Genomic DNA, 115,343 nt, shown 5'->3' with positions numbered 1-115,343 from the left:
GGATCGACGGCGTGGACGGCGAGCGGCCCGTCGTACGATTCCTGCACCAGGGCCGCGAACAGACACTGACCTGCGACTGGGTCGCCGGCTGCGACGGTTCCCACGGCATCGCCCGCGCGGCGGTCCCGGCCGCGCTGAGCCGCACGTACGCGCACGACCACCCCTACTCCTGGCTCGGGGTCCTCGCCGAAGTCCCGCCGTCCAGCGATGAGTTGATCTACGCCCGCGGGGAGCGCGGCTTCGCCCTGCACAGCATGCGTTCGCCGACGGTGTCCCGGCTCTACCTCCAGGTGCCCAACGGCACCGATCCGGACGACTGGCCCGACGGCCGGATCTGGGACGAACTCGCCGCCCGCTTCGCGGTCGACGCCGACTGGACCCTCGACCGCGGGCCGATCACCGCCAAGTCCGTGACGCCGATGCGCAGTTACGTCCACGAGCCGATGCGCCACGGCCGGCTGCTGCTGGCCGGCGACGCCGCCCACATCGTGCCGCCCACCGGGGCCAAGGGGCTCAACCTCGCCGTCTCCGACGTCCGCGTCCTCGCCCCCGCCCTCACCGAGTGGTGCCGCACAGGCGGGACACAACTGATCGACAGATACTCGGAAGTGTGTCTCGAACGTGTGTGGCAGGCGACCCGTTTCTCGTATGACATGACTAAGATGTTGCACGCTCAACCAGACGGGGATGCGTTCGACCAGCGGATGCAGCTCGCACGTCTGCGCCGGGTCACCGCATCCCGCCACGCGGCCGCCGAACTGGCGGCGAACTACACGGGACTTCCGCTCGCCCGGTGAGTCCCGCGGTGACCGAACGGAGAGCCGTCATGTCGTTGCTCGACCCCAAATCCTGGCAGCCCCGGCCCCTGACCGGGCCCGAGCACACCGTCACTGAGCCCGCCACCGGCGAAGCGCTCGGCACGGTCACGCTCGCCGCCGCCGAGGACGTCGCACCGGCCGCGGAGGCCGCCCGCGCCGCCCAGGCCGAGTGGGCGCGCCTGCCGCACTTCGTGCGCGCCGGGGTCCTGCGCCGGGCCGGCGACCTGTTCGCCGCGCACACCGACGAACTGCGCGAATGGCTGGTCCGCGAGTCGGGCTCCATCCCCGGCAAGGCCGACTTCGAACTGCACGTCGCCGCCCAGGAGTGCTACGAGGCCGCCGCCCTCGCCTCCCGCCCGGCCGGAGTCGTCCTGCCCAGCGAGGCACCCCGCCTCTCCTACACCCGCCGGGTCCCCGTCGGCGTCGTCGGCGTGATCTCCCCGTTCAACGCCCCGCTGATCCTCTCCATCCGCTCCGTCGCACCCGCCCTCGCGCTCGGCAACGCGGTCGTGCTGAAGCCGGACCCGCGCACCGCGGTCTGCGGCGGACTGTCCCTCGCCGCGGTCTTCGCCGAGGCGGGACTGCCCGAGGGCCTGCTGCACATCCTGCCGGGCGGCGCGGAGACCGGCGCGGCCCTGGTCGCCGACCCGCGGGTGCCCGTCATCTCCTTCACCGGCTCCACCGCGGCCGGCCGGGCCGTCGGCGAGGCCGCCGGACGCCACCTCAAGCGCGCGCACCTGGAGCTGGGCGGCAACTCCGCCCTGGTCGTGCTGGAGGACGCCGACATCGACGCGGTGATCTCCACCGCCGCCTGGGGGTCCTTCTTCCACCAGGGGCAGATCTGCATGACGACAGGCCGCCACCTGGTCCACCGGTCGCTGTACGCGGAGTACGTCGAGCGCCTGGCCGCCAAGGCAGACTCGCTCGCCGTCGGCGACCCGCACCGCGACCAGGTCCATCTCGGCCCGCTCATCGACGCGACCCAGCTCGCCAAGGTGCACGGCCTGGTCGAGGCCAGCACCGCCGGCGGCGCCAAGCTGGCCGCGGGCGGCACCCATGACCGGCTTTTCTACCGGCCCACGGTCCTGGCCGACGTGGACGACCGGACGCCCGCGTACGCCGAGGAGGTGTTCGGCCCGGTCGCGCCCGTACGGTCCTTCGCCACTGTCGAGGAGGCGGCGGCGCTCGCCGCGGACAGCCCCTACGGCCTGTCCCTCGGGATCGTCACCCGCGACGCCGCCCGGGGCCTCGATCTCGCCGAGCGCATCCCGACCGGCATCGTGCACATCAACGACCAGACGGTGAACGACGAGGCCGTGGCGCCTTTCGGCGGTACGGCCGCCTCCGGCACCGGCGCCCGGTTCGGCGGCGAGGCCAACCTGGAGGCCTTCACCGACCTGCGCTGGACGACGGTGCGCGGTGACGTGGCGCCGTACCCCTTCTAGGAATTACTGGCCGTTCTGCTCGGCCTGCGCCTGCTGCGCGGCGACGGCCTTGCGGACCTCGTCCATGTCGAGCTTGCGCGCCTGTCCGATGACGTCCGTCAGGGCGGCCTCGGGCAGGGCGCCCGGCTGCGCGAACACGGCCACCTGGTCCCGCACGATCATCAGGGTCGGGATCGACTGGATACCGAAGGCCGCGGCCAGCTCCGGCTGCGCCTCGGTGTCCACCTTGCCGAACACCAGATCCGGGTTCTCCTCGGCCGCCTTCTCGTAAACCGGGGCGAACTGCCGGCACGGACCGCACCAAGCCGCCCAGAAGTCGATCAGGACGAACTCGTTGTCCGTGACCATCTGGTCGAAGTTCTCCTTGGTGAGCTCCACGGTGCTGCTCATGGCGTGTTCCCTCTTCCTGGTGTCGGGGCGAAGCCGTCGGCACAACACGGCCGGACGGACAGGTATTCCGTGCGCGCGTTCCGTGCGCGGACAGACACGCATCGGCGCGCTTACCCGTGTGGCCACACCGCACACCACCCACCAGACTGAGCCCATGACGGAAACGGAAACCAAGGCGTACGACGTCGTCGTGCTCGGAGCCGGACCCGTGGGGGAGAACGTGGCCGACCGCACCCGTGCGGCCGGTCTGTCCACCGCGGTCGTGGAGAGCGAACTCGTCGGCGGCGAATGCTCGTACTGGGCGTGCATGCCCAGCAAGGCCCTGCTGCGCCCGGTCATCGCCCAGGCCGACGCCCGCCGCCTGCCGGGACTGAGCGGCGCGGTGCAGGGCCCCCTCGACACGGCCGCGGTCCTCGCCCGCCGGGACGAGTACACCGCCCACTGGAAGGACGACGGACAGGTCGGCTGGCTGGAGGGCATCGGCGCCGACCTCTACCGCGGACACGGCCGTATCACCGGCCCGCGCACGGTGACCGTGGGCGACAAGATCCTGACCGCCCGGCACGCCGTCGCCGTCTGCACCGGCACCCGGGCCCAACTGCCGGACCTGCCCGGCCTCGCCGAGGTCAAGCCCTGGACCAGCCGGGAAGCCACCAGTGCCCGGCGGGCCCCCGGGCGCCTGGTCGTCGTGGGCGGCGGAGTCGTCGCCACCGAGATGGCCTGCGCCTGGCAGGCCCTGGGGTCGCAGGTCACGCTCCTGGTCCGGGGCAAGGGACTGCTCTCCCGCATGGAGCCGTTCGCCGGCGAACTGGTCGCCGAGGCGCTCACCGAGGCGGGGACCGACGTGCGCACCGGCACCTCCGTGCGGTCCGTGACCCGCGAGAACGGCACGGTCGTGGTTGTCACCGACGCGGGCGACCGCATCGAGGCCGACGAGATCCTCTTCGCCACCGGCCGCACCCCGCGCACCGACGACATCGGCCTGGACTCCATCGGCATCGAACCCGGCTCCTGGCTCCCGGTCGACGACAGCCTGCGCGTCACCGGCAGCGACTGGCTCTACGCCGTCGGCGACGTCAACCACCGCGCCCTCCTCACCCACCAGGGCAAGTACCAGGCCCGCATCGCCGGTGCCGCCATCGCCGCCCGTGCCTCGGGCGTCCCGCTGCTGGAGTCCGATCCCTGGGGCGCGCACGCCGCCACCGCCGACCACGCCGCCGTCCCCCAGGTCGTCTTCAGCGACCCCGAGGCCGCCGCCGTAGGCCTCTCCCTGGCCGAGGCCGAACAGGCGGGCCACCGAGTCCGCGCCGTCGACTACGACCTCGCCAACGTCTCCGGCGCATCCCTGTACGGCGACGGCTACCGGGGCCGCGCCCGCATGGTCGTCGACCTCGAACGCGAAATCCTCCTCGGCGTCACCTTCGTCGGCCCCGGCGTCGGCGAACTCATCCACTCGGCCACCATCGCGGTCGCCGGCGAGGTCCCGATCAGCCGGCTGTGGCACGCGGTTCCGTCGTATCCGACGATCAGCGAGGTGTGGCTGCGGCTGTTGGAGACGTTCCGGGACAACTGAACCACCCGATGCCGCCGCACCCTTCCTGACCTGCACGACTGTGGGTCCGGGGAGGGTGCGGCGGCAATTCTGGGACTTCTCCGGGAATCCGTGGTCAGGACCCGGCTGTTGCTGCCGCCCCGGCGCGGGCCCGGTGTGCGCGGATCTCGTCGTGGTGGTCGGCGGCCCAGCCGACCAGGCTCGTCACGATCTCGTGGAGGCCGCGGCCCAGCGGGGTGAGGGAGTACTCGACGCGCGGCGGAACCTCCGCGTATGCCGTGCGGGTGATCAGGCCGTCCTCCTGGAGCTGGCGCAGGGTGAGGGTGAGCATCCGCTGGGAGATTCCGGGGACTTGGCGCTGCAGCTCGGTGTAGCGCAGCGGGCCGGACTCCACGACGGCGATGAGGAGCAGGCTCCACTTGTCGCCGACGCGGTCGAGGACCTGCCGGATGAAGGCCATCTGCTCGGCGGGGATGCCGGCGCAGGGCCCCACTGCTGCCGCGCCGTCCGAACCTGTCGTGGCCTCCATGACGCACATTCCTCTCCGGCACGAACACCGATGTGCCTTTTGTATCGACTTCCATACTGTCCCATCATGGCGCTACGCACAAAACGTAGGAATTGAAGCGCAGGCATGGGAGGCGCGTCATGAAGATCGAGATCTGGGCCGAGGTCACCTGCCCGTGGTGCGGCCTTGGCAGCCACCGTCTGGACCGGGCCCTGGAGCGGTTCGAGCACGGCGACGAAGTGGAGGTCATCCACCGCTCGTTCCCGCTGAGCAGCTCGTTCCCCGTGGGCCAGACCTTCGGCGTCCGTGAGGCGCTGCTGCGCCGACACGGCCTGGGCGGCTCCCAGGCGGAGGCGTCCACCCGCCGGATCGAGGCACTGGCCGAGGCCGAGGGGCTCAGCCCCTACAGAGTGCTGGACAACCGGGTCGGCAACACCGACCTGGCGCACGAGTTCCTCGCCCACGCCTCCGCCGAGGGCAAGAACCGCGAAGCCTGGGACGCGATCTTCCGTGCCTACTTCGGGCAGGCCCGTCCGGTCTTCAGCCTGGACGACCTGCTCGGCCTGGGCCAGGAGATCGGTCTGGACCGGGAGGACACCCGCCAGGCGCTGACCGGGCACCCCTACCTGCGGCAGGTCCGCGACGATGCCGCCCGCGCCCAGCGCCTGGGCGCCACCGGCGCGCCCTTCATCGTCGTCGACGGCACGTACGGCATCCCCGGGGCGCGGCAGAGCGACGGCCTTCTCGACGTGCTGCGCACGGCCTGGGACGAGTCCCACCCGCTCACCTCGGGCGCCGACGGCGACGCTCCGGTCTGCGGCCCCGACGGCTGCGCCGTACCGGCACACGGCTGACCTCCGCCCTTCCATCCCCGACACACCGTTGACCGTCTTGAAAGGCTGACTTCTCCATGTCGTATCTCCTGCACATCGACGCGTCCTCGCTCGGCGAGGCATCCGTCTCCCGTCAGGTCGCCCGGTCCTTCCGTGCCGAGTGGAAGGGCGCGGTCGTCCACCGTGACCTGGCCGTCTCGCCCGCGCCGCACCTGGGCGCGGCGGGCATCACCGCCCGCACCGCCGACCCTGCCGAGCGCACCCCCGAGCAGGCGAAGGCCATGGCGGTCCAGGACGAGCTGATCGAGGAATTCCTAGGTGCCGACGCCTACTTGTTCACCGTGCCGATGTACAACCTCACGATGCCGTCCGTGTTCAAGGCGTGGCTGGACCAGATCATGGTCGACGGCCGCACCCTGAACTTCGACGGGCCTCCAGCCACCGCGGGCCGCCCGGCCGTGCTGATCTCCGCACGCGGCGGCGGCTACGGCCCCGGCGCCCCCAAGCACGGCATGGACCACCTGGTGCCGGCGCTGGAAACCGTCCTGGGCCACCCGACCAACCTCGGCCTCGACGTCACGACGGTCACGCCCGAGCTGACCATGGCTCCGCACGTGCCGATGCTGGCTCCTCTCCTGCCCCTCCACGAGGCGTCGCTGACCGACGCCCACGCCCAGGCACGCAGCCTGGCCACGGCCATTGGTGGCCGGAGGGCCGCCTGACCGGTCTCGACCATCTCCCGACCGGCCCCGGCCGGTCCCGAAAGGCAATCGATCACCATGTCCAACCTGCTCGTCCTCGGCGGCAACGGCCGCACCGGTATCCACGTCCTCAACGAGGCCGCACGGCGCGGCCACCGCGTCCGGGCCCTCGTGCGCAACCCCGACGTCGTCCAGGCCCCGGCCGGCGTCGAACTGATCCGGGGTACGCCCGCCGACATCGACGACATCCGCAAGGCCGCCAAGGGAACGGAGGCGGTGATCAGCGTGCTGAACAACGCCCGCGCCTCCGACAACCCGTGGGCCAAGCCCGTCACCCCGCCGATGTTCATGACCGACGCCGCCCGCAACACCCTGACCGTGATGGGGGAGGAGGGCATCCATCGGATCGTTCTCACCTCCTCGCAGGGCGCAGGCGACGACTGGGCCCGGCTCAACCCGCTGGTCAAGGCGTTCATCAAGATGTCGAACATCAAGGCCGGCTTCGAGGACCACCATGGCGTCGACAAGGTCGTGCGAGCGTCCGACGCCGACTGGACCCTCGCCCGAGCCGTCGCCCTCACCGACAAGCCGATGAGTGGCCCGCTGCGCGCCGCCGAGGCCGGCACCGAGAAGCCGGGGGCGCGGATCAACCGCGCCGACCTTGCCCGCTTCCTCCTCGACGCGCTGGAGAAGGACACCTGGAACCGCAAGGCACCCCACGTCTGGAACGCACGCGCCTGAAACAGCCGTCTCAGGTGGGCAGTTCGAAGCCGAGCGCTGCCGCCGCCTCCTTCGGGGTCGGCTGCGTCCAGCGCTCGGCCATCGCCTCGTTCGAGGCCAGCGACCGCAGTTCGGCGCGGTCCAGGTAGAGCATCCCGCCCAGGTGGTCCGTCTCGTGCTGGACGATCCGCGCGGGCCAGCCGGTGAACACCTCGTCCAGCGGGCGGCCGTGCTCGTCCTCGCCCGTCAGCCGTACCTCGGTGTGCCGGGCCACCACCGCCTGCCAGCCGGGCACGCTCAGGCAGCCCTCGAAGAAGGCGGCGCGGGCGGGGCCGACGGGCTCGTACGCCGGGTTGACCAGCACCCGGAACGGCTGCGGCACCCGGCCGCGGGCCAGCCGTACCTCCTCCGAAACCGGCGCCGGATCCTCGATCACCGCGATCCGCAGCGGGACGCCGACCTGGGGCGCGGCGAGGCCGACGCCCGGTGCCGCGTGCATGGTGAGACGCATGGCCTCGATGAAACGGGTCAGCAGCGCGGGGCCGAGCTGGCCGTCGTAGCGCTCGGCGGGGCGGCGCAGGACCGGGTCCCCGGCCGCCACGATCGGCAACGGGCCGTCCGTGGAGAGGAGTTGTTCGAGCCGGTCGGCCAGGGGAGTCGGGTCAGTCGGAGTGGGCATGGCGTCAGGATGCCACGACAACCACCCCTGTGACGCAGGTCACTTGGAGCGCCGGGAACTCGACGTCATCCCGCTCCGACTACTGGACCGCTACAGCAGAAAAGCGTCCCCAGCCCGGAGAGGCCCGCCGATGTCCACCGCTCCCTCGACCACCACCACGGACGAGGTCCCGCCCCCCGAAGCCCCGGCACCGGCCCGCCGCACCTGGGCCTCGCTGCGCCCGCTGGTCCTGCGGCTGCACTTCTACGCCGGAGTGCTCGTCGCACCGTTCCTGCTCGTCGCCGCCGCGACCGGCTTCCTGTACGCCGCCGCGTTCCCGGCCGAGAAGATCGTCTACGCGCACGAACTGACCGTCCCCGTCGGCGAGGAGAAGCTGCCGGTCTCCGCGCAGGTAGTCGCCGCCCGCAAGGCCCACCCCGAGGGCACGGTCACCGCTGTACGGCCCTCGCCGGAGGACGACGCGACCACCAGGGTGCTGCTGTCCGGCGTCGAAGGCGTCGACGAGACCCACACCCTCGCCGTCTTCGTCGACCCCTACACCGGCAAGGTGCGCGGCGCGCTCGAACAGTACGGCTCGACCGGCGCGCTGCCGTTGCGCACGTGGATCGACGAGTTCCACCGCGACCTGCACCTCGGCGAGACCGGCCGCCTCTACAGCGAACTCGCCGCGAGCTGGCTGTGGGTACTCGCGGGCGGCGGCCTGGTGCTGTGGTTCTCCCGTCGCCGTGCCCGGCGCAAGGTGCGCGGGACGAACGGCCGCCGCCGCACGCTGGGCCTGCACGGCACCGTGGGCGCCTGGGCCGCCGCCGGGTTCCTCTTCCTGTCGGCGACCGGGCTGACCTGGTCGGCGTACGCGGGCGCCAACATCGACGAACTGCGCACCTCGCTCGGCGGTGCGACGCCGTCCCTCTCGGCGACGGTGGGCGGCGAGCACTCCGGCCACGGCGCGTCGGCCTCCGCGGGGGAGGCCGAGCAGGGCGTCGGCCTGGACAAGGTGCTGGCGGCTGCCAGGGCCAAGGGCCTCGGTGACCCCGTCGAGATCGTGCCGCCCGCGGACGCGGAGTCGGCGTACGTCGTCAAGCAGATCCAGCGCAGCTGGCCGGAGAAGCAGGACTCCGTCGCGGTGGACCCCGCCACCGGCGAGGTCACCGACGTGCTGCGGTTCGCCGACTACCCGGTGCTCGCCAAGCTCACCCGCTGGGGCATCGACCTGCACACCGGTGTCCTGTTCGGCCTGGTCAGCCAGATCGCCCTGATGCTGCTCACGCTCTCGCTGATCCTGCTGATCGTGTGGGGCTACCGCATGTGGTGGCAGCGCGGCCGCGGCTCCGCCTTCGGACGGCCGCTGCCGCGCGGCGCCTGGCAGCAGGTGCCGCCGCAGATCCTCGTACCGCTCGCGGCCCTTGTCGCCGTGGTCGGCTACTTCGTCCCGCTCCTCGGGATCTCCCTGCTGGCCTTCCTCGCCGTCGACATCGTGCTCGGCCAGATCGCCCACCGGCGCGGGCGGCGGAGCTACGGAACTGCCCGGGGGGAGTAGAGATGCGGGCGGCGGACCCTGTCCGCCGCCCCCGCTCTCAGGCAGACAGCGCGGCCAGCTCCTTGTTGGCCCGCTCGGTGACCAGGCTCAGCACGCGCCCGGCGGCCGCCAGGTCCTCCACGGGTATGTCGCCCCAGATCCGGGCGGAGATCTCCGCCTGCTCGGTGCTGGACTCGGTGAACAGCTCCCGCCCGGCGTCCGTGAGACGGAGCCGGGACGCCTCGGCGGTGATCAGTCCCTTGGTGGTCAGCTCCTCGACGACCGCTTCGGCGTCTTCCGCTTCCACCTTGAGGGAGGTGACGACGTACCCGACGACTTCGTCGCGCTCGACGGGGGCTTCGGCCGTGGCGACGACCCTGAGGGCGATCATCTGCTGGAACGTGGTGCCGTACCGGGCCAGGACGGTCTCCAGGACGCCACGGGCGGCGTAGTGGGCCAGTCCGAGGGTGCGGGCGTCGGCGTTGGGTGCGGTGGTGGTCATGATGGCTCCTACTTGTCTTCACTGTCGTTGCCGAACGGATCAAGAGGTGCGTCGAGCAGGGCCGCGAGATCGCGCCTGAACTCCCGTGTCCGGTCGCTGTCGAGACCGCCGAGCGGCTGCAGCAGCTGGTCCAGGAGCCCCTGGACGACCGTGATCGCCTGCCCGGTCCGCTCGCGGCCCTCGTCGGTGAGGGCCAGCTGCACGGCGCGCGGGTCGCGCGGGTCGCGGGTGCGTTCGAGGAGACCTGCGGCCTCCAAGGTGCGGGCCAGCTTGGAGACGTACAGCGGTTCGAGTCCGGTGTGGTCGGCCAGGCGTCGCTGACTGGGCCGCTCCCCGCTGCGCTGCATGCCGTACAGCGAGGCCACCAACGCGTACTGCGCGTGGGTGAGCCCCAGTGGGGCCACGGCCCGGTCGACCGCGACCCGCCACTTCGTGGACAGCCGCCACACCAGGAAACCGGGGGAGGCCTTCTCGGAACCCTTGCTCATGACGGATACAGTACATGGCTACTATGTACATGGCTACTATTTTCGGGTGAGGGCCCCGAAGTCGCCGGGAGTTGGCCTGACGGACGGGCGTCCAGGGGCTAGGTTGGGCGCCATGAGCAATCTTGATCGCGAGGCGGTGCCCGCAGTGTGCGGCGGCCGTGGCTTTGTGGTGGCGGAGCCCGTGCGCGAACTCCTCAGCCCTCGCCGGGTCAAGCTCGGCGAGTCCTCCGAAGTGCGCCGCCTGCTGCCCAACCTGGGCCGGCGCATGGTGGGTGCCTGGTGCTTCGTCGATCACTACGGCCCCGACGACATCGCCGACGAACCCGGTATGCAGGTGCCCCCGCACCCGCACATGGGCCTGCAGACGGTGAGCTGGCTGCACGAGGGCGAGGTGCTGCACCGCGACTCCACCGGCAGCCTCCAGATGATCCGCCCGCGCGAGCTGGGCCTGATGACCTCGGGCCGGGCGATCAGCCACTCCGAGGAGAGCCCCCGCTCCCACGCCCGCTTCCTGCACGGCGCCCAGCTGTGGGTCGCCCTCCCGGACGGCAGTCGCCACACCGACCCGCGCTTCGAGCACCACGCCGAACTGCCGACGGTCACGGCACCCGGCCTGACCGCCACGCTGATCCTCGGCGACATGGACGGCGCCACCTCGCCCGGAACGACGTACACGCCCATCGTCGGCGCCGACCTGGCCCTCGCCCGCGGGACGGACGTACGCCTCCCGCTGGAGCCGGACTTCGAGTACGCCGTGCTCGCCATGTCCGGCGAGGCGCACGTCGACGGCGTCCCCGTCCTTCCCGGCTCGATGCTCTACCTCGGCTGCGGCCGCACCGAACTCCCGCTGCGCGCCGAGTCGGACGCGGGCCTGATGCTCCTCGGCGGCGAGCCGTTCGAGGAGGAGCTGATCATGTTCTGGAACTGGATCGGACGGTCCCAGGAGGAGATCGCACAGGCGAGGCGGGACTGGATGGAAGGGACGCGGTTCGGGGAGGTGAAGGGGTACGACGGTGCCCCGCTGCCGGCCCCCGAGCTGCCTGCGGTGCCCCTGAAGCCGCGCGGCAGGGTGCGCTGAACTGCGGAAACTCACGCACAACCGCCCCGGACGGCAAGTCCGGGGCGGTTGTGCGTCGTCACCAGTTCATCGGCAGACCGGTGATGAACGAGGTGAGCCGGTCGGAGATGACTCGGTCGTCGTGGGCCGAGTAGTGCCAGTCGCAGCCGAGGAAGTCCAGGCCCGAGTGGTCGAGGAACCAGGAGCGGACCCCGCTGTCGCCGGAGTCGTTGCGTGCCTTGACGATCTGTTGGACATCGTCGGCGTACTCGCCGGCGCCGACGGCCACGATGGTGGTGCCGGACCCGTACCGCGTCCGCAGCTTCTGCAGGAAGTCGCCGTAGGCGCTGCGGTAGGCGGCCGCGAGGCTGTCGGGCGTCCACGACTCACCGGGGTTGAGAGTGGAGAAGTCGTTGGTGCCGAGGTTGACCACCACGAGCTGGGGGCGCCAGGTGCCCGGGTTCTGCCAGACGTCGCCGGACACGTTCTGCAGGGCGCGGTCGTAGAAGGTGCGGTACGTGACGTCCGGCGAGCTTCCGCTGGCGTTGCGCACCATGCCGAGGCCCGAGTAGCCGTTGATCTGGTAGTCGGCGTCCAGCTGCCGGGCGGTGAGGGCGCCGTAGCTCACGTCGGTGTTGGTGTTCCGCCTGAGCTGCTCCGAGGTGCAGGTGCGCGAGGTCGAGAGGTTGCCGTAGCCCACCGTGAGGGAGTCGCCGATGAACTCGATCTGGCGGTTGCGGGCCGTCGGTTTGCTCAGGACGGCACCGCCGGGCGCGGCCACGAAGCCTCCGAACGTGCTGGTGTCCCCCGGCGTGTCGTTGCGCTTGACGAGCCGGACGGTGTGCGTGCTGTTCGACAGGCCGTTGATCCAGTGCGTGGTGTTGCCGGGCGTGACGAGCGTGGCGACGGTGGTTCCGTCGACCTGGACGTCGTAGTCGGCGGCCGAGTCATTGAGCACGATGCCCACGCCGGTGCCGCTGACGCGGCCCTCGAAGTACACGCCGGGCCAGCTGTACTGCACGGTGTTTCCGGCGTCCTTGACCCGCCCCGCGGAGTGCGCCTGTGCCAGTACGCCCGTCGCGCGGACCAGTTGCCACTGCTGGTTGGCGCCGCCCCAGTCGGTGAACTGCACGACCTTGGCGCCGTCCGCGGTGGAGGCGTTCTGCACCTCGACAGCCCTGCCGCTGTTGCGGTTGATCAGCCGGACGTACCCGTCCGACGAGTCGGCCAGCCGGAACTGCTGGTTGGTGCTGTTGGCATCGCCCCACTGCACGATGTCCGCGTGGTCGGCGGTGGAGTAGTTCAGGACGTCCAGCACCTTGCCCGAGTGCTGCGCCTTGAGCCGGTAGTAGCCGTCGCCCGAATCGACGAACTGGAAGCGCTGGTTGGCGCCGTCGTGGCGGGTCCACTGCGAAAGGCCCGCCCCGTCGGCCGTGCTCGCCCCGGAAACGTCCAGCGCCTTGCCGCTGCCCCGGTTGACCAGCACATACCAGGCGCCGGTGTCCACGGTGTCCACGGTGGCCGCCCGCGCCGTCCCGGCGGTGCCCAACGCGGTCATGAGCGCCGCCAGCAGGGCGGTCACCGCCGTCAGCACCCCCGTGCGCGACCCGCCTAATGTCAGATGCATGCCATCTCTTTGCATTCGAGTCCGTTTCACTGAATGTGGCCGACGCCCGAGGCGGCGGGCTGTGCCGGCTACAGCGCGGTGAAGGTCCACAGCAGGTTGGTGCTGCTGCCGTAGGTCCACTGCTTGGTGATGGATCCCGAGTCGACGTTGCCGCCGCCGTCGAGGACCAGGCCGGTGGTGCGGTTGGCGACCGAGTAGCGTTCGCCGCCCCGGTGGGTGATCGTCCACTGCTGGTTGGTGCCACCGTTCCAGGGGGCCTGCCTCGCGGCGGAGCCGTTGGCGGTGGCGCCCCAGCCGTCGGCGACCATGCCGTTGGTGCGGTTGACCAGCCTGTAGTAGCCGTTTCCGACCGCCTCCGCGTGCCACTGAAGGTTGGAACTGCCGTTCCAGGTCCACTGCTTGAGGTTGGACCCCGAGTCGACGTTGCCGCCGCTGTCCAGCGCGAGACCGTTGGTGACGTTGGTGATCCGGAAGTACGTCGCCGGGTTGAACTGGACCTTCAGCGAAACGATTTGGTCGTTGTTGCCGGTGACCCTGAGGTCGGGACTGTCGGCGGTGAACGTCCAGGAGGTGCCGGTGAAGTTGTCACCGGAGTAGCCGATCACTTGGTAGCCGGGGGCGAGCCGGAGGGAGGAGACGGTGCCCGGTCCCGGACCGGCCGCCCTCAGGTCGGCCGCGGTGTACTCGCCGAGGGCGAGCGCGGCGGCCCTGCCGGTGTAGTCGACGTCAGGGAAGACGACGGCGCCGACGAGCGGCTTCAGGGCGGGGATCGCGCCGGAGAAGGCGAGCTTGAGTACGTAGGCGCCCGCGCTGTACGGCGCCGAGGACGGCAGGGTGACCGTGAGGCCGGAGGAGCTCTGGGTCGGCGTGGGCAGGTCGATGTAGGTGCCGGCCGTGTTGCCGAGGAGCTTCACCGAGGTCAGCGACGAGAGGTTGATCCTGTCCGAACCGAGGGTCTTGATCGTCAGTGAACTGCCGGGCCAGCCCAGGACGGTGGCGTACAGCACGTTGTCGGCCTTGTTGCGGGTGAAGCGAATGTCCTGCGGGGTGCCGGCGGTCGGGGTGGTGAACGAGCCGCCGCCCATCTTTGTCGGGCCCTCGCCGTACACCGTCCAGGCGCGGGTCGCGTACACCGACTCGCCGAAGCGCTTCAGGTGGTCGCCGATACCGAGCAGGATGTCCTTCTGCGCCTGGGGGATGGTGCCGTCGGCCATCGGCGCGATGTTCAGCAGCACGTTGCCGTTCTTGCTGACCCGGTCGATGAACGAGTGCAGCATCTGCTGGAAGCTGTAGTAGCCGATGCCCTGGGTGTAGCACCAGCTGCTGCTGGAGATGCTGTCGTCGGTCAGCCAGTACGGGGCGGTGAGGTCGCCGGGGCCGCCGCGCTCGTAGTCGAAGACCTCGCCCTTGCCGTGCATGCCGTCCTTGTACGTGGTGACGACCTCACGGCCCCAGGCGTTGGCCTGGTTGTAGTAGTACGCAAGGAAGTTCAGGCGCTGTTGCTCGTCGACGGCGTCCAGATTGAAGTCCTGCCACAGGATGTCGGGCTGGGCGCGGTCGACGACCTCCTTGAGCTTGTCGAACCAGAGCTGGTTCTCCGCGGCCGAACCCAGCTGCCCGTAGAGCTTCTTGAGGCTGGTGTCCGTCTGGGCGGGGACGTGCTCGTAGAAGCCGGTGAAGTTGTACGCGTGGTGCATGGCCACCAGCAGCTTCAGGCCCTTGGCGCGGATGGCCGTGGAGAACAGCCGCAGCAGGTCGAGACCCGGGCCCTTGTCCACCGAGTTCCACTCGTTGACCTGGCTGTCCCACATGGAGAAGCCGTCGTGGTGCTCGGCGACCGGGCCGGCGAACCTGGCGCCGGCGTCGACGAACAGCTGCACCCACTCGTCGGGGTCGAACTTCCCGCCGGCCGACTTCAGCTTCGGCGCGAACTGGACGGTGTTGCCCGCCAAGTCCTTGGCTCCGTTGATGAAGTTGTGGTACGGCCATGCCGACGGCTGGCCGTAGGTGGCGATGTGATGCCGGTTCGCGTTGCTTCCGGCCTGGTACATGTTGCGCGGGTACCACTCGTTGTCGAAGGCCGGGACGCTGAACGCGCCCCAGTGGAAGTAGATCCCGAACTTCGCGTCCTGGAACCACTCCGGAGCGGGCGGGTGCTGGTCGACCGAGTTCCAGTCGGGCGTGTACGTGCTGGGCGCCGCCTGGGCGACGCTGCCGCCGAACACACCTCCGGCAACTGCCGCGGCGGCCACGCAGGTTGCGCCGGCCAGGAAGTGACGTCTGTTCATCGAGCTCGACATGGGCACATCCCTGATGCGGAAGGGGGCAGGGGGAATGGTGGGCCACGCATGAAGGTCGGCCATGCCGCCCTGGGATGTCAACCAGTGTGCAGGCAATTGATGGGATGGATCTCGGGTTCTGGCTGTCGCCCCTGACTTGCGAGTGGGCCATGAGCTGGAATTTCGTGGTGGATCAGGCGGAGGTCTGGACACCGGCCCGGGGGGCCTCTATAAAGACATCCCATCAATGTTGTGCGGCGATACGCAGCTGTCGTCCAGGTGAAACATCTCCCGCTACGGGACCGGCGCGAGGAAGCACCGATGAGACTCAGAACCGCCCTCTGTTCCGCCGTCTCCGCCCTGTCCGCACTGGCACTGCTCAGTGCGTGCGACAGCGGCTCCGCCACGTCGGCATCGTCGAACGGCGCGCCACTGATCGGCGTCGACTACCCGCGATCCGACACCGACTTCTGGAACTCCTACATCAAGTACACGCCCCAGTACGCGAAGGAGCTGGGGCTGGAGACGAAGACGACCAACTCGCAGAACGACGTCGCCAAACTGACCGCCAACGCACAGACGTTCATCAGCCAGGGGGTCAAGGGAATCGCGATGGCCCCGCAGGACACCGCCGCCATCGCGCCCACGCTCGCGCAGCTGGAGGCGAAGAAGATACCCGTCGTCACCGTGGACACCCGCCCCGACACCGGCAAGGTGTTCATGGTCGTGCGCGCCGACAACCGCGCCTACGGCGAGAAGGCCTGCCAGTACCTGGGCACGAAGCTCGGCGGCAAGGGCAAGGTCGTCATGCTCCAGGGCGACCTGTCCTCGATCAACGGCCGTGACCGCACCGAGGCGTTCAACGACTGCATGAAGAAGAACTACCCCGACATCAAGGTGTTCGGCGAGGCCACCAACTGGGACGGGGCGGTGGCGGCGCAGAAACTGCAGACCGATCTGACCGCCCACCCGGACATCAAGGGCATCTACATGCAGTCCAGCTTCGCCCTCTCCGGCACGCTCCAAGTTCTCAAGCAGAGGGGCCTGTTGGTGGACCCGGAGGACAAGAAGCACGTCTTCGTCGTCTCCAACGACGGCATCCCGGAGGAGCTCAAGTCCATCGGCGAGGGCAAGATCGACGCCACGGTCTCCCAGCCGGCCGACCTCTACGCCAAGTACGCCCTGTACTACCTCAAGGCCGCGATCGACGGGAAGACGTTCAAGCCCGGCAAGACCGACCACGACAGCACCATCATCCAGGTCCGCGACGGCCTGCTGGAGGACCAGCTCTCCGCCCCGCTGGTCACGGCCGACGGCGGCACCTACGGCGGTGTGCCCAGCGTCAAGAGCGACGACAAGTCGCTGTGGGGCAACAACCTCGGCTGACACCTCTCCGGGATCCAACGGCTCACGAGAACAAGGCGGTTGAGATGAGAGACGGGGAGCGAGCAGTCACCCCCGCGCCCGCCCCGGCGGACGACGGACGGGCCTCGGTGGGCCCGCCCGTCGTCGAGGCGACGGGCATAGTCAAACGATTCGGTCCGACGGTGGCCCTGAGCGGCGCCCGGATCACCATCCGGCCCGGCGAGACCCACGCGCTCGTCGGCCGCAACGGGGCCGGCAAGTCGACCCTGGTGTCGGTCCTCACCGGCCTGCACGCCGCCGACGAGGGAACGGTCACCTTCGGCGGCAGGCCGGCCCCCCGGCTCAGCGACCGTGACGCCTGGCGGCAGCGCGTGGCCTGCGTCTACCAGAAGTCGACGATCATCCCCACGCTGACCGTGGCCGAGAACCTCTTCCTGAACCGGCACGACCAGGGACGGGGCCGGCTCATCAGCTGGCAGGCCACCCGTCGCCGCGCCCAGGACCTGCTGTCGACGTGGTCGGTGGACGTCGACCCGCAGACACCCGCCAGTGAACTGAGCGTCGAACAGAGGCAGTTCGTCGAGATCGCCCGTGCGCTGTCCTTCGGGGCTCGGTTCATCATCCTCGACGAGCCGACCGCCCAGCTCGACGCGGCTGCCATCAACCGGCTCTTCGACCGCATCCGCGACCTGCAACGCCAGGGCGTGACCTTCCTGTTCATCAGCCACCATCTCCAGGAGATCTACGAGATCTGCGACATGGTGACCGTCTTCCGCGACGCCCGGCACATCATCACGGCGCCGGTCGCCGAACTGCCCCGCGCCGACCTGGTCGCCGCCATGACCGGCGAGGCGGCGGCCGACCGGCAGGGGGAACGGGCGAGCACCCTCACGCCGGGCGCCACGGCCGCGTTGAGCGTCCGCGCACTGCACGGCGACGCGTACCACGACGTCAGTTTCCAGGTCGGCGCCGGAGAGATCGTCGGCCTCGCGGGCGCCGCCGGCAGCGGGCGCACCGAGGTCGCCGAGACCGTCGTAGGGCTGCGGGTGCCGGCGGCGGGCGAGGTGGAGATCGCCGGGCGGCGGCCCCGGCCGGGCAGCGTGCCCGCCGCCCTCGCCGCAGGCGCCGGGTTCGTCCCGCAGGACCGGCACCACCAGGGCTTCGTTCCGGACATGTCGATCGCGGACAACGCCACCCTGTCCGTGCCCAAACGCATCGGGCAGGGCGGATTCCTCAGTCGCAAGCGCCGGGACCGGCTCGCCGAGGCCATGATCGAGAACCTCGCGATCAAGACCCCCGGTCCCGAACTGCCCGTCTCCTCCCTGTCCGGAGGCAACCAGCAGAAGGTCGTCATGGCCCGCGCCCTGGCCGACGACCCGAAGCTGCTGGTCCTGATCAACCCGACCGCGGGCGTGGACGTGCGCTCCAAGGAGTTCCTCCTCGGCAAGGTCGAGGAGACCGCGGCCACCGGAACCGGAGTGCTCATCGCCTCCGACGAACTCGACGACCTGCGCATGTGCGATCGGGTCCTGGTGATGTTCCAGGGCCGTGTGACCTCGGAGATCGCCCGCGGCTGGCACGACCACGGCCTCGTGGCCGCGATGGAAGGAGTGGACCTGCATGCCTGACGTACTGCCTGAATCCGTCCTCGCGGACACCGCCGCCGCCCAAGCCGTGGAGCCCCCGGCGAAGCGGACCGCCCTGCTCGGCGGCCGGATCCCCCTCGCCCGGCTGCGCGACCTCGCGCTCGTCCCGGCCATCGTGGTCATCGCGATCGTCGGACAGATCGTCAACCCGGTCTTCCTGCAGGCCGACAACCTCATCAACGTCCTGCAGACCATGTCCGAGATGGCCCTGCTGGTCCTCGCCCAGGCGATGATCCTGATCGTCAAGAAGATGGACCTGTCGCTGGAGTCCACCATGGGCCTCGCGCCCGGTGTCGCGGCCTGGTTCGTGGTGCCGACCGGCGCGGGACACGGCCTCGGGCTGCTGCCCGGCGCCTGGGCGATTCCCGTCACGCTCGCGGTCGGCGCGCTGGTCGGCGTCATCAACGCCCTGCTGATCATCCGCTTCGGCCTCAACGGCTTCATCGTCACCCTCGGCATGCTGATCGTCCTGCGCGGCATCCTCACGGGCATTTCCGGCGGCCAGACCTTCTTCCAGCTCCCGGAGTCGATGCTTTACCTCGGCACTGCCGAATGGCTCGGGATGCCGGCCTCCATCTGGATCTGCCTGGCGCTGTTCGCCGTCGCCATCGTCGTCCTCGGCTGGACCAGCTTCGGCCGCTCGCTCTACGCCATCGGCGGCAACGTCGACGCCGCGAAGGCGGCCGGCATCCGCACCGACCGGGTGCTGTGGATCGTCATCGTCACCGGCAGCGTGCTCGCAGCCCTCGCCGGGCTGATGCTCTCCGGACGCCTGGCCTCCGTCGCCTCCGCCCAGGGCAACGGCTATATCTTCACCGTCTTCGCCGCCGCCGTCATCGGCGGGATCAGCCTCAACGGCGGCAAGGGCACCATGTTCGGCGCGTTCAGCGGCATCCTGCTGCTCTTCATGATCCAGAACGTGCTCACCCTCGCCGGTGTGCCCGCGCAGTGGATCGGTGCCCTCAACGGCCTGATCATCCTGGTCGCACTGACCATCTCGCGCATCACGGGCGGCAAGGTCCAGGAGTGAACCGGGCGGCCGACCGGGCCGCCCGACTTCCCCCGCCGCCTCACATCTCGTCGCAAGGGGCCGTACCGCCCCTGCTCTCACAGGAGTTGCCGCATGTCATCCGCCCTGCCCGCGTCCCCGGACACTGCCCGCATCACCGCCCTGGACGTACTGGACGTGCGTTTCCCGACGTCCGAGCACCTGGACGGGTCGGACGCGATGAACCCCGAACCCGACTACTCCGCCGCCTATGTCGTCCTGCGCACCGACGCGGGCGACGGACTCGAAGGGCACGCCCTGGCCTTCACCACCGGCCGCGGCAACGATGTCCAGGCCGCCGCCATCGCGGCCCTCGCCCCGTACGTGGTGGGCCTCTCGGTCGAGGAGGTCTGCGGCAACCTCGGAGCGTTCTCCCGCAGCCTGGTCCACGACCCCCAACTGCGGTGGCTGGGACCGGAAAAGGGCGCCATCCACATGGCGACCGGCGCGGTCGTCAACGCCGCCTGGGACCTGGCCGCCAAGCGGGCCGGCAAGCCCGTGTGGCGCTTCCTCGGCGAGATGTCGCCCGAGGACCTGGTCGCGCAGGTCGACTTCCGCTGGCTCAGCGACGCCCTCACCCCGCAGGACGCCCTGGAGATCCTGCGCCGCGCCGAACCCGGCCGCGCACAGCGCATCGAACACCTCATCGACCAGGGCTACCCCGCCTACACCACGACCCCCGGCTGGATCGGCTACTCCGACGAGAAGCTGGCCCGCCTGGCCCGCGAGGCCGTCGCCGACGGCTTCACCCAGATCAAGCTGAAGGTCGGCGCCGACCTTGAGGACGACGTACGGCGCATGCGCACCGCCCGCGAGACCGTCGGCGACGCCATCCGTATCGCCGTGGACGCCAACCAGAGGTGGGACGTCCAGGCCGCCATCGACTGGATGAGCGCCCTCGCCCCCTACAGCCCGTACTGGATCGAGGAGCCCACTTCCCCCGACGACATCCTCGGCCACGCCGCCGTCCGCAAGGCCGTCGGCCCCATCAAGGTCGCCACCGGCGAGCACATCGCCAACCGGGTCGTCTTCAAGCAGCTCCTCCAGGCCGGTGCGGTCGACATCGTGCAGATCGACTCCGCTCGGGTCGGCGGCGTCAACGAGAACATCGCGATCCTGCTGCTCGCCGCCAAGTTCGGCGTGCCGGTCTGCCCGCACGCCGGTGGCGTCGGCCTGTGCGAGATGGTCCAGCACCTGTCGATGTTCGACTACATCGCCGTCTCCGCGACGACCGAGGACCGCGTCATCGAATACGTCGACCATCTGCACGAGCACTTCGTCGACCCGGTCCGCATCGTCGACGGCCACTACCAGGCGCCCACGCTCCCCGGACTGAGCGCACAGATGCACCCCGAGTCCCTCAAGGAGTACAGCTACCCCGACGGCCCCGTCTGGAGCGCCCGCGTCTGACGTGTCCCACCGGCTGCCCGACCTGAAGAAGGGGACACTCCCGTGCTCCTGACCGAACTACTGCATCCCGGCATCCTCACATCCCTGGCCGGCGCCGGCCACGGCGCCCGGGTACTGCTCGCCGACGGCCACTACCCCGCGAGCACCGCCACCGGCGAGCGCGCCCGGACCGTCCACCTCAACCTGGCTCCCGGCCTGCTGGACGTCACCACCGTGCTCGACGTCCTGCTGCGCGCCCTGCCGGTCGAGGCAGCCCAGGTGATGGTGCCGCCGGAGGGCGAACCGGAGCCGCCCGCCATCGCCGAGTACCGCTCGATGCTGGCGCCCGTCCCGGTCGACGCGCTCGGCCGCTACGAGTTCTACGACGCCGCCCGCTCGCCCGACCTGGCGCTGGCGATCGTCACCGCCGACACGCGTACTTACGCCAATCTGCTGCTGACCATCGGCGTCCGCGCTGAAGGGACCCTGACCACACGATGACACTCGCCGTCCGTTACACGGCCGCCCGCACCCTGGACACGGCCCCCGCCGAGCTCTCCCCGCCCGGCCCCGGCGACGTGGAGCTCGCCCCCGCCTATGTCGGCATCTGCGGCACCGATCTGCACATCTTCCACGGCGACATGGACGCCCGGGTCGCCACGCCCGCCGTCCTCGGGCACGAGATGTCCGGTCGCGTCGTCCGGGTCGGCCCGGGCGTCGAGGGCTGGCGGCCCGGTGACGCGGTCACCGTGATGCCGCTGCGCTGGGACGACACCTGCCCCGCGTGCCTGAAGGGCCATCAACACATCTGCCAGCACCTGGACTTCATCGGCATCGACTCCCCGGGGGCCATGCAGCAGCGCTGGACCGTCCCGGCCTCGACGCTGATCCGGCTGCCCGACTCCCTTGCCCTGGACCGGGCCGCGCTCGTGGAGCCGACCGCGGTCGCCGTGCACGACGTGGGCCGGGCCCGGGTCGCCGAGGGGGAGAAGGCCGTCGTGGTCGGCGGCGGCCCCGTCGGCATCCTCATCGCGCTGGTCGCGCGCGCCGCGGGCGCCGAGGTCCGGGTGGTGGAGCTGAACGCCCACCGTCGGCTGCTCGCCGAGGAGTTGGGGCTGACGGCGTGGAACCCGGCCGACGACGACGTGCCGGAGCTGGTACGGGAGTGGACCGGGGACGCGGGCGCGGACGTCGCCTTCGAGGTGTCCGGCGCGGCGGGCGGCGTGGAGACGGCGGTCGACGTGCTGGGAGTGCGCGGCCGGCTCTGCCTGGTCGCCATCCACCCCCGGCCCCGCGAGATCAACCTGCACCGCTTCTTCTGGCGCGAACTCACCCTCGTGGGCGCCCGGTTGTACGACCGCGGAGACTTCGAGAAGGCTGTCGCCCTGGTGGCGGACGGCACGATCCCGGCCGAGCGGCTGATCAGCAAGGTCGTCCCCCTCACCCAGGCGCCCGCCGCTTTCGAGGCCCTGGAGGCCGGCGGTGACGTGATGAAGATCCTCGTGGACTGCGCCGACGAATCCGACGACGCCCAGGGAGCCGCCGTATGACCTCCTTCGACCTCACCGGGAAGCTCGCCGTCGTCACCGGGGCCCGGCGCGGCATCGGGCGGGCCATGGCCCGCGCCCTCGCCGAGGCCGGAGCGGACGTCATCGGGGTGAGTGCCTCGCTGGAGGAGTCCGGCAGCGCGGTGGAGAAGGACGTCGTCGAGGCGGGCCGTACGTTCGAGGCGATCCGGACCGACTTCGCCGATCCCGAGGCCGTCCGGGCCCTGGGCGCGGAACTCGCCGGGCGCGAGCGGCCGGTGGACATCCTGGTCAACAACGCGGGCACGATCCGCCGTACTCCGGCCACCGAACACACCGAGGCGGACTGGGAGTTGGTGCTCCAGGTCAACCTCAACGCGCAGTTCGCGCTGACCCGTGCGGTGGGCGCGTCGATGGTGGCACGCGGCCAGGGCAAGGTCATCTTCACCGCGTCGCTGCTCAGCTTCCAGGGCGGCATCACCGTCCCCGGGTACACCGCCGCCAAGCACGGCATCGCCGGTCTGACCAAGGCGCTGGCCAACGAATGGGCGCCGCACGGCGTCAACGTCAACGCCCTCGCGCCCGGCTACATCGCCACCGACAACACCCAGGCGCTGCGGGACGACCCGGTGCGCAGCAAGGCGATCCTCGACCGCATCCCGGCCGCCCGCTGGGGTGACGCCGACGACCTGGCGGGCGCCACGGTGTTCCTCGCCTCGGACGCCGCCGCCTACGTCCACGGCGTCGTCCTGCCCGTCGACGGCGGATGGCTCGGCCGATGAGCGGCACCGACCTGGCCGCCGTACTGGCCGGTGCTCGCGTGCTGCCGGTCCTGACGGTGCGGCGCGTCTCGACCGCCGGCCCGCTGGCCGACGCACTTGCGGCGGGTGGTGCCCGGTGCGCCGAGGTCACCTTCCGCACACCGGACGCCGAGCAGGTGCTCAAGGAGATGGCCGGTCATGGTGGTCTGTCCGTCGGTGCCGGCACGATCCTCACGCCCGAGCAGGCGGAGCGGGCCGTGGCCGCCGGGGCCCGCTTCGTGGTCTCGCCCGGCTTCGACGAGAAGGTCGTCGCGAAGTGCCGCGACCTGGGCGTGCCCGTGGTGCCCGGCATCGCCACCGCCACCGAGCTGATGCGCGCCCTGCGGGCGGGACTCGGCACCGTCAAGCTCTTCCCCGCCGAGCCGCTCGGCGGCCTGCCGATGCTGCGGGCGCTCGCGGCTCCCTTCCCCCGGATGCGCTTCGTGCCCACCGGCGGGATCGGCGCAGCCCAGCTGACCGCCTACCTCGCACACCCGGCGGTCCTTGCCGTCGGCGGCAGTTGGATGGCCACCACCGACCACCTTCGGCGCGGCGACTACCCGGAGATCAGCCGGCTCACCGCGCAGGCAGTGCAGAGGAGCGTGACGTGATCGACGTGCTGGCCCTTGGCGAGGTGATGCTGCGCTTCGACCCGGGCGAGGGGCGGATCCGTACCGCCCGCTCCTTCCAGGTCTGGGAGGGCGGCGGCGAGTACAACGTCGTACGCGGACTGCGGCGCTGCTTCGGGCGGCGCACATCCGTCGTCACCGCGCTCGTCGACAACGCGGTGGGCCGGCTCGTCGAGGACCTGATTCTCCAGGGCGGTGTCGACACCTCACTGATCCGCTGGGTGACCGACGACGGCATCGGCCGCACCGCCCGCAACGGCCTCAACTTCGTCGAACGCGGCTACGGCATCCGCGGCGCCCTCGGCGTCAGCGACCGCGCGCACACCGCCGTCTCCCAGCTGCGCAAAGGGGACGTCGACTGGGACGCCGTGTTCTCGTCCGGGGTGCGCTGGTTCCACACCGGCGGTATCTTCGCCGGTCTGTCCGACACCACGGTGGATGTCGCGGACGAGGCCATGGCCGCCGCTCGCCGCCATGGCGTCACGGTCTCCTACGACCCCAACTACCGCCCCAGCCTCTGGGCCGGCCGCGGCGGCGCCGACCGGGCCCGCGAGATCGACCTGCGGCTCGCCCGGCACGCCGACGTGGTCGTGGGCGCCCTGGGTCTGGCCGGGACCTACCCGGGACAGGCGCGCATCGGGGCCGACCAGGTGGCGGACGCGCTCGACGCGGTGGCCGACCTGCTGCCCGAGGTGTACATACTCGCCACGACCCTGCGCGACGTGCCCTCGGCCGGCGTCAACGACTGGTCCTCGGCCGCCTGGTCCGCCGAGACCGGCTTCATCACCGGCCCCCTGATGACCGGCCTGCACGTCCTGGACCGCATCGGCTCCGGCGACGCCTTCGCGGCAGGCCTGATCCACGGACTGCTCGATGACACAGGACTGGAGCGTGCCCTGGCCTACGGCACCGTCCACGGCGCGCTCGCCATGACCACGCCCGGAGACGTCTCCATGGCCTCGCTCACCGAGGTCGAGGCGCTCGTAGCGGGCGGATCGGCCCACGTCAGACGCTGAACCGCGCCCCGCCACCCCAGGAGCACGCTTTGCACCAACGGAAGATCCAGAACACCTCCGTCGCACTCACCGACCTCGGCTTCGGGGCCTCCGTGATCGGCAACCTGTACCGCGTCACCCCGGTCATCGAGGCGACCTCCGCCGTCGATACGGCCTGGGAGGCCGGCCTGCGGTACTTCGACACCGCTCCGCACTACGGCCTCGGCCTCTCCGAGCGGCGTCTCGGCGCCGCCCTGCGAGACCGCCCGCGTGCCGAGTACGTCGTCTCGTCCAAGGTGGGCAGGCTGCTGGTACCCAACGAGGACCCGCGCGGCGTCGACACCGAGGGCTTCGTCGTACGGGACGACCTGCGCCGGCAGTGGGACTTCAGCCGGGACGGCGTGCTGCGGTCCATCGAGGACACCCTGGAACGCACCGGCCTGGACCGCCTCGACATCGTCTACCTGCACGATCCGGACGACCACTGGCGCCAGGCGGCCGAGGAGGCCATGCCCACGCTCGCGGAATTGCGCGACCAGGGTGTGATCGGCGCGATCGGCGCCGGCATGAACCAGTCGGCGATGCTCGCCCGCTTCCTGCGCGAGACCGCCGCCGACGTGGTGATGCTCGCCGGCCGCTACACGCTCCTGGACCAGTCGGCGCTGGACGACGTCCTGCCCGCCGCCCGGGAACTGGGCAAAAGCGTGGTGGCGGTGGGTGTCTTCAACTCGGGACTGCTGTCCCGGGACCGGCCCGCCGAGGGCATGAAGTACGACTACCAGGACGCCCCACCGGCTCTGGTCGCCCGCGCGCGGGCGATCGCCGAGGTCTGCACGGCCCACGGGACGACATTGCCCGCGGCCGCGATCGCCTTCCCCCACACGCATCCCAGTATCATCAACGTCACCCTCGGCATGCGGAATCCGGAACAGGTCGTACGGAACGTGGAACTCCATGGTCAGCACATCCCCGACGGGCTCTGGGCCGATCTCCGCGCTCAGGGGCTGATCCGGTCGGACGTGCCCGGGAGCCACGGCCCGGGGAGGGAGCCACGTTGTCTCTGACGGACAAGGCCATCGAGCAGATCCGTGAGTTGATCCGGACCGGAGCCCTTCCCCCGGGCTCGAAGCTCCCACCGGAACCGGACCTGGCCGCCCAGCTGGGTCTGTCCCGCAACCTCGCCCGCGAAGCGGTCAAGGCGTTGGCCGTCGCGCGCGTCCTGGAGGTCCGGCGGGGCGACGGCACGTATGTGACCAGCCTGCAGCCGAGCCTGCTCCTGGAGGGACTCGGCGGTGCGGTGGAGCTGCTGCAGGGCGACTCGGTCGCCCTGCAGGACCTCATGGAGGTACGGCGGCTCCTCGAACCCGTCGCCACGGCCCTGGCCGCCACCCGGATCACCGATGCCCAGCTGGCCGAGGTGAAGCAGCACCTGGACGCCATGCGCGAGGCCCGCGACGACGTCGAACGGCTCAACGCGCACGACGCCGCCTTCCACCGCGCCGTCGTCTCGGCCACGGGCAACGAAACCCTCCTCACGCTCCTGGAAGGCATCTCCGGCCGCACACTGCGCGCCCGCATCTGGCGTGGCCTGGTCGACGACAAGGCGGCCGGCCGCACCCTCGCCGAGCACGAGGCGATCTACAACGCGCTGTGCACCCGTGATGCCGTCCTCAGCCAGGCCGCCGCGCTGCTGCACGTGAGCAATACCGAGCAGTGGCTGAGGGAGCACCTGCGCTCGGGCGGAGCCGTCCCCTTCGGCACGACGACGGAGTGACGGGCGGGCGACGCCCGCGCAAGTCCAGGCTGCCCGTTGTCGCTGCCCCCTGCCCGCCGCCGTGGGGGCGCTGCGGCGTCGACCGCTGCGCGCCGAACGGGACTGGCTCGCACCCGCACGTCCTTGTACCCCACTCCCTCCCCACGGACCGGAAAGACCATGACGAGGATCGACGCACACCATCACATCTGGCGGCCGATGTCCGCCTCCCTCCCGACGACGGACTCCGGCCCCCGCCGCCGCGCGCACCGCTGGCTCGACGCACCGGAAATGGCCCCCGTGCGGCGGGACTTCACCCTCGCCGACCTGGCGCAGGAGACCGCGGCGGCAGGCATCGACCGCACCATCCTGGTCCAGGTGTTGCCGGACGCGGACGAGACCGCGGAGTTCCTGGCCCTGGCCGCGGGGGCCGACCTGGTGGCCGGCGTCGTCGGCTGGGCCGACCTCACCTCGAAAGGCCTCTCGGACACCCTGGCCGCCCTGCGGTCGGCGCCCGGTGGTGAACTCCTGGTGGGGATACGTCACTTGGTGCAGAGCGAACCGGACCCCGACTGGCTGAAACGGTCCGACGTGAACCGGGGCCTGCACACGGTCGCCACTGCGGGCCTCGCCTACGACCTGCTCACCCTCCCGCACCAACTGCCCGCCGCCATCGCCACTGTGCGAACGCTGCCCGAGCTGACCTTCGTCCTCGATCATCTGTCCAAACCCCCCATCGCCTGGGGCGAACTCCAGCCGTGGGCGTCACTGATCCGTCAACTGGCCTCGCACCCCAATGTGTTCTGCAAGCTGTCCGGGATGGTCACCGAGGCCGAGTGGGACCTCTGGGGCGAATCCGCCCTGCGCCCCTACGCCGACGTGGTGCTGGACGCCTTCGGCCCGGAGCGGGTCATGTTCGGCTCGGACTGGCCGGTGTGCCTGCTGGCCGCCTCGTACCAGGAGGTCGTCGCCGTGGCCGAAGAGCTGACCGCTGGCCTCACCGAAGCCGAGTGCTCCGAGGTCTTCGGCGGTACGGCCGCCCGCGCCTACCGACTCGGCTGAGCGAGGCGCCCGCCCGGGAGTCTCCCCGGACGAGCACCGGCCTCGGATCAGGATGTCGTGCCGGTCACCGTGCTCCCCGACTTGGTCATGTGGTACGTCACGCTCGCGCCGCTCCAGAACTCGAAGGTGAGGTTGACGCGCGCGTTGTCCTTGATCGCGTTGAAGAATGCAGGCTTGAGTCGGATGGCCTTCTTGGCGTAGTCCGGCGCGAAGGCGGTGTTGAACTGCTGGCACGGCGTCCAGTCGGTCGGGCCGACGTTGCCGCCGTCGGCGTCGGCGGTGCTGTGGGGCCTGCTGCTTCTTCATGTTCATCCGCTCTGGATGATCTAGCCGGTGTCGCCCTCAAGTGACCGCCTCCTTCCAGGAGGTTGCCGCGTTTCTCAGGAACTCACAGACAGGCCGGCGGCACCGGCGACGCCTGCGGCAGGTGTTCCGGCTAGCCGTCCCCGATCCCGGGGGAACCCTGTCCACCGCGCACGGCTCGGGGCGAAGCCCCGAGTTCACGGCGGCAGGCCTTGTTGAACGCCTGGAGGTCGGGGATGCCGACCGTGGCGGCGATCGCGGAGATGGAGAGGGTGGACTCGCGCAGCAGATGGCGCGCGCGTTCCAGGCGGCGCTGTCGGATGTAGGCGACGACCGTGTCGCCGGTGACCGAACGGAAGAGCCGGGTGAGGTGGTTGTGGGAGACCCCGGCGGCGCGGGCCACGCCGGGCACGGTGAGGGGGTCTGCCAGCCGGGACTCGATGTAGGAAATCGCCGCGGTGACGGCCCGGTGGGGGTCGTCCTGGTGGCCCTGCGAGGCGGCCGGGGCGAGGTGGCTGACGCGCCACAGGGCGGTCCAGATCTCGGCCGCGGCACGGACGGGAGTGCTCGGCCAGGCGGTGACGGCCTGGAGCATCAGCGCGGACAGTGCGGGCAGTTCCGGGCCGGCGTCCTGCATGACGGGTACCGTGCGGGGTTCGCCGGTGGCAGGCAGGCGAAGGTGGGCGTACAGGTGCTCGGAGCGGCCCCGGTAGCGGTACCGGACGGTCGTGGCGGGCGGTACGAGACTGATCCGGCCGGGGCGGATGGTGTGCGGCGTGCCGTCGACGATGAGGTCGGCCTCGTACCGGTACAGGTGCAGCTGCCACAGGTCGGGCAGGTGGAAAACGTCGGTGTGCCCGGCCGGGCCGTGGATGCCGACGCCCACGTTGGCCACCACGGGCGGCTCGTCCAGGCGAACTACGACCTCATCCATGGTGAAAACTTACCAGTGGTGGTGAGCCGGGCCCACGCGCCGGACGCGGTGCGCTCCTTAACGTGGTGGGCATGAACACAACCGGAGAGCACCTGCTCAGCTCGGTGCAAATGGCGCACTTCGTCGCCCATGGCTCGCTGCGTATCGACGCGGTGGTGCCCGCGGAGATGAACGCCGAGGCCGTGGAGGCCTTCGCGGCCGGAATCCCGCCGGTGCCCTACGGCACGCCGGTCCCCAAGGCCTATCCCGAGGGTTCCTTCGCACGGCGCCTCGTCGAACTTCCCGAGGTGGCGGGCGCGCTGACGAGTCTCGTCGGACCCGATCCGCACATCGACCACCACGCCGTGCACGTCCGGGAGCCGCACGAGGGCGCGGCACAGCCGCTGCACGGGGACGCGATCATCGACGTACGGACCGATGCGTTCGACGTGCAACTCATGTACTACCCGCAGGAGGTGACGCTGGACATGGGCGGCACGCTGAGCGTGCCCGGCAGCCATCTGCGGCGTACGAACGAGAGCGACACCGGCCGGTACCAGAACCTGCGCGGCCAGAGCCGACTGGTCTGCCCGGCGGGCACCGTGGTGTTTCTGCACCACGGCCTGTGGCACGGAGGCCGGCGCAACGACAGCGACATCCGCCGCTACATGTTCAAGATCCGCTTCAACCCGACGGTCCGTCAGCGGCTGCTGTGGGACACCTCGGACCTGTCGGACCCGCGTGTGGCACAGGAGTTGAACACCGGCTTCCCCTGGTACGAGCAGGCGACCGGCCGCCTGGAGCTCTACAACCGCGTCCTGCTGTGGCGGGCGCTGACCGGCGACGAGGGCTTCGACCTCGACCACTGGGTCACCCGTGTCTCCAACCGACCGCAGGAGGTTCCCGCGTGAGCACGATGACTCCCGTCCCGACCTCGACGTCGACCGCCTCCGCGGTCCGCCAGCAGGTGCTGGTGCTGTACCTGGGCACGTCGGCCCTGGACTCCTGGGTCGTCGGCTGGTCGCTCTACGACGGCACCGGCCGCACGTCACCCACCACGGGCGACAGCGACGAACCTCCCTACGAGACGGGCCTGGCAGCCCTGTGCGACGGCTGGCGTCTGATCCAGGCGGCTCAGCTGATCCCGCCGTCTCCGGGGCACGAGTACGACGTGTCGTTCCTGAAGCACGAGTTCTTCTTCGAGAAGCTCGTGGATCTGGGCGACGCCGAGCAGTGACCGCGCCGGACGGGCATCGCCTGTCGGCGGGGCGCGCAGAACAACCTGCGGCGGGCCGGGTGTCCCGGCCCGCTTGCGGCGCGGCAGATCCCGGCGGACTCGACTTCGTCACCAACAACCCGACCGTCAGCGGCGGCTGACCCGACAACAGCGTTGCTGAGACATCCCTTCAATCAGTAGCGAAGAATTCGCTTGAGGCATCGAATTATTTCGAAATCGAGGTGTCCTCCGGTGGGGCGGTTGGCCGGAAGAACAGTGTTGACATGCCTGAGAGTCTCTCTAATATCCGTGAGGCCAACGATCCGAAAGTCAATCGAAATTTCGAACAGCCTGCACCCGTCCTACGTGTGGCATGAGCCTGCCATGCGTCATGGTCATCCGCTGTCTGTCCGCCCTCCTCCGAAAGGAGCCCCACGGTGCCCAGACGATCAGGCAGACGACTGCTCCGTCTCCTCGCGGCCGCCGCACTGGTGGTCACCGCGTCCTTGACGGCCTCTGCCCAGACCACCGCTTCGGCCGCCCCCGGCAGCCCCGCACTCACCCCACCCCTGGGGTGGAACAGCTGGAACAGTTTCGGCTGCGGAATCACCGAGACCCAGGTCCGCCAGGCCGCCGACGCGATGGTGTCCTCGGGCATGCGGGACGCCGGCTACCAGTACGTGGTGGTCGACGACTGCTGGTTCGACCCGCAGCGCGACGCGGCGGGCAACCTGCGGGCCAATCCGACCAAGTTCCCCAGCGGGATGAAGGCGCTCGGCGACTACATCCACAGCAAGGGCCTGAAGTTCGGCATCTACCAGGTGCCGGGCGAGCGCACCTGCGCGCAGACCAGTGGCGCCTATCCGGGCTCGACGGGCAGCAGGGGGCACGAGGCCCAGGACGCAGCCACGTTCGCCTCGTGGGGCGTCGACTACCTCAAGTACGACTGGTGCTCCTCCAGCGGTACCCGTGACGAGCAGGTCGCGCGGTTCTCGCTGATGCGTGACGCCCTGCGCGCCACCGGGCGGCCGATCGTCTACAGCATCAACCCCAACAGCTTCCACGCCATCACCGGCGCCACGTACAACTGGGGCGAGGTCGCCGACCTGTGGCGGACCACCGAGGACCTGCTGGACATCTGGCAGAACGGCAACACCAACAGCTATCCGATGGGCGTCGGCAACGTCCTCGACATCAACGCGCCGCTCGCGGCGCAGTCGGGCCCGGGGCACTGGAACGACCCCGACATGCTCGTCGTCGGCCGCCCCGGGCTGTCGTTGACGGAGTCCCGGTCGCACTTCGCCCTGTGGGCGCTGATGAGCGCTCCGCTCATGGCCGGCAACGACATCCGCACCATGTCGGCCGACGTGAGCGCGATCCTGCGCAACCCGCGTCTGCTGGCGGTGAACCAGGACGCGCTGGGCGCGGGCGGGCGCAGGGTGCGGGACGACGGCAACACCGAGGTGTTCGCCAAGCCCCTGTCCGACGGCTCGGTCGCGGTGGGCCTGTTCAACCGGGGAAGCAGCACGGCGAACGTCACCACCACGGCCGCCCAAGTCGGCCTGTCCGGCGGGTCGTTCACCCTCACGGACCTGTGGACCGGCGGCACGTCGAGCACCTCCGGACAGATCTCGGCGAGTGTCCCCGCGCACGGCGTGGCCGTGTTCAAGGTGAGCGGCGGCAGCCCGCTCGCCGCCACCACGTCCCGTCTGCGCGGCAACGCCTCCGGCCGCTGCATGGACGTGGACAACGCCTCCACCGCCGCCGGCGCCACGGCGCTGATCTGGGACTGCCACACCGCCGCCAACCAGCTGTGGACCACCTGGGCGGGCGGCGAGATCCGCGTCTACGGCGACAAGTGCCTGGACGCCAACAACCAGGGCACCACCAACGGCACCCGGGTCATCACCTGGCCCTGCAACGGCCAGAACAACCAGAAGTGGACGGTCGGCTCCGACGGGACGATCCGCAACGTCCACGCAGGGCTCTGCCTCGACGCCAACGGCTCCGGCACCGCCAACGGCACCCCGCTGGTCCTGTGGAGCTGCAACGGCCAGGCAAGCCAGAAGTGGAGCCGCGTGTGAGGGTCTTCGCGCACCGGACAACAGCCCACTCACCGAGGCTCACCCGGGCAGTCGCCTGGACCATGGTCCTTCTGCTGGCGTTCGCCATCGTTCCCGCCGCGGTGCAGCCCACCGCGGCCAGGGCCGACAACCCCATCGTGCAGCACGTCTACACCGCCGACCCGGCCCCGCTGGTCCACAACGGACGGGTCTACCTCTACACCGGGCACGACGAGGACGGCTCGACCTGGTTCACCATGAAGGACTGGCGGGTCTGGTCCTCCGCCGACATGGTCAACTGGACCGACCACGGCTCCCCGCTCGGCCTGACCACCTTCAGCTGGGCGTCCGCCGACGCGTGGGCGGGACAGGCCGTGGAGCGCAACGGCCGGTTCTACTGGTACGTCCCCGTGAAGAACCGGGCAACCGGCCGGATGGCCATCGGCGTGGCGGTGGCGGACAGCCCCACCGGCCCGTTCCGGGACGCCCTTGGCCACCCGCTGGTGGAGAACGGCGAGATCGACCCGACCGTCTTCATCGACGACGACGGCCAGGCCTACCTGTACTGGGGCAACCCGAATCTGACGTACGTCAGGCTGAACGCCGACATGACCTCCTACTCGGGCAGCCCGACCAGAATCCCGCTCACCACCGCGGGATTCGGCACCCGCACCGGTGACCCCAACCGTCCCACGCTGTACGAGGAAGGCCCCTGGGTCTACAAGCGCAACGGCCTGTACTACATGGTGTTCGCGGCCAAGTGCTGCTCGGAGTTCATCGCCTACTCCACGGCGCCCGGCCCGACCGGGCCCTGGACCTACCGCGGAACGGTCATGCCCACACAGGGCAGTAGCTTCACCAATCACCCCGGGATCGTGGACTTCAAGGGCAATTCGTACTTCTTCTACCACAACGGGGCGCTCCCGGGCGGCGGTGGCTTTACCCGCTCGGTCGCGGTGGAGAGGTTCTCCTACAACGCCGACGGCACGATCCCGTTGATCAACATGACGAGCGGCGGCGCACCCCAGGTCGGCACGCTCGACCCGTATGTACGCCAGGAGGCCGAGACCATCGCCTGGGGATCCGGGATCGAGACCGAACCGTCCGTCGAAGGCGGAATTAACGTCGGCTGGATCGAGAACGGCGACTACATCAAGGCCAAGGGCGTGGCCTTCGGGACGGGCGCCTCCTCCTTCACCGCGCGCGTGGCCTCGGCCGCCGCCGGCGGCACCGTCGAACTGCGCCTCGGTTCGCCGAGCGGGACGGTCGTGGGCCGGTGCGGTGTGCCGAACACCGGGGGCTGGCAGAGCTGGACGACGGTCACCTGCCCGGTCAGCGGCGCGGCCGGAACCCAGGACCTCTACCTGCGGTTCACCGGCGGCAGCGGCTACCTGTTCAACATGAACTGGTGGCGGTTCACCGCAGGCGCCACCACCCCTCGGCCCTAGCTCGGCCCGGACCCCTGTATCCGCTTGTCGCGCGCCGTGGTCGCGGTGCTGCTCGTGCTGCCCATGGGAGGCACGGCACGCGCCGCCGACCACGGCGCGAACGCCCCGCTCACCGCCTCCGGCACGGCCGACCCCTCCTCAACAGGGGTTGCGACGACGGCCGCGGCAGCAGGCGAGGGGAGGGGGAGAGGCGACCGTGCCGGACAACCGAGCGGGAAGACCTTCGACGGGAGAACACAGGCAACGCGGCGAGGGGCCCCCATCGGTGACGATCGCGTACATCGCCGAATCCGCGGGCGTCTCGGTGCCCACGGTGTGTCCTGTCGGTGGCGCAGCTCTCCGAGACGGAGCGGGAACAACTGACGGCGAAGGGCATCCCGTTCGTCGTCTTCGACCCGATCGACGAGTTGCAGGCGCTCGGCGTCTACCAGGCCGCGCGTGAGCTGGGCCTGCGTATCCCGCACGAACTCAGCGTCGTGGGCTTCGACGACGTACCGGCCGTGGCCTGGATGGATCCGCCCCTGACCACCGTCCATCAGCCGCTGGCCGAGATGGCGGCCGCTGCCACCGAGTTGGCCCTGGCGCTCAGCCGGGGCGAGCAGGTGCCGCAGGTGGGACTGGAGATCGCTACCACTCTGACCGGTCGGTCAGGACGTCGTCACGACCGTACCGGTGACCGAGTCGCCGGACTTCGTGACCTTGTACTTCACCTTGGCTCCGCTGTGGAAGTGGAAGGTCAGGTTCGCCGGATCGCCGTCACGCAGTGACTTGAGCATGTCGGCGGTCAGAATGATCGTGCCGTTCGCGTAGTCCGGCCGGAAGGCGTTGTTGAACTCCTGGAACGCGGTCCAGCCGGTCGGGCCGGCGTTGGTGCCGTCGCCGTACGTGGCCTCCATGGTCGCCAGCTCGTCACCCTGGTACTTGGTGGGAATGGTGAACTTCTCGGCCGTGCCCGTGGCGTTCGACAGCTCCGGAGTGTCGTAGGTGACGACGTCGATCTGCCAGGGCAGTCCCTTGGAGAACCGGGCCTGGAGCGTTGCGTTGACCCCGTACTCGCGAGCGCCGGTCAGCCGGGTCAGGGCCGATGCCGTGAGGGTGATCCGATCCTTGAAGAGGGTGTAGTCCTGGCCCTGGACCAGCTTGGTGCCGCCGTGCCACAGGCTGCGGAACTGGGTGCCGTTCAGGTTCAGGGTGAGCGACTTGGCCGTGATCGGGCTCGACTTCGCCACGTAGACTTTGTCGAAGGACGCGGTTCCCGAACGGGTCGTCCAGCTCGACTTGATCCAGGCGAACAGGGCGGGGTCGCTCCACTGCAGGGTCTGTCGGTTCAGGTAGGCCCAGGTTCCGGGGTCCCACAGGGCGGTGGTGACACCGGCGGTGCGTGCGAGGTGTCCGACGTGCTCGTAGTACTTCAGCGCCTCGCCCCGCTCAATACGGGAGGGGTGGTTGGAGTCGGGGTATCCGAGCAGGCCGTACTCGCCGAGGTAGACGGGGATGCCCTTGGTGACAAAGGTGTTGTGCATACGGGCGAAGGCGTCCTCCGCGTCGTTGCGGGCGGCCTCGTCGTACCGGGTGCCGCCGGCGATGTTCACGCTGAACGGGTACCAGCTGTAGAAGTGCACGGTGGCGACCAGGTTGCTGTCGTGCAGCCCCGTGATCGTGGTGTACAGGTCGTCCATGAGCTCCTGGGAGGGCGTGCCGACCTGCGTGGTCAGGACGAGCATGCGGTCCGAGTTCCCACCGCCCGAAGCGCGCACGATCTTGTGGAACGAGGTGAGCAGCTCGCTCAAGAACTGGGTCTTCTGCGCGGCCGTGGCGTCGTCGAACTGCGGCTCGTTGACGCCTTCGAAGAGCAGGGTGCGCGGCTGGTCCCGGAACGCCGCGGAGATCTGGGTCCACAGGGCGTCGAAGCGGGCGCGCACGTTGTCATGGTCGGTGGACATCTTCGAGATCCACTGCCATGAGTCGTGGTGGACGTTGAGCACGACGTAGAGGCCCTCCGCCTGCGCCCACTCGACCACCTCCTTGACGCGGCTCATGTACGCGGCTTCGACGGTGTACGGCGCGGTGGCGGACTGGTGCGCGCTCCAGGTCACCGGGATGCGGACGCTGCGGAAGCCCTCCGCCCGGATGGTCCTGAACAGCTCTCTGCCGGCCTTGGGGTTGCCCCAGGACGTCTCGTCCGGAATCGCGTCCAGGGTGTTGCCCAGGTTCCAGCTGGTCTGCATCGCGGCGACGGCGTCCGTGGTGCGGGCCGGAACGGTGACCGTGGAGCGTGCCTGCTGTGCCGCGCCGCCGGGCGCGGCGAGCGCGGTGCTGCCGGCCAGACCCAGGACGACGAACAGTGTCATCAGCAGGCCGGCCAGGCGTCCGGGCCCGCGGCTGCGATGGTGTGCGGGTTGCCGTATGTCCTTCATGCGTCATGCCTTTAGGTCGGTCGTGCCTTTCGGCCGACGGTGCGGGTTGGTTCCCTCCGTCCCCTTCCCTGTTGGATCGACGTGTTGAAGCGGATCGAGCAGGGGTGGCTGTGTGCCGGGGTGGCGTAGTTATTGGGTGCCGAGGGACCGCCGGGCGGCGGAGGATCGAGTGCCCGTTCTGGCCGGGTGGAAGGACTTGGCGGAGCGTGAGGACCGAGTTGGTATTCATCCTGGGGATCCGATTCTTCTTTCTCCGGACTACCGGATCGATGAGGCACTGAGCCGGTATCTGTGCCGGTCGTCGTTCGCCCGTCTCGCGCAGGAGACGAAGCGGAACTACACGGACGACTACTGCTTGTTCTTCGACTTCCTGTGGGGCCGCGAGAAGACTTGGCGCGACGCCACGGCAGACGATCTGTGGGACTTCGAGGACTGGCGGACCCGCTCGCTGCGGAACCCACGTCGGATCGGTGGGGCACGGTGGAACCGCGGGCTGGCCGCACTGATCCGGCTGTACGAGTGGGCGGTACAGCGCGGCCACGTGACGGTCAATCCAGTGATCATGCGATCGGTCCTCGGCAGGAGCGGCCAGCGTGTTCTGGTGCCGGCGGCCCGGGCGAAGAACGCGCGGACCAGCGAGGTTCGTTGGCTGACCCCGCGGGCTTTTCGTCGCTGGGTAGAGGTCGGTCTGCGTGGCTATGGCGCTGACGGCATGCCGTCGGCGGGGTGGGCTGGTCGTCTGGCCGACCGCAACAGTGCCTTCGCCGACCTGCTGTTCTCCTCAGGAGTTCGGCTGACGGAGGGGGCTTCGTTGCTGACGCTGGAGGTTCCCCGCCTTCGGCTGGAGGGCGGTCGTTACTACGTGGGGCGGCTCGCTCGGGTGGCGACGAAGTCAAAGCGGGCGCGCACGTTCTACGCCTCCTCCGTGGTGGTGGGCGAGATCGAGGGGTACGTTGAGTCCTCGCGCGCCCGGGTGGTGCGGCGCGCGCAGGCCTTGGGCCGCTACGACGATCTGCCAGCGCGGCTGGTGACTCATGAGACCGGTCGGCACCGGCGTGTACTGCATTGGCGCGACCGGGACGGCGTGGTCGGGCTGACCCCGCTGGCCGAGGCGACGGTGGAGGAGCGGATGAGCTTCTTCATCGAGGGGCCGACAGGTCCGGAGCCGCTGTGGCTCTGGCTGAACGAGTCCGGTCTGCCGTTCCACCCGGCCTCGTGGGAGAACGTGTTCCATGCCGCGAACGAGCGGTGCGAGGCGGTGCTGTCGCCAGTGGTGGGCGAGGCGCCGTTCTGTACGCCGCACATGTGCCGGCACAGCTTCGCGTTGTTGATGCTCGTGGTCCTCAACCACGTCATGGACCGGCGTATGGGGCTGACGCCGGAGGAGCGGCGGGACTTCCGTCTGCTGTACGGCGATCCGTGGCGGATGGTGCAAGACCTGCTCGGTCACGCCCAGCTGGAGACCACGAAGGCGGTCTATCTCGCCTCGGTCGCGGATCTCCAACTGCGGTCGCTGCTCGCCGACTTCGTGCCCACCGCCGGACCGGTGTCGGAGCAGGAACTCGCGGGGCTGTTCACGCAGCTGGCCCGCGAGAGCGAGGGCATCCAGGACCTGGACGAGAAGCTGGTGGCCCAGTGAGCCGTCGCGGCCGCGCGGCCGCCTTGCCCGATGGTCCGCATCAGCGTCCGCCGGTCCTTGAGGAGGACGGCCTGGCCGTACGGCACGAGGATGCACAGGGGCGGGTGCACACCTACGACTTCGGCGCGCTGCCGGTCCCGGAGGCGTTCCAGCGGTCGTTGGCCGTGCTGTACGCGGCCAAGTGCGCGCCGGGCGGAGGCTGGGACAGCATCGAGACCAGCGAGGCCCATTGGTACCTCATCAAGCCCTTCGCCGAGTTTCTCTCCGGCCTGGACGACATGCCGCAGGACGTGGACCGGCTGACACCAGCCCACTGGAGTGCGTTGCGGCTGAGTCTGCCGCCGCGGGCGAACGGCTACAGCAAGTACGCGTCGATCGCCGGCCTTCTCCAGATGGATCAGCGGCTCGCGCAGCCGGTGCGGGAGGCGATGGCCACGCGGTTCGTGTGGGAGCCGGGCCGTGAACAGGCCTATGGACCCGAGGAGTTCAAGGAGATCCGCGTCGCGGCCCGCCGTACGTTCCGCTCGGCACTGCTGCGGATCCGGGAGAACACCGACCGGCTGGCGGCCTGGCGCGCGGGCGCGATTGAGCCGGGCAGCCGGGAGTGGCTGGTCGGGGAGGCCGTGGACGTGCTGGCGCGCACCGGCGATGTCCCGCTGTATGAGTGGGGACGCAGGGTGCGTCGTCGCTACCGTCCGGCTCTGGGCGGCGACTCGGCGCAGCACACCTGGAAGCGGCTCTTCCTCAGCCGCAAGGAGACGGCCGCGCTGGCGGTGCTCATCGCCTCCGAGCTCGGGCTGAACTCCACGCCGATCTCCGAGATGCCCGTGCCGGAAACGCTGCCCGGCACGGCGGAGGCGGGGATGCCGGTCTACCGGCTGCGGCTGGAGAAGCGCTGCCGCGCAGGTCACCGCGGCCGCTTCGAGAGCCGGAACCTCACCGATTCCGGCGCCGACTCTTCTGGGCGGATCATCAGCGAGGCCCTGGAGGCGACCGCGCACGCCCGGGCCGTGTTGGCGCGGCTCGATGCGGACATCGACCGGCTGCTGGTCTGGCATCAGACCACAGAGCACGAGGGACAGGCCTACCGCAGGGCCGTCCGGGTCGGTCAGTTCGGATTCGGCGTCGACGAACGCTCCGGCGCCGACTGGGCGCGGTCGGTCGGGCTGTCCGGCTCTCCGCTCAAGCGCATCCGCAAGACCGTGAACGTGCTGCACCGGCGTGAGCCCGGGCAGAACACCCAGGACACGCATGACAGCGTCTACGTGCTGCCGGAGCCGCAAGTCCAGCAGGCGGCCGTGCCGGTGATCGCCGACGGGGCCCTGGACGCGGTGGCTGCCGCCCATCGCACCGTGTTCGCCGCCCGCCTGACCGAGAAGACCGGGGCGGGGGAGCGGGAGACGGCGACGGCGGGCTGCGCCGACTACGAGCACAGCCCGTTCGGGCCGCCGGGCCAGACCTGCGCCGCCTCGTTCCTGCTGTGCACGGCCTGCCCGAACGCGCGTGTCACGCCCGCCCATCACCCCCGTCTCGCGCATCTGCACCAGGCGCTGGGCACCCTGCGCGGCGTTGTGGAACCGGCCGTGTGGGAGGCGGACTGGGCCGATGCCCACGCCCGGCTCGCTGATCTACGCGACCGGGTCGGACAGCCGCTCTGGGATGCCGCGCTCGCCTCGGTCAGCGACGCCGACCGTGATGTCATCGATCAACTTCTCCAAGGGGACTACGACTTGTGACCGCTCTGCCTTCCGAAGTGCCGACATTGCCTGGATGGAGGACTCCGGTCATCGCACCGTCTCTGATCCTCGCGCCCGGGCCGGTCCCGATCTCGATCTACGGCGACGAGGTCTGGTCTCTCGCTCCGTTGATCGCCAACCCCAGTGCGTCGCGGGTCGGCGTGGACTGGTCGAAGTTCCCGGACGCCTTCCGTGAAGAGATGCGTCTGGCAGCCTGGATGATGATCAATACGGCGTTGCCGGCGAGTGTTCTGGTCGGTCACCCGGCCTGGCACTCTCGCCTGGGGCCGCACGGGATCTACGACACCGTGCGGCGGTGGCAGCGCTTCGCCCACTGGCTCGCCGCCCAGGAGATGTCCGGCCTGGGTGCGTGCACGGCCGAGACCTTCACCGCGTACGCCGGTCACCTGGCCCGCCGGTCAGGGGCCAACCGCAACGACGGTACGACGGAACTGGTCGCGCTGACCCGCTTGTGGGCGTTCGACGCCGCCAGCGCCCGCCCGGTCGGCCTGGTGATGCCTCCCTGGCACCAATACGGCGTCGACGACTACCTCCCGGCCACGCCTGGTCCCGGCCCCGGGGAGAACAGCCGCGAGCCGATCGCTCCGGCCACCATGGGGCCGTTGCTGATCTGGGCACTGCGCGTGGTCGACGACTTCGCCGACGACATCCTGTCCGCCCAGGCGGAGATGCAACGCCTGACCGAGCAGGCCGAACAGACCGTCGGTACATGGGAGTCCATGGGACGGTTGAGGACCTATCTGGACCAGCTCGTGGAACGTGGTGCACCCGTGCCCACCAGATGGCACAAGGGCGAGCACCAGATCAGCATGACCTACATAGCCGCGCTGGTCGGCTGCTCCCCGAAGCAGGTCAACAGCCATCTGCGGACCGAACTGCGGGAGGGCTTCCGCGACTACGCCCGGCGCCACCCTGGCCCCTGCCCGCTCACCACACCGATCACGGGGCGAGTCGCCGGACAGCCGTGGACCGAAGCGATCGACTTCACCGAGGTCCCGCAGCTCATGCGGCACCTGAGCGCCGCCTGCTTCATCGTCCTGGCGTACCTGACCGGCATGCGGCCCGGAGAGGGGATGGGCCTGGAGAGCGGCTGCTGCCCCGAACCGCCATCGCCGGGACGGCACCTGATCTACGGCCGGGTCTTCAAGGGCGTCCACGACCAGGACGGCAACCACTACTCCGCCGGGCAGGTGCGGGAAGTTCCCTGGGTCGCCATTCCGCCGGTGGTGACCGCGATCCGCGTGCTGGAACGCATCGCCCCGGACGGGCTCCTCTTCGACACCGCCGTCCACTCCATCCCTCGCGGCCGCATCTCCACAGGCCGGGTCGTCGGCTTCGAGGCGATGCGCAACCGCGTCGAGGACTTCATCGCATGGGCCTCCGGCCTCGCCGTGCGCCTTGACCGTCCCCATGAAGTCATCCCAGACGATCCGTTCGGGGCGCTGGGCGTGGCACGCTTCCGCCGGTCGCTGGCCTGGCACATCGCCCGCCGACCCGGCGGACTGGTGGCCCTGGCTATCCAATACGGGCACATGCGCACCGCCATGAGCGCCGGCTACGCCGCCCGCGGCCGCGGCGGCATCCACGAGCTGCTCGACATCGAAACCGCCCGGGCAACCGCCGACACCCTCACCACCCTCCACGACGACCTCGCCGCCGGAACCGGAATCTCAGGGCCGGCCGCACGGCGAGCGATCCACGCCGCCGCCCAGGCCCCCACCTTCGCCGGGTCCATCCGCACGCACCGGCAGGCCCGGGACGTCCTCAGCAACCCGGCCCTGACCGTCTACGACAACCCGCGCTCGTTCCTGATGTGCGTCTACAACCGCGACCGGGCGCTGTGCCACCGCCTGGACGTCGCCGACGCCCCGCGGCTGGACCGCTGCCAGCCGTCCTGCGCGAACGTCGCACGCACCGACCACCACGCCGACCAACTCCTTCAGCACGCCCAGACCTTGGAGAAGCAGGCCGCCTCCGAGGCGGTGCCCGGCCCGCTCGCCGACCGGCTGTCCCAGCGCGCCGGGCAGCTGCGTGCGCTGGCCGACCGCCACGTCCACGACCGCATCAACGCCCAGGAGCCGACCACATGAGCCCCGCCCCCGATGAACGCGACCGCATCCAGACCGCGATGGACCGCATCCTGGGCGGCCGGCCGGAACACTCCAACGGGGCGCTGACCATCGTCGCGCTCGCGGCGGAGGCACAGGTGCCCCGCAACGCGCTCACCCAGCGCCATCCGGATCTCAAAAACGCCTTCTACGACCAGGTCCGCGCCCGCGGCCAGACGCCGGACAGCGAGAAGCGGCTGCGCCAGCAGGTACGCAAGCTCAAAGAGCTGCGGGCCGCCGACGCCGAAGAGATCGCCCGGCTGAAGACCGACGTCGAGGCGCTGGTCGGCGCCCTGCACCAGTCGATGACGGAGAACCGTCTGCTGCGCCAGCAACTCGCCGACCGCACCGGCACCGTCCGCACGCTGCCCACCCAATCCCGCATCGGAGACACCACACACCCGCTGCCGCCCGACCTCACGCCCTCCTCGGACTGCTGATCGTCTCCCGCGCCGGGAACGCGGTCGGCATCGGGTGCTGCCTGGCCTGACCCAGGACGAGCAGGACGCGCTGCAGGGTCTGCTCAAGCGAGCCCTCTCCCGCGCTGAAATCCTCCAGGCCTGACGGCGTCAGACAGCGGATCGCACACACGGGTGTGCGGTGCGAGGGGCTTGCTCAGATGCCCGTGCGCGTAGGGCTGGGGAGGGAGCCGGAGCCGATACCTCCCGGCGAGCACACGGTCACGATCTGGCTGATCTCCTCCGAGAACTGGTGCCAGACGCATAGGCGAGCTCACCAGTACGGGAGCCCGAGTTCATCTGTGTCACACCGCGCTACAACCGGACGCATTTCAAAGCCTCGACCAGCAGCGTGACCAACTCGTTGATGATCGGGGGGCGGATGCCGGGTCTACTCACTGCAAGAACCTCGCGGCGGAGCGGCGCGGCCTCGGGCGGAAGAACAACCCGTTCGACTCCCGGCTGATCACTCTCTCCGCTGATGAGCGTGGCCGGGATCAGACCCACCGCCAAACCAGCTCTGATCATGGCCAGCATGCTGTGCAGGTCCTCGGCTTCCAGCGTTACCTCGGGCGAGATCCCCAGTTCTCCGGCCCAGCGATGCAGCAAACGCCGATCGGGACTGTGCGCATGGCCTGAGGTCCATTCCATCTCAAGGCATTCCGCCAGTTCCAACGGCCCACGGCCCTCCTGAGCGCCCGTGACGAGGATCAGCGGCTCGTGCCCCAGGGAGGTGATGGTCCACTCACCGGAAGTGGTCGGCTGGTCCTCGGGCAGGTATCGATAGGCGATGAGCAGATCCAGGTCCCCCGATTTGACCTTGGGCAACCCTTTGTCTGTCTCCACGATGACGAGGCGGATGCGAGGGCCGTGGCCACGAGACTTGAGAACGGACAGAACCCCGGGGAGCAGGTGGCTCATCGCGCTGGGATAGGCGCCGACATGCAATTCGGCGATTTCACGGTTCGAGATGCCGTTGGCGGCGTCCCGGAACTGGGCAGTCGCGTCGAAGAGCGCCTCGGTCGCCTGAGCGAGGGAGCGGCCGGCAGCGGTCAGGATCAACCGGCTGCCGGGGCGGCGGACGAGCAGTTCGACGCCCATGTCCCGCTCCAACGCGGCGATGTGCTGGGACACCGCGGAGGGTACGTAGCCGAGGGCTGCCGCGGCCTCGGCCATGGAGCCACGGTCCACCACGGCCATGAAGGTGGACAGGAGCTTCAGATCGGGCTGGGACTTCATGAATCGTGAACTTTCCCTTCTCGATCCATCGCTTTACGTGTTCCGATGCCGGTGCCAGAGTCTAGGCAGCTTGCCCGAAGGGCCGCCCACCTGCGCTGGTACCGACCGTCGGTAGCCGCCCGCAGGACTGTCCCCCACTTCTGCAGAAAGCCGAGGCCATGGCCATCGACCTGCCCGTCCTCCGGGCCCACTTTCCCTCTCTCGACCACGGCCTCGCCTTCTTCGACGGACCTGGTGGGACCCAGACCCCCCGCCCCGTCGCCGACGCCATCGCCGCGACGCTGACCGGCCCTCTCTCCAACCGGGGGGTCGTCAGCCCATCCGAGCTGAATGCCGAGCGCGCCGTCGCGGAGTTCCGCGCCGCCTATGCGGACCTGCTCAATGCGCCCGCCGACGGCATCGTCCACGGGCGCAGCGCCACCCAGCTCACGTACGACTTCTCCCGCCACCTGGCCAAGGACTGGAAGGCTGGCGACGAGATCGTCCTCAGCCGCCTGGAACACGACTCCAACGTCCGCCCCTGGGTCCAGGCGGCCGAGCGCGCCGGAGTGACCGTCCGCTGGATCGAGATCGACGCCGGGACGACAGAGCTGGACCTCGACTCGTTCGAGCGGGCGCTGTCGCCCAGGACGCGGCTGGTCGCGGTCACGGCGGCCTCGAACGTGCTGGGCACCAAGCCGCCCGTGCGTCGGATCGCCGACCGGGCTCACGAGGTCGGCGCCCTGGTCTACGTGGACGGCGTGCACTACGCCGCCCACCACCTGGTGGACGTACCCGCGATGGGCGCGGACCTGTTCGTCTGCTCGCCGTACAAGTTCCTCGGACCGCACTGCGGCGTACTCGCGGGAGCGCCCGAACTCCTCGAAACCCTCCAGCCGGACAAACTCCTGCCGTCGCCCAATACCGTGCCGGAGCGCTTCGAGTTCGGCACGCTGCCCTACGAGATCCTGGCGGGCGCCACTGCCGCCGCGAACTTCCTCGCCACGATCGACCCGGGCATGGGCGCCACGCGCAGGGAGCGGCTCGCTCATTCGCTGGGTTCTCTGCACCAGCACGAGCAAGCGCTGCGTACGAGGCTGGAAGAGGGTCTGCGCGCTTTGGGCGACCTCGTCACCCTGCACTCGAAGGCAGCCGACCGCACCCCGACCCTCCTGATGACCCTCGAAGGCCGCGACGCCCGCGAGGCCCAGGTACATCTGGCCGCACACGACGTCCTGGCCCCCGCCGGGTCGTTCTATGCCTACGAGCCCTTCGCCGCCCTGAAGCTGGAGGACCCTGCCCTGAGGGTGGGCCTGGCGCCGTACAACACCGCCGACGACGTGGACAGGCTCCTCGACGGTCTGGATCGCTTCACTTCAACACGCTGAACTTGACAGAGAAGTGGTCGGGGAGGGCCCCGGTTCAGTGGTCAAGGGGAGGCGGGCTCAGCCGTCGAGGGGCTCGTAGTCGAACCAGTCGAAGTGGACGGTGCCTGCCGCGGCGTACATGCCGATGACCCGGCCGGTGAAGCCGCCGGCGACCTCGGTCGACAGGTAGCGGCCGTCGAGGGTCGCGAGCGAGGTGAAGGCGCCGTCCGGCAGCTCGATGCCGAGGGAGACGACATCGGGTCCGGTGCGCGCGTCGTGGGGCGCGGGCGGCTCGGAGATCCGCACGCCGAGGACGACCGGGCCCGCCGGCACCTGCTGCGTGGCCACGACGGCGCGCACCGAGCCGACCCGCGAGACCACCCGCACCTGGGTGCCGTCGGTCTCGATCTCGTAGTGGTGCTGCTCGTCGAGCCGGACGGCGAGCCCGCCGCTTCCCTCCGCGGCATCGACCAGGGTGCGCGCCCGGCACGACAGATGCTGCTGGCGCCGGCCGGTGAACACCGCGTCGGGCTCGTCCAGGGAGTCGCCCCGCGCGCGGAGCGTCAGCCAGCCGGGGCGCTCCTTGGTGGTGCAGTGCTCGGCGAGCCGGTCGCGCAGGGAGATCCAGTACGGTCGCAGTTCGGCGAGCTCGAAGTCGTCCCGCTGCTGCTCGACGGGACCGGGGGAGAGCGGCCACGGCAACTCGGGCAGGTCCAGGGTGACTTCGCCGACGACGGGCCAGTCGTCCACCCAGGTCACGGGCGCGAGGAAGGTCTCCCGGCCGAGCACGTGCCAGCCGGGGGTGCCGCCGCGCGGCCGCACCCCGAGGAACACCATCCACCAGGAGCCGTCCGGGGCCTGGACCAGGTCCGCGTGCCCGGTGTTCTGGACCGGGTGGTCGGTGCCGCGGTGGGTGAGGATCGGGTTGGCCGGGCACGGCTCGAACGGGCCGCTGGGCGCAAGACTGCGGGCGATCGACACACCGTGGCCGCGCTCGGTGCCGCCCTCGGCGATGAGCAGGTACCAGTAGTCGCCGATCCGGTACAGGTGCGGCGCCTCCGGGGCCTTGGCACCGGGCCCGCCCGACCAGAGCTTGTGCGGGGTCCCGTACGTCTGCCCGGTGGACGGGTCGATACGGAGCTGCGAGACCCCGGCGACCGTGCAATAGCAGTTGCCGTCCTCGTCCCAGGCCAGGTCGGGGTCGATGCCGGGCACACCCGGTGCCCAGATGGGATCGGACCACGGTCCGGCCGGGTCGGTGGCGGTGACGACCAGGTTGCCGCCGCCCTCGCTGCAGTTGGTGACGATCAGCCAGAAGCGGCCGTCGTGATGGCGCAGGGTGGGGGCGTAGATCCCGCCGGAGGACCACGACTTCAACAGCGGCAGCTGCTCCGGCCGGTCCAGGGCGTTGCCGATCTGCGTCCAGTTCACCAGGTCCCGGCTGTGGAACAGCGGTACGCCGGGGAAGTACTCGAAGCTGGAGCAGGCCAGGTAGTAGTCGTCGCCGACGCGGCAGACGCTGGGGTCGGGGTGGAAGCCGGGGATCACGGGGTTGGTGGAACGTCCGTCCGGCCGGTGCAGAGGGGGCACCCGATAGGTCCTCTCGTGGGTTCGTTGTGCGGGCGTGCGGTGGTTCAGGGAGCGCCGGCGTCCGTGGGGGTGATGCGGAGCAGCACGGCGGACGGCGCGGTGGGCTGGGTCGGACTCAGCTCGGCCGTGTCGGGCAGCCAGGCGGAATCGGCCCTACTGGCCGAGGGGTAGAGCAGGTCGACACGGACGGCGGTGTCCCGCAGGTGGGGCAGGTGAGGCGATGGCCTCCTCAACGGCGAGCTGTCGAAGCGCTTCGCTTGCAGGTGAAAGTTAACGGACAAGTTTCGTGAGAAACAAGGGGTCATCCAGCGAGAGACTTTCTTTCGCTGGCACATTGACAGTCCGTCATAGAAAGTGGGGCTGTCGAAGCGCTTCGACACTCGTGCTTCAGAGGTGACCGTCCATGGGATCAGATCCCGGGAGCGAGGGTCATCCGGCGGTCAGAGTGGTCCACTTCTGGTTGGCGCCGCCGTGGCAGTCCCACAGGTGGAGCTGCGTGCCGTCGGCCGTCGAAGAGCCCGGAACGTCGAGGCAGCGGCCGGAGGCGGGGTTGCGGTAGCCGCCGTTGTAGGGCTGCCAGACCTGGTTGGCGCCGCCGTGGCAGGCCCACATCTGCACCTTGGTGCCGTTGGCGGTGCCCCAGCCGGCCGCGTCGAGGCACTTCCCCATCGAGCGCAGGGTGCCGTCGGTGTAGGCGGACCAGAGCTGGTTGGCGCCGCCGCCGCAGCCCCAGGTCTGGGCGGCGGTCCCGTCGGCGGTGCCGGCGCCGCTGACGTCCAGGCACTTGCCGGTGATGCCGGACTCCACGCGTGCGGGGGCGGGTGCGGGGTTCTTCAGCCACCCGGCGTTGTCCGCGGCCTGGATGCTGCGGTGGAAGGCGTCGGCCATCTTCTGGTAGCCCGAGTTGTTGGGATGCAGGGCGTCGGCCAGGTCGGCCGTGGTCAGGCTGCTCATGTCCACGTAGGCGACCTTCTTGCCCGCCGCCTGCGCGTCGCTCACGATCCCGGGGATGGCCTGGTTGTACGCGGCCCGGTACTGCTCCTCCGAGCCGCTGGTGGACACGACCAGGGAGGCCACCAGGACGGTTGCGTCGGGGGCGGCGGCGGTGATCCGGTTGACCAGCGACCTCAGTCGCTCGGTGGCGGTGGAGACCTGGTAGCTCTCGTTGAGGTCGTTGGTGCCGATCTCCAGGGTCACGACGTTGGGCCGGTAGCGGGTCAGGGTGGCGTCGGCGAGTGCGGCGATCTGGTGGATCTTGTAGCCGGAGTGGCCCTCGTTGTCGGGGTCGGACATCGAACCGCCCCGCAACGTGCCGACGAAGTCCAGCGGATGGCCGTCCGCGGCAAGGCTGTTCCACAACGGAGCTCGGTAGCCGTTGCCGGTGCTGCTGCCCACCCCCCAGGTGATCGAGTCACCCAACGGCATGACCCGTAAAGGTGTGTTGGAGGCAGCGGCGGCAGGCGTCGCACCTGCCGCGGTCACCCCGAGCGCGGCGGCGACGAGCATGACCAGGGAAAGAATCCAGGACTTTCTCATGCAGGCGTCCTCTTCGGTGAGTGAGTGCTGAATCGGCGGGGCTGATCGCCGTTCACGTCAGCAACTCGGCTTCCCTGACGTCCCGTTGACGGCCAACCAGCCCCTCAAGCGCCCACAGATATCATGTGGATCCCCGCCTGGACATCCCATGGATGCCGGAATTCTGTAACCGGAGGTGTGGGGGTGGGTTCTCCGTCGCTTCGTCTTAATGCCGCTGTTCCAGTGGCGTGTTCGCGACCCTTTCTCGCTCCGGCGACGACTCGCTGACATCCCATGTCTGGCTGCCGCACTGCCGGTGTCAGCGGTCCTTCGTGGGTGACCCCGGTGCGACGGCGAGAACGCGGACGTCCCAGGCGTCGAGCCGTACGGGCGTGCCGGCTGGGACCGTGCTGCCGTCCAGGGCGTCGGTCAGGTCCACCGGGGCCTGGGTGGTGACCGGCTGCCAGCTCCAGTTGTGGACGACATGGACGCGGCGGCCGTCGGGGGCGGTGCCGGTGGCGACGGTGACCGAGTCCGGCAGGTCCTGCCAGCCGCTGCGCGGGGAGGGTGCGAGCCAGGTGGCGAGCGCGCGGGCCAGGTCGCGGCCGGGAACCGTCCCCACGCAGGTGATGCGGCCCGCGCCGTGGCGGCGGGTGGTGACGGCGGGCCAGCGCCCGAAGTGCGGGTGGTCGTACTCGGCGAGCACGTGGGCGTCCTCGACGGCCAGGCCCTCCACCCAGCGGGTGGCCACCGCGCCGTCCGCCAGCTGGAGCGGGCTGTCCGGCGTGGTGCGCAGGGGCAGGTCCGCGTGGAGGTTGCTGAACTCGTCGTACCGGACGCCCGCGGCCTGAACCAGCCGCGCCGGGGCCACCTCGTGGCGTGCCCGCGCCTCGTGGTCGCCGTAACCGGTGCGGGGGCCGAGGACGAGGTGGCCGCCCGCCTCCGCGTACGCGCCGAGCCAGTCGAGCGTCCCGTCGTCCGCCACGTACAGCGCGGGGGCGATGAGTACGGGATGCAGCTCGGCCGCCGACTCCGGGGCCAGGCCCGGGCGTTCGCCACGCGGATCGTGCAACTGGCGGGCGTGCAGGATCCGTACCTGGCGCCCGGCCTCGAACGCGCCCCGGTAGAACGGGTCGAAGATGCCCTCGTACGCACCCCCGTCCGGACCGCCGTCGGGACCGGCGAGCGGCGGGTGCTTGCGCATCAGCCACTTGCTCGGCGCCGAGTACACCATCGCGATGTCGGCGTCCGGGGTGATCCCGGCGACCAGGTCCCCGGTCCGCTCGAACTCGGCACCCAGGCGGGCGAGTTCACCGTAGACGCGCCCCGGTCGACCGCTGTGCGGGAGGATCCCGCCCCAGTACGTCTCGGTGCCGAAGTGCAGCGTGTGCCAGTGCCAGTACTCGATCATGCGGGCCCCGCGCGCGACCAGCGCCCACGCGGCCTGCCGCCACTGCCCGTCGAAGGCGGGACGGTTGTCGTATGTGCCGCCGATGGCCTGGGCGTTGGTCTCCGTGATCAGGAACGGCTCCTGACGCGAGGAGTAGATCCGGTCGGCGCTCTGGTGCAGCGCCCACGCCCCGTACGCCATCCACTGCTGCGGCAGCTTCTCGCGCGGCGGCTCGGGCATCGTCAGGCTGTCCTGCATGTCGTAGTACGGGTTGCCCGCGGTGATGTCCAGGCTGTCGGTGAGCTCGTCGTCCTCCAGACCGGGATGGCCGTAGGCGAGGCACGTGGTGACGAACTGGCCGGGCCGCGCGTACTCGCGCACGATGCCGGCCTGCCAGGCGATGAACTCGGTGGTCTGGCGGGCCTGGAACGCCTGCCAGGCCAGGTCGTACTGCGGCTGTGCGTTGCCCTCGGGCATCCACAGGTCGGCCCAGGTGGACAGCCGGTGCGACCAGTACACCAGCCCCCACTCGCGGTTGAGGGTCTCGACGTCGCCGTACTGCTGCCGCAGGTCGTCGACGAACCGCTGGAAGACGCCGTGGTTGTGCGGCAGGCGCGGGCCGGGCTCGTTGTCGACCTGGAAGCCGATGACCGCGGCGTGGTCGGCGTAACGGGCGGCGATCGCGCGGATCACCCGCTCCGCGTGGAAACGGAACGCCGGGTTCGTGAAGTCGACCTCCTGCCGGGCGCCCCACGCGGCGCGGCGCCCGGTGGCGTCCTCGGCGGCGATCTCCGGGTACTGCCGGGCCAGCCACGGCGGCACCGCGTAGGTGGGAGTGCCCAGGACGACCGAGATGCCGCGCTCGTGGGCGCCGTCGAGAACCGGCTGCAGCCAGTCGAGCTCGAACCGGCCGTTCTCCGGTTCCCAGGTGGACCAGACCGACTCGCCGACGCGGATGACGGAGAACCTCGCCTCAGCCATGAGATCGAGGTCGGCCTTGAGCCGCTCGTACGGCTGGTACTCGTGGTAATAGGCGGCGCCGAACAGGACGCGGGGCGGCAGTTGAGTCATGCGGAGTCCTTGAGGAGGCGGGTCGGATGGTTCATGTTGTTCACGACAGCTCTGCCGGACCGGTGCTCTGACGTACCGTCAAGACAGGGGCCAGCAGGATGTGTTCGTCCTCCGGCGCGGTGTCCTGCGCAGCAGACTGAGCAGCGGGCCGATCGCCCCCTCGTGCTGCACGACGAACCCGGTGGTTCCCGGCCGCTCGGCGAAGACGCGGTCGAGCACCAGGGCGGTGCTCGCGTAGGTGCCCTCGCACGGGCGGTGCAGGAAGCTCAGGCCGCGTTCTCCGGCCCGTTCGGCGAACCCCGCGAGGGTGCGTTCGGCGTACCCGGCGTGCCGTTCGTAGATCTGGGAGGACCTTCGTCGCTCGTGATCAGCAGGACGTCGTGCCCGTGGTGTCGGGCGGTCGAGGTGGCGGAGACGGCGATCTCCATCATGACCGGGACGTACATGTCCGTGCGCAATGGCATGACCAGCGCGATGATGTGCGAGCGGCGACCGGCCAGTGCCCTGGCGCCGGCGTTGGGGTGGTAGCCGAGCTCGGCCGCTGAGCGCCGCACGCGGCGTCGGGTCTCCTCGGACACCGAGGTCCGGCCGTTGAGCACGTAGCTGACCGTGCTGGTCGAGACGCCCGCACGCCGGGCCACGTCCGCGATGGTCACCATGGTGGTGTCTCGGCTTCCTTCCGGTCGCTCGACAGAGCTGTCGAAGCGCTTCACCTCCCAGGCAAGGTAATGAGGTGTTTCCAGCGAAACAAGAGCTCCAGGTGAAAGAAGACTTTCTTCATTTCGGGCATTGACACCTGATCGGAAGCGATGGCAGCGTCGAAGCGCTTCACCAACCGCTGTCTCTCCCGCTCGTCGAGGGGTTCCTCCGTGGGCTCTGCCTTCCCGTACGAAGCCGACCGGCTGCCGTTCCGCGATCCCGCGCTCCCGTTGGGAAAACGCGTCGAGCGCCTGGGCGCGGAGGCCGGTGAGGCCCGGCTGGAACTCCCCCGCCCGACGGCCTCCACGACCTCACGCTGACGCTGCACGGCGCTTTCCGGCCGGCCGCCTTCAGCCTCGTCACGTCCGACTGAGACCGCAGCCCCACCCGCACCGGCGCGGCACCGCACCACCACCCTGACACCGCCTACGCCTCACCCGGAGGAAACCCCCATGCCGCTCACGGACTTCGGACCGGACGAACTCGAAGGCTTCCGGCCCGAGTCGCCCGCCCCGGAGGACTTCGACGCCTTCTGGCAGCGAACCCTCGCGGAAGCCCGCTCGTACGACGGGGCGGTCAAGGCCGAGCGGGTCACCCCCCAGTACCTGCTGCGCACCGTCGAGGTCGACGACGTGCGCTTCCCCGGCTGGCGGGGTGAGCCGGTGGCCGCCTGGCTGCTGCGACCGCGTGACGCGACCGGTCCGCTGCCGGTCGTCGTCACCTACCTCGGCTACTGCGGCGGACGCGGACTGCCCACCGACCACCTGTTCTGGCCCACCGCCGGCTACGCCCAGCTCGTTGTCGACAGCCGCGGCCAGGGCCACGACACCCCGGACCGGGGTGAGGGCGACGGCACCCAGTGGGTCGAGGGCTTCATGACCCGTGGCATCGACTCGCCCGACCATTACTACTACCGGCGGCTGATGACCGACTGCGTGCGAGCCGTGGACGCGGTCGCGCAGCTGCCCGGACTCGACACCGGCCGGATCGTGCTGGCCGGCGGCAGCCAGGGGGGCGGCCTGGCGCTCGCCGTCGCCGGCCTCGTCGGGGACCGTGTCGCGGCGGTGATGCCGGACGTCCCGTTCCTGTGCAACTTCCGCCGCGCCGTGCAGATCAGCGGCGAGGGCCCGTACCCGGAGATCGCCAAGTACCTGCGCTGGCACAGCCGCCACCGGGTGGTGGAGACCTTCTCCACCCTCGACTACTTCGACGGCGTCCACTTCGCCCAACGGGCCACCGCCCCGGCGCTGTTCAGCGTCGGCCCGATGGACCCGGTCTGCCCGCCCTCGACGGTGTACGCCGCCTACAACCACTACGCCGGTCAGGACCGCACGATGACCGTGTGGCCGTTCGCCGACCACGGCGGCGGCTGCGGCTCCAACCCGCCCACCCAACTGGCCTGGCTGCACCAGCGCGGCCTGGCGCCGGAGCTCTGAGGACCGTGCCCTCCGCATCCGGGCCCCAGCACGGTGACAGCCGGTGCTGCGGCCTCGTCCACGTCGACCACCACACCCCGACCCGAACGCCCAGGGACAGTTGCCACTGGTTCCGGCCCCTGATCACCGCGCACCGCGCGCGGACGGAGGAATTCACCCGATGAAGTTCACCGACGGCTACTGGCTGATGCGCCCGGGCGTCACCGCGCGCTACGCCACCGAGGTCGCCGACGTCCGGGCCGACGAACACCGGATGACTCTCTACGCGCCGGTGAAGCACGTGCTCAGCCGCGGCGGCATGCTCAACAGCCCGCTGCTGACCGTCGAGTGCTGGTCGCCGGCCGAGGGCGTGATCGGGGTGCGCGCCACCCACCACGCCGGTTCGGTGCGGCACGGGCCGGAGTTCGCGCTGCCGGGCGCGCGACCGAACGCCGGAAAGGTGCACCGGGACGGCACGGTGGTCGAACTCAGCGCCGGTGAACTGGCGCTGCGGGTGGACACCTCCCAGCCCTGGCACCTGGAGTTCACCGCCGGCGGTCGGGTGCTGACCCACGTGGGCGAGCGCGGCACCGGCTTCGTCACCGACGCCGACGGCCGGCACTTCATGCTCGGACAACTCTCCCTGGACGTAGGAGAGTTGGTGTACGGGCTGGGGGAGCGGTTCACCCCGTTCGTCAAGAACGGGCAGATGGTGGACATCTGGCAGGCCGACGGCGGCACCAGCAGCGAGCAGGCGTACAAGAACATCCCCTTCCACCTGACCAACCGCGGCTACGGCGTCTTCGTCAACCACCCGGGCAAGGTCAGTTACGAGGTCGGCTCCGAGTCGGTCGGACAGGTCCAGTTCAGCGTCGAGGACCAGTCGCTTGAGTTCTTCGTCGTCCACGGTCCGACCCCGAAGCAGATCCTGGAGCGCTACACCGCGCTGACCGGACGCCCTGCCCTGCCCCCGGCCTGGGCGCTCGGCCTGTGGCTGACCACGTCCTTCACCACCGACTACGACGAGGCCACCGTGGGCCGCTTCGTCGACGGCATGGCCGAGCGCGGCATCCCGCTGAGCGTCTTCCACTTCGACTGCTTCTGGATGCGCGGATACCAGTGGGCCGACTTCGACTGGGACGCGGAGACCTTCCCCGACCCGGAGGGCATGCTGGCCCGGCTCAAGGAGCGCGGACTGAAGATCTCGGCCTGGATCAACCCGTACATCGCGCAGAAGTCGGCGCTGTTCGAGGAAGGCATGCGCGAGGGCCATCTCGTGCGGCGCCCGGACGGCAGCGTGTGGCAGTGGGACCTGTGGCAGCCCGGCATGGCGCTGGTGGACTTCACCGACCCGGCCGCGCGCGACTGGTACACCGGCAAGCTGAAGACGCTGCTCGACCAGGGCGTGGACTGCTTCAAGACCGACTTCGGCGAGCGCATCCCCACCGACGTCGTCTGGCACGACGGCTCCGACCCGGAGCGGATGCACAACTACTACACCCACCTCTACAACCAGGCCGTCTTCGAACTGCTGCGCGCCGAGCGCGGTGAGGGCGAGGCGCTGCTGTTCGCCCGCTCCGCCACGGCCGGCGGTCAGCAGTACCCGGTCCACTGGGGCGGCGACTGCGAGTCCCACTTCAAGGCCATGGCCGAGTCCCTGCGCGGCGGGCTCTCCCTCGGCCTGTCCGGCTTCGGCTTCTGGAGCCATGACATCGGCGGCTTCGAGGGCACCCCGACCCCGGCCGTGTTCAAGCGCTGGGTGCAGTTCGGGCTGCTCTCCTCGCACAGCCGTCTGCACGGCAGCAAGTCCTACCGCGTGCCGTGGGACTACGGCGAGGAGGCCGTCGAGGTCACCCGCGAGTTCACCCTGCTCAAGCATCGCCTGGCCCCCTACCTCCAGCGCGCCGCGCAGCAGGCGCACGCCACCGGTGTCCCGGTGATGCGCGCCATGGTGCTGGAGTTCCCCGACGACCCCGCCGCCGCCACGCTCGACCGGCAGTACATGCTCGGCGACGACCTGCTCGTCGCCCCGGTCTTCAGCGACGACGGCACGGTCGAGTACTACGTGCCGGACGGCACCTGGACCAATGTGCTGACGGGTGCCGAGGTCACCGGTCCGCGCTGGGTCCGCGAGCAGCACGGCTTCCACACCCTGCCGCTGCTGGCCCGCCCCAACTCGGTCCTCCCGCTGGCCGCCGACGATCAGCACCCGGTCTCCGCCTGGGCGGACGGCGTCGAACTGCGGGTGCACTCCCTCGCCGACGGCGCCGAGCGCACCGTGGTGATCCCGGGCAGCGACGGCCCCGGTGAGACGGCCCGTTTCCACCTGCGCCGCCGGGGCGGCCTGCTGCACGTCACCACCGACAGCCCGCACCCGTGGCAGCTGCGCGTCGGCGGCCCGGACGCAGCCGTGCACGGCCGGCCCGCCGGCACGGGGGAGGCCTCCCTGCCGTATCCGGCCTGAACCGAACCGCCAGGAGGGGGTCCGCGCGCCGACGACGAGCTCGCCGACGGTGTGAACCTGTTCGGGGCGCGAGCCTTGCGCGGGATATCTTGCGGCGTGAGGGAAAGGCGGGCCGTCCGCCGTTGCGCGGAAGGATCTCGTCCTGAACACCCAGCTCGCGGAGACACTGTCCGCGGCCCTGCTCGTCCTGGTACTGGTCTGTGCGGTCGTCCGCCCCTTCGGCTGGCCCGAGGCGGTGGTGGCCGTACCGGCCGCCGCGCTGGTGATCGTCACCGGCGCGATCCCCCTGGACGACGCGCTCGACGAGGTCGAACGGCTCGGGCCGGTGGTCGGCTTCCTGGCGGCCGTGCTGGTACTGGCTCAGCTCTGTGACGACGAAGGGCTGTTCCAGGCGTGCGGGGCGTGGATGGCGCGCACCGCGGCGGGCCGGCCGCGGCGGCTGCTGGCCCAGGTGTTCCTGGCCGCGTCGGCGATCACCGCGGTGCTCAGCCTGGACGCCACGGTGGTGCTGCTGACGCCGGTGGTGTTCGCCACCGCGGCCCGGATCGGGGCGCGCCCCAAACCGCATGTGTACGCCTGCACCCACCTGTCGAACACGGCCTCGCTGCTGCTGCCGGTGTCCAATCTGACCAACCTGCTGGCGTTCGCGGCCAGCGGGTTGAGCTTCACCCGCTTCGCCGCGCTCATGGCACTGCCCTGGGTGGCCGCGATCGCCGTCGAGTACGTCGTCTTCCGCCGCTTCTTCGCCACGGACCTGGACGCCGGAGCCGAGGCCCCCGCCGCCGTGGAGCCGCCGCGGCTGCCGAAGTTCGCGCTGGCGGTCGTGGGCTGCACGCTGGCCGGGTTCGTGCTGACCTCGGTGGTCGGCATCGATCCGGCGTGGGCGGCCCTGGCGGGTGCGCTGGCCCTCGCCGTCCGGGCCCTGCTCCGGCGGCGCACCACGCCCCGGGCGCTGCTGAGTGCCGCGTCCGTGCCGTTCCTCGCCTTCGTGCTCGCCCTGGGAGTCGTGGTCAGGGCGGTCGTGGACAACGGGCTCGACGAGGCTCTGGGCCGGCTGATCCCCGAGGGCACCGGGCTGCCGGCACTCCTCGCTCTCGCCGCGCTGGCCGCCGTACTCGCGAACGTGATCAACAATCTGCCGGCGGTCCTGGTGCTGCTGCCGCTGACCGCCCCGTCGGGGCCGGGCGCCATCCTCGCCGTGCTGCTCGGGGTCAACATCGGCCCCAACCTCACCTATGCGGGCTCGCTGGCCACCTTGCTGTGGCGGCGTATCGTCCACGCCCACGAGGAAGAGGTCGAGTTGAAGGAGTTCACCCGGCTCGGCGTGTACGCCGTACCGGCGAGCCTGGGGGCCGCGGTGCTGGCACTGTGGGTGTCGCTGACCGTGATCGGAGGAGGCTGACCCCATGGCCGTGGTCGTCTGGATCGTCGAGGGAACCTGGCCCGTGTGTGTGGACGCCGCCCGCGCCCACGCCCCGGCGGACGCGGAGATCGTCCTGCTGCACGTCACCCCGGCCGATGTGCCGGGCGCGGCGCACGGTGCCTTCGCCGGGCTGCTCGGCCGCGGTCACCCCGAACGCGATCCGGGCACACGCCTGGAACGCCTCGCCGCCGCCTCCGCGGAGCAGCTGCTGCGGGCCGCTGCCGACCGGTTGGGGCGCACCTGTACCCGCAGCGAGCGCACCGGGCGGGTGGAGCATGAGGTCGTCGCCGAGGCAGAGGGCTGTGACCTGCTGATCCTGGCCCGCGACGGCGACCGCACCCACCTCGGCCCGCACAGCCTGGGCCCGGCCAGCCGCTTTGTCGTCGACCACGCCCCCTGCCCGGTGCTGCTGGTCTGGCCGGAGCCGCCGCCGGGCCTGCGCACCCTGCCGCCCCCGCCGCCGCAGGCCTGACGGAGATCGGCACGCCGACGCTCACTGCGCCAGCCGGGGAGGCCCGATGAGGTGCAGTCCGATCTGTTCCGCAAGCCACTGAGGGCGCAGATACGACCCCTGCCGGTCATGGATGTAGACGGTGTGATCGGGGGCGGGTTCGTCCCAGTGGAGCTGCCGGGAATTGGCGGAGAGGGAGACATGCGCGTGCTCGTCCTCCGCGGGCAGGCGCAGCGCGGGCACCGCCGGCCAGCGCAGCCGGCTCCACACGAGAGTTGCCGGGCATTTCCCGACGGCGGCGGCGAACAGGTCCTCCAGCTTTCCCACGGGCTGGGCCGTCCACGACACAAACATGGGAAAAGGACTCACGGACGTGGCGCCGGTGGCCGGCTGGATCGCCGGACTCTGCCCGTATCCGAATTCGGTGACCGGCGGCATACAGGCCCTCAGCCGTTCCAGCTCCCGCGCCCCGGACACCGTGGCCTCGAAGCTCACCTCGCCGTCCGTCGAGTCGGCCAGGTCGATCAACTGCCGGGCCGTGCTCACCGCGGCCGCGAGGTCCGCCGTCCGGAACACCGGATGCGCATGTGAGTTGCCCATGGCGACACTATGTCAGCTGCGGTTGCGGCCGGCGTCGTGGGCGAAGCTCGACCGGCGCTCCAGGTCCGGTAGAGCGGATCGTGGTTTCTGGGCAGTAACAGTGGGGCTCCAGTCATCAACTGATTGCCTGGGAAACGCGGGGGATGGGATGTCCGATTCCTTTCCGGCTGACGCACGTGCATTTCCGCTGTCCCGACAGCAGGAAGCCGTGTGGCTGGCGCGGCAGCTCCAACCGGAAGGCGACCTCTACAACGTTCCTGTCGTCTACGCCCTTTCCGGCGCCCTGCATCGGGAGGCGCTGGCCGAGGCGCTGCTGCGGGTGCTGCGGCGGCATTCCGTGCTCCGCGTCGCGATCCGACACGGAGCCGACGGCGAGGTACGGCAGCGTGTCTGCGACATGCCGGACGACATCCTGCGCGTGCACGAGGTGACACGGGACGAGCTGGACAAACGGATCGAGGACGCGGCCTCGGCCCCCTTCCCCGCCGACGCGACCTGCCGACTGCGCGCCGACCTCTTCCAACTCGCCCCGCAGACCGCCGTCCTGCTCCTGGTCTTCGATCACGTGGCGACGGACGCACCGTCGATCCCCTTGCTGCTACGGGACTTGGGCGAGGCCTACGCCGCGGCGCTGGACGGACTCGACGACCACGCGCCGGCCGACGGCTACTTCGACTACGTCCATCGGCAGCGCGCCCTGGACGCCTCCGCCGAGGGCCGGGCGAGCGCCGACTTCTGGGGCCGCCTGGTGGCCGACCTGGAGACCCTCCCGACCGGCCGTGACACGGCAGCCGCACCGGCTCCCCATGCGTCCGTGCCGGTCTCCCTCGGGACGGATCCGGCACGGGCCGCCGAGCGGCTGCGGACCACTCCCTTCACCCTCCTGCTGTCCGCCTTCTCCCTGACGCTCCAGCACTTCCTGCGCTCCGACGACGTCGTCGTCTCCTACCCTGCGGTGGACTGGCGGCGGTCCGAGTACGACCAAGTCGTCGGCCTCTTCACCGACCTGCTGGTCTTCCGCTGCCCGTCACGAGCGGGGCGCACCCTGCCCGCGTATCTGGCGGCCGTACAGGACTCGCTCTTCGACTGCCTGGAGCATCAAGGGGCGTCGCTGGAGCAGCTGTGGGCCCGGCTGCGGACGCTCGGCGGGGGCGGGGCCGTGCTGCCGCCGATGCTGTCCGTCAGCGAGGGCGGCGAGGAGCTGCACCTGCGCGGTGTGCAGGCGGAGCGCCGCCCGCTCACCCCGCGCGACGCCAAGTCGGAGCTGATGCTGGCCGTCGAGCTGGGTGAGGAGCGGATCACGGCACGTCTGGACTTCGATCCCGCGGTGTATCCACCTGCCACCGCGGAGCGTCTCGCGCGCGCCTTCGAGGTGGTGCTCGGTCGGATCGCCGACGGCTGGGACGGTCCCGCGCTCGGGGTGGAGCTCATCGGGCGCGCCGACCGGTCGCTCGTGCTGGACACCTGGAACGCGGCGCCCGGCGCGCCCGCCGCCGAGCACGTTCCGGCCGCGTTCGTACGGCAGGCCCGAGCCGCTCCCGAGCGGACCGCCCTGATCGAGGAAGGGCGCGAGATCACCTACGGGGAACTGGAGTTGACGTCCCGCTCCCTGGCCGGGCGGCTCGCCGCGCTGGACCTCCCGGCCGGGAGCGTCGTGGCCCTGTGCCTGCCCAGGTCGGCCCGGTTCGTGGCCGCTGCCCTGGCCGCGCTGAGGTGCGGCCTGGCCTTCCTGCCCGTCGACCTCGACCAGCCGGTGCGCCGCCGCTCGTTCGTGCTGGCGGACTCGGGCGCGGCCGCCGCCGTCGTAGCGGACGAGGAAGCCGCCGGACTGCCGGACGGGCTCACGGCCGTCGCCTGGGACACCGCCGGGCCCGCCCCGGAGTTCGAGGACCGGACGACGGGCGGGGCGGATCCCGCCTATGTCATCACGACTTCGGGCAGCACCGGCCTGCCCAAGGCGGTCGTCGTCCCGCACCGGGCGCTGGCCAACAACCTCCGGTGGAAGCGCACCGAGTTCGGTTTCGGCGCCGAGGACCGCTTCTACTTCAAGACGCCGCCGGTCTTCGACGCCTCGCTGTGGGAGTACCTGGCGCCGCTGACGCTGGGCGCCGCCGTGGTCGTGGCGCCCCCGCAGGCGCACCGGGACCCGGCGCTGATGGTGCACGAGATGCGCCGGTACGCGGTGACCGTGGCGCAGTTCGTGCCGACCGTGCTCAAGGCGGTCCTGGCCGAGGAGGCGTGGGCCGAAGGCACCGCACTGCGCTGGGTGTTCGCGGGCGGGGAGCCGCTCGACGCACGGGTCGCCGAGACCGTGCGGCGCGACAGCGGTGCGCAGGTGGTCAACCTCTACGGCCCGACCGAGACCGCCATCGACGTCACCTCCCACACCTGCGTACCGGGCGGGGCGCGGGACGCCGCGGAGCCGATCGGCCGTCCCGTCCCCGGTGCGCAGGCCTATGTCCTCGGCCCCGGCGGCCAGTTGCTGCCGCCGGGCTTCGTGGGCGAACTGTGCATCGGCGGGCTGCCGTTGGCCCTCGGCTACGCGGGCCGCGCGGAGCAGACCGCCGAACGGTTCGTCCCGCACCCGTTCACCGACGACCCCCGGGCCCGGCTCTACCGGACCGGGGACCTCGCCTCCTTCCGGACCGACGGTGTGCTGGACTTCCACGGCCGCGAGGACGCCCAGGTCAAGGTCCGCGGCCTGCGCGTGGACCTGGACGGCATCCGCAACCTGCTGCTGGAGCACCCGGGCGTGCGCGACGCCGTGGTGACGGTGCGGCCCGAGGCACCGGACGCGCTGATCGCCTACGTCGTCCCGCGCGCCGGCGGCGCACCGGTCGACGTACGCGGCCATCTCGCCGAGAGCCTCCCGCCCGAGCACCTGCCCACGCATGTCATGACCCTGCCCGACATGCCGGTGACCGCCACCGGCAAGGCGGACCTGCGGGCCCTCCCGCCGCCCGAGACGGGGCGGGCGGCCTCGCCGGGCAGCGGCCCGCGCACGGACCTCGAACGCCGGCTCACCGAACTGTGGGCCGAGGTCCTGGGCACCGATCCCGAGCGGGTGCCCCGCGACCGGAGCCTGTTCGAACTGGGCGGCACCTCCCTGACCCTGATCCGACTGCACCGGCGGCTCAGAACGGAGACGGCGGCCGGAATCTCGGTGACGGACCTGTTCAAGTACCCGACCGTGGCCGCCGTCGCGCGCGCGGTGAGCGGCGTCGAGAGCGACGAAGGATGAGCATGAACCCCGTGCAGGACCCGCAGCCCGTCGCGATCGTCGGCATGGCCTGCCGCTTCCCCGGAGCACCGGACATCGACGCCTACTGGTCCGCGCTCCTGGCGGGCCGGACCGCCCTGACCCCGTCGGCGGCGGACGAACTGGACGCCAAGGGAGTGCCCCCGCAGGTCCGCGCCGACCCGGACTACGTGCCCGTCGCCGGCGCACTCGACGGCGTCGACCTGTTCGACGCCGCCTACTTCGGCATCCCCCCGGCGGAGGCGGCCGCCATGGACCCACAGCACCGCCTCTTCCTCCAGGAGGCGGTCCACGCCCTGGAGCACGCCGGCTGGGCAGGCCGCGGCGACGACCGCCGGGTCGGCGTGTTCTGTGGCACCGGCGAGAACCGCTACGTCGCCCTGCTGCCCGAGAACCGGGCTCCGCGCGGCATGTCCGACGCGCCCGCGGCACTGCCCCTGCGCGTCTCGTACCACCTTGACCTGCGCGGCCCCAGCGTCTTCGTCAGCAGCCTGTGCTCCACCTCGCTGACCGCCGTGCACCTCGCCCGGCGCAGCCTGCTCGCCGGGGAGTGCACCCTCGCCCTGGCCGGCGCCGTCTCCGTCCAGCTCCCGCAGCACCACGGCTACCGGGCCCACGACGGCGGCGTGATGTCCGCCGACGGCGCACTGCGTCCGTTCGACGCGCGGGCCCACGGCACCGTGCCCGGCAGCGGCGTGGGCGTCGTCGTCCTCAAACGGCTCGCCGACGCGGAGCGCGACGGCGACACCGTCCACGCGGTGATCCGCGGCTCCGCCCTCAACAACGACGGCTCCGACCGCCAGAGCTTCGCCGCACCCAGCGTGCGCGGCCAGCGCGACGTCGTGATCGCCGCGCTCACCGACGCCGGCGTCGAGGCCGCGACCATCGGCTACGTCGAGGCGCACGGCACCGGAACGCCGCTCGGCGACCCGGTCGAGCTGGCAGCCCTGCGCGAGGCCCGGGAACGGCTCGGCGCGAGCACACCCTGCGCCGTGGGCGCCGTGAAGTCGTCCGTCGGACACCTGGACACCGCCGCCGGAATGGCGGGACTTCTCAAGACTGTGCTCGCCGTCCGCGAGGGCACGATCCCCGCGACCGTGGGGCACGACAGACTCAACCCCCTGATCGACGTCGGCGACAGCGGCCTCTACGTCAGCACCGACGCCCATCCCTGGCCGCTGACCGGACATCCCCGGCGCGCTGCCGTCACCGCGCTCGGCGTCGGCGGCACCAACGCCCACCTCGTACTGGAGGAACCGCCGCGGCCGTCCGCCCGGGCCGCCGCCGGGGACGAGGGCGAACCACGCGTCTTCCCGCTCTCCGCCCACACCCCGCAGGCGCTCGACCGGCTGCGTGAGCGCCTGGCCGCGGCCGTGACCGCGCCCGGCCCCTCCCTGCTGGACACCGCCCACACCCTCCAGCAGGGCCGTACCCCACACCCGGTACGCCGGGCATGGGTGGCCTCCTCACGCGCAGGCCTCGCCGACGCGCTGCGCGACCGGCGGGGCGATGCGGAGATCGAGGACCGACTGGTCCTGGGCATCCAACTCCCGCTGACCCAGTCGGAGTTGGACGGCGGCGTGTACGAACTGCTCGACTCCCTGGCCGCCCTCGGTATACACCCCCACGCCATCACCGCCGTGAACGGCGGCGAGTTCCTGGCCCTCGGTCAGGCCGGCGCCCTGCCCCGCGACGTGGCGCTGCGCTGTGCCACCCGGCACCTGAAGGCGCTGGCCTCGGCGGGCGGCGATCTGAGCGCGTGCGAGCGGCTGCTGCTGGAGACCGAACGGGAGCTGCGGGCCTGCACCCTCGCCCCGCCGGCCTTCGCCGTCCACGCGCCGGTCCTGGGGGAGGAGTTCGGCCCGGACCGGGCCCCCTCGGCCGACCACGTCCTGGAGCTGACCCGCGCCGTGGTGATGGGCGAGGACGCGGGGCTGCTCCCGGCGCACTGCCCGGACATCGTGGCCGCCGCGGCCGACCGGGACACCTGGCTGCGACTGCTGGCGCACTGCTGGGAACGCGGCGCCGACGTGCGCTGGGAGCGGCTGTCCGGCACCGAGGGCGGGCGCCGGGTGCCGTTGCCGGGCTACCCGTTTGAGGAGGTGCGGCACTGGGGGATTCGTACCGCGCCGGTGCCGGTGCCGGTGCCGGTGCCCGTGCCCGCGTCTGCCTCGGGAACGGCCGACGTGCCGACCGAACTCGCCGCCATCTGGCGGACGGTGCTCGGCGTGCCCGAAGTCGGGCTGGACGACGGCTTCTTCGCCCTCGGCGGCCACTCCCTGCTCGCCGCGCAGGTCATGACACGGATCCGGGAGAGGTTCGAGGTACGCGTCTCCCTCGGTGACCTCCTGGACGCCGACACGCTGGCCGGAATGGCGCGGCTCGTCGAGGACGAGATCGCCGCGATGCGTGTCTACGCCGCCTCGACCGCCGTGCCGGACCACACGAGGGAGACCGTGGAACTGTGAACGTCACCCGCTTTCTCGACGATCTGGCCGCGCGCGGCATCCAGGTGACCCCGGCCGACGGCAGGCTCGCCGTCTCCGCCCCCGAAGGCGTCCTGACCGACGGCGTCAAGGACGCCATCCGCGGCCGGCGCGAGGAGATCCTGGAGTTCTTCCGGGAGTACGAGGAGGAGCAGTACCGGCGCGGTGTGCGCATCGAACGCGTGGACCGGCGGGCACCCATCCCGGCCTCCTACGCCCAGCACCGGCTGTGGCTGGTCGAGCAGACGGCGACCGAACTGCCCGTCTACAACATGTACTTCGCCAGTGACCTGGAGGGCGACCTCGACGAGGACGCGCTGCGCGGCGCCGCCGAGGACCTGGTGCGCCGCCACGAGATCCTGCGCACGGCCCTGACCGAGACCCCCGACGGCCTGTACCAGACCGTCCACGACGACTGCCCCGCCGTCTTCTCCGTGCGGCGGACCGACACACCCGGCGCACGGGACGAGGCCCTCTTCGACGCCGTAGCCACCCGCTTCGACCTGGCCACGGCCCCGCTCATCCGCTTCGACCTGCTGCGCACCGGCGCGAGGCGGTGGACCTTCGTCGTCACCCAGCACCACGTCGTCTCCGACGGCTGGTCGACCGGCCTGATCAAGAAGGAACTGTCGGAGCTGTACGCGGCCCGCCGCGCAGGCCGCCGCCCCCGCCTGCCCGAACTGTCCGTGCAGTACGCCGACTACGCGGTCTGGGAACGCCAGTGGCTCGGCAGCGACCTCGCCCGCCGCCAGCGCGACTACTGGCGCAGCACGCTCGCCGACCTGCCACCCCTGCTGGAACTGGTGCCCTCGCGGCAGCGCGAGGCCGTCCAGAGCTACCGCGGCTCCGCACACACCTTCCGCTACGACGCCGCGTTCCTGGCCAGGGCCCGCGAGCTGTGCGCCGAGACCGGGACGACGCTGTACGGCGCCTTCATGGCCGCGTACTCCCTGCTGCTGTCGAGGATGACCCGCCAGGACGACATCGCCGTCGGCAGCCCGCTGGCCAACCGGCCCTACGCGGCGCTGGAGTTCACCCTCGGCCTGTTCTTCAACTCCATCACCGTACGCAGCCGGATCGACGAGACCCGGACCGTACGCGAGCACCTCGCGCGGACCCGGCGCACCGCGTTCGACGCCTTCGCCCACCAGGACCTGCCGTTCGACCAGGTCGTGCAGGCGGTGGCGCCCGAGCGGAGCAGCTCGCACTCCCCGGTCTTCCAGACGATCTTCATCCTGCAGACCTACCCGGGCGAGGAGTTCACGCTGCCCGGTGTGCGGGCCACGGCCGCCGACACGCCCTTCTACTCCGCCCAGTACGACCTGATGTTCAAGCTGCGCGAGGACGGCGACGGCCTCAAGGGCCTGCTCCTGCACAGCGACACCCTGTTCGACGAGGACGACGCGCGGCGCTTCACCGGCTGGTTCCGGCACCTGGTGGAGCAGATGTGCGCCCACCCGGACGCCCCGCTGAACACCCTGCGCCTGACCGACCCCGACAGCGAACGGCTCATCGCCGGCTGGAACGCCGCCACGGCCCGCCCCGTGCCCGCCGGCCGGGCCGAGGAGACCGTCCTGCGACGGCTGCGCGAGCGCGGAGACGCACCGGCCGTCACCTTCCGCGGCCGGAGCGTGTCCGGCGCCGAACTCGCCCGGCGCGCCGAGTCGGTGGCGGCGGGCCTGCACGCGGCGGGGCTGCGGCCCGGGGCACGCGTGGCCGTCCTGGTGCCCAGATCGCCCGAGCTCGTCGCGGTCCTGCTCGGCGTCCTGCGCGCGGGCTGCGCCTACGTCCCGCTGGACGGCACCGCCCCCGACGCGCGGCTCGCGGCCATGCTCGACTCGGCCGACTGCACCGCCCTCGTCACCGCCGCGCCCTACACGGGCCGGTGCCCGGACTTCCCCGGCCGGCACCTGGACGCGGCCGCGCTGCTCACCGCCCCGGGCACCGCGGGCCTCCCCGAGCCGGACCCCGGGGCCGCGGCCTACGTCATCTTCACCTCCGGCTCCACCGGGCAGCCCAAGGGGGTGGAGGTCACGCACGGCAACCTGAACAACCTCTTCATCGCCCTGGACGAGGCGGTCGCGCTGCCCGACCCCGCCGTCTGGCTGGCCGTCACCGGCGTCACCTTCGACATCGCCGTGGTCGAGCTGCTGTGGACCCTGGCCCGGGGCGTGCCCGTGGTGCTCGCCGAGACGGCCGAGAGCCTGCGCCAGGACACCACCGACGGCGCCGAGCCCGCCACCGTCCCCGAACTCGTCGTCCGGGAAGGCGCGACCGCGCTCCAGGCCACCCCCACCCTGCTGCGCGGCGTCCTCGCCCTGCCCGGCGCCGAGGAGGCCCTCGCCCGGCTCGACGTGCTGATGGTCGGCGGGGAACCCCTCGACCGGACGCTGGCCGCACGGCTGAAGGGGCTCGGCATTCCGCGCGTCCTCAACATGTACGGGCCCACAGAGACCACCGTCTGGTCGACGTACTGGGAGGTCCCGGCCGACGCCGACCAGATCCTCGTCGGCCGCCCGCTGGCCAACACCGCCGCCCACATCGTGGACGCCGGCCTTAACCCCGTCCCGGTCGGCATGTACGGCGAACTCGTCCTCGCGGGCGCCGGTGTGGCCCGCGGCTATGCCGGCCGGCCCGAGCTGACCGCCGAGCGCTTCCCCCACCTGCCCGCCGTCCACCCGGGCGGACCCGTCTACCGCACCGGCGACATCGCCCGCCTGCTGCCCGGCGGCGACATCGAACTCGTCGGCCGCGTCGACAACCAGGTGAAGGTCAACGGCTACCGCATCGAACTGGAGGAGATCGAGCACGCGCTGAACTCGCTGGACTCGGTCGCGCAGGCGGCCGTGTGCGTGCAGCGCGACGGCGAACGCGCGGTCCTGGTCGCCCACTTCGTGCCCCACCCCGGCGCGGAACCCGACGAGGCGACGCTGCGCGCCGGCCTCGCCGGCCTGCTGCCGGACCAGATGCTCCCGGCCGCCTACGTCTCCCGCACCACCCTGCCCACCACGACCAGCGGCAAGACCGACCGCAAGGCCCTGCCGCCGGTCCGGCTCACCGCCGCCCGCGACCACACCGCCCCCGAGCCCCGCAACGACCTGGAAAGACGCCTGCTGGACGTCTGGCGGTCGGTACTGCGCGACGAGAACGTGGGCCCGGCCGACGACTTCTTCCAGTCCGGCGGCTCCTCCATCCTCGTGGCCCGGCTGCTCACCGAGGTCCGCGCCCACGTCCGCGAGGACGCCCGCATCGTCGACCTCTTCCGCTACCCGACCGTCCGGGCGTACGCCTCCCACCTCAGCGGCACGGACCGCTCCGGGACGGCGAACGCCGGCCGAACCGCGGCACCGGCCGCCCGGCGCGAGGCCCAACTGCGGCGCCGACAGCAGGTCCTGCGCAAACAGCAGCGCCGCGCGGCGGCACCCGCGAGCGAGCCGGACTGACAGGCCACCGACCCCGACCCCCGACCGTCCGGCACACCCCTCCCCACGGCGGTGTTGCCCCGCCCCCGGAGCAGAAGCCTTGGCTGCCGACCTTCCCGACCACGACACCGACGCCCCGGCCGTCGCCATCACCGGTATGGCCTGCCGCTTCCCCGGAGCCGACTCGCCCGGCGCGTTCTGGGAGCTGCTCCGGGACGGCGTGGAGCCGCGCGAGGCCGTGCCCGAAGAGGAACTCGAACGCGCGGGCCTGCTGGAACGGGCCCGCAGCGACCCGTCGTACGTCGCCTTCCGTAAACCCTTCGCCGACCCCGCCCTGTTCGACGCGGGCTACTTCGGCCTGACCCCGGCCGAGGCCGCCGCCACCGACCCGCAGCAGCGCTTCCTGCTGGAGACCACCGTCCACGCCCTGCACGACGCGGCCCTCGACCCCGGCTCCTTCAAGGGCGCCGTCGGCGTGTTCCTCGGCCTGAACCACTCCGACTACCTGCTCCACCACGTCATGCACCACCCCGAGGTGACACAGAGCCTGGGCTGGCATCGCGTCCTGATGGGCAACGACCGCGGGTTCACCGCGACCGGCGTCTCCTACCGGCTGGGCCTGACCGGCCCGAGCGTCGCGATCGACTGCGCCTGCTCCTCCGGCCTGGCCGCCGTGCACCACGCCTGCCGCGCCCTGCTGGATTACGAGACGGACGCGGCGGTCGCGGGCGGCGCCGCGATCAAACCCACCGACCTCGGCTACCCCCATGTCGACGGCGGCATCGGCTCACCCGACGGCCGCTGTCGGCCCTTCTCCGCCCAGGCGGCGGGCACCGTGTTCGCCAGCGGCGTCGGCGTCGTCGTGCTGCGCCGCCTTGAGGACGCCCTGGCCGACGGCGACCGGGTGCTGGCCGTCATCCGCGCCAGTGACCTCAACAACGACGGCGCCCGCAAGAGCAGTTACACCGCCCCCAGCGCCGAAGGCCAGGCCGAGCTGATCGCCTCCGTGCACCAGCTCGCGGGCGTCACGGCCGACCGCGTCTCCTACGTGGAGGCACACGGCACCGCCACCGCCCTCGGCGACCCCATCGAGGTCAGCGCCCTCACCGAGGCCTTCCGGGAGACCACCGAGGAGCGCGGATTCTGCGGGATCGGGTCGGTGAAGTCGGCCATCGGCCACACCGACTCCGCCTCCGGCATCGCCGGACTGATCAAGGTGGTGCTCGCGCTGCGCCACCGTGAACTGCCCCCGACCCTCGGCTGCGAGGAACCCAGCCCGCACATCGACTTCGCCACTTCGCCGTTCCGCGTGATCGGGCAACGCGAGCAGTGGGACGGCCCGCGCCCGCTCCTGGCCGGCGTCAGCTCCTTCGGCGTGGGCGGCACCAACGTCCACCTGCTGGTCGAGGAAGCGCCCGCCCCGCCGACCCGGCCCGCCCCGGCGCCGACCGGCGCACAGCTGCTGCCCTTCTCGGCCGCCTCCCGCACCGCCCTGGACGCCTGGGAGAAGAGCCTGCGCGAACGGCTCGCGGACGAAACCCCGGAAGGTGTCCGCGACGTGGCGTACACCCTCGCCCGGGGGCACGCGGTCCTGCCGTACCGGCGCGCCCTGCTGTGGACGCCGGGCACCGAACCGGTCGTACTCGACGGCGACTTGACCCCCACCGGCCGGGCGTCGTGTGCGTTCGTGCTGCGGCACGGTGCGGCGGACCCGCGGGTGCTGCGGGAACTCCTCGCCGATGAGCCCGCGTTCCGCCGGACGGCCGAGCGGCTGGCCGGGCCGTGGGCAGCGGCCCGGGGGAGCGAGGTGCGGCAGGCACTCGACCTGCTGGCCGAGGAGGGGCCCGCGGAGCTGGTCGCCGCCGTGCTGTGCCTGGGCGAGGCCGCCGTCTGGGCCGAGCACCGCGGTGCGGCGCCGCGCGCCCTCGTGGCAGGCCCGGTGACTCGGCCCGCCGCCGCGGTCCTGGCCGGCGCGCTGGCCGAGGACGACCTCGCCGCAGCGCTGGCGGGCCTCGCCCGCGGCATCCCACTCGCCGAGAGCCTGCGCCGCGTCGAGCCGCGTACGGCGGACATACCCTGCTACGACGAGGACGGCACCGAAGTCTTCCCGGCCGGGCAGGTGCCCGACCTCGGGGGGCGTCCCGTCGCCGCGGGCCGCCGTGTGCTGCCGCCCCGCGTGCGTGCGCTGATCCGGCTCGGCTCGGCGGACGGCCTGCCCGGAACCGGCGTACCGGACTCCTTCGGGTCGGCCCTCGCTGTCGACGAGACCTGCCTGACGGCGCGCCTGGGCCGGGGCTGGGCGCTGGGGCTGGTGGAGGACCTCGACGGGTCGGCGGACGCCGACGGCGGCCGGGTCGTGGACGTGCCCCGGTACCCCTTCGACCGGCAGCGGCACTGGCTGGAGCCCCGCCCGGCGCAGCGGGCCGAGAGCGAGGAACCGGCCGGGGACGGCTTCCTGGCGCAGGCCGTCGAGATCTTCGCCCAGTGCCTCGGCGTCGACGAAGTCGCCCCCGACGACGATCTGTTCGGGCTCGGCGGCGACTCGCTGCTGGCCACCCGGGTCGTCGCCATGGCGGGCTCGCGGCTGCGGGCGAGCGTGCCGCTGGGCAGCTTCCTGCGCGAGCCCACACCGCAGACCCTGGCCCGGCTGGCCGCGGACCTGGCGCCACCGGAGCCGCAGACGGGCGGGGCGCTGCCGGCCGACGGGGTGCTGCCGCTGACCCCGCAGCAGGAACGGTTCCTGTTCCTCGACGAGATCGACGGGGCGGGGGAGGCCTACAACGTGCCGGTCCTCGCCGACCTGCGCGGACCCCTGGACGTGGCGGCGCTGCGCGGCGCGCTCGCCGACGTCGTGGCCCGGCACGAGAGCCTGCGCGCGGTGTTCGCCACCACCGTGGACGGCGCGACCCAGGAGATCCTGCCCTCGGTCCCGGTGGAACTGCCCGTCGTCCCCGTCGCGGACGAACCGGCGCTGCGCGCCGCCGTCGCCGAACTCCTCGACTTGAGGCTGCCGTTGGACCGGGCCCCGGTCCTCGCCGCCCGCCTCTTCTCGCTCGGCCCCGACCGCAACGTACTGGCGCTGTCCGTGCACCACATCTGCGCCGACGCCCACTCCACCGGCGTCCTGCTGCGCGACCTGTACGCCTGCTACACCCGGCGCACCACCGGCACGTCCGCCGCCCTGCCCGCGATCGACGGACTCCTGGCCGCCCACGCCCGGTCCGTCACCGGATGGCTCGCCTCCCCGGACGCCGACCGCCAACTCCGGTTCTGGCTCAAGGAGTTGGCCGACCTGCCCGAGCCGCTCCAGCTGCCCGGCGAGGAGCCGCCCGCCGCCCGCGGCTACCGCGGCGACCTGCTCGACTTCAGCCTCCCCGCCGGCCTGTCCCGGCAGGTGCGGGAGCTGGCCGAACGGCTGGACACCACCCCGTTCGTGGTGGTGTTCGCCGCCTTCGCGGTGCTGCTGGCCCGGCTCGGCGGGCGACCGGACCTGGTCGTCGGCGTGCCGGTCTCCGGCCGGCACCGGCCCGGGACCCGCGATCTCATCGGCAACTTCGTCAACACCCTGGCGATCCGGGCCAGTACCGGCGACGCCCCCGACTTCGGCTCGCTGGTGCGCCGGCTCGCCGAACGCGTCACGGCCGGCCTGGACCACCAGGACCTGCCCGTCGAGGTGGTCACCCGGCACCTCACCGGCGGCGGCGACCCGCAGGGCACCCCCCTCTTCCAGGTGCTGTTCAACATGCTCAGCCTGGACGCGGGCGGCGCCGAACCCCCACCCGGCCTGGAACGCCGCCCGCTGCCCTTCGACCGGCACACCAGCCCCTACGAGCTGTCCCTCGACTGGTGGTTCGCCCGCGACGGGGCCATCGCGGGCCGGTTCCTGTACGCCACCGACCGCTTCGGCCGGGAGACGGTCGCCGCCTGGCAGGAGTCCTTCGCCTTCCTGCTCGACACCCTCACCCGCGCCCCGGACCGCCCGCTGCGTGAGATCCCCGCCGAACCGCCCGCCGCGGCCGCACGCACAGCCGCCGCGCTGACCGGCCCGACCGTGCCCGTGCCGCGGCGCCCGGTGCACGCCGTCTTCGCCGGCCTGGCCGCCGCCCGCCCCGACCGGCTCGCCGTCACCGACGGCCGTACCTCCCTGTCGTACGGCACCCTCGACCGGATCTCCATCGGCGTGGCCGAACTGCTCGCCGAACGCGGCGTCCGGACCGGCGAGAGCGTGGGCATCGCCATGGACCGGGGCGTGCCCGTCGTGGCGGCGATCCTGGGCGTGCTGCGCGCCGGGGCCACCCCCGTGCCCTTCGACCTCACCCACCCCGGGCAGCGGCTCGCGGTGATGGCGCAGGACTGCGGCGCCCGCCTGGTGCTGTGCACCCGCGCGGCGGACGCCCGGTTCGCGCACGGCGCGACCCCGCTGGAACTTCCGGACATCACCGCCCTGCGCGGCGCCGCCCGGGCCGCGGCCGGGGACGACGTGGACCCGAACGTGGGCGCCTACCTGACGTACACCAGCGGGACGACCGGACGGCCGAAGGGCATCCACTTCCCGCACCGGGCGCTGGCCAACCTCATGCACTGGGAGACCGAGGGCCACCGTGCCGCCCGCAGGTGGCTGCAGCTCGCCTCCTTCGGCTTCGACGCCGCCTTCCACGAGATGTTCGGCGCCCTGTGCTCGGGAGGATCGCTGCACATCGCCGACGAGGAGACCAAGCACGACCACGACCTGCTGGCGGACTTCGTACGCGGGCAGCGGGTGCAGAAGGCGATCGTGCCGGTCTCCCTGCTGCACGCGCTCGCCGCCCGCTTCGCCACGGACACCTCCGCCTTCGCCTCCCTGACGGAGATCGCCTCCACCGGCGAACAGCTCCGGCTGAGCGAGTCCGTGATCGCCTTCTTCGAGGCCCTGCCGGACTGCCGCCTCATCAACAACTACGGCCCGGCCGAGACACACGTCGTCACCTCCTACCGCTTCACCGGCCCGCCGCACACCTGGCCCCGGCACGCACCGATCGGGCGGCCCATCCAGAACGTCACCCTGGCCGTCCTCGACCCCGACGGACAGCCCGCACCGCACGGTGCGGTCGGCGAGCTGGTCATCGGGGGCGTCTGCGTGGCCACCGGCTACCTGGGGCAGCCGGAGCTGACCGCGGAACGCTTCCTCGACCGCGGCTATCGCAGCGGCGACCGGGCCCGGCTGCTGCCCTCCGGCGACGTCCGCTTCCTCGGCCGCGGCGACCGGCAGGTCAAGATCCGCGGCTTCCGGGTGGAACTGGGCGAGGTGGAGAGCGAGATCCGCAAGGATCCCGGCCTCGACGACGTCACCCTGGTCGTGCGCGGCCACGAAGGCGACCAGCGCATCGACGCCTACCTGGTCACCACCGCCGGACCCGGCATCGCCGAGCGCACCCGCGCACGGCTGCGCGCCGCCCTGCCCGCGGCGATGGTGCCCGCCTCCTTCACCGTCCTCGACCGGCTCCCGGTCAACGTCAACGGCAAGGTCGACACGGCACGCCTGCCCGCACCCGGCGCCTCCCGGACCCCCGCCGCGGAACCCGAGCCGCACGGCAGTGCCCTGTCCTCGGTGCTCGCCATCTGCCGACGGGCCCTGCAGAACCCGGACCTCGGCCCGGACGAGGACTTCTTCGACGCCGGCGGCCACTCCCTGCTCGCCACCCGCGTCCTGCACGCCGTCCGCGAGGAGTTCGGCGTCCGCCTCTCGGTACGGGAGTTCTACGAGGCCGCGACCGCCGCCGGAATCACCGCCGCCCTCACGGGCCGCGACCGCTCGGACGAGCCGCACGAGGAGCTGCCCCCGGCCGCCGAGCCGCTGCTGCTGCCGCCGGGACTGAGCGACCTCGTCGACGGAACCCCGTCGGCCGCCCGCCAGAAGACCTTCGTGTTCGACACCGGCCGGCCCCTGGACGCCGCGCGGCTGCGAGCCGCCGCGGACGCGGTGACCGCCCGGCACCGGGCCGTCGACCCCGACCGCGGCGCGCGCCCCCACGAGATCGCGGTGCACGAGATCCCGGCGGGCCAGGACCCGGCCGCCCGCCTCCACGACGAGGCCCAGCGCGTGCCCATCACCCCCGGCCGCGACCCCCTGTTCCGCCTGGCGCTGGCTCAAGCACCCGGCGACACGGGCCTGTTGGCCCTCACCGTGCACCTCGCCGCCCTGGACGGGCGCGGCCTGAACACCCTGTGCCACGCCCTGGCCGAGGCGTACGACGACCCGGACGCCGTCGGCGAGCCCGACGACGGCTTCCTGCGTTATGCGACCTGGCGCCGCGCCCTCGTCGGCTCCGAACGCGCCCGGCAGGCGGCCGACCTCTGGCGGTCGCTGCTGCCCGCCGCCCCCGGCGAACTGGACGTACTGCGCCCCGAGGCGGACGGCGTCGTCGCCGGACGGACCTCCTGGACACCCGGGGAGCGGCTCCAACAGCAGCTGCGCACCGGCTGCACCGAGCATCGCGTCACACCGTTCCTGCTGCACCTCACCGCCTTCTGCACCGCCCTCGCCTGGTCGCGCCGGACCGACGAGGTCACCTGCGCGGTCGCCCTCGACGGCCGCGTCCACCCCGACCTGGACGGGACCGTCGGCGCCTTCGCCAACGTCGTACCGCTGCCGTTCCGGCTGGAACGCACCCAGCCGCTGCACCGCGCGCTGGAGGCCGTACGCACCGCCTTCCACCGGATCGACGCCGTCCGCACCGTGCCGTACAGCGATCTCGCCGCGGCCGACGGGCGGCTCGGCGCCTTCCGGGACCTGCCCGTCGTCTTCAACTACGCCCGCGACGACGGAAAGGAGCTGCGCCTCGGCGGGCGCCGCCTGCCCGCCGTGGGCCCCGACCCACTGGCTCCCGGGCAGCGCCTGCACTGCACGGTCGCCGACGGTCCGGCCGCCTTCCGGACGCGGTTCAAGTACGGCGCCGGACCCGCCGAGCGGCTCGACGCCCGCCTTCCCGCCCTGTACCGCGCGGCCCTGTACGCCCTCGTGTTCGAGGCCGACACCCCTGCCGAGGACCTCATGGCCTCGGCCGACCCCAGGCAGGAGCCATGAAATTCGGCCTCTTCTTCTTCGCCAACGGGCAGGGCGCGCCCGAGCAGTACCGCCTGCTGCTGGAGGCGGCCCGCATCGCCGACGACGAGGGCTTCTCCGCGGTGTGGACCCCGGAGCGACACTTCCACGACTTCGGCGCGCCCTTCCCCAACCCCGCCGTGACCTCGGCCGCGGTCGCCGCCGTCACCTCGCGGGTCGGCGTGCGGGCCGGGAGCGTGGTGCTGCCCCTGCACGACCCCCTGCGCGTCGCCGAGGAATGGGCCGTCGTCGACCAGATCTCCGGCGGACGCTCCGGCCTCGCCCTCGCCTCGGGCTGGAACCCGCAGGACTTCGTCCTGGCCCCGGACCACTTCGAGCGGAACAAGGAGCTGGTGCGCGACGGCGTCCACGCCCTGCGCGCGCTGTGGGCCGGCGAGGCCGTGCCCAGGCGAGGGCCCGGCGACACGCAGTGGAGCGTGCGCACCCACCCGCGCCCGCGCCAGGACGACATCCCGCTGTGGATCACGGCGGCCGGCTCGCCCCGCACCTTCTCCCTGGCCGGAGAGCTGGGCTGCGGCGTCCTGACCCATCTGCTCGGCCAGTCCTGGGACCGGCTGGAGGACAACCTCGCCGACTACAGCGAGGCGTTGGAGAAGACCGGCCACGGCATCGAGCAGGAGCGGGTGGCCCTCATGCTCCACACCTTCGTGACGGACGACGCGCATACGGCGCTGGAGACGGCGCGGGCGCCCATGACCGCGTACATGCGCTCGTCCATGAACCTCTTCGGACTGAAGTCGCCCCAGCCGGCCGGCGCGGGCGAGCCGACGGAGGCGGCGATGCGGGAGCTGCTGGACCACGCCTACGAGGAATACGCGCACTCGCGCTGCCTCATCGGCTCCGTCGACGGCTGTCTGCCGCTGGTCGAGTCGTTGGCCGAACTCGGCATCGACGAGGTCGCCTGTCTGATCGACTTCGGGGTGGGGACGGACGAGGTGCTGGCCGCGCTGCGTCATCTTGCGGTGCTGAAGCGGAAGTGCGAGGAGCTGTGAAGGTCTTGCCGAGTGACATCACGTTCAGGGAGTTGCTGGATCGCGGCGCACAGCCGATTCCGGTTCAAGAAGCGGAAGTTGCCTGCTTTCTGATTCACCATTCGGGAGGTTCCGCCGCCAGCTTCTATCCGCTGATCGGCCATCTGCCCGAGAACTGGCGGTCCTTGGCGGTGGAACTGCCGGGCCGGGGTGCGTCCATGGGCCGGGGCCACTGCCACAGCACGGCGGAAGTGGTGGAACGGCTCATACCCGCCGTCCTCGCCCAAGGGGCCGAACGGATCGCCGTCTTCGGCCACAGCCTCGGCGCACTCGTGGCGTACGAGCTGGTCAGAGAGCTGGAGCGGCGAGGCGTGGCACCGGTGTGGCTCGGCGTCTCCGGCAGCCCCGCCCCCCAACTGGTCGCCGGGCGGCGGCTCGGACGGCGGGATCTGTGGTCCCGCGAGCGGCTCGTGGCATTCCTGCGGGACCTCGGCGGCACCCCGGAGGAGATGCTCGCCGTGCCGGACGTGGTCGACTACATGGTTTCCGTGCTGCGCGGCGATCTGCGGGTCGTCGACACCTATGAGCACGTCGACGGGCCGCCGCTGGCGACGCCGATCTCCGTCTATTCCGGAGACGCCGATCCGATGGCCGGCACGGCGCAGCTGGCGGGCTGGCGCGAGAGAGGCCGAGGAGCCGTGGACATCCGGACCTGGCCCGGTGGCCATTTCTATCTGTTCGACCATGTCGAGAGTTTCACCGAAAGCCTGGTGGCGGATGTGCGTTCGGCCGTACGGCAGGCGGCGGGAGCGGCACCGGAGAAGAAGGGCGCAGAGCTGTGAGCGAGAACAATTCCGCCGCCGCGCAAGGGGCTTCGAAGCAGACTGCGGAGCAGGCTTCGGGGCCGCTTTCGGAGCCGGGGAGAATGCGGCGGATCGCCGGTGCGGCACTTCCGCTGTACCTCACCATGATCGCCTCGTCGGCGGCGTCGCTGGTGGACACGGCCGTACTGGGGCGGCACGCCACCGGCTCGCTGGCGGCCTTCGCCGTCACCCTGGCCGTGTTCAGCCCCGCCACCGCCGCGGTGTCCGGGGCGATGCGCGGTGTGATGCCGTTCGTCTCGGCCCACAAGGACGACGCCGAGAAACTGCTGCCGGTGCTGCGCAACGGCATGTGGCTGGGCATCTTCGTCGGCCTGCTGGGCGCCGTCGCGGTCGCGGCCGTGCCCCTCATCGGCAGCGTCGGCGGGATCCCGGAGGCGACCCTCGACGAACTCGGCGTCTTCCCCTACCTCCTGGCCGGCGCCGTCGTCATGATGTCGATCGCCGCCACCGCCACCTCGGCGCTCGTCGGCCTCGGCCAGGGCAAGGCCGTGATGCGCGCCGGGCTGACCGGCACGGCGGCCGCCGTGGTGCTCTCGCTGCTGCTGGTCGGCGGCGTCGGCTCCTTCGACGGCCTCGGCCTGCCCGGGGCCGGCATCGCGATGCTCACCTCCCTGACCATCAACGCCTCCCTCGCCCACCTCCAGCTCCGCCGCAACACCGTGCTGGCGGGCCGCCCGCTGGGCCTGGGCCGGCCGCGGCCGCGCGAGATGCTCAGGCTCGCCGGGGTCGGCATCCCGCTCGCGGCGACCGTGCTCATCAAGTTCGCGGTGCTGGGCGTGCTCGCGTTCTCCGCTGCCCGGGTCGGCACGGACAGCGCCGCCGTGCACAGCATCGCGCTGTCCCTGGTGAACCTGATGTTCACGGCCGCGGTGGCGGTCGGCCAGGCGACCGTTCCGCTGATGGCCGATCCCGTCAAACGCGGTGACGTCGCGGAGATCCGGCGCAGCGCGCTCGCCGGGGCGGCCGTCGCCGTGTGCACGGTGGCCGCGCTGGCCGCGCTGCTGGTCCTGGCCCGCGGTCCGGTGATCTCGGTGTTCACCAAGGACGACGGCCTGCACGACCAGGTGCTCGACCTGCTGCCGCTGGTCCTCCTCGCGGTCCTCGCGGACGCGGTCCAGGCGGTCTTCGGATTCGGGCTGATCGGTATCAAGCGCACGGTGCCCAGCCTGGTCGCCTTCGCCGGCTGCTACGGCCTGCTGGCCCTGGCCGCCGTCCCGGTGGCCGACGCGGGCGGCCTGGACGCGCTGTGGCTCTCCCTGGCCGGCGCCAACCTCCTGCTGGTGGGGGGCCAGGCGTACTTCTTCCACTCACGCAGCGGCGCGGTGCGAGCGGCGGAGCCGACGGCGGTGAGCGCCTGAGGTTCGCCGCCGAGCCGGTCCCCAGAGGTGCCCGAGTCCGTCGTACCACCCTCCCCAAGACACCTGTTCTTGCGCACGGTTAGGAGTCCGTCGTGAGCACCAACGATCCCCACGAGGCGCCTGGCACGCTGGTCGGGCTCTTCCGGTCGACCGCGGCCCGCCACCCCCGCAGCAACGCGGTCAGCGATGACGAACAGACCCTCACCTACGAGGAGTTGGACCGCCGCTCCGACGCCCTCGCCGCGCATCTCGTCGCGCGCGGGGTGGGCCGGGAGGACCGCGTGGCGGTGCACCGGCCGCGCTCCAGCGAGGTCTTCGTCGCCCTGCTCGGCATCCTGAAGGCGGGCGCCGCCTACGTCGCCGTCGACATCCGCTACCCGGACAAGCGACGGGACCTGATGATCCGCCGCAGCGGCGCGAAGGCCGTCGTCACCGAGCCGGGCTGGACGGAGCGCCTGTCCCACCTGGACACCGACGTCGTCGAGTGGCGCAGCGAGCCCGCCACGGCAGCCGTCCCGGCCCCCGCGCCGCCCGCCGCCGCGGACGCGGCCTGCGTCCTGTTCACCTCGGGCTCCACCGGCGTACCGAAATGCTTCGTGCTGGAACACCGCCACCTGCTCGCGTTCGCCCGCAACTCCGTCATGCCGGAGCTCCTCCCGACCGACCGGACCAGCCAGATTGCCAGCGTCTCCTTCGACGCCTTCCACTTCGAGACGTGGTGCAGCCTTGCGGGCGGCGCCGAGATCGTCGTCCTGCCGTCCATGACCGAGCTGCTGGCCTCGGACGTGAAACAGGAGCTCGAAGACCGCCGCATCAGCGTCATGATCGCGCCGACGATGGCCTTCAACCACCTGGCCCGGGAGACCCCGGAGACGTTTTCGAGCCTGCGCGTCCTCCAGGTCGGCGGCGGCGTCATGCTGGCCTCCGCCTGCCGGGACGTCCTGGCGAGCGGCTTCAAGGGCTCGCTGTGGAACCTGTACGGCCCCTCGGAGACGACGACCGGCTGCTCGGTGCACCGGATCGACACGGTCGCCCCCGAGGAGACCGCTGTCCCCATCGGCCGGGTCCTGGACGGCTTCTCGATGTACGTCCTGGACGCCGACCGCAAGCCCGTCCCCACCGGCGACATCGGCGAACTTTACGTCGGCGGCAAGGGCGTCTCGCGCGGCTATCTGGGCCTGCCGGAGCTGACGGCGCAGCGCTTCCTCCCCGACCCCTTCACCGCGGACGGCAGCCGCATGTACGCCACCGGCGACCTCGGCCGCCAACGGCCCGACGGCGTCTTCGAGTACCTGGGCCGGGCCGACGACCAGGTGAAGATACGCGGCTACCGGGTGGAGCCCGCCGAGGTCGAACAGGCCCTCGCCCGGCATCCGTTGGCCCGCGAGGCGATCGTCCTGCCGGTCGGCGAGGGGCTCGATCTGCGGCTGGTGGCGTTCGTGGCGGCCGACGAGGCACTGACCGCCGAGGAGCTGACTGCGTACGCCGAGAACGAACTCCCGGAGTTCATGGTGCCCAGCCGCGTCCTGCTGCTGCCCAGGATCCCCGCCAACGAGAACGGCAAGCGGGACGTGGACGCCCTGCGCCGGCTGCTCGACGAGGAGTCCCGCAGCCGCGCCGCCGACGACCGGCCGACGGGCGAGACGGAGACCTACCTCGCCCGCCTCTGGGAGGAACTGCTGGGCACCGGACCGGTCGGCGCCGGGCACGACTTCTTCGCCGCGGGCGGCAACTCCCTGCTGGCGTTCCGCATCCGGCAGCGCATCACCAAGGACCTGGGCGTCCCGCTCGGCTTCCGTGCCGTGCTGGACCACCCCGTGCTCCGGGATCTGGCGGCGCGCATCGACGCGAGCGAGCGGGTGTCGTGATGCGGCGCCTGGCCGTCGTCCACGACGTGGGAGCCGCGAGCGTGGTGGACGTCGCCGTGGCCCTGGAGGGCGTCGCCGAGCCCGTCTTCGTCTGCCCCGACTCGCGCATGGGCGACCAACCTCGCGAGGAGATGGCCGAGTTGGGCTGCCTCTGCGACATCGGCGGGCTCAGCGCCGACGAGGCGGCCGCGAAGGTACGGCAGGAACGGCCCGACGGCATCGTCACCTTCAACGACTACCAGCTCGCGACCACCGCCACCCTGGCCGCCGCCCTCGAACTGCCCTTCCACCGGCCGGACCTGGTACGCACGCTGCTGCACAAGTCCGCGCAACGCGCGGTGCTCAACGCGTGCGGGGCCTCCGACGTGGCGTCCCGGCCGGTGACCGACGAGGCGTCCGCGCTGCGGGCGTCGGCCGAGGTCGGGCTGCCGGCGGTGCTCAAGCCCGACGTGGGCACCGGAAGCCGCAGCACCTACCGGATCCGCTCCACCGAGGACCTGCTGAGCGCCTGCCGCACGGAGCTGCCCGGAGAGGCGTTCGTGCTGGAGCGCGAACTTCCGGGGCGTACGGACACCGCGCCGTGGGCCGACTTCGTCTCCGTGGAAACCGCCGTTCTGGACGGCCGTCTCGCCCATCTGGCGGTGACCGGCAAGTTCCCGCTGGAGCCGCCGTTCCGCGAGACCGGCTCGTTTGTGCCGGCCGGCCTGGGGGAGGAGGACGAGCGGAGGGTCGTGGACGTGGTCACCCGCGCCCTGACCGCCCTGGACGTCCGCACCGGCATCTGCCACACCGAGGTCAAACTCACCCCCACCGGCCCCCAGGTGATCGAGGTCAACGGCCGGCTGGGCGGGGCGATCGGCCCCCTCCTCGCCCGGTCGTGCGGCCTGGACCCGGTGCGCCTGGCGGCCCGGATCGCGCTCGGGGACACCGCGGCCCTGGACGAGACCAAGGACGTGACCTTCGACCGGATCGCCTTCAAGTACGCCCGGCAGCCCCCGGAGAGCGCCCGGCGAGTGGCGCAGGTGCACGGCCTCGAACGGCTGCGCACGCTGCCCGGCGTCCAACGCGTCGTACCGGGACACGGCGCAGGCGCCGCCACCGACTGGCAGACCGGCACCGCGGGCCACGTCTACCAGTGCTTCGGCAGCACCGCCTCCCACGGCGAACTCGCCGTCCTGCTCGAAGAGATGAGCGATGCGGTCGAGGTCCGCTATGCGTGACGTCCATGGGGATTACGAGACTGAAAGTGCTGCAGTGAATACGACACAGACGGTGCGCTCATTCCACGACCTCCACACCCACGACCTCCAACTCCCCGTCGTCACACTGTTCAGCGGCGGCCTGGACAGCACCTATCTGCTCCACCGCCTGACCCGGGCCGGCTACCGCGACATCCACGCGGTGAGCGTGAACGTGGGCGACGACGAAACCAGCGCGGAAAGACAGCGCATAGCCGACACGCTCGGCATCCGCCTGCACCTCATCGACGCGCGCGAGACCTTCGCCCACGAATTCGTGCGGCCCGCGATCTGCGCCCAGGCCGTCTACCTGGACACCCACCCGATCAGCTCCTCCCTCAGCCGCCCGCTCATGGCACGCCTGGCCGTGGAACTCGCCCGCGACATCGGCGCGCACACGGTCCTGCACACGGCCAACCGCTCCCAGAACACCCTGCGCCGGCTCAACGGCGCGATCCGCCTCCTCGGCTTCACCGGCTCCTACGGCAGCCCCTACGAATGCGACCCGATCGGCCGCGAGCAGAAGATCTGGGAGCTGAAGCAGGCGGGCCTTGAGGAGATGGCGAGCCGGATCGTGAGCGGCGACTCCAACCTGTGGTGCCGAGAGTTCGAGTCCGGCATCCTCGACGACCCGGAGGACCACGCCGTACCCGAGCACCTCTACCGGTGGAGCGTGGTGACCCCCGGGACGCCCGAAGAGGTCGTCGCGGTCCGTTTCCGTGCCGGGGTACCCGTGGCGGTGGACGGCAGGGAACTCCCGCTGACCGAACTGATCGGCGAACTCAACCGCCGCGCGGGCGCCTTCGGCATCGGCCGGTACAGCGGCCTGGAGCACCTCGCGGGCGGGGAAAAGGTGCTGGAAATCCGGGAGATGCCCGCCGCCGGCCTCCTGCTGCGCTCCTACCGCCATCTCGAAACAGCCGTGCTCGACGCCGAGACCATCCGGGAAAAGATGCACGTCGAACAGGTCTGGGTCCGCGAGGCGCTGGAAGGCCGCTGGTTCGGCGAACTGCGCGCGGCCTGCCAGAAGTTCATCGAGACCTGCGCGGAAAAGGTGGACGGATGGGTGCGATGGCGGCTGACCGCAGGCTCCCCGCAGACCACGGCGATCGTGGCGGACCAGCACCTGTACCTGCGCAACCGCGAGGACTGGGAACAGCGTTCGACCGACCTGGCACCCGCCTGACCGGACGAGCGGCACAACGACACCGACCCGAGGCGACACGGAAGGAAGGCCGAACGACATGCCGGCGATGACAGCCGAGACCCTGGCGGCCGCCCGCTCCGCCTACGCGGACAAGGGCTGGTACGTGGCACCCGGAACCCTGAGTCCCGACGCCCTCGACAAGATCCGCGCGAGCATACGGGCGATCTCCGCGACGGTCCGACCCGAGGTGGTGTACGAGGAGGGCACCCGCACGGTCCGCGCACTGCACGGCTGCCACCGCTACGACGAGATCTGCGCCGAACTGATCCGTCACCCCACGCTGTTGGACCTCGCGGAGACCCTGATCGGCGGACCGGTCTACCTCTACCAGTTCAAGGTCAACATCAAGAGCCCTCGGGAGGGCCAGGAATGGCCCTGGCACCAGGACTACGCGTTCTGGGCCCACGAGGACGGCATGCCGCGGCCCGACGCGGTGAACATCGCCCTCAACATCGACGACGTGCACGAGGCCAACGGCCCCCTCACGGTGCTCTCGGGCTCCCACACACTGGGCCTGGTGGAGGAGGCGAACAGCACCGCGAACGCGGGCCGCGACTGGCGCGACCATGTCTCCGCCAAGCTCACCTACACGGTCCCGGAGGCGGCGGTACACACGCTGACCACCACGTGCCCGCCGGAACAACTCCTGGGCCCGGCAGGCACCGTGACGGCCTTCCACCCGTCGATCATCCACTCGTCCACGAACAACACATCCGCCGACCGCCGCGCGATGCTCGTCCTCACGTACAACTCGGTGACCAACGCCCCGACCCGCCTGACCCGCCCGCCGTTCCTGGTGGACCCGGACACGAGGCCCGTACGACGCCTGGCGAACGCGCTGGCCTGAGAGGCAACCGAGCGGGGCGCTAGGCCCGGTGGGAGCGGACGGCGACCGCGCGGCGGAGGGCTTCGCGGCACGCGAGGACAGCGGGGTGGCGGCTGCGGCCCCGGCGTACGACGGTGAAGATACGGCGAGTGCGTTGGCCGCGGGGGAGTTGCAGCTGGGGGACGGTGGGCGGCCGTCCGTCCCAGACGAGGTCGGGGAGGAACGCCGCGGCGTGCTGCTGCTCGACCAGGCGCTGGTGGAGCAGGAGGTCGGTGGTCTCGAACCGTACGTCGGGTTCGAAGCCGGCGCCGCGGCACAGGGTCAGGGCCCACTGCCGGGCGGTCGTGCCCACGGGCTCCATCACCCAGGGGTGGTCGGCGAGTGCGCGCAGCGCCGCCGTCGGGCCGCCGGCGTCCGATGCGGCGGCCGGGTCCGGGAGGGCGAGGTGCAGGGGGTCGTCGAGCAGGTCTTCCTGTTCGAGTTCGGCGGGCCGCGGGTTGGGGTTGCCGGGGTACTCCTCGGCGAGGACGAGGTCGAAGTCGCGGGCCTGGAGCCCGGGCAGTGCCTTCTCCGGTTCCCTCTGCGTGACGTGGACGCGCAGCTGCGGATGCCGGTCACGCAGCAGGCCGAGCGCGGTCGGGACGAGGGCCAGGGCGGCCGTCTGGAACGAGGCGATGCGCAGCGTGCCGGTCAGGTCGGTCAGCGAGGCGGCGATGTCCGCCTCCGCGCGCTCCAGGCGGGCAAGGACCGCCTCGGTGTGGGCGACGAGGATCTCGGCCTGCGCGGTCAGCCGCACCCGCCGTCCGACCGGCTCAAGGAGGGGCACGCCGACCTCGGCCTCCAGCTGGGAGAGCTGCTGGGAGACGGAGGAGGGGGCGTACGAGAGGGCGGCGGCGACGGCCGCCAGGGTGCCGCGGTGCTTGAGCTCGCGGAGCAGGCGCAGCCGGTGCAGATCGAACATGGGACGCCCGCTCTCCTCGCCCTGGCGGGCCGATGGCTGAATGGTCGGCTTTTCCGACGAGTGTAGGTCGGAAACATTCGCTGGACCGATCGTAGGAGGGCGTCGGACCCTGATCATGTGTCCGACAACGCTTCCACTCCCCGTGCGCTGCCGTGGTTCGCGCATCCCGATGCCCGTGCCTGGCGGTGTGAACCCGCACCCGCCGAGGTGCGGGTCTTCCACTCCTCGCTGCCCGACTACGCACCCACCCCGCTGACCGAACTCCCCTCCCTGGCTGTGGAGTTGGGCGTCGGCCGAGTCTTCGTCAAGGACGAGTCGAACCGGCTGGGGCTGCCCGCCTTCAAGGCGCTCGGTGCGTCGTGGGCGGTTCATCGCGTACTGGCCGAGCGAATCACGGGCGGCCCGGTCACCCTCGTGACCGCCACCGACGGCAACCACGGCCGCGCGCTGGCCCGCACGGCACGCCTGCTCGGGCAGCACGCCCACGTGTTCGTCCCGCGCGGGGTGCATCCGCAGGCCGTGGCCGCCATCGTCGCCGAACACGCGGACGTCACCGAGGTCGCGGGGGCCTACGACGAGGCGGTACGCCTCGCGGCCGAGGCGGCTGCCGCTCCGGACGCGGTCCTGGTCCAGGACACCGCCTGGCCGGGCTACGAGCGGATCCCGGGGTGGATCGTCGAGGGCTACTCCACCCTCTGCGCCGAGATCGACGAGCAGCTGACGGCCGCGGGCGTCGTCGCAGGGCCCGGCCTGGTCGCCGTACCCGTGGGTGTGGGGTCGTTGGCCCAGGCCGTGATCACCCACTACCGCAGCCGCCCCTTTGGGCCCGGCCCGGCGCTGCTGTCGGTGGAGCCGGAAGCCGCGCCCTGCGTCCTCGAAAGCCTCACCCTCGGCGCACCCGTCAGTGTCACCACCCGGGAGACCGCCATGGCCGGGCTGAACTGCGGCACCCCGTCCAGCCTCGCCTGGCCCCACCTGCGCTGCGGGCTGGACGCCGCGGTCGCTGTCGCGGACGCCGACAGTGCCCGTGCGGCCCGGGATCTGGCCGCTGCCGGTGTCTCCGCGGGCCCCTGCGGGGCCGCGCCGCTCGCGGGCCTGCGCGCGGCGCTCACCGGCGGGGGAGCCGAGGAACGCCGTAGGGCATTGGGGCTCGGGCCGGCCTCGGTCGTCGTGCTGCTGAGCACGGAGGGCGCCGCTGCCAATCCGCTCGCCGGGGCGGCGGCGTGCTGACCCACTTCGGGGCCGCGACCGGCGTTCTCGGGCTGCTGACCGTCGCACCCGGCCCGGACATGGCGGTGGTGACCCGACGTGCCCTCGTCGCCGGACCCGGGGACGCGCTGCGGACCGTGGGCGGGATCGCGACCGGGCTGCTGCTCTGGGGTGCGCTGACCGTGGCAGGGCTGGCGGCCGTGCTCGCCGCCTCGCCCGTGGCCTACCTGGCCGTCAGGCTCCTCGGCGCCGGCTACCTCGTGTTCCTGGGCGCGCAGGCGCTGTGGCAGCACCGCCGCGCCGCGGCCACGGCCGTCACGGACGCGGCTCCCGCCTCCGTAGGGAGCCCCTGGCGGACCGGGCTGATCAGCAATGTCCTCAACCCGAAGATCGCCGTCTTCTACACCGGGCTGCTGCCCACGCTGGCACCGCCCGAGCTGCCCACGGCCTACGCCATGACGCTCCTCGTACTCCTGCACTGCACCCTCACCCTGGCCTGGCTTGGCAGCTATGTGCTCCTGCTGGCCAAGGCCGGGCCGGTCCTGCACAGGCCGCGGATCCGCCGTGCGCTCGGTCGGATGACGGGCGTCGCGCTGATCGGCTTCGGCATCGCGGTCGCCACCGCGTCCGGCTGACCGGTGCGGACCGGTCAGTGGTCCTCCGCTGTCACCGGGCTCGGATGCGCCGGGTGCCAGGGCGCGTCCGCGCGCGTGGGCCGTGCGTCGGCGGTGAGCCGGATCGCGTACGCCGGCCCCTCCCCGGGGACGGGGCCGAGGTAGGTGTGCCCGGTCAGATGGCACCAGGCGGGCAGGTCGAGCGGCGCGGCGGGGTCGGTGGCGATGACGTGGACGACGGTGCCCGGGGGAGCGCCGTCGATCTGCTTGCGGAGGCGGAGCAGGAGGGTGACGCAGAGCAGGCCGCTGCCGTCGACGACCAGGTCGGCTTCGGCAGTCATCGGCCGCTCGCGGACGGGGTGGTGCCGGGGCGGCGGTCCGGGTCCGAGGGCAGGTCCAGGCCGTGCGAGACGACCGGCCGGGCGCTGCCGTCGGCCAGCCGATAGGTCAGGCCCACCACCGCGGTGCGTCCGGAGGCGACCTGGTCGGCCAGTTCCCGGGAGCGGTCCATGACGAAGTCGACGGTGTGCCGGACGTGGGTGGCGATGAAGCCGTCCTCCGCGCTCGCCCCCGCGGCACGAGCGGCCAGCACACTGGGCGTCACCCGCTCGATCACGTCCCTCAGATATCCACGAGCGGCCCTGCCCTCCGCCACGGCGGCACGGGTCGCCGCCACGGCACCGCAGGCGTCGTGGCCGAGGACCACCACCAGCGGGCAGCCCAGCACGCTCACCCCGTACTCGATGCTGCCCAGGACCTCCGGCCCCGCCGCGTGCCCGGCGGTGCGGACGACGAACAGGTCCCCGAGCCCCTGGTCGAAGATGATCTCGGCGGCCAGCCGGGAGTCGGAGCAGCCGAGCAGCACGGCGAACGGGCGCTGGGCGGAGGCCAGGTCGGCGCGGCGGGCGGCGTCCTGATTGGGGTGCCGGGGCGTGCCGGCGGCGAAGCGGAGATTGCCGGCCAGGAGCAGGTCGAAGGCTTCGCGCGGGGTGGCAGGGGCGGGGTCGCTCATGATCGCAGGCTACGGAGGGAGCCGGCGCGGCGATGCGCGGGGGTCGGTGGCCGCGGCCGCGCTCAGGCCGGGGGAGCCGGTGCCGTGACCGCTCGCGGCGGTCGATCCGGCAGGGGCCGGGGGTGGACGGTCTGCTTCATCACGATGGTCGAGTTCAGGCCGCGCACTCCCGGCAGATGGATGAGTACGGACTCGTAGAGGTGCTGGTAGGACGGCAGGTCGGCGCTGACCACGCGGATCAGGTAGTCCGGTTCGCCGAACAGCCGCTGCGCCTCGACGACCTCGGGGATGTCGGCGAGCGCCGCGTCGAACTCGGTCACCGCGTCGGGCCGGCTGAGGGTGGCGAAGAGCAGGACCTCGAAGCCGTATCCCAGGGCCGCCGCGTCGACGACGGCACGGTAGCCGCGGATGATCCCGGCCGTCTCCAGTTCCCGTACGCGTCGCTGGCACCGGGAGACGCTCAGCCGTACCTTCTCGGCCAGATCGGTGAGTGTGATCCGGCCCTCGGACTGGAGGATGGCAATAATTTTGCGATCTGTGGAATCCACGGGCAAGACTCTAGCGGCAGAGGGGGTGATTGGCGCAAAGTTCACGAACATTTTGCCCGTCGCCCTGGCTAGCATCCAGCCATGGCAACCGACATCACCCCGGGACCGGTCTTCGACACCGTCGTGGACCGCAGGAACTCCAACTCCATGAAGTGGGCCTCCGCCCACCAACTCCTCGCGGCCGACGAGGCCGCGGCCGACCCGCTGCCGATGTGGGTCGCCGACACCGACTTCAAGGCCCCGCAGGTCGTGATCGACGCGCTGCACCAGGCCGTGGACCACGGCGTGTTCGGGTACCCCGGCGGCGCGAGCGACAGCTATCTCGACGCCGTGACCGGCTGGCAGGCGCGGCGGTTCGGCTGGGAGGTGCCGCGGGAGTGGGTGCTCCAGACCGCGGGCGTCATCACCACGCTCAAGACCGTGGTGCAGGCGTTCTCGGCGCCGGGCGACTCGGTGCTGATCCAGCCGCCCGTGTACGCGCACTTCCACAACGACGTTCTCTTGAACGGCCGCCACCTCGCGTTCGCCCCGCTGGAGCGGACCGAGGACGGCTACCGGTTCGACGCCCGGACGTTCGAGGCCGCCATCCGGCCCGACACCAAACTGTTCATCCTCAGCCACCCCCACAACCCGACCGGGAACGTCTGGACCGAGGACGAACTGAGGACCATGGGCGAGATATGCGCCCGGCACGGCGTCCTGGTCGTCTCCGACGAGATCCACCAGGACCTCATCGTCAACCCCGACAAGAAGCACATCCCGTTCGCCTCGCTCGGCCCGGAGTTCGCCCGGAACAGCATCACCTGCACCGCCCCCAGCAAGACCTTCAACCTCCCCGGCCTGCAGAGCGCCAACGTCTTCGTCCCCGATCGCAGGCTGCGCGAAGAGCTGGCCCGCCAGTACGAGCGCAACCTGTTCCCGCTGGTCAACGTGCTGGGCATGGTCGCCGCCGAGGCCGCCTACACCCACGGCGAGCCCTGGCTGGAGGAACTGCTCACCTATCTGCGCGGCAACCACGCGCACTTCGCGCAGGCGGTCAACAGCGCCACCTCCAAGGTCAGGGTCCTGCCGGCCGACTCCCTCTACCTGGCGTGGATGGACTGCCGCGCCCTCGGCATGGACGCCGAGTCCCTGGACAAGTTCATGCTGACCAAGGCCCGCCTGTGGCTGGACAAGGGACAGAAGTTCGGCATCGAGGGCCACGGCTACGTGCGGGTCAACCTGGGCTGCCCCCGCTCCACCGTCGACGAGGCCGTGGCACGGCTGCTCACGGCCGTCGAGGGCCTGCGAACGCGGGCGGCGACAGCATGACATCCGCCATCGAGGCCCGCCTCACGGAACTCGGCGTGCCGCTGCCCGAGCCGGCCCGGTCCGTCGCGAACTACCTGCCGTACACGCGGTCCGGCACCCTGCTGCGCACCTCCGGGCAACTGCCGCTGCGCGACGGGGCCCTGGTCGCCACCGGGCTGCTCGGCCGGGATCTGGACGTCGCCACCGGACAACTCGCCGCACGGTGGTGCGCGGCCAACGTCCTGACGCAGGCGAAAGCCGCCCTGGGCAGCCTCGACCGGATCCAACAGCTGCTGAAAATCACGGTGTTCGTCGCCGGCACCCCCGACTTCGCCGAGCACCACCTGGTCGCCAACGGGGCCTCCGACCTGTTCGTCGCGGCACTGGGCGAGCCGGGCAGGCACGCCCGCTCGGCCGTCGGCGTCGCCGCGCTGCCCATGCGGGCTCCCGTCGAGATCGAGGCGGTCATCGCCCTCGTCTGACCGGCCCGGACGCGTCCGTGGCCCGTTGCGGGCATGCCGCGGCGGCACACCCTGCGGCATGCCCGCACCCCTTCGTCAAAGCAGCACCCCTTCGTCCAAGGGAGCAGTGACATGGCCTCAAGCGCCGCGAAGGACTACGAAAGAGAAGATCTCAAAAGGGATCTGAAAAGCCGGCACATCCAGATGATCGCCATCGGCGGGGCCATCGGAACCGGCCTGTTCTACGGCTCCGGGTGGGCGGTCGAGACCGCAGGCCCCGCCATCATCGTGACGTATGCCGTCGCGTCCGTGGCGATCTACTTCATCATGCGGGCCCTGGGCGAGATGTCGGTGGAAGAACCGGTGTCCGGCGCCTACATCTCCTACGCGAACCGCTACATCCGCCGGTTCGCCGGCTTCCTGAACGGGTGGAACGCGTTCATCTTCCTCCTCGCCGCCACCGCGGCGGAACTCAACGCCCTCGGACGCTACGTGCAGTACTGGCTCCCCGGAGTTCCGATCTGGGTGACCGCGGCGGTGGCGGTCACCGGACCGGAAGCCGACGCCCCGAGCCGCAGCCGGCCCCGCACCTGCCGCTGCCGCTCGACCCACGAGGCAGCGCGCGCTGACGCACGGAACCGGTGGCCACCGTCCCGCGGTGGCCACCTCGCTGTCGTCAGCGCCTCCGGCCGGTGTTGAGGCGGGCGGCCTGGCGGGTCAGGTAGTCGCGTTCGGCGAGGGTGGAGGCCTTGCGGGCCGCCTCGGCGTAGAGCCGCGCCGCCGTCGCCAGGTCTCCGTCGCGCTCGTGGAGGTACGCCGCCGCCGCGGTGTAGCGGGGCAGGGAGCCGTCCAGCGCCGCGAGTTCCGCCAGCCCGGCGCGCGGTCCGTCCGCCTCGCCGACGGCGACGGCACGGTTGAGCCGGACCACCGGGCTGTCGGTCAGGCGCGCGAGCTCGTCGTACCACTCGACGATCTGCACCCAGTCGGTCTCCTCGGCGGTGAGCGCGTCGGCGTGCAGGGCCGCGATGGCGGCCTGGGCCTGGAACTCGCCGAGCCGGTCGCGGGCGAGGGCCGTCTGAAGGATCGCGACGCCCTCCGCGATCAGCTTGGTGTCCCACCGGCCGCGGTCCTGCTCGGCGAGCGGCACCAGACTGCCGTCGGGCGCGATCCGGCTGTCGCGGCGGGCATGGTGGAGCAGCATCAGGGCGAGCAGCCCCGACACCTCGGGATGGTCGATCGCGGCCGCGAGCTGCCGGGTGAGCCGGATGGCCTCCGCGGCGAGGTCGACATCGCCGGAGTAGCCCTCGTTGAAGACCAGGTACAGGACGCGCAGCACGGTGGCGACGTCGCCGGGCCGGTCGAAGCGCACGCCGGAGACGGTGCGCTTGGCCCGGCTGATGCGCTGCGCCATGGTCGCCTCGGGCACCAGATAGGCCTGGGCGATCTGGCGGGTGGTGAGCCCGCCGACGGCGCGCAGCGTGAGCGCGACCGCCGACGACGGGGTCAGGGACGGGTGGGCGCACAGGAAGTAGAGCTGGAGCGTGTCGTCCACCGCGGGCGCGGGCCCGGGCGCCGGTTCCTCGTCGACGAGGTCCTCACGCCGGCGGCGGGCGGCGTCCGACCGCGCCTGGTCGAGGAACTTGCGCCAGGCCACGGTGACCAGCCAGCCCTTCGCGTCCCGCGGCGGGTCGTCCGGCCAGACGCGGACCGCCTCGACCAGTGCGTCCTGCACGGCGTCCTCGGCCGCCGCGAAGTCGGCTCCGCGGCGGACGAGGACGGCGAGCACGCCCGGCGTGAGGCTCCTCAGCAGTGCTTCGTTCACGAGTGAGGGCAGTCCGTGATGGTCGGCGTCGCCGTCAGGAACGGACGCACCTCAAGCCACTCGTGGATCGGCTTGCCGCCCGCCCCAGGGGCGGCCGACAGCTCCCCGGCCAGCTCGACGGCACGCTCGTAGCTGTCGACGTCGATCACCATCCAGCCGGCGATCAGGTCCTTGGTCTCGGCGAACGGTCCGTCGGTGACCGGAGGGCGCCCCTCACCGTCGTAGCGCACCCACGTTCCCTCAGGGGCCAGCGCCTGACCGTCGACGTACTCGCCGGTCTTCTCCAGCCGGGCCGCGAAGTCGCCCATGTATTGCATGTGCGCCGAGATCTCCTCCGGCGTCCACTGGTCCATGGGCACGTCGTTCACCGCTGCCGGGGCGCCGCGGTAGTGCTTGAGCAGCAGGTACTTGGCCATTGTGTTCTCCTCGGTGCTGGTGCGACCCATTGTGGTCGCGTTCACCCCGGGGACGGAGCCGGTCACGGGTTCTCGACATCGTCGGCCGAATTATTCGAAGACGCGAGGCGGAACCCGGGCGACGACTTGATAGGCAAGTGGCGACTTGCCTATCCTCAGGCTGTGGCCGACGACCTCTTCAAAGCCTTGGCCGATCCCACCCGCCGCACCATCCTCGACGAGCTCACGGAGAAGTCCGGACAGACACTGTTCGAGATCTGCGCGCGACTGAGCATGAAGCACCGGCTCGGCATCTCGCGCCAGGGAGTCTCCCAGCACCTTGCCGTGCTGGAGGCCGCGGGGCTCGTCGAGACCAGGCGGGACGGCCGCTACAAATTCCATGACCTGAACACGGCCCCGCTCCGGCAGATCATCGAGCGATGGCCCCTGCCCGACCCATCCGGACCGGAGGAGAGCACCCCATGAAGATTCACCTGACCAGCGTATTCGTCGACGATCAGGCCAAGGCCCTGCGCTTCTACACCGAGATCCTGGGCTTCGTGAAGAAGTACGACGTGCCGATGGGCGAGACGGACCGGTGGCTGACCGTCGTCTCGCCCGACGAGCCCGGCGGCACCCAGCTCCTCCTGGAGCCCGCCGGCCACCCGGCCGCCAAGACCTACCGCGACACGCTGGTCGAGGACGGCATCCCGCTCGCCCAGTTCGCCGTCGACGACGTGAACGCGGAGTACGAGCGCCTGCGCGGCCTCGGTGTCCGCTTCACCCAGGAGCCCCTGGAGATGGGTCCCGTCACGACCGCCGTCTTCGACGACACCTGCGGCAATCTGATCCAGATCGCGACCCAGCCGCAGTAGTCCCGCTACGAGCCGGCGCCTCCACTACGGGTGTCACGCTGTCCGGGCCGGAAGGCGGAGGACGAAGTGGGCCCCGCCCGCGCCGGGTGTCAGGGTCAGCGTGCCCTGGTGGGTGGTGGCGATGCGGTGGGCGATGGCCAGGCCCAGGCCGGAGCCGCCGGCGTCGCGGGTGCGGGCGTCGTCGAGGCGGGTGAAGCGTTCGAAGATCCGTTCGTGCTCTTCGGGCGGGATGCCGGAGCCGTCGTCCTGGATTTCCACGGCTGCTTCCCTGCGGTCGGGGTCGTGGGTCAGGCGGACGGTGATGGTGCTGGTCGCGTGGCGTTCGGCGTTGTCGAGGAGGTTGCCGAGCACCCTGGCCAGCAGCATGGGATGACCTTGTACGGCGACCGGGCCGGGGTCGGTGTGCACGTGGACGGTCAGGCCGCGGGGCGGGCGGCGGCGGGCGGTCTCGTCGCGGACCAGGTCGGTGAGGTCGACGCTCCGGTCCCTGCGCCGGTCGGTGTGGTCGGCGTCCAGGCGTGCCAGGAGCAGGAGGTCCTCGGTGAGGTCCTGGAGACGCTTGGTGTCCTCATGGGCGTCGTGGACGACCTGCGGCCAGTCGGCGGCCTCGCTGCGGTTGAGTGCGAGTTCCAGTTCGGTGCGCAGACAGGCGAGGGGCGTGCGCAACTCGTGGGAGGCGTCGGCGACGAACTGGCGCTGCCGCTCGACCGCGGTCTGCAGGCGGTCCAGGGTGGTGTTCATCGTCCGGGCCAGCAGGGCGATCTCGTTGCCGGCCCGCGGGACGGGGACGCGCCGGTCGAGGTGATGGGCGCTGAGGTCGGCGAACTCGGCCCGGATCGCTTCGACGGGGCGGAGGATCCGGCCGGCGGCGATCCAGGTGCTGGCGGCGATCAGGAGGGTGATGCCCAGGGCGCCTCCGGTCATGGACCACATGAGGGTGTTCAGCCGGGCCTGGTAGGTCTCCAGTGAATGGACAACTTCCGCTTGTCCCTCGGCAGTTGTGTCGAAGTGGGCCCGCAGGGGCGGCGAGGCCCTGGTGTCGGTCCACGGGGCGAGGGACAGCGACGGCTCCAGCCCTTCGTCCGTGTCGCCCGCCGCGAGGCAGATGGTGAACCGGTGTTCGCCCTCGTTCATGTCGAGCACCGGGTGCCGAGTGCAGGGCTTGAAATCACCGGGGGAGTAGCCGCCCGGCGGACTGAGTCCGATGGTCTTGTCCAGGGCTTCCTGAAGGAGCGTCGTCCTGACGGTGACGCCGACCGAGACGGCGCACGCGGTCAGGGGCAGCACGGTGATGACGGCGGTCAGCAGGGTCAGCCGCATGCGCATGGTCGCCGGACGCAGCCGCCGCCACAACAGGCGCGGTTGTGGCCGCCTCACGCGTGCGCTCCCTCACCGGCGTCGAAGCGGTAGCCGATGCCGCGGACCGTGTGGATCGTGCGCCGCCCGAAGGGGGTGTCGATCTTGCGGCGCAGGGCGCTGACGTAGACCTCGACGACGTTCACATCACCGCCGAACCGGTGGTCCCACACGTGGTCCAGGACTTCCGTCTTGGTGACGGTCTCCCCGCTGCGGCGCGCCAGATACTCCAGGACCGCGAACTCCCGGGCGGTGAGCACCACCGGAGTAGCGCCCCGGCGGCAGCTGCGGGCCGCGGGGTCGACCTCCAGGTCCCCGACCCGGATGACGACGGGCCGCTCGGGTCGTCCGCGGCGCAGCAGGGCCCGCAGCCGGGCGGTGAGCGCGACGAAGGAGAACGGCTTGGTGACGTAGTCGTCGGCACCGGTGTCCAGGCCCTCGGCCTCGTCGTACTCACCGTCCTTGGCGGTCAGCATGAGCACCGGCGTCCACACGCCCGCCGCCCGCAACCGCCCGCAGACCCGGTAGCCGTTCAGGCCGGGCAGCATCACGTCGAGCACGATGGCGTCGTAGTCGCCGTCCTGTGCCAACTCCAGCCCGCGCGGCCCGTCATGAGCCAGGTCCACGGCGTACCCCTCGCCGACGAGCCCACGGCGCAGCAGCTCTGCCAGCCGTGGGTCGTCCTCCACCACCAATATCCGCATGGCCCCCAGGATGACCCACTGTCACGCGGTGGTTCCTGAAGAAGCCTTCAGGAACCTTCAGGATCCCCACAGCGGCCCCGTGGCACTGTTGCTGCGCAGCAACGGGGCAGTGGCTGGGCCCACTTGGTTCCGTCGTCCGCCTGAAGCCGACCACCCACTTTTCGGCCAGGGCAACGACGGCCCGGCCCTGCCCCCGTTGCGCGCACCCCGGTTCACCAGCTGACGAGCGTCGAGTTCGGCTCGGGACCGGCCGCGAAGGTGAGACTGCCGACGGCCACGCTGCCGTCGGTCCAGGTCAGCGGGGGCGTTTCCATGCCCGTGAGCCACACGTCGTTGGTTCCCGGGACGAGATGGGGGGCGCCCCGGTGCATGGGCGCGCGGGACGGGTCGATGTGCCAGATGAGGACACCGTCGCCGGGGAAGTCCACGTCGTACTTCCGGCCTCCCGCAGGCGTGCGGTGTTCGAGGAGGAAGTACTCCGAGGCCATCCGGCTCGGATGCCAGAGAATGACGGCCCCGTCCGGCCGCTGCGGGGAGATCTCGAAGACATTGGCGCCGCCGTGTCCGGTCAGCTGGATCCGCTCCGGTTCGCACCAGCCCAGGGCGAGCTTGTGCCAGGCGTCCAGGTGCACGACGACCTGGTCGTTGCTGTCGAACGGGTACGCGCCCATCAACGTGAGCAGGTGATTACTGTTGTTGGGGTCGTACATGTCCAGGGTCCCGAGGGAGTGGGACACCTCGTGGCCGATCTGGTAGAAGGGCGTGAAAGCTCCCGCGAACGCAAGGTTCAGCTGCATCGTCTTCGTTATGGAGAACGGGATCAGGTTCACGGTGAACGGTATGGCCTCGGTGACGCGGTTGGCCGGCCAGCGGACGCGATGGTTCTCCACCGCCAGTACGACCAGCTCGTCGGCCGTGACCACCGAACTGGCGTCCGCGTCCATGCCGTAGAGCTGGTACGGGAAGACCTCGGCGATGCGCTTGGCCACCTTCTGCACGTGCTCGGCCTCGCTGGGACTGCCGAACACCCCCATGGACACAGGTCCCAGGACCCCGGCGCGGGTGAACCAGAACCGGCCGCTGGAACACTCCTGGACGTACTCGGTGAGGCTGGCGGGATTGACCGGTGTGGTGGTGAACGGTGACGTGGGATGGCCGAAGGCCAACTCCTCGTAGTACTCCAGCGGATGCTCGTCGGAGATCTTCAGGAAGCCGCCCTGTCCGTCGTCGTCCCACTCCATGAGCATGACCACCAACGGACGCGGCCCGAGGGCCTTTCGGCCGGAGACCCTGATCCTCCCGTGGCCGAACTCCTCCAGCGACGGAGCGACGGTCGGCACCGGATCGTGCGGCAGCGGGGCGTCGCACCCGGCCGCCTCCATCTGCGCCCGGGTTTCGTCGATACGCAGCTCCAGGAACTCGGCGCGGTCCAGCAGCTGCGCGCGGCCTGCCCCGAACGGCTCCGTGAGCAGGTCGTTCAGCACCTGCTGGAGCTCCGCGGCGAGATCCCGGAGTCTTTTGCGCAGTCCCTTGCATGCCGTCGGCTCAGGCTTGGCGTACAGCCTTCCGTCGCGCAAGCCCCTCATACGACGCTACGCCGGGCGTGCGCCGACGGCATGTCGGGGCGATCGTCGGCGTCAGACGACCGGCGGCATGTCGCTGGGCCGGGAGTCCAGGCCCGTGCGGTGGTTGACCCAGGAGCCGCGGGTGAAGTCCGGGACGGGGACCGGACGGCCGCCCGCCGCAAGGGACTTGACGCTCAGCGGGATGGGGGAGCACCAGACGGCGCCGTCGTAGACGTCCATGTCGGGGACGAGGCCGGCGCGCATCTGCTGGACGGTGCGCCACTGCAGGACGTAGTCCATGCCGCCGTGTCCGCCGTTGTTGGCCGCGTCGTCGCCGATCTTCAGCCACAGCCAGTGGTCGAACTCCTTGCGGTAGGCGTCGAACGCCCGCCAGGTGTGACCGCTGTGGTCCGGCTCGATGTACACGCGGCCCCCGCTCGCGGACGTCACGCCCGCGTAGTCCTCGAAGATGCCCCGGCTGCCGGCGAGTGAGTTGATACGGCTGTAGGGGCGCGGCGAGCTGACGTCGTGCTCGGCGCGGATCACCCGGCCCTGCGCGGTGTCGATGAGACAGGTGACGAGGTCACCGTTGATGTAGGTCTCCTGCCAGCTCGGGTGGGACTTCGGCACGAAGCGCTCGCGGTAGTCGGCGAGGCCCTTCGGTTCGGTGGAGGTGGCCCGCAGGAACGCCATGCGGTCGCCGCGGTTGATGTCCATGGCGCCCGCGATCGGGGCGAGGCCGTGCATGGCGTAGAAGGAGGCGGTGCTGCGGGTGTGCCACAACCGCCGCCAGGCGTCGGTGTAGTAGGTGTCGGAGAACAACAGGGCGCGCAGGTCGTGCAGATAGCCGCCGTGGCCGTTGGTGACCTCGCCGAACAGGCCGTCGTGGGCCATCTTGAGCATGGCCAGCTCGTTGCGGCCGTAGCAGCAGTTCTCGGAGAGGATCAGATGGCGGCGGGTGCGCTCGCTGGTGTCGACCAGGTCCCAGAGCTCCTCCAGCCCGGTGGCGACGGGCAGTTCGACGAGGACGTGCTTGCCGGCGAGCAGTGCGGCGCGGCCCTGTTCGTAGTGGAACTCCCAGGGGGTCGCGATGTAGACGAGGTCGATGTCGTCGAGGCGCAGCATGCGCTCGTAGGCGTCGGCCGAGCCGCCGTACTCGGCCGGGCGGGGTCGGCCCTCGGCGACGAGCCGGTCGGCGGTGCGTCTGGCCCGGTCGGCGCGGATGTCGCACACGGCGGTCACGGTGCAGCCCGGGACGGCGGCCCAGCCCGAGGACATGCCGTGGCCCCGGTTGCCGAGGCCGATCATGCCGACGCGGACCGTCGGGTACACGTCGAACGGGACATTGACCATGGACTTCTGGCCCGGGCTCCGCGACGGGGTGCCGTCGGCGGTCGGTGCCGCGGGGGCGGCGGCTTCGGTGGCGTAGGCCCTGGTGCCGAGTCCGGCGACTACGGCACCCGAGGCCAGGGCCCCGCCCATGAGGGTACGGCGTGAGACAGCAGGGATTTCAGGCATGGCGCGGATCGCTCCCTTATGCGTGGCGGCCGGCTGCTCTTGCTGCCGCATGACTCTGTCCACGCGAGCGCCGTGTGTCAATAGGTGCTTGAAAACAAGGAGTTGCGAGCAGAAACGAGCATGAGCTCGGTGGCGGGGGCGATCCGTGCGCGGACATGACGGATCCGCCGCCCCGGCTGCACCGGTGCGGCGGATCCGTGCGGTCGTCCGGGTCAGGCGGCGGCGGACAGCACCTCGGTGATCTGCCGGCGGATGACGTCCTGTGCGTCGGAGGGGAGCGCGGCGAGATCCGTGCGCTCCAGGGTGTGCAGGACGTTGTCGGTGTCGGTGTCGCAGGCCGTGCTGTGGGTGAGGACGTCGTAGCCGTCCCGGACGGCGACGCGCAGGCGCCTGCTGCCGTCGGCCTCGGCGTGCACCGCGGCGGCGACCACCAGCGGCGGGGGACCGCCCGCCGGGACGTCCTGCTTGTGGTACCCGCTGGCGACCGGGGTCCGCCAGCGCAGGCTGAGCAGCACATGACGCTTGGCCAGAAGATCGGCCAGGTCGGTCTCGTAGACGTCGTCCGCCTCCAGTACGGTCGCCCGGGCGTCCAGGACGAGCGCGGCGGGCAGCAGACAGCGCAGCGTGCTGCCGACGATGTTGCCGCCGACCGTGGCCGAGCGGCGCACCGCACCCGTTCCCACCCCGGCCGCCGCGCGGCGCAGCACGTCGGGCACGCGGTCGTCGACCTGGCTCAGCAGCACGGCCGAGCCCAGCGTCTCGGCGCCTATCTCATTGGCCTCCGGCAACTCGCGCAGTGACACCGCGAGTTCGGGGAACCCCTCCCGCTGGAACGACGCCCACACGAGCGTCGCCCCGCCGATGGGCACCGCCCCTTCGGCGAGGCACTTCTGCAGTTCGGAAACGGACGAGGGAAGACGCAGCAACACGGCAGCCGACCTGCTTTCCCGATGTGGCTTGAATCAGTTCAGGGCTTCCGCATTGTCCACACGCCCCCAGGGGCGCGTACAGGGTTCACGGTTTCACTCCGTGCGCCCCCTCGGCGCCGGCCCGTTGCTGTGCCGCACCACCAGCTCGACCGGCACCAGCGACTCGACCCGCGGCGGCTCCGCCCGGCCGTCGATGCGCGTGCCGATCCCGGCGAAGTCGGTGCGCGCGGTGGTCAGCGGCGGCAGCAGATGGGCGGCCTCGGGGATGTCGGCGTAGCCGACCACGCCGACCACGGCGACCCTGCCGACCTCGCCCGGCACCGAGCGACCGGCTTCGTGCGTCGTCGTCACAGCGGGCATGCGGGGGATTCCCTTCGGTGCGGACCGTCTTTTTGGGGGCGGGGTCGGGGTTGGTGCGGCTGCGGGCCGGTGGGGGCTGATCGCGCAGTTCCCCGCGCCCCTGGCGGGGCGCGGACGGTGCGACGAGTCCGTCGGCTCCACGTGCTGACGGCTCAGCGGACCGTCAGCTCCGACGCCGACGCCTCAGGCGTTCGGCCCGACCCTGGTGCGGCCGGTCAGCCACAGCGTGGCGGCCAGGCAGAGTGCCGAGACGGCGCCGAGGAGCAGGGGGACGGTACGGATGCCGGACCATTCGATCGCCTTGCCGAGGGGTCCCGCCACCACGCCGCCGATCATCGAGGCCGCGATGACCACGGCCCCGGCGCGCCGGGCTCCCGGGGCGGCGCGGTGCAGCGAGGCAGGCCGGTCGGGAAGATCGGGGCGATGAACAGGCCCACCGGCGTAGGCGTAGGGGGCCAGGGCGGGGAACCGGGCCGGCAGCAGACACACCGTCATGCCGGCGCAGGACACGGTGATGCTCGCCTGCGCCGAGAAGCGCAGGGCGAGCGGGGCGACCAGAAAGCGGCCGACCGTCATCATCAGCCAGTAGACGGAGGTGGCGGTCGCGGCGATGCCGGCGCTGTAGCCGACGGTCTCCAGATGGGTGGGTTCCCAGCCGCCGACACCGGCCTCGATACCGACGTGCAGGACGTAGAGGGCCACGAAAACGGCCAGCACCGAGACCAGGCTGCGGCCGAGGACCGGCGGGGCCGTCCCGTCCGCGGCCGGGTTCGGCGCGTGGTCGCGTACGCCTCTCAGGCACAGCAGCAGCGGCAGGTTGGCCGGCGCGAAGGCCAGGAACACCGCCGGGTAGTGCCGGGCGCCCACCGCGCCGATCAGCGCCGGGCCGAGGATCGCGCCGATGCCGAAGTGCGCGTTGAGGATGTTCAGCATGGCTGTCGAACTGTGGCCGAAGCCGACGGCGAAGAGCTGGTTGAGGCCGTAGTCGATGCCGCCGAAGCCCAGGCCGGCCAGCAGGGCCAGGGCCAGTGCGGTGGGCCAGCGCGAACCCGGCGGCGCCCACGGCCATGAGCAGGTACGACGCGCCGAGGATGCGCCGGTTGCCGACGCGGCCGTAGAGCCGGTCGAAGAGCAGGACACCGGCGACTCCGCCGACGAAGTGCGCCCTCAGCCCGAGTCCGGGGCCGACGGGGTGAGCGCGAACTCCTCGCGCAGGGCGGGGATGACGGGTCCGTAGAACGCCTGGAGGGCGCCGATGACGCCGTCAACATCCCCGTCGGGAGCGCTCTCCGTGGCCGGTTCTCGGCGTTGTCGCGAGGGAAGAGCCGTTACTAGGGTGCTGATTGACGTTTCAAAAGAAGCTGTCAACTCCCTGTCGCAGTAAGGAAGTTGACCGAAGCAAGTGCTTACTGCTCACGGGCCTTCGCCCCTCTCCGTCCCCATTCGGAAGGCAAGCACTGTGCACATGGAAACGCTCGACCACCTCGTCATCGGCGCCGGCCCCGCGGGGCTCCAGCTCGGCCAGATCCTGCAGTCGGCCGGACACTCCTACCGGATCCTGGAGAGCGGCCCCACCCCGGGCACGTTCTTCCGCACCTTCCCGCGCCACCGACAGCTGATCTCCATCAACAAGGTCCACAACGGCACCACCGACCCCGAACTCAACCTCCGGATGGACTGGAACTCCCTCCTCTCCCCGGACCCCGAGCTGCTGTTCACCCGCTACAGCAAGCGCTACTTCCCGCACGCCGACGACCTCGTGCGCTATCTCGCCGACTTCGCCGAGGCCTTCAAGCTCGACATCGCCTACGACACCCGGGCGGAGCGGATCCGGCGCGGCCCCGACGGCTTCACCGTCACCGACCAGCACGGCCACGACCACCACGCCCGCCGCCTGGTCATGGCCACCGGACTGACCCGGGCCCACGTCCCCGACATCCCCGGCATCGACACGGCCGAGGACTACGCGGACGTCCCCGTGGACCCCGACGACTTCACCGACCAGCGGGTCCTGATCCTCGGCAAGGGCAACTCCGCCCTGGAGACCGCCGACAACCTCGTCGAGACCGCCGCCGTCATCCATGTCGCCGGACCCCACTCCATCCGCATGGCCTGGAACACTCACTACGTCGGCCATCTGCGCGCGGTCAACAACAACTTCCTCGACACCTACCAACTCAAGTCGCAGAACGCGCTGTTGGACGGCGACGTGCTCTCCATCGCCAAGGGCGACGACGGCTACCGGGTCCGGTTCAGCTTCGCCCGCGCCGACGAGGTCGTGAAGGAACTGCGCTACGACCGCGTGATCGTGTGCACCGGATTCCGCTTCGACGCCTCGGTGTTCGACCCCGACTGCCGCCCCGAACTCGTCATCAACGACCGCTTCGCCGCGCTCAACCCCGCCTACGAGTCGGTGAACGTGCCAGGCCTGTACTTCGCCGGCACCCTCATGCAGCAGCGCGACTTCAAGAAGTCCACGGGTGGGTTCATCCACGGCTTCCGCTACGCCGTCCGCGCCCTCGGCCGCATCCTCGACGAACGCCACCACGACACGCCCTGGCCGCACCGCGAGCTGGAGCCCGACCCCGCCGCCCTGGCGGACGCCGTCGTGGCGCGCGTCAACCGGTCCTCGGCGCTGTGGCAGCAGTTCGGCGTCCTCGGCGACGTCGTCGTCACGGCACCCGGGACGGCCCGCTACCACGAGGAGGTCCCGGTCGCCTACGCCCACGAGAGCGAACTCGCCCGGGGCGACGCCTACTTCACGATCACCCTGGAGTACGGCCCCGACCACGACAAGGTCGACCCCTTCGACATCACCGTGCGCCGCCCCTCGCAGAACTCCGCGGACCAGGCCTTCGACGCCGCTTATCTCCATCCAGTCGTCCGCCACTTCCGGGCCGGTGAACTCATCGGCGCCCACCACCTGGCGGAGAACCTGGAGAACGAGTGGAACAACCCCCAGGTGCACACGGCGCCGCTCGCGGACTTCTTCGCCCGTGCCCTCGACCTCCAGCCCGCCGACCCGGGGCGGTGAGGCGGCCGTGATGCTGTCCCTGCGGGACTTCGAAACCGCTGCCCGCGACAAACTCGACCCCGTGTACGCCGACTTCATCGCCGGCGGCGCACGCGACGAGATCACCGTACGGGCCAACGAGGAGGCCTTCGAACGGCTCCGGCTCATGCCCCGGGTGCTGCGCGGCAGCGCCGTACGCGACCTGGAGGTCGACCTGCTGGGCAGCCGCGCCAGCCTGCCCGTGCTGCTCTCGCCGACCGCCTTCCACAAACTCGTCGACGCGGAAGGCGAATCAGCCACCGCGCGGGCCGCCGCGGCCGCGGGCGCCATCATGATCGTGAGCATGGCGTCCACGGTCGCCGTGGGCGAGATCGCCGACGCGGCCCGCGCCGCGGGCTGCGCACCGCTGTGGTTCCAGCTCTACATCCAGCCGGACCTGGAGATCACCGAGGCCCTGGTGCGCCGGGCCGTCGACGCCGGCTGCACCGCCCTGGTCGTCACCGTCGACTCCCCGGTGCTGGGCGCCGGCGAACGCAACCGGCGCAACGGCTTCCACGACCTGCCGGCCGGCCTGCGCTGCGAGAACCTGGTCGACCTGCGGGACGGCGAACGCGGACACGTGCGCCAGATCGCCATGTCGGCGGAGCTGTCCTGGGAGCACATCACCTGGCTGCGCTCGATCACCGACCTGCCGATCCTGCTCAAGGGCGTGCTCCACCCCGAGGACGCCCGGCTCGCCGTCCGGCACGGCGTGGACGGACTGCTGCTGTCGAACCACGGAGGACGCCAACTCGACGGCGTCCCCGCCACGTTGGAGCTCCTTCCCGAGATGGTCGCCGCGGTGGCGGGCCGCATCCCGGTCCTGCTGGACGGCGGGGTCCGCCGGGGCACGGACGTGGTCAAGGCACTCGCGCTCGGCGCCCGCGCGGTCGGCATCGGCCGCCCGGTGATGTGGGCGCTGGCCGAGGGCGGCGAAAAGGGCGTACGACGGCTGCTGGAGCTGTTGCGCGAGGAGGTCGAGGACGCCGTCGCGCTGTGCGGGGCGGCCGGACTCGACGAGCTGACCCCCGGGCTCGTGCGCCCCGCCTGGTCGGGACCGCTGTTCGAGGGGGCGAGGTCATGAGCGCCGTCCTGTGGACCGCCGCCGGCGCCGCTCTGCTGCTCGGCCTGCCCTTCTGGCTGCCCCGGGCCGTCGTCGCCCTGCGCGTGGCGATCTTCGCCCGGATCAACGGCGACGAGGGCATCACCGCACCGGGCCGTGAGATACCCGCCGAGGAGTTCCGGCAGGTGTACGGGCATCCCGCGGCGAGCGGCCGCAGCCGGGGCGCCGCCCTGTCCGACCTGTTCTGGTACTGGCTCGCGCCCGGCCCCGAGGTCCACCAGGAGCACCTGGAACCCGGACCCCGCTACGACGACGTGGCACGCACGACCCGGCAGATCCTCGCCGGGCTGTCCCGCGCGCAGTGGACGGAACTCGTCGACCGCTGCACCCGGCGCGTCCTCGACGAACTCGGCGAGGACGCACACGCGCGCGTGCACCACGTCCGGCTGCGCGATGTGATGATGCCGATCTGGGCCGAGGTCTACCACGAGGTCGTCTTCCGCGAGCCCTGCCCGCGCCACGTCCGGGACCTGATCACCGGCAACGCCGACGACGTCGTCAGCGCCCTGAAGTGCACCCGCCTCAGGCACATGGACCGGCGGGCCCGCCTCACCGCCCACCTCGGGGACCGGCTGGCGAACGACCCGCCGCCCGTGCCGCTGCCCTCGACGCTCTCCGAGCGGGAACGGGCGTACTACCTCCAGGGCACGTTCTTCAACACGGCCGTGGTGCAGATGTCGGAGGCCATGGCCCACCTGCTGCTGGCCCTCGCCACCCACCGGGACGTGCAGGACCGGCTGCGGGCGGGCACGACCGACCCCGGCTACCTGGACCGGGTCATCGACGAGACCCTGCGGCACTTCCCCCTGTTCGGCGTGGCCCACCGGATCACCACCGGGGAGATCCCCCGCACCGGACGGCCCGCCATCCCCGCGGGATCCGTCCTGCTGTTCAACTACCCCGAGTACCAGCGCTCGGACGGGACCGCGGCCGAGGAGTTCGACCCGGACCGGTGGCTGGCCAAGGACACCAGGCCCGCGGCGTACATCCCGTTCGGCGTGACCGCCAACCGGCCCTGCCCCGCCCGGGGCTTCGCCGTGCTCACCATGCGGGTGGCGGCCGAGGAGGTGCTGCGGCGCTTCCGCCTGGAGTCGTCCGCGGAGCACACCCGGTCCCTGCCCAGCCGCGGGCCGTGTCTGCTGGTCCCGCACTCCGCCACGGTCGGCCGGTTCCGGCTGGCCGCGATGCGGCTCGGCGACCGCTGGGCCACCGTGCCACGCAGCCTCACCCAACTGGTGCTCGGCACCTACATGGTGTGGGACGCCCGGCGCCAGGGGCTGTGCCGCACCTACTTCGCGGAGCGGCCCGGCGGGACCGCCCCGACCGCGGTCGGCAGCCGGTGAAGGGGGCAAGGACATGACTCCCGTGGAGCTCGCCCCCGCCTTCTTCGCCGCCGTCGTGGTGATCCTGCTGACGTGCCGTCTGGTCGTCGCGGTCGCCGCCCGCTTCGGCCAGCCGCCGGTCGTCGGCGAGATGATCGCCGGTGTCCTGCTCGGCCCGTCCCTGTTCGGCCTGGTCGCTCCCGACGCCTCCGCCGCCGTCTTCCCGGCCGAACTCAAACCAGTGCTCTACGTTGCCGGCCAGATCGGTCTCGTCGCCCTGATGTTCCACGCCGGCTACGAGTTCCGGGCCCACGCCGGCCGCAGCCTGGTCAAGTCCGCCGTCACCGTCTCCTCCGCCGGCGTCGCCCTGCCGCTGCTGCTCGGCGTGGGGCTGACCTTCGCGGCCCACGGGCACGTGGACATCTTCGTGGACGGGGTGTCGGTGTGGGTGACGGCGTCGTTCGTCGGGGTGGCCCTGGCCATCACAGCCTTCCCGATGCTGGCCCGCATCATCACCGAACGCGGCCTCGCCGGAACCCGGTTCGGGTCGCTCTCCCTCGCCTCGGGCGCCACTGACGACGCCGTCGCCTGGATCATGCTGGCCGGGGTGCTCAGCGCGGCCTCGGGCGAGGCCAGCCACATCCTGACCGCCGTCGGCGGCTCCCTGCTGTTCGTGGCGGTGCTGCTGACGGTCGGGCGCCGCCTGCTGGCGTGGATCGTGGAGCACCGGGCGATGAGCGAGGAAACCCGGCTGCTCGGCACCATCGCGGTGCTGTTCTGCGGCGCCTGGTTCACCGACATCATCGATCTGTACGCCGTGTTCGGAGCGTTCTGCATCGGCATGGCCATGCCCCGCTCCGAGGCGTCCGAACGGCTGGTGCGAACGGTGCAGTCGGTGACGCAGGTGCTGTTCGTCCCGATGTTCTTCACCTACTCCGGCCTCAACACGGAGTTCGACGTCTTCGCCGACCCCGCGGTGACGGTGTTCGGCGTGTCGGCGGTGGTCCTGGCCGTGTTCGGCAAGTTCGGCGGCTGCTGGGCGGCGGCCCGGCTGCGGGGCGAGCCGCAGCCGGTGGCGCTGCGGGTCGGCGCGCTGATGAACGCCCGGGGGCTGATGCAGCTGATCGCCCTGAACATCGGCCTGGCCGCCGGGATCGTCACGTCGGCCATGTTCTCCGCCCTCGTCCTGGTCGCCCTGGTCACCACGGTGATGACGGCGCCCATGCTCAGCTGGTTCGACCGCCGGGACGCCCGGTCCCGGCCGGTCGAGGAGCCCAGGGAGACGGAGACGGTGCCGACGTGACGCGCACCGGCGCGGGACTCCTCGTCCGGCAGCTCGAACGGGAGGGCGTCCGGCATGTCTTCGGCGTGCCGGGCGTCCAGCTCGACCATGTGCTGGACGCGCTCGCCCGGGCCCGGGACGCGGGCGGACCCATCGAGTATGTGGCCGCACGCCATGAACAGGGGGCGGCCCACATGGCGGAGGCCTACGCCCGCACCTCCGACCGACCCGGAGTCTGCCTCGTCGTCCCCGGCCCCGGGGTGCTCAACGCCCTCTCGGCGGTGGCCACCGGCTACGCGTGCTCCTCGCCGCTGCTGTGCCTGGCCGCAGACATCCCGTCGGCCCTGTCCGGCCGCAACCTCGGCATGCTGCACGAACTGCCGGACCAGGGCGGGGCGTTGGCGTCGGTGACGAAGTGGTCGGCGCGGGCCGACAGTCCGGAGGAGATCCCGGGGATCGTCCGGGAGGCGGTACGGCGGTCCCGGGCGGGGCGTCCGCGGCCGGTGGCGGTGACGCTTCCGGCGGATGTGCTGGCGGGGGAGGCGCACGGCGGCGTGCCGGGACGGGAGGTGCCGTACGAGCCGCCGGACCCGGACCCTCCGGACCCCTCCACCGTCGCCGACATCGCCGCGGCCCTGCGCACCGCCCGCCGCCCCCTCCTCCTCGCCGGTGGAGGCGTACTCGCCGCGCGTGCCGGGGACGCCCTGACCGGCCTGGCCGAGCGGCTCGGCGCGCCGGTGCTGACCAGCCGTAACGCGGGCGGCGCGATCCCGGCCCACCACCGGCTCGCGCTGCCCGCGCTGGCCACCCCGCGCGTGCTGCCCACGGCGGACGTGGTGCTGGCCGTCGGCACCCGCTTCGTCTCTCCGCGCGGTACGGCACTGCCCACGGCACCCGGCGCGACCGTGATCCTCGTCAACGCCGATCCCGCCGATGTGGGGCCGCCCAGAACTGCCGGCCTCACCCTGTGCGAGGACGCCCACACGGCGCTGGAGGCCGTCACGGCGGCGCTGCCGCCCGGCCCGCGCCGCTCCGAGTGGTCCGCGCAGGAACTCACCGAGGTCCGGGCGTGGTGCACGGGCCGCGTGGCGGAGGCCGAACCCCAGTGGTCCTACGTCCGGGCCCTGCGCGAGGCGATCCCGGACGACGGATTCCTGGTCAACGAGCTCACCCAGGTGGGTTATCTGGCCGCCGTCGGCTACCCCGTCCACCACCCGGGCACCTTCCTCACGCCCGGCTACCAGGGCACTCTCGGCTACGGCTATCCGTCGGCGCTCGGCGTGAAGGCGGCGCACCCGGACCGCGCGGTGGTGTCGCTCAACGGGGACGGCGGCTTCTGCTTCAACCTCCAGGAACTGGCCACCGCGCGGCGTTACGGCATCGGGGTCGTCGCCGTGGTGTTCAACGACCACGCCTACGGAAACGTCCGGCGCATCCAGGCGGACGAGTTCGAGGGGCGGTTCATCGGCAGCGATCTGAGCAGCCCCGACTTCGTACGGCTGGCGGAGTCCTTCGGGGTCCCCGCGGTGCGGGCCGAGACGCCGGGGGAGCTGGCCGGGGCGTTGAAGGAGGCGTTCGGCGAACGGGGACCGTCGCTGATCGAGGTGCCGGTGGGGGAGATGCCCAGCGTCTGGCCGCTGCTGCTGGGAGGTGCGCCGGGGTCGGTTCGCGACTGACAGGGATTGGACTGTCTGTACAGCTACTGGACGTGTAGTCTAGACAGGGCTCGGCGGGACATGCCGCCGAGCCCTGGAACTGCGTACGGGCAGGAGCGCGCAATGGCGGCCGAACGGGCCTTGGAGGCGGAGCGGGACGCGATCGTCGCCGCGCTGAGACCGGTTGTCGACGGGTTGGTGGCGACCTTCGGGCCGATGTGCGAGGTGGTGCTGCACGACTACCGGCAGCCGGAGCAGTCCGTGGTCGCGGTCGCCGGTTCGGTGACCGGGCGGGCCGTGGGCGGGGCGATGAGCGAGATCGGCATGCGGATCGTCGGCCGCGGCGACGAGGCCGGCGACGAGCTGAACTACGTCACCCGGACCCGGGGCGGCAAGCTGGTCAAGGCGTCCACGATGGTGCTGCGGGACTCCACGGACACCGTGTTCGGCGCCCTCTGCGTCAACCTGGACATCACCGCCGTGCAGGACGCCCACGCCCTGCTCGGCGCGCTCGCCGGCCTCGGCGGCACCCCGGCCGACGTGCCGGTCACCACCTTCGGCAACGACATCGACTCCGTCGTCGACGCCATCCTCGACGCCCACCAGCTGCGGCAGAACGGCAGTTGGGCGGGGCTGGACCGCGCCCAGCGCCTGGAGCTGTTCCGCGGCCTGGACGAGCGGGGCGTCTTCGCCGTGCGGCGCGCGATCGAACAGGTCGCCGCCCGGCTCGGGATCTCCCGCGCCTCCGCCTACAGCTACCTCTCCCAGGCGCGCGCCCAGGCCGCGCCCGGTGCCGACCTTGATGGAGGACACGCGTGACAACCACCACCCCGCCGGTCACTCTCGACGACATCCGCGACGCCGCCCAGCGCCTCAAGGGCGTCGCCCACCGCACCCCGGTGCTGCGCTCACGCACCCTGGACGCGCTCGTCGGCGCCGAGGTCTTCCTCAAGTGCGAGAACTTCCAGCGCGTGGGCGCCTTCAAGTTCCGCGGCGCCTACAACGCGGCCTCCCGCCTCACGCCGGAACAGCTCGCCCGCGGCATCGCCGCCTACTCCTCCGGGAACCACGCCCAGGCCGTCGCCCTGGCCGCCCGGGAACTCGGCACCACCGCCGTGATCGTCATGCCCGAGGACGCCCCGCGCTCCAAGCGGGCGGCCACCGAGGGATACGGCGCCGAGATCGTCACCTACGACCGCTACACCGGCGACCGCGCCGCCATCGCCGAGGCCCTGGCCGCCGAGCGGGGCCTCACCGTCATCCCGCCCTACGAGCATCCGCACGTCATCGCGGGACAGGGCACGGCTGCCCTCGAACTTCTGGAAGAAGTTGGGGAGTTGGGGGCGCTGGTGACGCCGGTCGGCGGCGGCGGACTGATGGCCGGGAGCGCCACGGCGGCCAAGGGCCTGTTCCCGGGCACGCGGCTGATCGGGGTGGAGCCCGAGGCCGGGGACGACACCAAGCGCTCCCTGGAGGCGGGGCGGCGGATCGAGATCCCCGTGCCGCGGACCATCGCCGACGGCCAGGCCCTCCAGACGCCCGGCGAACTCACCTTCTCGGTCAACCGGCGGCTCGTCGACGCCATCGCGCTGGTCGGCGACGACGAGATCCGGGAGGCGATGCGCTTCGCCTTCGAACGGCTGAAGATCGTCGTGGAGCCGAGCGGTGCCACCCCGCTGGCCGCCCTCCTCACCGGCCGGGCGGGGCCGCTCCCGCGCAGGGTCGGGGTGATCCTCTCCGGCGGGAACATCGACGCCGAGCGATTCGCCGAGCTCTGCGGGACGGCGGCCTGAGCCGACGTCCCTGGAATGGCGGCCCCGGGTGGCAGGGCGGACGATGGAGTGGTAGGGGCTCGGCCGCCGACGGCGGTGTACAGGGCCGCCGCGCGACCGGCCCCGGCCGCGGTGTCACGCGGCCGGAAGGGAGTACGTCATGGTGCTGGAAGTGAAGACGCTCGACAAGCCGGACGAGCGGCGTGATTTCCCCCGCGGCCACCTCGAAGCCGTCCACATGACAGATCTCGACTTCGCCGTGGCGACCTTCGAGCCCGGCTGGCGCTGGACCGAGTCCCTGGCCCAGATTGTGGGCACCGACACCTGCCAGATGCATCACAACGGCTACATCGTCCAGGGCCGCATGCACATCAGCATGAACGACGGCAGCGAGCAGGAAGTCGGCCCCGGTGACGTCTTCGTGTGCTCGCCGGGACACGACGCCTGGGTGGTGGGCGACGAGCAGGTCGTGGCCTACGACTTCCAGGGGCAGACGGCGAGGGAGTTCGGCAAGAAGCAGTGAGGCCGCCCGGCGCGCGCCGGTACGTCCCACGGTGATGTCCCCCGGCTGCGTCCCGGCACCTCACACAGTGATGACGACCTTCGCGCGTGCGTGCTCCACCTCCAGATACCGGATCGCCTCGGCCGCTTCTGCGAGCGGATACGTCCGCTCGACGACCGGGGCGATCTTCCCGGACTCGGCCAGCTCACGCAGGGCGGCGAGGTTCCGCTTGCCGGCCTTCGCCGAGATCTTGACCAGCCGTTGCCGCACGAAGGGCGCCGCCAGCCGCCGCTTGAAGAACAGCCCCATGGGACCGAGGAGGCTGCCTCCCTCGTAGACGCCCCCGCCGGACAGGATCAGCGTGCCGGAAGGGGTGACCGCGCGTCGGAACGCTCCCAGGGAGTGGTTGCCCACCAGGTCCAGGACCACGTCGTATCGGCGTCCGCCGAGGGTGAAGTCCTCCTGGGTGTAGTCGATGACGTGGTCCGCGCCGAGCGAGCGGACCAGGTCGGCGTTGCGCGTGGAGCACACGCCGGTCACCTCGGCGTCGTAGGCCTTGGCGAGCTGCACGGCGAACGTGCCCACGCCGCCCGACGCGCCGTTGACCAGGATCGTCATGTCCTTGCGTGCGCCGGCCAGGTCGCGGACGCCGATGAGTGCGGTGTTGCCGGCCAGGGGTATCGCGGCGGCCTGCTCGAATGTGAGGTTGCCGGGCTTGGGGCCCACCATGCTGTCCTTGGCGCAGACGTACTCCGCGAAGGCGCCGTCGGCCTCGCCGTACACCTCCTCGCCGGGCCGGAGGTCCGTGACCCCAGCGCCCACCGCCTCCACCGTGCCCGCGAAGTCCCTGCCCCTGATACGTGCCTTGGGCCCGCGCAGCCCCATCACGGCGCGTGCCACCTTGGGGTCGCCGCGCATGAAGTGCCAGTCGTAGGCGTTCACCGAAGCGGCGTGCACCCGCACCAGCACCTCGCCGTCGCCGGGCACCGGCCGCTCGATGTCCCGGAACTCCAGCGTGTCCGCCGAGCCGTACCGGCCTTGCAGCACTGCCTTCATGGCATCTCCCTCGTCACAGGCGAGCGTAGGTGAGCGGCAGCGGCCCGGACATCAGGGACGAACCCTGATCTTTTCTACGGGTGAGCCGCTGCACTTGCCCGGAGGAAACCGATCGGTTTACTGTAAGGGCATACGGAAACCAATCGGTTTTCAATTGCTGATCCCAGTCCGCTGTCCCCAGTTCGCAGTCCATGAGTCGGGAGAACCCCATGACCACCATCGAAGGCTCCGTCGCCCTCGTCACCGGCGGCAGCCGCGGAATCGGCCGGGCCCTGGTCACCGCCCTGTACGAGCGCGGCGCGAAGAAGGTGTACGCCACCGCCCGCGACCCCCGGACCGTCACGCACCCGGACGCCGTGCCGCTGGCCCTGGAGGTCTCCGACCCCGCGTCCGTCGCGGCCGCCGCCGAACAGGCGCAGGACGTCACCCTGCTGATCAACAACGCGGGCGCGAGCGTGAACGCGGGCTTCCTCGACTCGCCCGTCGAGGATGTCCGCCGCGAGTTCGAGACGAACTTCTACGGGCCGCTCCTGGTCACCCGTGCCTTCGTCCCCGTCATCGAGCGCAACGGCGGCGGCCACATCCTCAACGTCCACTCCGTGCTGTCCTGGCTCGGCCTCGCCGGCTCCTACAGCGCCTCCAAGGCGGCCCTGTGGTCGCAGACCAACTCCCTGCGCCTGGACCTCAAGCCGCGCGGCATCGAGGTCACCGGCCTCCATGTCGGCTATGTCGACACGGACTTGACAGCGAAGATCGACGAGCCGAAGTCCACGCCCGAGAGCGTGGCGGTGCAGGCCCTGGACGGCATCGAGGCCGGGGCCTACGAGGTGCTGGCCGACGACATCAGCCGGCAGGTGAAGGCGGGTCTTGCCGCGGACCTCTCGGCGCTCTATCCGCAGCTCGCCGCCTGATCACACCGGCAACAGACGGGCGATGAGGGCGCTGAGCTGTCGGGCGTTGCGGCACTCGTGCATCTCGACCAGCTCGGCGTACTCGGGCGCGGCGGAGTCGCCCGTGCCCCAGCTGGAAGCCTGCTCGGGGTTCAACCAGTAGACCCTGCGGGCCCGTTCGGCCAGCTGCCGGACGGCCGGCAGGTTCGGATCACCCATGTTCGTCCGGGCGTCACCGAGCACGAAGACGGTCGTCCGCGGCCCGACCGCGTCGCCGTACCGCTGCGCGAACTCGCCGAGCGCCACACCGTAGTCGCTGCTGCCGTGCCAGCCGGTGAGGGCGGCCTCCGCATGGATGCGGGCACCGAGGCCCTCAGGGTCTGCCGCGCCGTGCTCCATCAGTCCGGTCACCTCGTCGATCCGGTTGACGAAGGCGAACACCCGCACCTTGCTGAACTGGTCGTGCAGCGCCTGCACCAGCAGCATCGTGAAGTCCGAGAACCCGGACACCGAGCCCGACACATCGCACAGCAGCACCAGTTCGGGCCGCACGGGACGCCGCCGGCGCAGCACCGGCTTCATCGGCACGCCGCCCGTCGACAGCGAACCGCGCAGGGTCCGCCGTAGATCGATGGTGCCCCGGGCGGCCCGGCGGCGGCGGGCCGCGAGCCGGGTCGCGAGCTTGCGGGCGAGCGGCTGAACCGCCCTGCGCAGCTCGGCCAGTTGGGCCTTCCCGGCGAACAGGAAGTCGACCCGGTCGGCGGACGGGGCCACCCCCCGCCGGGCGATCTCGTCCCGCCCGCGCCGCTCGGCCACCCGGCGCCGCGCCTCCTCGGCCACCAGTGCCCGGAACGCCTCGATACGGCGTCGGATCTCGTCCTCCAGCAGCCGGTCGGCGAACCCCGAACTCCCGCTCCCCGCGCGGACGTCGTCGCGCACGCGCGCCATCAGCGTCTGCGGGCGGATCCGGTCGAGGGTCTGGTACGACGACCAGCCGTCCGAGGCGGGCGAGGAGCCGTAGCCGCCGAAGCCGTCGACCGCCTCGACGGCCAGCCGGGCCAGCAACGTGTCGTCGCCCGCGGCGAGCGCGGCCGCGAGACGCTCGCGCAGGTCGTCCCGGTCGGCCGCCTGCTGCTCCGGAGCGCCGACGCCGCGCGGGAAGTACAGGTCGAAGACCGGGTCGAACACGGGCCGTTGGGCGGTGCCGTGCAGCAGCGTGGCGGCCAGGCCCTCGCGCAGCCGCTCGCGGTCCGCGAACCCCAGTGCCTCGACCGCCTGGGCCGCGTCCACGGTCTCGCCGGTGCCGATCCGGACGCCGTGCGCGCGCAGGGCCGCGACGAGCGACGTCAGCCGCTCCGTGGCGCCGGCCGGCGCGGGCAGGGTCACAGGGCGTCCAGGTCGAGCTTGGCGGAGGCCTTCAGGACGTCGTCCTGGTGCTTGAGGAGCACCCCGAGGCTGTCGCGTACGACCGTCTCGTCCAGGGTGTCGGCGCCGAGCGCGAGCAGGGTGCGCGCCCAGTCGATCGTCTCGGCGACCGAGGGCACCTTCCGCAGGTCCATGGCCCGCAGCGCGCCCACCACCCGGACGACCGAACGGGTCAGCGCCTCGTCGAGCCCCGGCACCTTCAGCCGTACGATCCGCCGCTCCAACTCCTCGTCGGGGAAGCCGATGTGGAGGAACAGACAGCGGCGGCGCAGCGCCTCGGACAGCTCACGGCTCGCGTTCGAGGTGAGGACGACGAAGGGGCGGCGCGTGGCGGTGATGGTGCCGAGCTCGGGGACCGTGACCTGGAAGTCGCTGAGCACCTCCAGGAGCAGGCCCTCCACTTCGACGTCGGCCTTGTCGGTCTCGTCGATCAGCAGCACCTTCGGGTCGTCGCCGCGGATGGCCGTCAGCAGCGGGCGCGTGAGCAGGAACTCCTCGCTGAAGATGTCCGTGCGGGTCTCGTCCCAGGTCTCGTCGCGGCCCGCGCTGATGCGCAGCAGCTGCTTGGCGTGGTTCCACTCGTACAGCGCCCGGGACTCGTCGACGCCCTCGTAGCACTGCAGGCGGATCAGCCGGGCCCCGGCGACCTCGGCGACGGCCTTGGCCAGCTCCGTCTTGCCGACCCCGGCCGGGCCCTCCACCAGGAGCGGCTTGCCGAGGCGGTCGGCGAGGAAGACGGTCGTGGCGACGGCGGGCGAGGCGAGATAGCCGGTCTCGGCGAGACGCGCGGAGACGTCGTCGACGGATGTGAACAACGGGGCCTCCAGCTCAGGGGTGGCGCGGAGTCCCTATCTAAGCGCTTGTTCACCGCTCGTGTCACCCGGAATCCAAGGCTTCTTCCGGCCGGAAGACGGCCGGACGAGGTCCTCGCGGCGAGCCCGGAGCGACAGATCCCGGCCTACGAGGCCCGGCTCGCGCCCGGCCCGCAGGACGCCGCCCCACCCCGCGAGTGGATCCTGGAGCTCTTCGGCCGGCTGGAGGCCAACGCCACGGAGTCCGAGTACTGCGGCTGCCCGTACCTGGCCGCCCTGGTCGAGCTGAAGGACCCCGAACACCCCGCGAGTGTCGTGGCGCGCGACGTGAAAGAGCGTCTCCAGGTGTTGTTCCGCACGCAGGCCGAACTCGGCGGCGCACGCGACCCCGAACTGCTCGCCCGCCAGCTGATGCTGGTCCTCGACGGGGCGAGCGCCCGCGCCGGGGCCCGCATCGAAAAGCTGGACGGGCTGACCACCACCGTCGCCGCGCTGCTGGACGCGGCCGGAATGGAGTGAGGGCGGCACGCGCTACGACAGCCATCGAGTGAGAGCACGCGCCTCGACAGCGAAGGAGGCAGCCGCCGAAGCGACCGCCCCACTCGCCGTACCCGTCCCTCTCAGGACGCCACCGCCACCGCCCGCACCGCCGGGGTGCGCAGCACCCGCCGGGCCGTGAGCAGGCTCGTGCCCAGGGTCGTCGCCGCCGCGACGGCGACCACCGCGGCGCCGATGCCGTAGGCCTCGCCCGGCAGTACGCCGTTCGTGCGGACCATGGTGAACGGGACGATCCCGGCGAGCGCCGCCAGCGCGCCGAACGCCACACCGGTCACCGTGAGGATCAGCGCCTCGGTGCCGACCGTGCCGAGCACCTGGCCCGGCGTCGCCCCGGCCAGTCGCTGCTGCCCGAACTCCCGGCCGCGGTAAGTCGTCGCCGCGTACAGCGAGTTGACGAGCATGATGCAGACGAACACCACGATGATGCCGACGACCGTGAAGTTGAGCGTCTCCAGGTTCTTGGCGTCGACCGACTTCACCGCGCCCGAGGCCGCCAGCGCGTCGCTCTCCACCGCCTGCGCGGTCAGCGTGACCGTGGACACCGCCGTGAAGAGGATGAGCGACATGAGGATCCCGGCGAGATGCCCGGCCCGCTGCCGCAGGTTCCGCACGGCCAGCCAGCCGCTCGCACCGCTCAGCGGCAGCCGGTCCAGCACCCCCGTCAGCAGTCGCGGCGCCAGCAGCGCGCAGCCCACCGACAGCAGGATCGCCCCGTAGGCGGGCGGCGCCATCAGCGCCTCGTCGGTCGCGGAGAACGCGAAGGTGGAGCACACCGACAAGGCCCCGGCCGCCAGCGCCGCATACGCGAGGAACGTCCTCGCCCTGCCGTGCCGGCCGGTCCCGCGCGTCGCCCGCCGCACGGCGAGGAACGCGGCGCCCGCCGAGGCGAGCAGCGTGATGTCGACGCCCGTCATCAGTGCGACGGGACCGAAGGAGTGCTCCACGGACTCGGCGACCTGACCGCTGTCGTGGAAGACCTCCAGCAGCATCCGCCCGCCGAGCATCGCGGGCCCGATCGCCAGCGCCGCGCCGAGCAGCGCCACGGCCACCGCCTCACCCACGACCATCCGCCTGATCTGCGCCGGGGTCGCCCCCGAGCAGCGCAGCAGCTCCAGTTCGGCCGTCCGCTGACGGACGTTGACCGTCAGCGTCGAGGCCACGGCGAAGAACACCAGCAGGGTGCCGTAGCCGCCGACGACACTGGCCGCCATGGTCAGCGTGTCCGCGCTCGTCGAGTCGACGCCGGCCTGTCCCGCCGTGTCGTGCAGCGAGTTGAACGTCATGATGATCGCCGCGCCCAGGAAGGCGGCCAGCAGGGTCGCCAGGAACCGGCCCGGCCGCTGCCGGATCGACCGCATCGCCAGTACGAACATCGCTCACACCTCCGTCGCCACGTCGTCACCCAGGTGCGCCAGACGCTCGGCCACCGCGTCGGGCGTCGGCGCGTCCATCCGGCCCGCGAGCCGGCCGTCCGCCAGGAACAGCACCGCGTCCGCGTAGGAGGCGGCGACCGGGTCGTGCGTCACCATCACCACCGTCCGCCCGTGCACCCGCACCGCCTGCTGGAGCAGCCTCAGCACATCCCGGGCGCTGCGCGTGTCCAGCGCGCCCGTCGGCTCGTCCGCGAAGATCACCCGGGGTTCGGCGACCAGAGCGCGCGCGATGGCGACACGCTGGCGCTGCCCGCCGGACAACTGGTCGGGACGGTGACCGAGCCGGTCGCCCAGCCCGACGGACGCCAGCACCTCCCGCACCCGCCTGCGGTCCACCCGCCGCCCCGCGAGCTTGAGCGGCAGCACCGTGTTCTGCGCGACGGTCAGCGTCTCCAGCAGGTTGTACTGCTGGAACACGAACCCGATCCGGCCCCGCCGGAACTTCGTCAGCGCCGTCTCGTCACCACCGGTCAGCTCCGTGCCGTCCACCTGGACGATCCCGCTGTCGGGCCGGTCGAGCCCGGCCGCACACTGCAGCAGCGTCGTCTTCCCGGAACCAGACGGACCCATCACCGCGGTGAACGTCCCGCTCCCGAGCCCGAGCGTGACCTCCCTCAACGCGGTCACGGCGCTGTCGGCCTCCCCGTAGGTCCTGGTGACCTTGACCAGCCGGAGCGCCTCGGCGGCGGGTCCCTCGTCGTGCGCACGTCGCGAGCCTGTGCGAAACATCGTCATCACTCCCCGTCCGGCACTCCCTGTGCCCTGCCCAAGAAGCTACGGAGACGGCGAGCGCGGCACATTGGGCGCAGAACCCGTATCCCGGGGTGTACTCAGCGACACCCCGGACGGGTCACCACAACGAGCCGACCCGGTGGTCCACCCGCTGCAATGGAGCGATGACCGCGCCCCCGGACGACTGCCTCGCACGCAACGAGTGGATCTGCGGCGAGTATCTGAGCACCCGCCGCGAGATCCTCGTCGACGCGGTGATCCAGCACCTCGAACTGACCGCGGTCTCCGTCCTCCTCGGCCTCGTCCTCGCCCTGCCGCTGGCCGTGCTGGCCCGCCGCTGGGGCTGGACCGCCGGACCCGTCCTCGCGGTGACGACGATCCTGTACACCGTTCCGTCCCTGGCGATGTTCTCGCTGCTGCTGCCCGTGTACGGGCTCTCGGCGAGCCTGGTCGTCGCCGGACTCGTGCTGTACTCGCTGACCCTGCTGGTGCGCAACATCCTCGCGGGCCTGCGCGCGGTCCCCGAGGAGACCCGACAGGCCGCGCGCGGCATGGGCTACGGCCCGATCCGGCTGCTGCTCACCGTCGAACTGCCCCTCGCCCTGCCGGCCGCCATGGCCGGACTGCGCATCGCGA

Annotated in this window: 96 protein-coding genes and 3 pseudogenes (2 of these 99 running past the window's edge); 64 read left to right on the top strand and 35 right to left on the bottom strand. The window is 71.4% G+C overall.

The genetic code is table 11. The features are described 5' to 3' along the window. A protein-coding gene (locus AB0Q90_RS03095; RefSeq protein ID WP_363162499.1) for a 4-hydroxybenzoate 3-monooxygenase crosses the window boundary here: on the top strand, window positions 1–797 show its 3' portion. 382 nt of this gene lie to the left of the window's left edge; the window shows 797 of its 1,179 coding nt (coding positions 383–1,179); the start codon falls outside the window, past its left edge; the stop codon is at window positions 795–797. A 29-nt stretch (window positions 798–826) separates the two neighbouring features. Next, window positions 827–2,263 carry an aldehyde dehydrogenase family protein gene (locus tag AB0Q90_RS03090; protein WP_363162500.1) on the top strand — a complete coding sequence of 479 codons (1,437 nt, stop codon included), beginning with the start codon at window positions 827–829 and terminating at the stop codon, window positions 2,261–2,263. A 3-nt stretch (window positions 2,264–2,266) separates the two neighbouring features. On the opposite strand, the gene trxA is transcribed toward AB0Q90_RS03090, so the two are convergent. Then, the gene (trxA, locus tag AB0Q90_RS03085; protein ID WP_363162501.1) at window positions 2,267–2,653 is read right to left on the bottom strand and encodes a thioredoxin; all 387 of its coding nucleotides are present in this window, start codon (window positions 2,651–2,653) and stop codon (window positions 2,267–2,269) included. 154 nt (window positions 2,654–2,807) lie between these two features. Here trxA and AB0Q90_RS03080 point away from each other — a divergent pair, with 154 nt between their 5' ends. Beyond that, window positions 2,808–4,226, top strand: coding sequence for an NAD(P)/FAD-dependent oxidoreductase (locus tag AB0Q90_RS03080; protein ID WP_363162502.1), 1,419 nt, complete (start codon window positions 2,808–2,810; stop codon window positions 4,224–4,226). A 94-nt stretch (window positions 4,227–4,320) separates the two neighbouring features. On the opposite strand, the gene AB0Q90_RS03075 is transcribed toward AB0Q90_RS03080, so the two are convergent. Then, complete coding sequence (locus AB0Q90_RS03075; protein WP_363162503.1) at window positions 4,321–4,734, bottom strand: helix-turn-helix domain-containing protein; 414 nt, start codon at window positions 4,732–4,734, stop codon at window positions 4,321–4,323. Window positions 4,735–4,853: 119 nt separating this feature from the next. On the opposite strand from AB0Q90_RS03075, the gene AB0Q90_RS03070 reads away from it, so the two are divergent. The 3 genes from AB0Q90_RS03070 to AB0Q90_RS03060 are packed head-to-tail and all read left to right on the top strand — an operon-like array spanning window position 4,854 to window position 6,988. After that, window positions 4,854–5,567, top strand: coding sequence for a DsbA family oxidoreductase (locus tag AB0Q90_RS03070; RefSeq protein ID WP_363162504.1), 714 nt, complete (start codon window positions 4,854–4,856; stop codon window positions 5,565–5,567). Between the two features lie 56 nt (window positions 5,568–5,623). After that, on the top strand, window positions 5,624–6,268 hold the full coding sequence (locus tag AB0Q90_RS03065; protein WP_363162505.1) for an NAD(P)H-dependent oxidoreductase: 645 nt from the start codon (window positions 5,624–5,626) through the stop codon (window positions 6,266–6,268). 57 nt (window positions 6,269–6,325) lie between these two features. Continuing rightward, window positions 6,326–6,988: an NAD(P)-binding oxidoreductase gene (locus tag AB0Q90_RS03060; protein WP_363162506.1), complete on the top strand. Its 663-nt coding sequence runs from the start codon at window positions 6,326–6,328 to the stop codon at window positions 6,986–6,988. Window positions 6,989–6,998: 10 nt separating this feature from the next. On the opposite strand, the gene AB0Q90_RS03055 is transcribed toward AB0Q90_RS03060, so the two are convergent. Beyond that, window positions 6,999–7,646 (bottom strand): peptide deformylase, encoded by a 648-nt coding sequence (locus AB0Q90_RS03055; protein WP_363162507.1) that lies wholly within the window; start codon window positions 7,644–7,646, stop codon window positions 6,999–7,001. Between the two features lie 130 nt (window positions 7,647–7,776). Between AB0Q90_RS03055 and AB0Q90_RS03050 the strand changes: the two genes are divergently transcribed. Continuing rightward, window positions 7,777–9,183 carry a PepSY-associated TM helix domain-containing protein gene (locus AB0Q90_RS03050; protein ID WP_363162508.1) on the top strand — a complete coding sequence of 469 codons (1,407 nt, stop codon included), beginning with the start codon at window positions 7,777–7,779 and terminating at the stop codon, window positions 9,181–9,183. A 37-nt stretch (window positions 9,184–9,220) separates the two neighbouring features. Here AB0Q90_RS03050 and AB0Q90_RS03045 read toward each other — a convergent pair whose 3' ends face one another. After that, complete coding sequence (locus AB0Q90_RS03045; RefSeq protein WP_363162509.1) at window positions 9,221–9,664, bottom strand: MarR family transcriptional regulator; 444 nt, start codon at window positions 9,662–9,664, stop codon at window positions 9,221–9,223. 8 nt (window positions 9,665–9,672) lie between these two features. After that, on the bottom strand, window positions 9,673–10,152 hold the full coding sequence (locus AB0Q90_RS03040) for a MarR family transcriptional regulator (RefSeq protein ID WP_363162510.1): 480 nt from the start codon (window positions 10,150–10,152) through the stop codon (window positions 9,673–9,675). Between the two features lie 112 nt (window positions 10,153–10,264). Between AB0Q90_RS03040 and AB0Q90_RS03035 the strand changes: the two genes are divergently transcribed. Then, entirely contained in the window at window positions 10,265–11,230 is a 966-nt protein-coding gene (locus AB0Q90_RS03035; protein ID WP_363162511.1) for a pirin family protein, read from the top strand. 58 nt (window positions 11,231–11,288) lie between these two features. Here the strand turns inward: AB0Q90_RS03035 and AB0Q90_RS03030 are convergent, their stop codons facing one another. Both AB0Q90_RS03030 and AB0Q90_RS03025 read right to left on the bottom strand, forming a co-directional pair. Further along, the gene (locus tag AB0Q90_RS03030) at window positions 11,289–12,767 is read right to left on the bottom strand and encodes an RICIN domain-containing protein (protein WP_363162670.1); all 1,479 of its coding nucleotides are present in this window, start codon (window positions 12,765–12,767) and stop codon (window positions 11,289–11,291) included. 137 nt (window positions 12,768–12,904) lie between these two features. Next, window positions 12,905–15,136: an alpha-L-fucosidase gene (locus AB0Q90_RS03025; protein ID WP_363162512.1), complete on the bottom strand. Its 2,232-nt coding sequence runs from the start codon at window positions 15,134–15,136 to the stop codon at window positions 12,905–12,907. 300 nt (window positions 15,137–15,436) lie between these two features. On the opposite strand from AB0Q90_RS03025, the gene AB0Q90_RS03020 reads away from it, so the two are divergent. The 12 genes from AB0Q90_RS03020 (at window position 15,437) to AB0Q90_RS02965 (ending at window position 27,328) form a co-directional block, all read left to right on the top strand. Further along, entirely contained in the window at window positions 15,437–16,501 is a 1,065-nt protein-coding gene (locus tag AB0Q90_RS03020) for a sugar ABC transporter substrate-binding protein (protein WP_363162513.1), read from the top strand. A 44-nt stretch (window positions 16,502–16,545) separates the two neighbouring features. Next, on the top strand, window positions 16,546–18,108 hold the full coding sequence (locus AB0Q90_RS03015; RefSeq protein WP_363162514.1) for a sugar ABC transporter ATP-binding protein: 1,563 nt from the start codon (window positions 16,546–16,548) through the stop codon (window positions 18,106–18,108). 4 nt (window positions 18,109–18,112) lie between these two features. Continuing rightward, on the top strand, window positions 18,113–19,156 hold the full coding sequence (locus AB0Q90_RS03010) for an ABC transporter permease (RefSeq protein ID WP_363162671.1): 1,044 nt from the start codon (window positions 18,113–18,115) through the stop codon (window positions 19,154–19,156). A gap of 93 nt (window positions 19,157–19,249) precedes the next feature. Continuing rightward, entirely contained in the window at window positions 19,250–20,584 is a 1,335-nt protein-coding gene (locus AB0Q90_RS03005) for an L-fuconate dehydratase (RefSeq protein WP_363162515.1), read from the top strand. A 42-nt stretch (window positions 20,585–20,626) separates the two neighbouring features. Next, window positions 20,627–21,064 (top strand): RbsD/FucU domain-containing protein, encoded by a 438-nt coding sequence (locus AB0Q90_RS03000; protein WP_363162516.1) that lies wholly within the window; start codon window positions 20,627–20,629, stop codon window positions 21,062–21,064. Further along, entirely contained in the window at window positions 21,061–22,113 is a 1,053-nt protein-coding gene (locus AB0Q90_RS02995; RefSeq protein WP_363162517.1) for an alcohol dehydrogenase catalytic domain-containing protein, read from the top strand. The genes AB0Q90_RS03000 and AB0Q90_RS02995 overlap by 4 nt, the downstream gene beginning before the upstream one ends. Beyond that, window positions 22,110–22,871, top strand: coding sequence for an SDR family NAD(P)-dependent oxidoreductase (locus AB0Q90_RS02990; RefSeq protein WP_363162518.1), 762 nt, complete (start codon window positions 22,110–22,112; stop codon window positions 22,869–22,871). The genes AB0Q90_RS02995 and AB0Q90_RS02990 overlap by 4 nt, the downstream gene beginning before the upstream one ends. After that, a complete protein-coding gene (eda, locus tag AB0Q90_RS02985; protein ID WP_363162519.1) occupies window positions 22,868–23,500 on the top strand; it encodes a bifunctional 4-hydroxy-2-oxoglutarate aldolase/2-dehydro-3-deoxy-phosphogluconate aldolase in 633 nt (210 codons plus the stop codon). The genes AB0Q90_RS02990 and eda overlap by 4 nt, the downstream gene beginning before the upstream one ends. Beyond that, window positions 23,497–24,534, top strand: a complete 1,038-nt coding sequence (locus AB0Q90_RS02980) for a sugar kinase (protein ID WP_363162520.1) — start codon at window positions 23,497–23,499, stop codon at window positions 24,532–24,534. The genes eda and AB0Q90_RS02980 overlap by 4 nt, the downstream gene beginning before the upstream one ends. Before the next feature lie 29 nt (window positions 24,535–24,563). Continuing rightward, complete coding sequence (locus tag AB0Q90_RS02975; RefSeq protein ID WP_363162521.1) at window positions 24,564–25,577, top strand: aldo/keto reductase; 1,014 nt, start codon at window positions 24,564–24,566, stop codon at window positions 25,575–25,577. Then, a complete protein-coding gene (locus AB0Q90_RS02970) occupies window positions 25,568–26,287 on the top strand; it encodes a FadR/GntR family transcriptional regulator (protein ID WP_363162522.1) in 720 nt (239 codons plus the stop codon). The genes AB0Q90_RS02975 and AB0Q90_RS02970 overlap by 10 nt, the downstream gene beginning before the upstream one ends. A 159-nt stretch (window positions 26,288–26,446) precedes the next feature. After that, complete coding sequence (locus tag AB0Q90_RS02965) at window positions 26,447–27,328, top strand: amidohydrolase family protein (RefSeq protein WP_363162523.1); 882 nt, start codon at window positions 26,447–26,449, stop codon at window positions 27,326–27,328. A 47-nt stretch (window positions 27,329–27,375) separates the two neighbouring features. Here the strand turns inward: AB0Q90_RS02965 and AB0Q90_RS02960 are convergent. Beyond that, window positions 27,376–27,591 (bottom strand): annotated as a pseudogene (locus tag AB0Q90_RS02960) (cellulase); the annotation flags it as partial. 173 nt (window positions 27,592–27,764) lie between these two features. Then, window positions 27,765–28,565 carry a helix-turn-helix transcriptional regulator gene (locus tag AB0Q90_RS02955; protein ID WP_363162524.1) on the bottom strand — a complete coding sequence of 267 codons (801 nt, stop codon included), beginning with the start codon at window positions 28,563–28,565 and terminating at the stop codon, window positions 27,765–27,767. Window positions 28,566–28,636: 71 nt separating this feature from the next. Here AB0Q90_RS02955 and AB0Q90_RS02950 point away from each other — a divergent pair, with 71 nt between their 5' ends. From AB0Q90_RS02950 to AB0Q90_RS02930, 5 genes and pseudogenes are all read left to right on the top strand, one after another. Then, window positions 28,637–29,455, top strand: a complete 819-nt coding sequence (locus AB0Q90_RS02950; RefSeq protein WP_363162525.1) for a phytanoyl-CoA dioxygenase family protein — start codon at window positions 28,637–28,639, stop codon at window positions 29,453–29,455. A gap of 5 nt (window positions 29,456–29,460) precedes the next feature. Beyond that, the gene (locus tag AB0Q90_RS02945) at window positions 29,461–29,781 is read left to right on the top strand and encodes a hypothetical protein (protein WP_363162672.1); all 321 of its coding nucleotides are present in this window, start codon (window positions 29,461–29,463) and stop codon (window positions 29,779–29,781) included. A 416-nt stretch (window positions 29,782–30,197) separates the two neighbouring features. Next, the gene (locus AB0Q90_RS02940; protein ID WP_363162526.1) at window positions 30,198–31,844 is read left to right on the top strand and encodes a ricin-type beta-trefoil lectin domain protein; all 1,647 of its coding nucleotides are present in this window, start codon (window positions 30,198–30,200) and stop codon (window positions 31,842–31,844) included. Next, window positions 31,841–33,271, top strand: a complete 1,431-nt coding sequence (locus AB0Q90_RS02935) for a glycoside hydrolase family 43 protein (protein WP_363162527.1) — start codon at window positions 31,841–31,843, stop codon at window positions 33,269–33,271. The genes AB0Q90_RS02940 and AB0Q90_RS02935 overlap by 4 nt, the downstream gene beginning before the upstream one ends. 299 nt (window positions 33,272–33,570) lie before the next feature. Further along, window positions 33,571–33,918: pseudogene (locus tag AB0Q90_RS02930) on the top strand (substrate-binding domain-containing protein); the annotation flags it as partial. Here the strand turns inward: AB0Q90_RS02930 and AB0Q90_RS02925 are convergent. Next, on the bottom strand, window positions 33,919–35,688 hold the full coding sequence (locus tag AB0Q90_RS02925; protein WP_363162528.1) for a cellulase family glycosylhydrolase: 1,770 nt from the start codon (window positions 35,686–35,688) through the stop codon (window positions 33,919–33,921). 169 nt (window positions 35,689–35,857) lie between these two features. Here AB0Q90_RS02925 and AB0Q90_RS02920 point away from each other — a divergent pair, with 169 nt between their 5' ends. The 4 genes from AB0Q90_RS02920 to AB0Q90_RS02905 are packed head-to-tail and all read left to right on the top strand — an operon-like array spanning window position 35,858 to window position 41,632. Beyond that, window positions 35,858–37,327, top strand: a complete 1,470-nt coding sequence (locus tag AB0Q90_RS02920) for a site-specific integrase (protein WP_363162529.1) — start codon at window positions 35,858–35,860, stop codon at window positions 37,325–37,327. Next, window positions 37,324–39,063 (top strand): hypothetical protein, encoded by a 1,740-nt coding sequence (locus tag AB0Q90_RS02915; protein ID WP_363162530.1) that lies wholly within the window; start codon window positions 37,324–37,326, stop codon window positions 39,061–39,063. Before AB0Q90_RS02920 ends, AB0Q90_RS02915 begins: the two co-directional genes overlap by 4 nt. Window positions 39,064–39,089: 26 nt before the next feature. Beyond that, window positions 39,090–41,174, top strand: coding sequence for an integrase (locus tag AB0Q90_RS02910; protein ID WP_365732566.1), 2,085 nt, complete (start codon window positions 39,090–39,092; stop codon window positions 41,172–41,174). Further along, window positions 41,171–41,632 carry a hypothetical protein gene (locus AB0Q90_RS02905; protein WP_363162532.1) on the top strand — a complete coding sequence of 154 codons (462 nt, stop codon included), beginning with the start codon at window positions 41,171–41,173 and terminating at the stop codon, window positions 41,630–41,632. The genes AB0Q90_RS02910 and AB0Q90_RS02905 overlap by 4 nt, the downstream gene beginning before the upstream one ends. A gap of 333 nt (window positions 41,633–41,965) precedes the next feature. Here the strand turns inward: AB0Q90_RS02905 and AB0Q90_RS02900 are convergent, their stop codons facing one another. Continuing rightward, on the bottom strand, window positions 41,966–42,889 hold the full coding sequence (locus AB0Q90_RS02900) for a LysR family transcriptional regulator (RefSeq protein ID WP_363162533.1): 924 nt from the start codon (window positions 42,887–42,889) through the stop codon (window positions 41,966–41,968). A gap of 158 nt (window positions 42,890–43,047) precedes the next feature. Here AB0Q90_RS02900 and AB0Q90_RS02895 point away from each other — a divergent pair, with 158 nt between their 5' ends. Further along, window positions 43,048–44,256: a cysteine desulfurase-like protein gene (locus AB0Q90_RS02895; protein WP_363162534.1), complete on the top strand. Its 1,209-nt coding sequence runs from the start codon at window positions 43,048–43,050 to the stop codon at window positions 44,254–44,256. A 57-nt stretch (window positions 44,257–44,313) separates the two neighbouring features. Here AB0Q90_RS02895 and AB0Q90_RS02890 read toward each other — a convergent pair whose 3' ends face one another. The 5 genes from AB0Q90_RS02890 to AB0Q90_RS02870 all read right to left on the bottom strand — a co-directional run bounded on the left by AB0Q90_RS02890 (window position 44,314) and on the right by AB0Q90_RS02870 (window position 50,460). After that, a complete protein-coding gene (locus tag AB0Q90_RS02890; RefSeq protein ID WP_363162535.1) occupies window positions 44,314–45,825 on the bottom strand; it encodes a glycoside hydrolase family 43 protein in 1,512 nt (503 codons plus the stop codon). 44 nt (window positions 45,826–45,869) lie between these two features. Next, window positions 45,870–46,058, bottom strand: a complete 189-nt coding sequence (locus AB0Q90_RS02885; protein WP_363162536.1) for a hypothetical protein — start codon at window positions 46,056–46,058, stop codon at window positions 45,870–45,872. A 196-nt stretch (window positions 46,059–46,254) separates the two neighbouring features. Further along, window positions 46,255–47,361 (bottom strand): ricin-type beta-trefoil lectin domain protein, encoded by a 1,107-nt coding sequence (locus AB0Q90_RS02880; protein ID WP_363162537.1) that lies wholly within the window; start codon window positions 47,359–47,361, stop codon window positions 46,255–46,257. Between the two features lie 298 nt (window positions 47,362–47,659). Then, window positions 47,660–49,801 (bottom strand): beta-galactosidase, encoded by a 2,142-nt coding sequence (locus tag AB0Q90_RS02875; protein ID WP_363162538.1) that lies wholly within the window; start codon window positions 49,799–49,801, stop codon window positions 47,660–47,662. A gap of 266 nt (window positions 49,802–50,067) precedes the next feature. Beyond that, entirely contained in the window at window positions 50,068–50,460 is a 393-nt protein-coding gene (locus AB0Q90_RS02870) for a LacI family DNA-binding transcriptional regulator (protein ID WP_363162539.1), read from the bottom strand. Between the two features lie 210 nt (window positions 50,461–50,670). Here AB0Q90_RS02870 and AB0Q90_RS02865 point away from each other — a divergent pair, with 210 nt between their 5' ends. From AB0Q90_RS02865 to AB0Q90_RS02845, 5 genes are all read left to right on the top strand, one after another. Next, window positions 50,671–50,820 (top strand): hypothetical protein, encoded by a 150-nt coding sequence (locus tag AB0Q90_RS02865; RefSeq protein WP_363162540.1) that lies wholly within the window; start codon window positions 50,671–50,673, stop codon window positions 50,818–50,820. Window positions 50,821–50,952: 132 nt separating this feature from the next. Continuing rightward, complete coding sequence (locus AB0Q90_RS02860) at window positions 50,953–51,936, top strand: acetylxylan esterase (protein WP_363162542.1); 984 nt, start codon at window positions 50,953–50,955, stop codon at window positions 51,934–51,936. A gap of 160 nt (window positions 51,937–52,096) precedes the next feature. Then, complete coding sequence (gene yicI, locus AB0Q90_RS02855) at window positions 52,097–54,379, top strand: alpha-xylosidase (protein WP_363162543.1); 2,283 nt, start codon at window positions 52,097–52,099, stop codon at window positions 54,377–54,379. Window positions 54,380–54,521: 142 nt separating this feature from the next. After that, complete coding sequence (locus AB0Q90_RS02850) at window positions 54,522–55,781, top strand: SLC13 family permease (protein WP_363162673.1); 1,260 nt, start codon at window positions 54,522–54,524, stop codon at window positions 55,779–55,781. Window positions 55,782–55,785: 4 nt separating this feature from the next. After that, on the top strand, window positions 55,786–56,274 hold the full coding sequence (locus AB0Q90_RS02845) for a universal stress protein (RefSeq protein ID WP_363162544.1): 489 nt from the start codon (window positions 55,786–55,788) through the stop codon (window positions 56,272–56,274). A gap of 21 nt (window positions 56,275–56,295) precedes the next feature. On the opposite strand, the gene AB0Q90_RS02840 is transcribed toward AB0Q90_RS02845, so the two are convergent. Then, entirely contained in the window at window positions 56,296–56,853 is a 558-nt protein-coding gene (locus AB0Q90_RS02840; RefSeq protein ID WP_363162545.1) for a hypothetical protein, read from the bottom strand. Between AB0Q90_RS02840 and AB0Q90_RS02835 the strand changes: the two genes are divergently transcribed. The 11 genes from AB0Q90_RS02835 to AB0Q90_RS02785 all read left to right on the top strand — a co-directional run bounded on the left by AB0Q90_RS02835 (window position 56,852) and on the right by AB0Q90_RS02785 (window position 81,495). Next, window positions 56,852–60,094 carry an amino acid adenylation domain-containing protein gene (locus AB0Q90_RS02835; protein ID WP_365732565.1) on the top strand — a complete coding sequence of 1,081 codons (3,243 nt, stop codon included), beginning with the start codon at window positions 56,852–56,854 and terminating at the stop codon, window positions 60,092–60,094. The two genes, AB0Q90_RS02840 and AB0Q90_RS02835, sit on opposite strands and share 2 nt — an antisense overlap. 2 nt (window positions 60,095–60,096) lie before the next feature. Continuing rightward, window positions 60,097–62,580, top strand: coding sequence for a beta-ketoacyl synthase N-terminal-like domain-containing protein (locus tag AB0Q90_RS02830; RefSeq protein ID WP_363162547.1), 2,484 nt, complete (start codon window positions 60,097–60,099; stop codon window positions 62,578–62,580). Then, a complete protein-coding gene (locus AB0Q90_RS02825; RefSeq protein WP_363162548.1) occupies window positions 62,577–66,041 on the top strand; it encodes an amino acid adenylation domain-containing protein in 3,465 nt (1,154 codons plus the stop codon). Before AB0Q90_RS02830 ends, AB0Q90_RS02825 begins: the two co-directional genes overlap by 4 nt. A gap of 79 nt (window positions 66,042–66,120) precedes the next feature. Further along, window positions 66,121–73,083, top strand: a complete 6,963-nt coding sequence (locus AB0Q90_RS02820) for an amino acid adenylation domain-containing protein (protein WP_363162549.1) — start codon at window positions 66,121–66,123, stop codon at window positions 73,081–73,083. After that, entirely contained in the window at window positions 73,080–74,114 is a 1,035-nt protein-coding gene (locus tag AB0Q90_RS02815; protein ID WP_363162550.1) for a MupA/Atu3671 family FMN-dependent luciferase-like monooxygenase, read from the top strand. Before AB0Q90_RS02820 ends, AB0Q90_RS02815 begins: the two co-directional genes overlap by 4 nt. After that, window positions 74,099–74,935, top strand: coding sequence for an alpha/beta fold hydrolase (locus AB0Q90_RS02810; protein WP_365732564.1), 837 nt, complete (start codon window positions 74,099–74,101; stop codon window positions 74,933–74,935). Before AB0Q90_RS02815 ends, AB0Q90_RS02810 begins: the two co-directional genes overlap by 16 nt. A gap of 83 nt (window positions 74,936–75,018) precedes the next feature. After that, on the top strand, window positions 75,019–76,335 hold the full coding sequence (locus AB0Q90_RS02805; RefSeq protein ID WP_363162552.1) for an MATE family efflux transporter: 1,317 nt from the start codon (window positions 75,019–75,021) through the stop codon (window positions 76,333–76,335). 92 nt (window positions 76,336–76,427) lie between these two features. Continuing rightward, a complete protein-coding gene (locus AB0Q90_RS02800) occupies window positions 76,428–78,203 on the top strand; it encodes a non-ribosomal peptide synthetase (RefSeq protein WP_363162553.1) in 1,776 nt (591 codons plus the stop codon). Then, window positions 78,203–79,423, top strand: coding sequence for a hypothetical protein (locus AB0Q90_RS02795; RefSeq protein ID WP_363162554.1), 1,221 nt, complete (start codon window positions 78,203–78,205; stop codon window positions 79,421–79,423). Before AB0Q90_RS02800 ends, AB0Q90_RS02795 begins: the two co-directional genes overlap by 1 nt. Before the next feature lie 34 nt (window positions 79,424–79,457). Next, entirely contained in the window at window positions 79,458–80,627 is a 1,170-nt protein-coding gene (locus tag AB0Q90_RS02790) for an argininosuccinate synthase-related protein (protein ID WP_363162555.1), read from the top strand. A 58-nt stretch (window positions 80,628–80,685) separates the two neighbouring features. Beyond that, window positions 80,686–81,495 carry a phytanoyl-CoA dioxygenase family protein gene (locus tag AB0Q90_RS02785; protein WP_363162556.1) on the top strand — a complete coding sequence of 270 codons (810 nt, stop codon included), beginning with the start codon at window positions 80,686–80,688 and terminating at the stop codon, window positions 81,493–81,495. Window positions 81,496–81,514: 19 nt separating this feature from the next. Here AB0Q90_RS02785 and AB0Q90_RS02780 read toward each other — a convergent pair whose 3' ends face one another. Next, window positions 81,515–82,435, bottom strand: coding sequence for a LysR substrate-binding domain-containing protein (locus AB0Q90_RS02780; protein ID WP_363162557.1), 921 nt, complete (start codon window positions 82,433–82,435; stop codon window positions 81,515–81,517). Window positions 82,436–82,552: 117 nt separating this feature from the next. Between AB0Q90_RS02780 and AB0Q90_RS02775 the strand changes: the two genes are divergently transcribed. Together AB0Q90_RS02775 and AB0Q90_RS02770 are read left to right on the top strand one after the other, a co-directional pair. Then, window positions 82,553–83,665, top strand: a complete 1,113-nt coding sequence (locus tag AB0Q90_RS02775; RefSeq protein ID WP_363162558.1) for a diaminopropionate ammonia-lyase — start codon at window positions 82,553–82,555, stop codon at window positions 83,663–83,665. Then, complete coding sequence (locus AB0Q90_RS02770; protein ID WP_363162559.1) at window positions 83,659–84,279, top strand: LysE family translocator; 621 nt, start codon at window positions 83,659–83,661, stop codon at window positions 84,277–84,279. Before AB0Q90_RS02775 ends, AB0Q90_RS02770 begins: the two co-directional genes overlap by 7 nt. A 14-nt stretch (window positions 84,280–84,293) precedes the next feature. Here AB0Q90_RS02770 and AB0Q90_RS02765 read toward each other — a convergent pair whose 3' ends face one another. The 3 genes from AB0Q90_RS02765 to AB0Q90_RS02755 form a co-directional block, all read right to left on the bottom strand. Beyond that, on the bottom strand, window positions 84,294–84,599 hold the full coding sequence (locus AB0Q90_RS02765; protein ID WP_363162560.1) for a sulfurtransferase TusA family protein: 306 nt from the start codon (window positions 84,597–84,599) through the stop codon (window positions 84,294–84,296). Beyond that, window positions 84,596–85,270 carry a carbonic anhydrase gene (locus AB0Q90_RS02760; RefSeq protein WP_363162561.1) on the bottom strand — a complete coding sequence of 225 codons (675 nt, stop codon included), beginning with the start codon at window positions 85,268–85,270 and terminating at the stop codon, window positions 84,596–84,598. Before AB0Q90_RS02760 ends, AB0Q90_RS02765 begins: the two co-directional genes overlap by 4 nt. Before the next feature lie 62 nt (window positions 85,271–85,332). Then, window positions 85,333–85,818 (bottom strand): Lrp/AsnC family transcriptional regulator, encoded by a 486-nt coding sequence (locus AB0Q90_RS02755; RefSeq protein ID WP_363162562.1) that lies wholly within the window; start codon window positions 85,816–85,818, stop codon window positions 85,333–85,335. Between the two features lie 81 nt (window positions 85,819–85,899). On the opposite strand from AB0Q90_RS02755, the gene AB0Q90_RS02750 reads away from it, so the two are divergent. From AB0Q90_RS02750 to AB0Q90_RS02740, 3 genes are all read left to right on the top strand, one after another. Continuing rightward, window positions 85,900–87,129, top strand: a complete 1,230-nt coding sequence (locus AB0Q90_RS02750) for a MalY/PatB family protein (protein WP_363162563.1) — start codon at window positions 85,900–85,902, stop codon at window positions 87,127–87,129. Next, a complete protein-coding gene (locus tag AB0Q90_RS02745; RefSeq protein ID WP_363162564.1) occupies window positions 87,126–87,590 on the top strand; it encodes a RidA family protein in 465 nt (154 codons plus the stop codon). Before AB0Q90_RS02750 ends, AB0Q90_RS02745 begins: the two co-directional genes overlap by 4 nt. Before the next feature lie 111 nt (window positions 87,591–87,701). Next, complete coding sequence (locus tag AB0Q90_RS02740) at window positions 87,702–88,268, top strand: amino acid permease (protein ID WP_363162565.1); 567 nt, start codon at window positions 87,702–87,704, stop codon at window positions 88,266–88,268. Here the strand turns inward: AB0Q90_RS02740 and AB0Q90_RS02735 are convergent. Both AB0Q90_RS02735 and AB0Q90_RS02730 read right to left on the bottom strand, forming a co-directional pair. Continuing rightward, window positions 88,246–89,391, bottom strand: coding sequence for a DUF6596 domain-containing protein (locus tag AB0Q90_RS02735; RefSeq protein ID WP_363162566.1), 1,146 nt, complete (start codon window positions 89,389–89,391; stop codon window positions 88,246–88,248). The genes AB0Q90_RS02740 and AB0Q90_RS02735 overlap by 23 nt on opposite strands. After that, window positions 89,388–89,807 carry a YciI family protein gene (locus tag AB0Q90_RS02730; RefSeq protein ID WP_363162567.1) on the bottom strand — a complete coding sequence of 140 codons (420 nt, stop codon included), beginning with the start codon at window positions 89,805–89,807 and terminating at the stop codon, window positions 89,388–89,390. Before AB0Q90_RS02730 ends, AB0Q90_RS02735 begins: the two co-directional genes overlap by 4 nt. Before the next feature lie 162 nt (window positions 89,808–89,969). Here AB0Q90_RS02730 and AB0Q90_RS02725 point away from each other — a divergent pair, with 162 nt between their 5' ends. After that, window positions 89,970–90,272, top strand: coding sequence for a metalloregulator ArsR/SmtB family transcription factor (locus AB0Q90_RS02725; protein ID WP_363162568.1), 303 nt, complete (start codon window positions 89,970–89,972; stop codon window positions 90,270–90,272). Continuing rightward, on the top strand, window positions 90,269–90,661 hold the full coding sequence (locus tag AB0Q90_RS02720; protein ID WP_363162569.1) for a VOC family protein: 393 nt from the start codon (window positions 90,269–90,271) through the stop codon (window positions 90,659–90,661). Before AB0Q90_RS02725 ends, AB0Q90_RS02720 begins: the two co-directional genes overlap by 4 nt. Before the next feature lie 33 nt (window positions 90,662–90,694). Here the strand turns inward: AB0Q90_RS02720 and AB0Q90_RS02715 are convergent, their stop codons facing one another. From AB0Q90_RS02715 to AB0Q90_RS02685, 7 genes and pseudogenes are all read right to left on the bottom strand, one after another. Continuing rightward, complete coding sequence (locus AB0Q90_RS02715; protein WP_363162570.1) at window positions 90,695–92,038, bottom strand: HAMP domain-containing sensor histidine kinase; 1,344 nt, start codon at window positions 92,036–92,038, stop codon at window positions 90,695–90,697. Further along, window positions 92,035–92,721, bottom strand: a complete 687-nt coding sequence (locus tag AB0Q90_RS02710; protein ID WP_363162571.1) for a response regulator transcription factor — start codon at window positions 92,719–92,721, stop codon at window positions 92,035–92,037. The genes AB0Q90_RS02715 and AB0Q90_RS02710 overlap by 4 nt, the downstream gene beginning before the upstream one ends. A gap of 212 nt (window positions 92,722–92,933) precedes the next feature. After that, window positions 92,934–94,298: a hypothetical protein gene (locus AB0Q90_RS02705; protein ID WP_363162572.1), complete on the bottom strand. Its 1,365-nt coding sequence runs from the start codon at window positions 94,296–94,298 to the stop codon at window positions 92,934–92,936. A gap of 60 nt (window positions 94,299–94,358) precedes the next feature. Continuing rightward, window positions 94,359–95,804 carry a Gfo/Idh/MocA family oxidoreductase gene (locus tag AB0Q90_RS02700; protein ID WP_363162573.1) on the bottom strand — a complete coding sequence of 482 codons (1,446 nt, stop codon included), beginning with the start codon at window positions 95,802–95,804 and terminating at the stop codon, window positions 94,359–94,361. A gap of 212 nt (window positions 95,805–96,016) precedes the next feature. After that, on the bottom strand, window positions 96,017–96,733 hold the full coding sequence (locus AB0Q90_RS02695) for an FAD binding domain-containing protein (RefSeq protein ID WP_363162574.1): 717 nt from the start codon (window positions 96,731–96,733) through the stop codon (window positions 96,017–96,019). Window positions 96,734–96,826: 93 nt separating this feature from the next. After that, a pseudogene (locus AB0Q90_RS02690) lies at window positions 96,827–97,072 on the bottom strand (hypothetical protein); the annotation flags it as partial. Between the two features lie 204 nt (window positions 97,073–97,276). Continuing rightward, window positions 97,277–98,233 carry an MFS transporter gene (locus tag AB0Q90_RS02685; RefSeq protein WP_363162575.1) on the bottom strand — a complete coding sequence of 319 codons (957 nt, stop codon included), beginning with the start codon at window positions 98,231–98,233 and terminating at the stop codon, window positions 97,277–97,279. 325 nt (window positions 98,234–98,558) lie between these two features. Between AB0Q90_RS02685 and AB0Q90_RS02680 the strand changes: the two genes are divergently transcribed. The 8 genes from AB0Q90_RS02680 to AB0Q90_RS02645 all read left to right on the top strand — a co-directional run bounded on the left by AB0Q90_RS02680 (window position 98,559) and on the right by AB0Q90_RS02645 (window position 107,822). Next, window positions 98,559–100,127 (top strand): NAD(P)-binding domain-containing protein, encoded by a 1,569-nt coding sequence (locus tag AB0Q90_RS02680; protein WP_363162576.1) that lies wholly within the window; start codon window positions 98,559–98,561, stop codon window positions 100,125–100,127. A 10-nt stretch (window positions 100,128–100,137) separates the two neighbouring features. After that, entirely contained in the window at window positions 100,138–101,229 is a 1,092-nt protein-coding gene (locus AB0Q90_RS02675) for an alpha-hydroxy acid oxidase (protein ID WP_363162674.1), read from the top strand. Continuing rightward, the gene (locus tag AB0Q90_RS02670; protein WP_363162577.1) at window positions 101,226–102,611 is read left to right on the top strand and encodes a cytochrome P450; all 1,386 of its coding nucleotides are present in this window, start codon (window positions 101,226–101,228) and stop codon (window positions 102,609–102,611) included. Before AB0Q90_RS02675 ends, AB0Q90_RS02670 begins: the two co-directional genes overlap by 4 nt. 13 nt (window positions 102,612–102,624) lie before the next feature. Further along, window positions 102,625–103,893, top strand: a complete 1,269-nt coding sequence (locus AB0Q90_RS02665; RefSeq protein WP_363162578.1) for a cation:proton antiporter — start codon at window positions 102,625–102,627, stop codon at window positions 103,891–103,893. Then, complete coding sequence (locus AB0Q90_RS02660; RefSeq protein WP_363162579.1) at window positions 103,890–105,548, top strand: thiamine pyrophosphate-dependent enzyme; 1,659 nt, start codon at window positions 103,890–103,892, stop codon at window positions 105,546–105,548. The genes AB0Q90_RS02665 and AB0Q90_RS02660 overlap by 4 nt, the downstream gene beginning before the upstream one ends. A gap of 102 nt (window positions 105,549–105,650) precedes the next feature. Further along, a complete protein-coding gene (locus AB0Q90_RS02655) occupies window positions 105,651–106,346 on the top strand; it encodes a PAS domain-containing protein (protein WP_363162580.1) in 696 nt (231 codons plus the stop codon). Beyond that, window positions 106,343–107,320, top strand: a complete 978-nt coding sequence (locus tag AB0Q90_RS02650) for a threo-3-hydroxy-L-aspartate ammonia-lyase (RefSeq protein ID WP_363162581.1) — start codon at window positions 106,343–106,345, stop codon at window positions 107,318–107,320. The genes AB0Q90_RS02655 and AB0Q90_RS02650 overlap by 4 nt, the downstream gene beginning before the upstream one ends. 142 nt (window positions 107,321–107,462) lie before the next feature. After that, on the top strand, window positions 107,463–107,822 hold the full coding sequence (locus AB0Q90_RS02645) for a cupin domain-containing protein (protein WP_363162675.1): 360 nt from the start codon (window positions 107,463–107,465) through the stop codon (window positions 107,820–107,822). A 60-nt stretch (window positions 107,823–107,882) separates the two neighbouring features. Here the strand turns inward: AB0Q90_RS02645 and AB0Q90_RS02640 are convergent, their stop codons facing one another. Further along, on the bottom strand, window positions 107,883–108,857 hold the full coding sequence (locus AB0Q90_RS02640) for an NAD(P)-dependent alcohol dehydrogenase (protein ID WP_363162582.1): 975 nt from the start codon (window positions 108,855–108,857) through the stop codon (window positions 107,883–107,885). Window positions 108,858–109,066: 209 nt separating this feature from the next. Here AB0Q90_RS02640 and AB0Q90_RS02635 point away from each other — a divergent pair, with 209 nt between their 5' ends. After that, window positions 109,067–109,768 (top strand): SDR family oxidoreductase, encoded by a 702-nt coding sequence (locus tag AB0Q90_RS02635; protein WP_363162583.1) that lies wholly within the window; start codon window positions 109,067–109,069, stop codon window positions 109,766–109,768. Here the strand turns inward: AB0Q90_RS02635 and AB0Q90_RS02630 are convergent, their stop codons facing one another. Both AB0Q90_RS02630 and AB0Q90_RS02625 read right to left on the bottom strand, forming a co-directional pair. Then, window positions 109,769–111,127: a VWA domain-containing protein gene (locus tag AB0Q90_RS02630; RefSeq protein WP_363162676.1), complete on the bottom strand. Its 1,359-nt coding sequence runs from the start codon at window positions 111,125–111,127 to the stop codon at window positions 109,769–109,771. 2 nt (window positions 111,128–111,129) lie between these two features. After that, window positions 111,130–111,987, bottom strand: a complete 858-nt coding sequence (locus tag AB0Q90_RS02625; protein WP_363162584.1) for a MoxR family ATPase — start codon at window positions 111,985–111,987, stop codon at window positions 111,130–111,132. Window positions 111,988–112,032: 45 nt separating this feature from the next. Between AB0Q90_RS02625 and AB0Q90_RS02620 the strand changes: the two genes are divergently transcribed. Beyond that, window positions 112,033–112,503: a TetR/AcrR family transcriptional regulator gene (locus tag AB0Q90_RS02620; protein WP_363162585.1), complete on the top strand. Its 471-nt coding sequence runs from the start codon at window positions 112,033–112,035 to the stop codon at window positions 112,501–112,503. A gap of 101 nt (window positions 112,504–112,604) precedes the next feature. On the opposite strand, the gene AB0Q90_RS02615 is transcribed toward AB0Q90_RS02620, so the two are convergent. Continuing rightward, the gene (locus AB0Q90_RS02615) at window positions 112,605–113,915 is read right to left on the bottom strand and encodes an ABC transporter permease (protein WP_363162586.1); all 1,311 of its coding nucleotides are present in this window, start codon (window positions 113,913–113,915) and stop codon (window positions 112,605–112,607) included. Between the two features lie 3 nt (window positions 113,916–113,918). Further along, window positions 113,919–114,704, bottom strand: a complete 786-nt coding sequence (locus AB0Q90_RS02610) for an ABC transporter ATP-binding protein (protein WP_363162587.1) — start codon at window positions 114,702–114,704, stop codon at window positions 113,919–113,921. A 167-nt stretch (window positions 114,705–114,871) separates the two neighbouring features. Here AB0Q90_RS02610 and AB0Q90_RS02605 point away from each other — a divergent pair, with 167 nt between their 5' ends. Beyond that, window positions 114,872–115,343: the 5' portion of an ABC transporter permease gene (locus AB0Q90_RS02605; protein ID WP_363162588.1), read on the top strand. It continues 209 nt past the right edge of the window; only the first 472 of its 681 coding nucleotides appear in the window; its start codon is at window positions 114,872–114,874; the stop codon falls past the right edge of the window.

The organism is Streptomyces sp. NPDC079141 (assembly GCF_040686775.1).
Taxonomy (GTDB): Bacteria; Actinomycetota; Actinomycetes; order Streptomycetales; family Streptomycetaceae; genus Streptomyces.
The sequence above is the reverse complement of the archived record's forward strand: the minus strand, read 5'-3'. Positions and strand labels throughout refer to the sequence as shown.

Excerpts from the sequence above, each read along its gene's own strand:
- AB0Q90_RS03090 (WP_363162500.1), top strand. The coding sequence starts at position 827 with ATGTCGTTGCTCGACCCCAAATCCTGGCAGCCCCGGCCCCTGACCGGG.
- trxA (WP_363162501.1), bottom strand. The coding sequence starts at position 2,653 with ATGAGCAGCACCGTGGAGCTCACCAAGGAGAACTTCGACCAGATGGTC.
- AB0Q90_RS03080 (WP_363162502.1), top strand. The coding sequence starts at position 2,808 with ATGACGGAAACGGAAACCAAGGCGTACGACGTCGTCGTGCTCGGAGCC.
- AB0Q90_RS03075 (WP_363162503.1), bottom strand. The coding sequence starts at position 4,734 with ATGGAGGCCACGACAGGTTCGGACGGCGCGGCAGCAGTGGGGCCCTGC.
- AB0Q90_RS03070 (WP_363162504.1), top strand. The coding sequence starts at position 4,854 with ATGAAGATCGAGATCTGGGCCGAGGTCACCTGCCCGTGGTGCGGCCTT.
- AB0Q90_RS03065 (WP_363162505.1), top strand. The coding sequence starts at position 5,624 with ATGTCGTATCTCCTGCACATCGACGCGTCCTCGCTCGGCGAGGCATCC.
- AB0Q90_RS03060 (WP_363162506.1), top strand. The coding sequence starts at position 6,326 with ATGTCCAACCTGCTCGTCCTCGGCGGCAACGGCCGCACCGGTATCCAC.
- AB0Q90_RS03055 (WP_363162507.1), bottom strand. The coding sequence starts at position 7,646 with ATGCCCACTCCGACTGACCCGACTCCCCTGGCCGACCGGCTCGAACAA.
- AB0Q90_RS03050 (WP_363162508.1), top strand. The coding sequence starts at position 7,777 with ATGTCCACCGCTCCCTCGACCACCACCACGGACGAGGTCCCGCCCCCC.
- AB0Q90_RS03045 (WP_363162509.1), bottom strand. The coding sequence starts at position 9,664 with ATGACCACCACCGCACCCAACGCCGACGCCCGCACCCTCGGACTGGCC.
- AB0Q90_RS03040 (WP_363162510.1), bottom strand. The coding sequence starts at position 10,152 with ATGAGCAAGGGTTCCGAGAAGGCCTCCCCCGGTTTCCTGGTGTGGCGG.
- AB0Q90_RS03035 (WP_363162511.1), top strand. The coding sequence starts at position 10,265 with ATGAGCAATCTTGATCGCGAGGCGGTGCCCGCAGTGTGCGGCGGCCGT.
- AB0Q90_RS03030 (WP_363162670.1), bottom strand. The coding sequence starts at position 12,767 with ATGACCGCGTTGGGCACCGCCGGGACGGCGCGGGCGGCCACCGTGGAC.
- AB0Q90_RS03025 (WP_363162512.1), bottom strand. The coding sequence starts at position 15,136 with ATGTCGAGCTCGATGAACAGACGTCACTTCCTGGCCGGCGCAACCTGC.
- AB0Q90_RS03020 (WP_363162513.1), top strand. The coding sequence starts at position 15,437 with ATGAGACTCAGAACCGCCCTCTGTTCCGCCGTCTCCGCCCTGTCCGCA.
- AB0Q90_RS03015 (WP_363162514.1), top strand. The coding sequence starts at position 16,546 with ATGAGAGACGGGGAGCGAGCAGTCACCCCCGCGCCCGCCCCGGCGGAC.
- AB0Q90_RS03005 (WP_363162515.1), top strand. The coding sequence starts at position 19,250 with ATGTCATCCGCCCTGCCCGCGTCCCCGGACACTGCCCGCATCACCGCC.
- AB0Q90_RS02995 (WP_363162517.1), top strand. The coding sequence starts at position 21,061 with ATGACACTCGCCGTCCGTTACACGGCCGCCCGCACCCTGGACACGGCC.
- AB0Q90_RS02990 (WP_363162518.1), top strand. The coding sequence starts at position 22,110 with ATGACCTCCTTCGACCTCACCGGGAAGCTCGCCGTCGTCACCGGGGCC.
- eda (WP_363162519.1), top strand. The coding sequence starts at position 22,868 with ATGAGCGGCACCGACCTGGCCGCCGTACTGGCCGGTGCTCGCGTGCTG.
- AB0Q90_RS02965 (WP_363162523.1), top strand. The coding sequence starts at position 26,447 with ATGACGAGGATCGACGCACACCATCACATCTGGCGGCCGATGTCCGCC.
- AB0Q90_RS02955 (WP_363162524.1), bottom strand. The coding sequence starts at position 28,565 with ATGGATGAGGTCGTAGTTCGCCTGGACGAGCCGCCCGTGGTGGCCAAC.
- AB0Q90_RS02950 (WP_363162525.1), top strand. The coding sequence starts at position 28,637 with ATGAACACAACCGGAGAGCACCTGCTCAGCTCGGTGCAAATGGCGCAC.
- AB0Q90_RS02945 (WP_363162672.1), top strand. The coding sequence starts at position 29,461 with ATGACTCCCGTCCCGACCTCGACGTCGACCGCCTCCGCGGTCCGCCAG.
- AB0Q90_RS02925 (WP_363162528.1), bottom strand. The coding sequence starts at position 35,688 with ATGAAGGACATACGGCAACCCGCACACCATCGCAGCCGCGGGCCCGGA.
- AB0Q90_RS02905 (WP_363162532.1), top strand. The coding sequence starts at position 41,171 with ATGAGCCCCGCCCCCGATGAACGCGACCGCATCCAGACCGCGATGGAC.
- AB0Q90_RS02900 (WP_363162533.1), bottom strand. The coding sequence starts at position 42,889 with ATGAAGTCCCAGCCCGATCTGAAGCTCCTGTCCACCTTCATGGCCGTG.
- AB0Q90_RS02895 (WP_363162534.1), top strand. The coding sequence starts at position 43,048 with ATGGCCATCGACCTGCCCGTCCTCCGGGCCCACTTTCCCTCTCTCGAC.
- AB0Q90_RS02880 (WP_363162537.1), bottom strand. The coding sequence starts at position 47,361 with ATGAGAAAGTCCTGGATTCTTTCCCTGGTCATGCTCGTCGCCGCCGCG.
- AB0Q90_RS02875 (WP_363162538.1), bottom strand. The coding sequence starts at position 49,801 with ATGACTCAACTGCCGCCCCGCGTCCTGTTCGGCGCCGCCTATTACCAC.
- AB0Q90_RS02870 (WP_363162539.1), bottom strand. The coding sequence starts at position 50,460 with ATGGTGACCATCGCGGACGTGGCCCGGCGTGCGGGCGTCTCGACCAGC.
- AB0Q90_RS02860 (WP_363162542.1), top strand. The coding sequence starts at position 50,953 with ATGCCGCTCACGGACTTCGGACCGGACGAACTCGAAGGCTTCCGGCCC.
- yicI (WP_363162543.1), top strand. The coding sequence starts at position 52,097 with ATGAAGTTCACCGACGGCTACTGGCTGATGCGCCCGGGCGTCACCGCG.
- AB0Q90_RS02845 (WP_363162544.1), top strand. The coding sequence starts at position 55,786 with ATGGCCGTGGTCGTCTGGATCGTCGAGGGAACCTGGCCCGTGTGTGTG.
- AB0Q90_RS02835 (WP_365732565.1), top strand. The coding sequence starts at position 56,852 with ATGGCGACACTATGTCAGCTGCGGTTGCGGCCGGCGTCGTGGGCGAAG.
- AB0Q90_RS02840 (WP_363162545.1), bottom strand. The coding sequence starts at position 56,853 with ATGGGCAACTCACATGCGCATCCGGTGTTCCGGACGGCGGACCTCGCG.
- AB0Q90_RS02830 (WP_363162547.1), top strand. The coding sequence starts at position 60,097 with ATGAACCCCGTGCAGGACCCGCAGCCCGTCGCGATCGTCGGCATGGCC.
- AB0Q90_RS02815 (WP_363162550.1), top strand. The coding sequence starts at position 73,080 with ATGAAATTCGGCCTCTTCTTCTTCGCCAACGGGCAGGGCGCGCCCGAG.
- AB0Q90_RS02805 (WP_363162552.1), top strand. The coding sequence starts at position 75,019 with ATGCGGCGGATCGCCGGTGCGGCACTTCCGCTGTACCTCACCATGATC.
- AB0Q90_RS02795 (WP_363162554.1), top strand. The coding sequence starts at position 78,203 with ATGCGGCGCCTGGCCGTCGTCCACGACGTGGGAGCCGCGAGCGTGGTG.
- AB0Q90_RS02785 (WP_363162556.1), top strand. The coding sequence starts at position 80,686 with ATGCCGGCGATGACAGCCGAGACCCTGGCGGCCGCCCGCTCCGCCTAC.
- AB0Q90_RS02780 (WP_363162557.1), bottom strand. The coding sequence starts at position 82,435 with ATGTTCGATCTGCACCGGCTGCGCCTGCTCCGCGAGCTCAAGCACCGC.
- AB0Q90_RS02765 (WP_363162560.1), bottom strand. The coding sequence starts at position 84,599 with ATGACTGCCGAAGCCGACCTGGTCGTCGACGGCAGCGGCCTGCTCTGC.
- AB0Q90_RS02760 (WP_363162561.1), bottom strand. The coding sequence starts at position 85,270 with ATGAGCGACCCCGCCCCTGCCACCCCGCGCGAAGCCTTCGACCTGCTC.
- AB0Q90_RS02750 (WP_363162563.1), top strand. The coding sequence starts at position 85,900 with ATGGCAACCGACATCACCCCGGGACCGGTCTTCGACACCGTCGTGGAC.
- AB0Q90_RS02745 (WP_363162564.1), top strand. The coding sequence starts at position 87,126 with ATGACATCCGCCATCGAGGCCCGCCTCACGGAACTCGGCGTGCCGCTG.
- AB0Q90_RS02740 (WP_363162565.1), top strand. The coding sequence starts at position 87,702 with ATGGCCTCAAGCGCCGCGAAGGACTACGAAAGAGAAGATCTCAAAAGG.
- AB0Q90_RS02730 (WP_363162567.1), bottom strand. The coding sequence starts at position 89,807 with ATGGCCAAGTACCTGCTGCTCAAGCACTACCGCGGCGCCCCGGCAGCG.
- AB0Q90_RS02720 (WP_363162569.1), top strand. The coding sequence starts at position 90,269 with ATGAAGATTCACCTGACCAGCGTATTCGTCGACGATCAGGCCAAGGCC.
- AB0Q90_RS02710 (WP_363162571.1), bottom strand. The coding sequence starts at position 92,721 with ATGCGGATATTGGTGGTGGAGGACGACCCACGGCTGGCAGAGCTGCTG.
- AB0Q90_RS02700 (WP_363162573.1), bottom strand. The coding sequence starts at position 95,804 with ATGCCTGAAATCCCTGCTGTCTCACGCCGTACCCTCATGGGCGGGGCC.
- AB0Q90_RS02680 (WP_363162576.1), top strand. The coding sequence starts at position 98,559 with ATGGAAACGCTCGACCACCTCGTCATCGGCGCCGGCCCCGCGGGGCTC.
- AB0Q90_RS02675 (WP_363162674.1), top strand. The coding sequence starts at position 100,138 with ATGCTGTCCCTGCGGGACTTCGAAACCGCTGCCCGCGACAAACTCGAC.
- AB0Q90_RS02670 (WP_363162577.1), top strand. The coding sequence starts at position 101,226 with ATGAGCGCCGTCCTGTGGACCGCCGCCGGCGCCGCTCTGCTGCTCGGC.
- AB0Q90_RS02665 (WP_363162578.1), top strand. The coding sequence starts at position 102,625 with ATGACTCCCGTGGAGCTCGCCCCCGCCTTCTTCGCCGCCGTCGTGGTG.
- AB0Q90_RS02655 (WP_363162580.1), top strand. The coding sequence starts at position 105,651 with ATGGCGGCCGAACGGGCCTTGGAGGCGGAGCGGGACGCGATCGTCGCC.
- AB0Q90_RS02640 (WP_363162582.1), bottom strand. The coding sequence starts at position 108,857 with ATGAAGGCAGTGCTGCAAGGCCGGTACGGCTCGGCGGACACGCTGGAG.
- AB0Q90_RS02635 (WP_363162583.1), top strand. The coding sequence starts at position 109,067 with ATGACCACCATCGAAGGCTCCGTCGCCCTCGTCACCGGCGGCAGCCGC.
- AB0Q90_RS02615 (WP_363162586.1), bottom strand. The coding sequence starts at position 113,915 with ATGTTCGTACTGGCGATGCGGTCGATCCGGCAGCGGCCGGGCCGGTTC.
- AB0Q90_RS02610 (WP_363162587.1), bottom strand. The coding sequence starts at position 114,704 with ATGTTTCGCACAGGCTCGCGACGTGCGCACGACGAGGGACCCGCCGCC.